Annotated in this window: 108 protein-coding genes and 2 pseudogenes; 56 read left to right on the top strand and 54 right to left on the bottom strand. The window is 72.9% G+C overall.

Annotated elements, in window-relative coordinates; translation table 11 throughout:
• Positions 1–227 (bottom strand): hypothetical protein (locus IEZ31_RS57035; protein WP_229836064.1); only part of this gene is annotated, 227 nt, incomplete at its 3' end.
• A 553-nt stretch (positions 228–780) separates the two neighbouring features.
• Here IEZ31_RS57035 and IEZ31_RS33505 point away from each other — a divergent pair.
• Together IEZ31_RS33505 and IEZ31_RS33500 are read left to right on the top strand one after the other, a co-directional pair.
• On the top strand, positions 781–2,262 hold the full coding sequence (locus tag IEZ31_RS33505) for a M4 family metallopeptidase (protein ID WP_308429457.1): 1,482 nt from the start codon (positions 781–783) through the stop codon (positions 2,260–2,262).
• Complete coding sequence (locus IEZ31_RS33500) at positions 2,262–2,645, top strand: hypothetical protein (protein WP_190254051.1); 384 nt, start codon at positions 2,262–2,264, stop codon at positions 2,643–2,645. The genes IEZ31_RS33505 and IEZ31_RS33500 overlap by 1 nt, the downstream gene beginning before the upstream one ends.
• A gap of 521 nt (positions 2,646–3,166) precedes the next feature.
• Here the strand turns inward: IEZ31_RS33500 and IEZ31_RS33495 are convergent.
• The 6 genes from IEZ31_RS33495 to IEZ31_RS33470 form a co-directional block, all read right to left on the bottom strand.
• A complete protein-coding gene (locus IEZ31_RS33495) occupies positions 3,167–4,231 on the bottom strand; it encodes an ABC transporter permease (protein WP_190254050.1) in 1,065 nt (354 codons plus the stop codon).
• Entirely contained in the window at positions 4,228–5,121 is an 894-nt protein-coding gene (locus IEZ31_RS33490; RefSeq protein ID WP_190254049.1) for an ABC transporter ATP-binding protein, read from the bottom strand. The genes IEZ31_RS33495 and IEZ31_RS33490 overlap by 4 nt, the downstream gene beginning before the upstream one ends.
• 48 nt (positions 5,122–5,169) lie before the next feature.
• A complete protein-coding gene (locus IEZ31_RS33485; RefSeq protein ID WP_190254048.1) occupies positions 5,170–5,850 on the bottom strand; it encodes a response regulator in 681 nt (226 codons plus the stop codon).
• Positions 5,847–7,112 carry a sensor histidine kinase gene (locus IEZ31_RS33480; RefSeq protein WP_190254047.1) on the bottom strand — a complete coding sequence of 422 codons (1,266 nt, stop codon included), beginning with the start codon at positions 7,110–7,112 and terminating at the stop codon, positions 5,847–5,849. Before IEZ31_RS33480 ends, IEZ31_RS33485 begins: the two co-directional genes overlap by 4 nt.
• 14 nt (positions 7,113–7,126) lie before the next feature.
• A complete protein-coding gene (locus tag IEZ31_RS33475) occupies positions 7,127–10,075 on the bottom strand; it encodes a putative bifunctional diguanylate cyclase/phosphodiesterase (RefSeq protein WP_190254046.1) in 2,949 nt (982 codons plus the stop codon).
• A gap of 141 nt (positions 10,076–10,216) precedes the next feature.
• Positions 10,217–10,741 carry a GNAT family N-acetyltransferase gene (locus tag IEZ31_RS33470; RefSeq protein WP_190254045.1) on the bottom strand — a complete coding sequence of 175 codons (525 nt, stop codon included), beginning with the start codon at positions 10,739–10,741 and terminating at the stop codon, positions 10,217–10,219.
• Between the two features lie 142 nt (positions 10,742–10,883).
• Here IEZ31_RS33470 and IEZ31_RS33465 point away from each other — a divergent pair, with 142 nt between their 5' ends.
• On the top strand, positions 10,884–11,519 hold the full coding sequence (locus IEZ31_RS33465; RefSeq protein ID WP_190254044.1) for a DUF998 domain-containing protein: 636 nt from the start codon (positions 10,884–10,886) through the stop codon (positions 11,517–11,519).
• 101 nt (positions 11,520–11,620) lie between these two features.
• Here the strand turns inward: IEZ31_RS33465 and IEZ31_RS33460 are convergent, their stop codons facing one another.
• Genes IEZ31_RS33460 through IEZ31_RS33445 form a run of 4 tightly spaced genes read right to left on the bottom strand, consistent with a single transcriptional unit; the run spans position 11,621 to position 14,788 of the window.
• Complete coding sequence (locus tag IEZ31_RS33460) at positions 11,621–12,187, bottom strand: TetR/AcrR family transcriptional regulator (RefSeq protein WP_190254043.1); 567 nt, start codon at positions 12,185–12,187, stop codon at positions 11,621–11,623.
• Positions 12,184–12,909 carry an ABC transporter permease gene (locus IEZ31_RS33455; protein ID WP_190254042.1) on the bottom strand — a complete coding sequence of 242 codons (726 nt, stop codon included), beginning with the start codon at positions 12,907–12,909 and terminating at the stop codon, positions 12,184–12,186. The genes IEZ31_RS33460 and IEZ31_RS33455 overlap by 4 nt, the downstream gene beginning before the upstream one ends.
• A complete protein-coding gene (locus IEZ31_RS33450) occupies positions 12,899–13,753 on the bottom strand; it encodes an ABC transporter ATP-binding protein (protein ID WP_190254062.1) in 855 nt (284 codons plus the stop codon). The genes IEZ31_RS33455 and IEZ31_RS33450 overlap by 11 nt, the downstream gene beginning before the upstream one ends.
• Before the next feature lie 39 nt (positions 13,754–13,792).
• Positions 13,793–14,788, bottom strand: coding sequence for a hypothetical protein (locus tag IEZ31_RS33445; protein ID WP_190254041.1), 996 nt, complete (start codon positions 14,786–14,788; stop codon positions 13,793–13,795).
• Positions 14,789–14,975: 187 nt separating this feature from the next.
• Between IEZ31_RS33445 and IEZ31_RS33440 the strand changes: the two genes are divergently transcribed.
• The gene (locus IEZ31_RS33440; protein WP_190254040.1) at positions 14,976–15,476 is read left to right on the top strand and encodes a class I SAM-dependent methyltransferase; all 501 of its coding nucleotides are present in this window, start codon (positions 14,976–14,978) and stop codon (positions 15,474–15,476) included.
• 35 nt (positions 15,477–15,511) lie between these two features.
• On the opposite strand, the gene IEZ31_RS33435 is transcribed toward IEZ31_RS33440, so the two are convergent.
• Positions 15,512–15,781, bottom strand: a complete 270-nt coding sequence (locus IEZ31_RS33435; RefSeq protein WP_190254039.1) for a hypothetical protein — start codon at positions 15,779–15,781, stop codon at positions 15,512–15,514.
• Positions 15,782–15,869: 88 nt separating this feature from the next.
• On the opposite strand from IEZ31_RS33435, the gene IEZ31_RS33430 reads away from it, so the two are divergent.
• The 3 genes from IEZ31_RS33430 (at position 15,870) to IEZ31_RS33420 (ending at position 18,403) form a co-directional block, all read left to right on the top strand.
• Positions 15,870–16,751 (top strand): helix-turn-helix domain-containing GNAT family N-acetyltransferase, encoded by an 882-nt coding sequence (locus IEZ31_RS33430; protein WP_190254038.1) that lies wholly within the window; start codon positions 15,870–15,872, stop codon positions 16,749–16,751.
• Between the two features lie 69 nt (positions 16,752–16,820).
• Positions 16,821–17,342, top strand: coding sequence for a SigE family RNA polymerase sigma factor (locus IEZ31_RS33425; protein WP_229836062.1), 522 nt, complete (start codon positions 16,821–16,823; stop codon positions 17,340–17,342).
• Positions 17,343–17,353: 11 nt separating this feature from the next.
• A complete protein-coding gene (locus IEZ31_RS33420; protein WP_190254037.1) occupies positions 17,354–18,403 on the top strand; it encodes a hypothetical protein in 1,050 nt (349 codons plus the stop codon).
• A gap of 151 nt (positions 18,404–18,554) precedes the next feature.
• Here IEZ31_RS33420 and IEZ31_RS33415 read toward each other — a convergent pair whose 3' ends face one another.
• The 4 genes from IEZ31_RS33415 to IEZ31_RS33400 form a co-directional block, all read right to left on the bottom strand.
• Positions 18,555–19,133 carry a nucleotidyltransferase domain-containing protein gene (locus tag IEZ31_RS33415; RefSeq protein ID WP_190254036.1) on the bottom strand — a complete coding sequence of 193 codons (579 nt, stop codon included), beginning with the start codon at positions 19,131–19,133 and terminating at the stop codon, positions 18,555–18,557.
• 10 nt (positions 19,134–19,143) lie between these two features.
• Positions 19,144–19,851, bottom strand: coding sequence for a DUF899 domain-containing protein (locus IEZ31_RS33410; RefSeq protein ID WP_190254035.1), 708 nt, complete (start codon positions 19,849–19,851; stop codon positions 19,144–19,146).
• Between the two features lie 81 nt (positions 19,852–19,932).
• A complete protein-coding gene (locus IEZ31_RS33405; protein WP_190254034.1) occupies positions 19,933–22,767 on the bottom strand; it encodes an MXAN_6230/SCO0854 family RING domain-containing protein in 2,835 nt (944 codons plus the stop codon).
• Positions 22,768–22,918: 151 nt separating this feature from the next.
• The gene (locus tag IEZ31_RS33400) at positions 22,919–24,115 is read right to left on the bottom strand and encodes an alpha/beta hydrolase family protein (RefSeq protein WP_229836061.1); all 1,197 of its coding nucleotides are present in this window, start codon (positions 24,113–24,115) and stop codon (positions 22,919–22,921) included.
• 270 nt (positions 24,116–24,385) lie between these two features.
• Between IEZ31_RS33400 and IEZ31_RS33395 the strand changes: the two genes are divergently transcribed.
• The 4 genes from IEZ31_RS33395 to IEZ31_RS33380 all read left to right on the top strand — a co-directional run bounded on the left by IEZ31_RS33395 (position 24,386) and on the right by IEZ31_RS33380 (position 27,132).
• Positions 24,386–25,588, top strand: coding sequence for an inorganic phosphate transporter (locus tag IEZ31_RS33395; protein WP_190254033.1), 1,203 nt, complete (start codon positions 24,386–24,388; stop codon positions 25,586–25,588).
• 14 nt (positions 25,589–25,602) lie between these two features.
• Entirely contained in the window at positions 25,603–25,896 is a 294-nt protein-coding gene (locus tag IEZ31_RS33390; protein ID WP_190254032.1) for a hypothetical protein, read from the top strand.
• Positions 25,897–25,903: 7 nt separating this feature from the next.
• A complete protein-coding gene (locus IEZ31_RS33385; RefSeq protein WP_190254031.1) occupies positions 25,904–26,206 on the top strand; it encodes a DUF3349 domain-containing protein in 303 nt (100 codons plus the stop codon).
• A 110-nt stretch (positions 26,207–26,316) separates the two neighbouring features.
• Positions 26,317–27,132 carry an expansin EXLX1 family cellulose-binding protein gene (locus IEZ31_RS33380; RefSeq protein WP_190254030.1) on the top strand — a complete coding sequence of 272 codons (816 nt, stop codon included), beginning with the start codon at positions 26,317–26,319 and terminating at the stop codon, positions 27,130–27,132.
• Positions 27,133–27,750: 618 nt separating this feature from the next.
• Here IEZ31_RS33380 and IEZ31_RS33375 read toward each other — a convergent pair.
• A complete protein-coding gene (locus IEZ31_RS33375; protein ID WP_229836060.1) occupies positions 27,751–28,941 on the bottom strand; it encodes a sugar efflux transporter in 1,191 nt (396 codons plus the stop codon).
• A gap of 42 nt (positions 28,942–28,983) precedes the next feature.
• Here IEZ31_RS33375 and IEZ31_RS33370 point away from each other — a divergent pair, with 42 nt between their 5' ends.
• The 5 genes from IEZ31_RS33370 to IEZ31_RS33350 all read left to right on the top strand — a co-directional run bounded on the left by IEZ31_RS33370 (position 28,984) and on the right by IEZ31_RS33350 (position 32,309).
• Complete coding sequence (locus IEZ31_RS33370; RefSeq protein WP_190254029.1) at positions 28,984–29,721, top strand: enoyl-CoA hydratase/isomerase family protein; 738 nt, start codon at positions 28,984–28,986, stop codon at positions 29,719–29,721.
• Between the two features lie 109 nt (positions 29,722–29,830).
• A complete protein-coding gene (locus tag IEZ31_RS33365; RefSeq protein WP_190254028.1) occupies positions 29,831–30,694 on the top strand; it encodes an oxidoreductase in 864 nt (287 codons plus the stop codon).
• A 135-nt stretch (positions 30,695–30,829) separates the two neighbouring features.
• Positions 30,830–31,342 carry an NACHT N-terminal helical domain 7-containing protein gene (locus IEZ31_RS33360; protein ID WP_190254027.1) on the top strand — a complete coding sequence of 171 codons (513 nt, stop codon included), beginning with the start codon at positions 30,830–30,832 and terminating at the stop codon, positions 31,340–31,342.
• Complete coding sequence (locus tag IEZ31_RS33355) at positions 31,339–31,638, top strand: hypothetical protein (protein WP_190254026.1); 300 nt, start codon at positions 31,339–31,341, stop codon at positions 31,636–31,638. Before IEZ31_RS33360 ends, IEZ31_RS33355 begins: the two co-directional genes overlap by 4 nt.
• Positions 31,638–32,309, top strand: coding sequence for a hypothetical protein (locus IEZ31_RS33350; protein WP_190254025.1), 672 nt, complete (start codon positions 31,638–31,640; stop codon positions 32,307–32,309). Before IEZ31_RS33355 ends, IEZ31_RS33350 begins: the two co-directional genes overlap by 1 nt.
• Here IEZ31_RS33350 and IEZ31_RS33345 read toward each other — a convergent pair.
• Positions 32,306–33,289, bottom strand: coding sequence for an aldo/keto reductase (locus IEZ31_RS33345; RefSeq protein WP_190254024.1), 984 nt, complete (start codon positions 33,287–33,289; stop codon positions 32,306–32,308). The genes IEZ31_RS33350 and IEZ31_RS33345 overlap by 4 nt on opposite strands.
• A gap of 34 nt (positions 33,290–33,323) precedes the next feature.
• Complete coding sequence (locus IEZ31_RS33340; protein WP_190254023.1) at positions 33,324–33,683, bottom strand: MerR family transcriptional regulator; 360 nt, start codon at positions 33,681–33,683, stop codon at positions 33,324–33,326.
• Here IEZ31_RS33340 and IEZ31_RS33335 point away from each other — a divergent pair.
• Together IEZ31_RS33335 and IEZ31_RS33330 are read left to right on the top strand one after the other, a co-directional pair.
• Positions 33,682–34,452 (top strand): MOSC domain-containing protein, encoded by a 771-nt coding sequence (locus tag IEZ31_RS33335; protein ID WP_190254022.1) that lies wholly within the window; start codon positions 33,682–33,684, stop codon positions 34,450–34,452. The genes IEZ31_RS33340 and IEZ31_RS33335 overlap by 2 nt on opposite strands.
• A gap of 61 nt (positions 34,453–34,513) precedes the next feature.
• Positions 34,514–38,404 carry a bifunctional nitrate reductase/sulfite reductase flavoprotein subunit alpha gene (locus tag IEZ31_RS33330; RefSeq protein WP_190254058.1) on the top strand — a complete coding sequence of 1,297 codons (3,891 nt, stop codon included), beginning with the start codon at positions 34,514–34,516 and terminating at the stop codon, positions 38,402–38,404.
• 51 nt (positions 38,405–38,455) lie between these two features.
• Here IEZ31_RS33330 and IEZ31_RS33325 read toward each other — a convergent pair whose 3' ends face one another.
• Positions 38,456–39,457 carry a hypothetical protein gene (locus tag IEZ31_RS33325; RefSeq protein WP_190254021.1) on the bottom strand — a complete coding sequence of 334 codons (1,002 nt, stop codon included), beginning with the start codon at positions 39,455–39,457 and terminating at the stop codon, positions 38,456–38,458.
• Entirely contained in the window at positions 39,457–39,771 is a 315-nt protein-coding gene (locus tag IEZ31_RS33320) for a PadR family transcriptional regulator (protein WP_190254057.1), read from the bottom strand. Before IEZ31_RS33320 ends, IEZ31_RS33325 begins: the two co-directional genes overlap by 1 nt.
• Positions 39,772–39,829: 58 nt before the next feature.
• Between IEZ31_RS33320 and IEZ31_RS33315 the strand changes: the two genes are divergently transcribed.
• Together IEZ31_RS33315 and IEZ31_RS33310 are read left to right on the top strand one after the other, a co-directional pair.
• Complete coding sequence (locus IEZ31_RS33315; RefSeq protein WP_190254020.1) at positions 39,830–39,970, top strand: hypothetical protein; 141 nt, start codon at positions 39,830–39,832, stop codon at positions 39,968–39,970.
• Positions 39,971–40,011: 41 nt separating this feature from the next.
• The gene (locus IEZ31_RS33310; protein ID WP_190254019.1) at positions 40,012–40,398 is read left to right on the top strand and encodes a cupredoxin domain-containing protein; all 387 of its coding nucleotides are present in this window, start codon (positions 40,012–40,014) and stop codon (positions 40,396–40,398) included.
• Here IEZ31_RS33310 and IEZ31_RS33305 read toward each other — a convergent pair.
• Together IEZ31_RS33305 and IEZ31_RS33300 are read right to left on the bottom strand one after the other, a co-directional pair.
• Positions 40,384–40,863 carry a molybdenum cofactor biosysynthesis protein gene (locus tag IEZ31_RS33305; RefSeq protein WP_190254018.1) on the bottom strand — a complete coding sequence of 160 codons (480 nt, stop codon included), beginning with the start codon at positions 40,861–40,863 and terminating at the stop codon, positions 40,384–40,386. The two genes, IEZ31_RS33310 and IEZ31_RS33305, sit on opposite strands and share 15 nt — an antisense overlap.
• 51 nt (positions 40,864–40,914) lie before the next feature.
• Positions 40,915–41,973: a MerR family transcriptional regulator gene (locus IEZ31_RS33300; protein WP_229836059.1), complete on the bottom strand. Its 1,059-nt coding sequence runs from the start codon at positions 41,971–41,973 to the stop codon at positions 40,915–40,917.
• 263 nt (positions 41,974–42,236) lie between these two features.
• Here IEZ31_RS33300 and IEZ31_RS33295 point away from each other — a divergent pair, with 263 nt between their 5' ends.
• The 4 genes from IEZ31_RS33295 to IEZ31_RS33280 all read left to right on the top strand — a co-directional run bounded on the left by IEZ31_RS33295 (position 42,237) and on the right by IEZ31_RS33280 (position 44,327).
• Positions 42,237–43,325 (top strand): type I glyceraldehyde-3-phosphate dehydrogenase, encoded by a 1,089-nt coding sequence (locus tag IEZ31_RS33295; RefSeq protein ID WP_190254017.1) that lies wholly within the window; start codon positions 42,237–42,239, stop codon positions 43,323–43,325.
• 63 nt (positions 43,326–43,388) lie between these two features.
• Positions 43,389–43,793 (top strand): YciI family protein, encoded by a 405-nt coding sequence (locus IEZ31_RS33290; protein ID WP_190254016.1) that lies wholly within the window; start codon positions 43,389–43,391, stop codon positions 43,791–43,793.
• Positions 43,790–44,005, top strand: coding sequence for a hypothetical protein (locus tag IEZ31_RS57030; RefSeq protein WP_229836058.1), 216 nt, complete (start codon positions 43,790–43,792; stop codon positions 44,003–44,005). The genes IEZ31_RS33290 and IEZ31_RS57030 overlap by 4 nt, the downstream gene beginning before the upstream one ends.
• Entirely contained in the window at positions 43,965–44,327 is a 363-nt protein-coding gene (locus IEZ31_RS33280) for a hypothetical protein (RefSeq protein WP_190254015.1), read from the top strand. Before IEZ31_RS57030 ends, IEZ31_RS33280 begins: the two co-directional genes overlap by 41 nt.
• Before the next feature lie 48 nt (positions 44,328–44,375).
• On the opposite strand, the gene IEZ31_RS33275 is transcribed toward IEZ31_RS33280, so the two are convergent.
• Both IEZ31_RS33275 and IEZ31_RS33270 read right to left on the bottom strand, forming a co-directional pair.
• On the bottom strand, positions 44,376–44,822 hold the full coding sequence (locus tag IEZ31_RS33275; RefSeq protein ID WP_229836057.1) for a DUF4231 domain-containing protein: 447 nt from the start codon (positions 44,820–44,822) through the stop codon (positions 44,376–44,378).
• A gap of 239 nt (positions 44,823–45,061) precedes the next feature.
• On the bottom strand, positions 45,062–45,925 hold the full coding sequence (locus tag IEZ31_RS33270; protein ID WP_190254013.1) for a sigma-70 family RNA polymerase sigma factor: 864 nt from the start codon (positions 45,923–45,925) through the stop codon (positions 45,062–45,064).
• 105 nt (positions 45,926–46,030) lie between these two features.
• Between IEZ31_RS33270 and IEZ31_RS33265 the strand changes: the two genes are divergently transcribed.
• A complete protein-coding gene (locus tag IEZ31_RS33265; protein ID WP_190254012.1) occupies positions 46,031–46,483 on the top strand; it encodes a carboxymuconolactone decarboxylase family protein in 453 nt (150 codons plus the stop codon).
• 97 nt (positions 46,484–46,580) lie between these two features.
• Positions 46,581–47,501, top strand: a complete 921-nt coding sequence (locus IEZ31_RS33260) for a hypothetical protein (protein WP_229836056.1) — start codon at positions 46,581–46,583, stop codon at positions 47,499–47,501.
• Between the two features lie 12 nt (positions 47,502–47,513).
• Here the strand turns inward: IEZ31_RS33260 and IEZ31_RS33255 are convergent, their stop codons facing one another.
• Positions 47,514–48,653, bottom strand: a complete 1,140-nt coding sequence (locus IEZ31_RS33255; protein ID WP_190254011.1) for a serine hydrolase domain-containing protein — start codon at positions 48,651–48,653, stop codon at positions 47,514–47,516.
• A 38-nt stretch (positions 48,654–48,691) separates the two neighbouring features.
• On the opposite strand from IEZ31_RS33255, the gene IEZ31_RS33250 reads away from it, so the two are divergent.
• Both IEZ31_RS33250 and IEZ31_RS33245 read left to right on the top strand, forming a co-directional pair.
• Entirely contained in the window at positions 48,692–49,132 is a 441-nt protein-coding gene (locus tag IEZ31_RS33250; protein WP_190254010.1) for a hypothetical protein, read from the top strand.
• 54 nt (positions 49,133–49,186) lie between these two features.
• A complete protein-coding gene (locus IEZ31_RS33245) occupies positions 49,187–50,308 on the top strand; it encodes an aminotransferase class I/II-fold pyridoxal phosphate-dependent enzyme (RefSeq protein ID WP_190254009.1) in 1,122 nt (373 codons plus the stop codon).
• Here IEZ31_RS33245 and IEZ31_RS33240 read toward each other — a convergent pair.
• Complete coding sequence (locus IEZ31_RS33240) at positions 50,297–51,757, bottom strand: M1 family metallopeptidase (protein ID WP_190254008.1); 1,461 nt, start codon at positions 51,755–51,757, stop codon at positions 50,297–50,299. The genes IEZ31_RS33245 and IEZ31_RS33240 overlap by 12 nt on opposite strands.
• Positions 51,758–51,990: 233 nt before the next feature.
• On the opposite strand from IEZ31_RS33240, the gene IEZ31_RS33235 reads away from it, so the two are divergent.
• Positions 51,991–52,782, top strand: coding sequence for an SAM-dependent methyltransferase (locus tag IEZ31_RS33235; RefSeq protein WP_190254007.1), 792 nt, complete (start codon positions 51,991–51,993; stop codon positions 52,780–52,782).
• Positions 52,783–52,821: 39 nt separating this feature from the next.
• Here the strand turns inward: IEZ31_RS33235 and IEZ31_RS33230 are convergent, their stop codons facing one another.
• Positions 52,822–54,105, bottom strand: coding sequence for a condensation domain-containing protein (locus IEZ31_RS33230; RefSeq protein WP_190254006.1), 1,284 nt, complete (start codon positions 54,103–54,105; stop codon positions 52,822–52,824).
• A 72-nt stretch (positions 54,106–54,177) separates the two neighbouring features.
• Positions 54,178–55,533, bottom strand: a complete 1,356-nt coding sequence (locus tag IEZ31_RS33225) for an MFS transporter (RefSeq protein WP_190254005.1) — start codon at positions 55,531–55,533, stop codon at positions 54,178–54,180.
• Positions 55,534–55,589: 56 nt separating this feature from the next.
• Between IEZ31_RS33225 and IEZ31_RS33220 the strand changes: the two genes are divergently transcribed.
• Positions 55,590–56,951 carry a condensation domain-containing protein gene (locus IEZ31_RS33220; RefSeq protein WP_190254004.1) on the top strand — a complete coding sequence of 454 codons (1,362 nt, stop codon included), beginning with the start codon at positions 55,590–55,592 and terminating at the stop codon, positions 56,949–56,951.
• On the opposite strand, the gene IEZ31_RS33215 is transcribed toward IEZ31_RS33220, so the two are convergent.
• Entirely contained in the window at positions 56,912–57,364 is a 453-nt protein-coding gene (locus tag IEZ31_RS33215) for a hypothetical protein (RefSeq protein ID WP_190254003.1), read from the bottom strand. The genes IEZ31_RS33220 and IEZ31_RS33215 overlap by 40 nt on opposite strands.
• A 31-nt stretch (positions 57,365–57,395) precedes the next feature.
• On the opposite strand from IEZ31_RS33215, the gene IEZ31_RS33210 reads away from it, so the two are divergent.
• The gene (locus tag IEZ31_RS33210; protein WP_190254002.1) at positions 57,396–58,784 is read left to right on the top strand and encodes an SMI1/KNR4 family protein; all 1,389 of its coding nucleotides are present in this window, start codon (positions 57,396–57,398) and stop codon (positions 58,782–58,784) included.
• On the opposite strand, the gene IEZ31_RS33205 is transcribed toward IEZ31_RS33210, so the two are convergent.
• Positions 58,781–59,875 carry a hypothetical protein gene (locus IEZ31_RS33205; protein WP_190254001.1) on the bottom strand — a complete coding sequence of 365 codons (1,095 nt, stop codon included), beginning with the start codon at positions 59,873–59,875 and terminating at the stop codon, positions 58,781–58,783. The genes IEZ31_RS33210 and IEZ31_RS33205 overlap by 4 nt on opposite strands.
• 126 nt (positions 59,876–60,001) lie before the next feature.
• Here IEZ31_RS33205 and IEZ31_RS33200 point away from each other — a divergent pair, with 126 nt between their 5' ends.
• The gene (locus IEZ31_RS33200) at positions 60,002–60,607 is read left to right on the top strand and encodes a hypothetical protein (protein WP_190254000.1); all 606 of its coding nucleotides are present in this window, start codon (positions 60,002–60,004) and stop codon (positions 60,605–60,607) included.
• Between the two features lie 146 nt (positions 60,608–60,753).
• Complete coding sequence (locus tag IEZ31_RS33195) at positions 60,754–61,749, top strand: aldo/keto reductase (RefSeq protein WP_190253999.1); 996 nt, start codon at positions 60,754–60,756, stop codon at positions 61,747–61,749.
• Positions 61,750–61,781: 32 nt separating this feature from the next.
• On the opposite strand, the gene IEZ31_RS33190 is transcribed toward IEZ31_RS33195, so the two are convergent.
• The 4 genes from IEZ31_RS33190 to IEZ31_RS33175 all read right to left on the bottom strand — a co-directional run bounded on the left by IEZ31_RS33190 (position 61,782) and on the right by IEZ31_RS33175 (position 68,973).
• Complete coding sequence (locus tag IEZ31_RS33190; protein WP_308429456.1) at positions 61,782–63,956, bottom strand: methyl-accepting chemotaxis protein; 2,175 nt, start codon at positions 63,954–63,956, stop codon at positions 61,782–61,784.
• 351 nt (positions 63,957–64,307) lie between these two features.
• On the bottom strand, positions 64,308–66,821 hold the full coding sequence (locus tag IEZ31_RS33185) for a HEAT repeat domain-containing protein (protein ID WP_190253998.1): 2,514 nt from the start codon (positions 66,819–66,821) through the stop codon (positions 64,308–64,310).
• Between the two features lie 37 nt (positions 66,822–66,858).
• Positions 66,859–67,818, bottom strand: a complete 960-nt coding sequence (locus IEZ31_RS33180) for an intradiol ring-cleavage dioxygenase (RefSeq protein ID WP_190253997.1) — start codon at positions 67,816–67,818, stop codon at positions 66,859–66,861.
• Positions 67,819–67,956: 138 nt separating this feature from the next.
• The gene (locus IEZ31_RS33175; protein ID WP_229836055.1) at positions 67,957–68,973 is read right to left on the bottom strand and encodes a LacI family DNA-binding transcriptional regulator; all 1,017 of its coding nucleotides are present in this window, start codon (positions 68,971–68,973) and stop codon (positions 67,957–67,959) included.
• A gap of 314 nt (positions 68,974–69,287) precedes the next feature.
• Between IEZ31_RS33175 and xynA the strand changes: the two genes are divergently transcribed.
• From xynA to IEZ31_RS33140, 7 genes are all read left to right on the top strand, one after another.
• Positions 69,288–70,283, top strand: a complete 996-nt coding sequence (xynA, locus tag IEZ31_RS33170; RefSeq protein WP_190253995.1) for an endo-1,4-beta-xylanase XynA — start codon at positions 69,288–69,290, stop codon at positions 70,281–70,283.
• 4 nt (positions 70,284–70,287) lie between these two features.
• Complete coding sequence (locus IEZ31_RS33165) at positions 70,288–71,289, top strand: polysaccharide deacetylase family protein (protein WP_190253994.1); 1,002 nt, start codon at positions 70,288–70,290, stop codon at positions 71,287–71,289.
• Between the two features lie 231 nt (positions 71,290–71,520).
• Entirely contained in the window at positions 71,521–71,925 is a 405-nt protein-coding gene (locus tag IEZ31_RS33160; protein ID WP_190253993.1) for an RrF2 family transcriptional regulator, read from the top strand.
• Positions 71,926–72,062: 137 nt separating this feature from the next.
• Positions 72,063–72,989, top strand: a complete 927-nt coding sequence (locus IEZ31_RS33155; RefSeq protein WP_229836054.1) for a sulfate ABC transporter substrate-binding protein — start codon at positions 72,063–72,065, stop codon at positions 72,987–72,989.
• The gene (gene cysT / locus IEZ31_RS33150; RefSeq protein WP_190253991.1) at positions 72,986–73,843 is read left to right on the top strand and encodes a sulfate ABC transporter permease subunit CysT; all 858 of its coding nucleotides are present in this window, start codon (positions 72,986–72,988) and stop codon (positions 73,841–73,843) included. Before IEZ31_RS33155 ends, cysT begins: the two co-directional genes overlap by 4 nt.
• On the top strand, positions 73,836–74,666 hold the full coding sequence (locus IEZ31_RS33145; protein ID WP_190253990.1) for a sulfate ABC transporter permease: 831 nt from the start codon (positions 73,836–73,838) through the stop codon (positions 74,664–74,666). The genes cysT and IEZ31_RS33145 overlap by 8 nt, the downstream gene beginning before the upstream one ends.
• Positions 74,663–75,664 carry a sulfate/molybdate ABC transporter ATP-binding protein gene (locus tag IEZ31_RS33140; protein ID WP_190253989.1) on the top strand — a complete coding sequence of 334 codons (1,002 nt, stop codon included), beginning with the start codon at positions 74,663–74,665 and terminating at the stop codon, positions 75,662–75,664. The genes IEZ31_RS33145 and IEZ31_RS33140 overlap by 4 nt, the downstream gene beginning before the upstream one ends.
• Before the next feature lie 162 nt (positions 75,665–75,826).
• On the opposite strand, the gene IEZ31_RS33135 is transcribed toward IEZ31_RS33140, so the two are convergent.
• The 3 genes from IEZ31_RS33135 to IEZ31_RS33125 form a co-directional block, all read right to left on the bottom strand.
• Positions 75,827–77,095: an acyltransferase family protein gene (locus IEZ31_RS33135; protein WP_190253988.1), complete on the bottom strand. Its 1,269-nt coding sequence runs from the start codon at positions 77,093–77,095 to the stop codon at positions 75,827–75,829.
• A 50-nt stretch (positions 77,096–77,145) separates the two neighbouring features.
• Positions 77,146–77,628, bottom strand: a complete 483-nt coding sequence (locus IEZ31_RS33130; RefSeq protein WP_190253987.1) for a hypothetical protein — start codon at positions 77,626–77,628, stop codon at positions 77,146–77,148.
• 162 nt (positions 77,629–77,790) lie between these two features.
• Positions 77,791–79,293, bottom strand: a complete 1,503-nt coding sequence (locus tag IEZ31_RS33125) for a putative bifunctional diguanylate cyclase/phosphodiesterase (RefSeq protein WP_190253986.1) — start codon at positions 79,291–79,293, stop codon at positions 77,791–77,793.
• Between the two features lie 433 nt (positions 79,294–79,726).
• On the opposite strand from IEZ31_RS33125, the gene IEZ31_RS33120 reads away from it, so the two are divergent.
• Positions 79,727–80,677 carry a hypothetical protein gene (locus IEZ31_RS33120; protein WP_190253985.1) on the top strand — a complete coding sequence of 317 codons (951 nt, stop codon included), beginning with the start codon at positions 79,727–79,729 and terminating at the stop codon, positions 80,675–80,677.
• Positions 80,678–80,751: 74 nt separating this feature from the next.
• On the opposite strand, the gene IEZ31_RS33115 is transcribed toward IEZ31_RS33120, so the two are convergent.
• Positions 80,752–82,155 carry a serine hydrolase domain-containing protein gene (locus tag IEZ31_RS33115; protein WP_190253984.1) on the bottom strand — a complete coding sequence of 468 codons (1,404 nt, stop codon included), beginning with the start codon at positions 82,153–82,155 and terminating at the stop codon, positions 80,752–80,754.
• Positions 82,156–82,175: 20 nt separating this feature from the next.
• The gene (locus IEZ31_RS33110) at positions 82,176–82,652 is read right to left on the bottom strand and encodes an ArsR/SmtB family transcription factor (RefSeq protein ID WP_190253983.1); all 477 of its coding nucleotides are present in this window, start codon (positions 82,650–82,652) and stop codon (positions 82,176–82,178) included.
• Positions 82,653–82,815: 163 nt separating this feature from the next.
• Between IEZ31_RS33110 and IEZ31_RS33105 the strand changes: the two genes are divergently transcribed.
• Positions 82,816–85,662, top strand: a complete 2,847-nt coding sequence (locus IEZ31_RS33105) for an AfsR/SARP family transcriptional regulator (protein WP_190253982.1) — start codon at positions 82,816–82,818, stop codon at positions 85,660–85,662.
• A gap of 274 nt (positions 85,663–85,936) precedes the next feature.
• Here IEZ31_RS33105 and IEZ31_RS33100 read toward each other — a convergent pair whose 3' ends face one another.
• Positions 85,937–86,386, bottom strand: a complete 450-nt coding sequence (locus tag IEZ31_RS33100) for a PRC-barrel domain-containing protein (RefSeq protein ID WP_190253981.1) — start codon at positions 86,384–86,386, stop codon at positions 85,937–85,939.
• Positions 86,387–86,623: 237 nt separating this feature from the next.
• On the opposite strand from IEZ31_RS33100, the gene IEZ31_RS33095 reads away from it, so the two are divergent.
• The 4 genes and pseudogenes from IEZ31_RS33095 to IEZ31_RS33080 all read left to right on the top strand — a co-directional run bounded on the left by IEZ31_RS33095 (position 86,624) and on the right by IEZ31_RS33080 (position 89,869).
• Positions 86,624–87,052: a GGDEF domain-containing protein gene (locus IEZ31_RS33095; RefSeq protein WP_190253980.1), complete on the top strand. Its 429-nt coding sequence runs from the start codon at positions 86,624–86,626 to the stop codon at positions 87,050–87,052.
• Positions 87,053–87,230: 178 nt separating this feature from the next.
• Positions 87,231–87,935 (top strand): annotated as a pseudogene (locus IEZ31_RS33090) (ABC transporter ATP-binding protein); the annotation flags it as partial.
• Positions 87,936–87,961: 26 nt separating this feature from the next.
• On the top strand, positions 87,962–88,705 hold the full coding sequence (locus IEZ31_RS33085) for an ABC transporter permease (protein ID WP_190253978.1): 744 nt from the start codon (positions 87,962–87,964) through the stop codon (positions 88,703–88,705).
• Between the two features lie 249 nt (positions 88,706–88,954).
• Positions 88,955–89,869: a polysaccharide deacetylase family protein gene (locus IEZ31_RS33080; RefSeq protein WP_229836053.1), complete on the top strand. Its 915-nt coding sequence runs from the start codon at positions 88,955–88,957 to the stop codon at positions 89,867–89,869.
• A 295-nt stretch (positions 89,870–90,164) separates the two neighbouring features.
• On the opposite strand, the gene IEZ31_RS33075 is transcribed toward IEZ31_RS33080, so the two are convergent.
• Together IEZ31_RS33075 and IEZ31_RS33070 are read right to left on the bottom strand one after the other, a co-directional pair.
• Positions 90,165–92,489 (bottom strand): ATP-binding domain-containing protein, encoded by a 2,325-nt coding sequence (locus IEZ31_RS33075; RefSeq protein ID WP_190253976.1) that lies wholly within the window; start codon positions 92,487–92,489, stop codon positions 90,165–90,167.
• Positions 92,490–92,560: 71 nt separating this feature from the next.
• The gene (locus IEZ31_RS33070) at positions 92,561–93,100 is read right to left on the bottom strand and encodes a YciI family protein (protein ID WP_190253975.1); all 540 of its coding nucleotides are present in this window, start codon (positions 93,098–93,100) and stop codon (positions 92,561–92,563) included.
• 19 nt (positions 93,101–93,119) lie between these two features.
• Between IEZ31_RS33070 and IEZ31_RS33065 the strand changes: the two genes are divergently transcribed.
• Positions 93,120–93,263, top strand: coding sequence for a hypothetical protein (locus tag IEZ31_RS33065; protein ID WP_190253974.1), 144 nt, complete (start codon positions 93,120–93,122; stop codon positions 93,261–93,263).
• A gap of 63 nt (positions 93,264–93,326) precedes the next feature.
• Here the strand turns inward: IEZ31_RS33065 and IEZ31_RS33060 are convergent, their stop codons facing one another.
• Both IEZ31_RS33060 and IEZ31_RS33055 read right to left on the bottom strand, forming a co-directional pair.
• Entirely contained in the window at positions 93,327–93,704 is a 378-nt protein-coding gene (locus tag IEZ31_RS33060) for a VOC family protein (protein WP_190253973.1), read from the bottom strand.
• 80 nt (positions 93,705–93,784) lie between these two features.
• Positions 93,785–94,696 carry an SDR family NAD(P)-dependent oxidoreductase gene (locus IEZ31_RS33055; RefSeq protein WP_190253972.1) on the bottom strand — a complete coding sequence of 304 codons (912 nt, stop codon included), beginning with the start codon at positions 94,694–94,696 and terminating at the stop codon, positions 93,785–93,787.
• Positions 94,697–94,750: 54 nt separating this feature from the next.
• Between IEZ31_RS33055 and IEZ31_RS33050 the strand changes: the two genes are divergently transcribed.
• Positions 94,751–95,200, top strand: coding sequence for a MerR family transcriptional regulator (locus tag IEZ31_RS33050; protein ID WP_190253971.1), 450 nt, complete (start codon positions 94,751–94,753; stop codon positions 95,198–95,200).
• Here IEZ31_RS33050 and IEZ31_RS33045 read toward each other — a convergent pair.
• On the bottom strand, positions 95,101–96,120 hold the full coding sequence (locus IEZ31_RS33045) for an aldo/keto reductase (protein ID WP_190253970.1): 1,020 nt from the start codon (positions 96,118–96,120) through the stop codon (positions 95,101–95,103). The genes IEZ31_RS33050 and IEZ31_RS33045 overlap by 100 nt on opposite strands.
• An 80-nt stretch (positions 96,121–96,200) precedes the next feature.
• Here IEZ31_RS33045 and IEZ31_RS33040 point away from each other — a divergent pair, with 80 nt between their 5' ends.
• Both IEZ31_RS33040 and IEZ31_RS33035 read left to right on the top strand, forming a co-directional pair.
• Positions 96,201–96,743, top strand: coding sequence for a TetR/AcrR family transcriptional regulator (locus IEZ31_RS33040; protein WP_229836052.1), 543 nt, complete (start codon positions 96,201–96,203; stop codon positions 96,741–96,743).
• Between the two features lie 82 nt (positions 96,744–96,825).
• On the top strand, positions 96,826–97,146 hold the full coding sequence (locus IEZ31_RS33035; RefSeq protein ID WP_190253969.1) for a rhodanese-like domain-containing protein: 321 nt from the start codon (positions 96,826–96,828) through the stop codon (positions 97,144–97,146).
• 46 nt (positions 97,147–97,192) lie between these two features.
• Here IEZ31_RS33035 and IEZ31_RS33030 read toward each other — a convergent pair whose 3' ends face one another.
• Both IEZ31_RS33030 and IEZ31_RS33025 read right to left on the bottom strand, forming a co-directional pair.
• Positions 97,193–97,735 carry a hypothetical protein gene (locus IEZ31_RS33030; RefSeq protein WP_190253968.1) on the bottom strand — a complete coding sequence of 181 codons (543 nt, stop codon included), beginning with the start codon at positions 97,733–97,735 and terminating at the stop codon, positions 97,193–97,195.
• Positions 97,736–97,767: 32 nt separating this feature from the next.
• Positions 97,768–98,703, bottom strand: a complete 936-nt coding sequence (locus tag IEZ31_RS33025; RefSeq protein WP_190253967.1) for a GNAT family N-acetyltransferase — start codon at positions 98,701–98,703, stop codon at positions 97,768–97,770.
• A 110-nt stretch (positions 98,704–98,813) separates the two neighbouring features.
• Here IEZ31_RS33025 and IEZ31_RS33020 point away from each other — a divergent pair, with 110 nt between their 5' ends.
• Positions 98,814–100,034, top strand: a complete 1,221-nt coding sequence (locus IEZ31_RS33020; protein WP_190253966.1) for a M48 family metalloprotease — start codon at positions 98,814–98,816, stop codon at positions 100,032–100,034.
• A gap of 5 nt (positions 100,035–100,039) precedes the next feature.
• Here IEZ31_RS33020 and IEZ31_RS33015 read toward each other — a convergent pair whose 3' ends face one another.
• On the bottom strand, positions 100,040–101,404 hold the full coding sequence (locus tag IEZ31_RS33015; protein ID WP_190253965.1) for a hypothetical protein: 1,365 nt from the start codon (positions 101,402–101,404) through the stop codon (positions 100,040–100,042).
• Positions 101,401–101,535 (bottom strand): annotated as a pseudogene (locus IEZ31_RS33010) (sigma factor-like helix-turn-helix DNA-binding protein); the annotation flags it as partial. The gene IEZ31_RS33015 and the pseudogene IEZ31_RS33010, both read right to left, overlap by 4 nt.
• Before the next feature lie 56 nt (positions 101,536–101,591).
• Between IEZ31_RS33010 and IEZ31_RS33005 the strand changes: the two are divergent.
• From IEZ31_RS33005 to IEZ31_RS32985, 5 genes are all read left to right on the top strand, one after another.
• Positions 101,592–101,837, top strand: a complete 246-nt coding sequence (locus tag IEZ31_RS33005) for a hypothetical protein (protein WP_190253964.1) — start codon at positions 101,592–101,594, stop codon at positions 101,835–101,837.
• A 92-nt stretch (positions 101,838–101,929) separates the two neighbouring features.
• Positions 101,930–102,682 (top strand): hypothetical protein, encoded by a 753-nt coding sequence (locus IEZ31_RS33000; RefSeq protein WP_190253963.1) that lies wholly within the window; start codon positions 101,930–101,932, stop codon positions 102,680–102,682.
• A gap of 387 nt (positions 102,683–103,069) precedes the next feature.
• Positions 103,070–103,372 (top strand): hypothetical protein, encoded by a 303-nt coding sequence (locus tag IEZ31_RS32995; protein ID WP_190253962.1) that lies wholly within the window; start codon positions 103,070–103,072, stop codon positions 103,370–103,372.
• Between the two features lie 42 nt (positions 103,373–103,414).
• The gene (locus tag IEZ31_RS32990; RefSeq protein WP_190253961.1) at positions 103,415–103,654 is read left to right on the top strand and encodes a hypothetical protein; all 240 of its coding nucleotides are present in this window, start codon (positions 103,415–103,417) and stop codon (positions 103,652–103,654) included.
• Positions 103,655–103,767: 113 nt separating this feature from the next.
• Positions 103,768–105,438 carry a recombinase family protein gene (locus tag IEZ31_RS32985; RefSeq protein WP_190253960.1) on the top strand — a complete coding sequence of 557 codons (1,671 nt, stop codon included), beginning with the start codon at positions 103,768–103,770 and terminating at the stop codon, positions 105,436–105,438.
• Between the two features lie 177 nt (positions 105,439–105,615).
• Here IEZ31_RS32985 and IEZ31_RS32980 read toward each other — a convergent pair whose 3' ends face one another.
• The 4 genes from IEZ31_RS32980 to IEZ31_RS32965 all read right to left on the bottom strand — a co-directional run bounded on the left by IEZ31_RS32980 (position 105,616) and on the right by IEZ31_RS32965 (position 108,532).
• A complete protein-coding gene (locus IEZ31_RS32980; RefSeq protein ID WP_190253959.1) occupies positions 105,616–105,948 on the bottom strand; it encodes a hypothetical protein in 333 nt (110 codons plus the stop codon).
• A complete protein-coding gene (locus tag IEZ31_RS32975; RefSeq protein WP_190253958.1) occupies positions 105,942–106,694 on the bottom strand; it encodes a hypothetical protein in 753 nt (250 codons plus the stop codon). The genes IEZ31_RS32980 and IEZ31_RS32975 overlap by 7 nt, the downstream gene beginning before the upstream one ends.
• Before the next feature lie 954 nt (positions 106,695–107,648).
• Positions 107,649–107,876 (bottom strand): hypothetical protein, encoded by a 228-nt coding sequence (locus IEZ31_RS32970; protein ID WP_190253957.1) that lies wholly within the window; start codon positions 107,874–107,876, stop codon positions 107,649–107,651.
• A complete protein-coding gene (locus tag IEZ31_RS32965; protein ID WP_190253956.1) occupies positions 107,873–108,532 on the bottom strand; it encodes a hypothetical protein in 660 nt (219 codons plus the stop codon). The genes IEZ31_RS32970 and IEZ31_RS32965 overlap by 4 nt, the downstream gene beginning before the upstream one ends.
• Positions 108,533–109,090: the final 558 nt, after the last annotated feature.

Below are 109,090 nucleotides of genomic sequence, written 5' to 3'. Positions count from 1 at the left end.
GCGCCCTTGCGCCAGTGCGCCGTTGCGCCCTTGCGCCAGTGCGCCGTTGCGCCCTTGCGCCAGTGCGCCGTTGCGCCGTTGCGCCAGTGCGCCGTTGCGCCCTTGCGCCAGTGCGCCCTTGCGCCAGTGCGCCGTTGCGCCCTTGCGCCAGTGCGCCGTTGCGCCGTTGCGCCGTTGCGCCGCTGCTTGGCCGCTGAGTCCGCGCGCATCTCGGTGTCCGTGTGCATCGCACTGTCCGCGCCGTTGTGCAGACGTTGGTCGATCTACCCTCAGTTGGATCTCGTCGGCTGAGGGTAGATCGACCAACGTCTGTGCGGATGGCGAGCCAGCCCTACGGCCGGCCGCTGGCCGTACGCGCTGCCGTACGTGCTGCCGTACGCGCACCTCGTGGCAACGGCGGAGGCGGTCCGCCGTATGCCGACATTTCCGAAATACCCGACAAGAGGCGCGGTCGCCAAGTCGGCCGGGCGCGTGCCGGAAGCGTCCGGAATCGGGCGTCGGGTTGGCGACATCGCTATCCCGGCTTCGTGCCATCCGGCCGTTCGACTGAACCGCCGCGGCGGCCCGTGCGTTGGGATGGCCCCCATGTCAACCGCTCGCCGTGTGCTTGCAACCCTCGCGGTCTCGGCTGTCGCCCTGGCCGGTTGTACCGACAGTACCGATAAATCAGATAAAACCGATAAAGCCGATTCCTCCGCCGAAGCGCAGGCAGCCGCCAGCGACGAGCCGGAGGCCGACCCCAGCGACCCGCCGGAGGAGGAGCCGCCGGCGGCCGCGCCCGTGCGCAAGGCCCTCGACACGCACCGCAGCGACGTCAAGGCCGCGCCCGAGGACACCTTCGGCTTCTACAGCTTCCGGCCCGACACCAACGGCGGGAAGCACGTCCGCTACACCCGCACGTACCACGGCCTGCCCGTGTACGGCGGGGACGTCATCGTTCACACGGACGCCGCCGGGCAGTACAAAGGCGTCTCCAACAGCCTCGTGAAGCCCTTGGAGGTGAGCACCGTCCCCGTGGTGTCCGCGTCCGACGCGCTCAACGCGGCCAAAGCACGATTCAGCGGTACCGTCAATTCCACCGGCGGCTCGCGACTGCTCATCGACGCCTCCAGCGGCGTCGGGCGGCTCGCCTGGGAGCACACCGTCGTCGGCATGGCCAAGGACGGCCAGACCCCGTCGCGCCTGCACGTTGTCACCGACGCGCAGTCCGGCGCCGTGCTCGGCTCGTGGGACGAGATCGAGACCGTGGCCGGGACGGGCAACAGCATGTACAGCGGGCAGGTCTCGCTCGAGGTGCAGAAGTTCGGCACGTCGTTCCGGCTGACCGACGCCGCCCACGGGCGCGGCACCACCTGCGACATGCAGCACCAGACGTCCGGCTCGTGCAAGGCGATGAGCGACGACGACAACGTGTGGGGCACCGGCAACCCGGCCGACCCGCAGACGGCGGCCGTCGACGCGCACTACGGCGCCGCGAAGACGTACGAGTACTACGAGAAGACGTTCGGCCGGCGCGGCATCTTCAACAACGGCCGCGGCGTGCCGTCCCGGGTGCACTACGGCGACAACTACGAGAACGCCTTCTGGGACGGCAAGCAGATGACCTACGGCGACGGCGCCGGCAACACGCACCCGCTCACCGAGCTCGACATCGCCGCGCACGAGATGACGCACGGCGTGACCGAGAAGAGCGTGCCCGGCGACCTCACGTACGCCGCGGAGTCCGGCGGCCTGAACGAGGCCACGAGCGACATCTTCGGCACCATGGTCGAGTTCTACGCCGCGAGCCCGGCCGACCCGGCCGACTACCTCGTGGCCGAGAAGATCGACCTCAACGGCAACGGGACGCCGCTGCGGTACCTCTTCGACCCGGCCCTGGACGGGCACTCGCACAGCTGCTGGTCGGCGGAGACGAAGAACGTCGACGTCCACTACTCGTCGGGCGTGGCCAACCACTTCTTCTTCAACCTGGCCGAGGGCACGGGCAAGACGCAGTACGGCACGTCGCCCGTCTGCGGGTCGGCGCCGGGCATGAAGGGGATCGGCCGGGACAAGGCGGCGCAGATCTGGTACCGGGCGCTCGACGTGTACTTCACCTCGAACACCTCGTACGTCAGCCCGGAGAACCCGGGCAACACCGCCCGCGCGTACACGCTCGCCGCCGCCGCCGACCTCTACGGCAGCTGCGGCGCCGAGTACAAGGCGGTGCAGGCGGCATGGACCGCGGTCAACGTGGCCGGCGCCGACGCGGCCTGCGCCTGATGAGCTACGCCTTTCAGCCGGAGGACCCAGTGCAGCACGGCTACGGCATAACGTCGTGGCAGATGCGGGAGCTGCGCCTGGTCCTCCTGGAGGCCGGCGCCATCGCCGGCGACGGCCTCGAGCGCATCTTCGGCAACGCCCGCTTCGCCCCGGGCCCGGAGACGGTCCCGGTGGCGATGTTCAGCTCCAACGACGGCTGGCGCATCTCGCCGCAACGGTGCGCGTTCATCGCCAGCCGCCTGCGGGCGGCCCTGGACGCGGGCCTGATCGGCGACATGGCCCTGTTCTACGAGGACCAGTCCCCGGACCTGCCGGCCTGGGTCACCGAGTTCGCCGCGTTCAACGAGCGCGCGGCGGCGTGGGGCGGCTACCGCGTCCGCTGACGCCCGGCACCTGCTTCCTGACGTTGGTCGATCTACCCTCCGGTCGATCGCCGATTCTGAGGGTAGATCGACCAACGTCTAAGCGTGGGCTTCGGGTCGGCTGGGTCGGTGGTTCGGCGTTACGTGGTAGGAAAACTGGGCTCCTGGCGCCAGTTTTGCTACCACGTAACGCGGCCGCCCCGGATCCCGGCCGAGGCGGCCACCGGTGGACGACGGCGTGCTCGCGCCACCCCTTCGTGATCGCGCCGCCCGATGGTTGCTGCCCGGCCGGTGTCGCGGCTGGTCAGCCACCACGCACCGCACGGCTGCCCACCCCGGCCCGCACTGGACGGCGCTCGCTCGCGGGGGCGCCGCAGCCGGCGGTGCCAGCAGCCGGCGGTGCCCGCAGCCGGCGGTGCCAGCAGCCGGCGGTGCCCGCAGCCGGCGGCGCCCCCACCCGGCGGCGCCCCCACCCAGCGGCGGCGAAGCGCGGCCCCGGCCAAACCGGCCGGGGCCGCCACAAGGCGCGTGGTGCGGGCGCGTCAGAGGTGCTGGAGGCCGCGGTCGCGCCAGGCCGTGCCCCACGACACGCGGCCGTTGGTGCGCAGGAGGCCGCCCTCGTACAAGCGAGAGCCGACCAGCAGGGCCGCCACCGCCGTCAGCGCCAGGATCACGAGGGACACCAGCGGCTCCCAGGCTGCGGCGTCGCCGTCGAACAGGCGGGCGGGCATCGCCGTGGGGGCGGAGAACGGTATGTAGGACATCACCGTCATCACCGTCTTGTTGTCCTGCAGGAACGCCACCAGGAAGAACGGCAGCATCACGAGTAGCTGGATCGGGGTCGAGGCGCCGCTGATGTCCTCCTGGCGGTTGACGAGCGCGCCCACCGCGGCCCACAGCGACGCGAGCATCACGAAGCCGAAGACGAAGAACGGGACGAACCAGGTCATCGCCGGGGCCAGCAGCGGCAGCAGGCCACCGCTGCTGTCGGTGAGCTGGGCGCCCGCGACCGTCACGAAGGCGATCAGGGCGACCTGGGCCAGCGCCAGCAGGCCGCCCGCGAGGACTTTGCCGGCCAGCAGGGCCCGCACCGGCACCGCCGCCACGAGAATCTCGACCATCCGGGTCTGCTTCTCCTCGGTGACGCTCTGCGCGATCTGCAGGCCGAAGGTCAGCGACGTGAAGAAGAAGACGATCGCGAACGCGAACGGCACGATGAACGCCAGGACGGGGTCCACGGCGTCCGGATTCAGCAGGCGTACCTCAGGCGCCGCCGACAACGCCCGGACCACGTCGCTCGGCGCCTCATCGTCCGCGACCACGACGGGGCCGGGCAGCACGGCCGCGTCGACGTCGCCGGCGCGGACGAGCTGCTCGGGGTCGGCGGCGACGCGGACCTTGAGGCCGGCGTCGCGCAGCTTGGCCTCGGCGGGGTCGCCGGCCACGACGGCGACGCTGGACGCGCTGCCGCCGATGAGCGCCGGCACGACGGTGCCGCCGATCGCGAAGAGCAGGAAGAAGACGGTGCTGAACAGGAACGTCTTGTCGCGCAGCTTGACCCGCAGCTCGCGGGCCGTGACCAGGCGGATCGCGGCGGCGGTGCTCATCGGGTGACCTCCCGGAAGATCTCGGCGAGCGACGGGGTGACGGGGCCGAACGAGCGGACGGCGCCGCGGGACAGGGCCGCGCGCAGCACCTCCTGGTCGTCGGCGCCGGTGGCCAGGTCGAACACGGCGCGGGGACCGTCGAGGTCGACGATCGAGACGCCGGGCTGGTCGCGCAGCCAGCCGGCGTCGCCCTCGACCCGCAGCGAGTAGCGCGGCAGGGCGTGCGCCTCCCGCAGCCCGTCGCGGCTGCCGGCCGCGCGGATCGTGCCGTCGGCGATGATGACCAGGTCGTCGCAGAGGCGCTCGACCACGTCGAGCTGGTGGCTGGAGAACAGCACCGGCACCCCGTGGGCGGTCCGCTCGCGCAGCACGGCCACGACGGTGTCGACGGCGAGCGGGTCGAGCCCGGAGAACGGCTCGTCGAGCACCAGCACGTCGGGGTCGTGCACGAGCGCGGCGGCGATCTGGGCGCGCTGCTGGTTGCCCAGGGAGAGCTGCTCCAGCGGGTCGTCGGCGCGAGCGCCGAGACTCAGCCAGTCGAGCAGCTCGTCGGCGTTGCGCCGGACCGCGGAGATGCTCAGGCCGTGCAGGCGGCCGAGGTAGACGAGCTGGTCCCGCACGGTCATCTTGGGATACAGCCCGCGCTCCTCGGGCATGTAGCCGAACCGCCGCCGGTCCTCGCGCGTGAGCGGGGCGTCCTGCCAGGTCACCGTGCCCGCGTCGGGGGCGAGGACGCCCAGGATGATGCGCATGGTGGTGGTCTTGCCGGCGCCGTTGGCGCCGACGAAGCCCGTCATCCGGCCCGCGGCGACGTCGAACGTGACGTCGCGCAGCACCTGCCGGTCGCCGAACCGCCGGCCGATCGCTTCGAGTCGAAGCACCTTGGTCATACCGAAAACCGTAGGGATCGACCGGCCGCCCGTCGTCCGGCGCGCGAGCTATCTTCCGGGTCCCTCGCGCGGGGGACCCGGTGTCACCACCCCGTGCTGGTACGCGAACACCACCGCCTGGGTCCGGTCGCGCAGGCTCAGCTTGGTCAGCACCCGGCTGACGTGCGTCTTCACCGTCGCCTCGCCCAGCTGCAGGGCGGCGGCGATCTCCGCGTTCGTCGCGCCGCCGGCCAGCGCCACGAGCACCTCGTGCTCGCGCGGGGTCAGCTCGGCCAGCCGCTCGCCGCGGGCCCGGGCGGCCGCGCCGCCGGGCCGGGCGAACGTCGCGATGACCCGCCGGGTCAGCTCCGGGGCGAGCAGGGCGTCGCCGCGGGCGAGCACCCGCACCGCGTCGATGAGCGCCTCCGGGGTGCCGTTCTTCAGCAGGAAACCGCTGGCCCCGGCCTCCAGGGCCGAGAACAGGTAGTCGTCGCGGTCGAACGTGGTGAGGATGAGCACGGCCGGCCGCTCGCCGGCGGCGGTGATCCGTCGGGTCGCCTCCAGGCCGTCGAGGCCGGGCATCTCGACGTCCATGAGCACGACGTCGGGCGCGGTCTGGGCGGCCAGCGCGACCGCCTGCAGGCCGTCGGCCGCCTCGCCGACCACCTCGAGGTCGTCCTCCGTCTCGAGGATGACCCGGAACCCGGTGCGGACGAGATGGTGATCATCGGCAAGCAGGATTCTGATCATGCGGTCACCGCCGTCCGGTGCAACGGGAAGCGGGCCCGGACGCGGAAGCCGCCGCCGGTGCGGCCGCCGGCCTCGAGCACGCCGTCGTGCGCCGCGACCCGCTCCCGCATGCCGATGAGGCCGAGGCCGCCCGGGCCGGCGCCGGTCGACCCGTGCCCGTTGTCGGCCACGTCGACCTCCAGCTCGTCGGCGAGGTACCGGATCCGGACGTCGATCGTCGTCGCGCCCGCGTGCTTGATGGTGTTCGTGACCGCCTCCTGCACGATGCGGTACGCGGCCTGGGACAGCGACTCCGGCAGGTCGGCCGGCTCCCCGAAGACGCCGGCGGTGACGGTGAGCCCCGCCTCGCGGGCGCTGGCGACCAGGTCGTCGACCCGGTCCAGGCCGGCCCCGGCGGTCTCGCGGTCGGGGCCGTCGCCCTGGCGCAGCAGGCTGAGCATGCGGCGCAGCTCGTCGACCGCGGTCCGGGCGCTCTGCTCGACCGACGCCAGGGCGGTCTTCGCCTTGCCGGCGTCGCGGTCGAGCACCCGCCGCGCCGCCGACGCCTGCACGCCCATCACCGACACGTGGTGGGCGACCACGTCGTGCAGCTCGCGGGCGATGCGCACCCGCTCGCCCATCACGGCCCGCTCCCGCGCCTCGGCCTGGGAGGCGCGCAGCTGGTCGGCCTGCACCTCGAGCTGGTGCTGGCGGCGGGCGGCGATCCAGGCGATCTCGCCGAAGAAGTACGTGAAGCCGAAGATGAACATGTTGACGAGCACGCCGTTGAGCGCGATCGCGGCGATGGGGGAGAACGGACCGGCGGCGCCCTCGAAGTCGTCGGCGGAGACGGTCGGCAGCTTCATGAGGTAGAAGATGCCGAGCCAGACGAACATCGTGGCGATGATGCCGCCCCGGATCCACTTCGACCGGCGGTGGTCGGGTCCCCAGGCGCCGAGCGTGTACATCGCGCAGAACAGCGCGCCGCCGGTCAGCTGCTGCTCGGGCACCTCGCGGATCTGCCCGCCGATGAACGCCAGCGAGACCACGATCGCCACCGCGTCGGGCCGGCGCCGCCGCCAGGCGATGGGCAACGTGACGAGCAGCGTCCAGCCGACCTGCTCGGCGGCGGCGGAAACGCCGGTCGAGTACAGCCCGACGCTGCGGGCCAGGGCCAGGTTGAGCAGGCCGAAGCCGGCGAAGGCCGCGCCGACCACCAGGTCGGTGCGCTGCTGTTTCGCGGTCGGGCCGGGGCGTCGCCAGTCGTCGAGATCGCCGTACATGCCCGCGACGATACTCAGGCGACCTGGGCCCGCTCCTCGGCGAGCCACACGAAAGCGGCGGGCTCCGGCAGCGGCTTGGCGTAGAGGTACCCCTGACCGAACCGGCACCCGGCGTCGCGCAGGAGCCCGTTGTCCACCGGCGTCTCGATGCCCTCGGCGACCACGCTCATCTGCAGGGTCGCGGCGAGCTGGATGATGCCCCGGACCAGGTCCAGCTGCTTCGCCGAGACCGCGATGGTGTCGACGAACGACTTGTCCAGCTTGAGCGAGTCGACCGGCACCCGGTGCAGGTACGACAGCGACGAGTAGCCGGTGCCGAAGTCGTCGATCGAGATGCGCACGCCGGCCGTGCGCAGGCGGGAGATGTCGGCGCGGATCTCGTCGTCGTCGCCGAGCAGCAGGCTCTCGGTGATCTCCAGCACCAGCCGGTCGGCCGGCAGCCCGTGCCGGGTCAGCGTGTCGAAGACCAGGTCGACGAAGCCGGCGCCGCGGAACTGGCGGACCGACACGTTGACGCTCACGTACGGCGGGGCGTCCGAGAAGCGGGCGAGCCAGCGGGCGGCGGCCGCCACCGACGACTCCAGGACCCAGGCGCCGAGCCGCACGATGAGGCCGGTCTCCTCGGCCAGCTCGATGAACTGGACCGGCGGGATCATCCCGCGGGCCGGGTGCTGCCAGCGCACGAGCGCCTCGAACCCGCGGGTGCGGCCCGGCCCGAGCTCCACGATCGGCTGGAAGTGCAGGACGAACTCGCCGTTGTCGATCGCCGGCCCGAGCGCCGTGAGCAGCTGCATCCGGGAGGCGACCTGGGCGTGCAGCTGCTCCTCGTACCGCCGGCACTGCCCCTTGCCCTCCCGCTTGGCCGCGCCCAGCGCGATGTGCGCCTGCGCGAGCAGCGCGCCACTGTCCGGCGAACCGTCGGCGGTGGCCAGCCCGATGCTCAGCGGTGCGCGGATCACGCTGCCGGCGACCAGGAACGGCTCCTCGAACGAGTTCATCAGCTGGTCGGTGAACCGTTCGGCGGTCGCGACATCAGCCTCGTACAGCACCCCGCCGAACTCGTCGGCGCCGAGGCGGGTCACCGCGCCGCGGCCGTCGAACAGCCGGCGCAGCCGGTCGGCGACCGCGACCAGCAGCCCGTCGCCGACCTCCTGGCCCATCGAGTCGTTGACCACGCTGAAGTCGTCGACGTTGAGCACCAGCACCGCGTCCGGCGACTTCTGCGCCAGGTCCTGGAAGCGCAGCCGGTTGCCCAGGCCGGTGAGCGGGTCGAGGTACGCGCGGTCGAGCAGCTCCTGCTGGAGCCGGCGCTGCTCGGTGACGTCGCGCATGGTGAGCACCAGCCCGCCGACCGTCGGCTCGGAGCGCAGGTCGCGGACGGCGACCTCGGCGACGATGAGCGCGCCGTCGGCCCGCCGCACCCGCCAGGTCACCGCCTCCTCGCCCTGCACGGCGATCGGCTCGGTGTCGTCGGCCGGCTCGACCAGGTCGAGCAGGCTGGTGCCGGTGAGGTCGGGGTGGCCGAGCACCGGGACGGCGGCCGGGCTGGCGTACGTGATGCAGTTGTCGTCGTCGACGATGAGGATGACGTCGGTCGCGCCGAGGACGAGCGTGCGGAAGTACGCCTCGCTCTCCCGCTTGTTGATCTCGCGGTTCAGCGTGATGTGGTCGAGCATGCTGGCGGCCTGCCCGGCGAGCACCGGCAGCGCGTCCTGCAGCGCCACGAGCACCGGCTCGGCGGCGGCGACGAAGAGCTCGCCGACCTCGCTGTCACCGACGGACAGCGGGCAGCACAGGGCGAGCTCGAACCCGCGCAGCCCCGAGGCCACGTCGGCGGGCAGGTCGCGGACGTACGCGATGCCCATCGGACGGCCCCCGGCCGGGCCGGGGTCGTGCAGCGCGAGCACCACGAGGTGGTCCGTGCCGGGCGCGAGCAGCCGCTGTACCGCACCGTGCACCACCGTGCGCACCTGCGTCTCGTCGGTTGCCGCGAGCAGTTCCTCGCAGGCCAGCCGCAGCTCCCGCTCCCGGGTCATGGTGCGACGCAGGCCGGTGACCACGGTCGACATCCGCCACATCGCCAGCACGACGAGCAGCCCGGAGACGACCGAGATGACCACGCCGTCGGCGACCGGGCCGTGGACCGCCTGCACGAAGAGCACGGTCGGCGCGATGAGCGAGGCGACCCCGAGCACGGCGCGGCGGGCGTGGACCTCGTTGCGGCGCAGCACCCGGGGCTCGGTGAGCCGGCGCATCGACGGATGCAGCGCGGCCGCGCCGCCGGCGACGTAGAACACCAGCCACAGCAGGTCGACCGGGGTGCCGATCTCCCACTTGCCGTTGAGTCGGATGAGTCCGTAGAGGACGTCGGCGGTGAGCAGGCTGCCGACCGAGACGAGCAGCAGGGTCACCGACCAGCTGCGCCGGACGTTGATCGCCATGCGGGCCAGGATGGCCAGGGTCAGCACGTCCACCAGCGGATATGCGACCGACACGGCCTTCTCGACCGCGCTGAGCCGGTCGCTCTGCAGGTTGGGGTTGATGAGGAACACCCACGACAGGAACCCGGCGCCGGCCGTGAGGATGAGTGCGTCGATGGCGTTGGCCCGGTCGCGCACCGCGGCGCCGGAGCGGGTCAGCCCCCACAGGCCGGCGAGCAGCAGCGGGGAGCAGACGCCGAGGTACAGCAGGTCGGCGATCGACGGGAACTCCGGCTGGTCGAGCACCTCGGCCATCACGAACGACAGCAGCGTGCCGGCCGCGAACGTGATGAAGTTGGCCACGATCAGCCGCCAGGGCCGGGACCGGCGGGGCCGGTTGCGCCGGATGCCGGTGAAGACGGCCACCGCGTTGGACACGACGATGAGGGCCCACGCGGCCAGCCCGATCGCCGGCACCAGGAAGTACAGCGTGAGGAGCGCGAGCGACCACACACCGTAGACGTACAGTGCTCGCCGGCTCATCACGCTCCTTCCGCCCCGTGGTTACATCGGTCAGACGTCAGGCGTTCTTAGGGATTGATACCGTGTGGTGAGCACTTGTTTGCGGGGCGTAATGGTTGCCGTGCAACACTTTCGGTGTCGCAGCGTACGCTGTCCGCGCTCTTATTCGGTCGTACGACCGGTGCCGTCGTGTCGCGGAATGGTCAACCGCCAGTGGTTGCACCGGATCGGCACGCCCTCGTAGTCCATGTCGCACTCCCCGAGCAGGTCGAACCCGAGCCGGCGCACGATGCCGTTCGACGGGCCGTTCGACACCTCGGCGAAGCCGTGGATCTCGGTGAACCGCCCCTCCTGCCGGCCGCGCTCGACCAGCATCCGGAACGCCTCGGCGGCGATGCCCTGGGCCTGGAACTCGGGGAACAGCATCGAGCCGACCTCGTGGACGTGCCCGCCCTCCCACGGCGTGCGGAAGATCGCGATGATCCCGGCCGGGCGCGGCGCGCCGCCGACGTGGATCGTGAAGTACCAGTCGCCGCCCGCGACGGCGGCCATCCGCCGCTCGTGGATGCGCTCGGCCTCGGCGGCCCCGACGGTGCCGCCGAGCCGGCTCTTGACCTGCGGGTCGGCCTCCAGGGCGGCGGTGAGCGTCAGGTCGCCCGGGCCGTAGGGCCGCAGCTCGATCGTCACCGGAGCACCACGAATCGCTGCCCGTCACCGGCGGCCGGCCGGTGGTGCATGAAGTCCCCGAGCGCGTTCACGTGATCAGTTTGCCATGACCCCCGTCAACCAAGGTTGACGCTCACCAAGGGCGTCAACTACGGTTGACGCCATGACCGCGACGCTCACCGCAGTCCGGGCGGCGACGCCCGACCGGCCACCCTCCCGCCTCCTGTTCGCCGGCCTCGTGGCCGGCCCGCTGTTCGTCGTCACGTTCCTGCTCGAAGGGGCGTTCCGCGACGGCTACGACCCGATGCGGCACCCGGTCAGCTCGCTGGCGCTGGGCCCGTACGGCTGGGTCCAGGTCGTCAACTTCGTCGTCGCCGGCCTGCTCGCGCTGCTGTTCGCGGCCGGCCTGCGGGGGCGCCTCACCAAGGTGCTCGTCGCCGTCTGGGGCATCGGCCTGCTCGGCGCCGGCGCGTTCGTCACCGACCCGGTGAGCGGCTATCCGGCCGGCACCCCCGCCGTCGCCGACCCGGCGACCTGGCACGGCACCGTGCACGATCTGGTCTTCTCGTTGCCGGCCTTCCTCGTCCTGGCGGTGGCGATGTTCGCCGGCGCCCGGCGGTGGTTCTGGTCGGCCCCGTTCGGACTGGTGTACCTCGCCCTGTTCGTCCTGTCCTCCGTCGGCTTCGCCCAGACCGCCCCGTTCGTCGACGTCGCCGGCCTCCTGCAGCGGCTCGCCGTCGGGGTCGGCTGGCTGTGGATCGCCCTGCTGGCCGCGCGGCAGCTGCGGGGCAGGCCCTGACCGGGCGTGGGTCGCGGCGTCCAGGTTGGGGCACCGGCGACGACGGCGAGTACGTCGTCCGGTGGGACGAACTCACGACCGACCCCGGCGAGGCCGTCGCGCTAGCCGTGCTGCTCAACCAGTGACGCGGCGGCGGAGACGCGGCGGAGGTGGGCGGCGGCCGCGGCGTCGCCGTCCGGGGTGCCCTCGTCCAGCCAGAGCAGGATGCCGTCGACGACGATCGAGAAGCTCAGCGCCGCGATCCAGGTGCGCAGCTCCGGCGGGACCGTGTCCGGGAGCGCCCGCGTCGCGATCTGGAGCACGCGGTCGCGGAATCCCGCGGCGTAGCGGGCGAACTGGGGCTCGCGGGCCGAGTGCCGGAACAGCAGGGCGAACGCCGCCGGTTCCGCGCGGGCGGCGGCGAGCAGCTGCGCGATCATGTCCGGGTCGGTGTCGCGCTCGCGGAAGCGGAGGGCCTGGGCGAGGCGGTCGCGCGTGTCGTCCAGGACCCGCTCGTAGAGGGCCTGCTTCGTGTCGAAGTGGCGGTACACGATCAACTTGGTCACGCCGGCCTCGGCGGCGATGTCCTCCATGGACGTCGCCGCGAAGCCGCCGACCGCGAACGCGCGGGCCGCCGCCGCGAGGATGCTGGCGACCCGCTCGTCGCGTTTCAGGAGCTTGCGTGTCACCCGGCCAGTTTGACCCGTCCGGTGGCGCGCGGCGGCGCGGGCTCCACCCGGAAGCGCCACAGCGCGAACGCCAGGGCGGCCGTCGACCAGGCGAGCAGCCAGGCCAGGTCCCGCCACGAGAATCCGACGAGCAGCGCGCCGGCGTGGGTGAGCGGCGACGCCTCGGACACCGCGCCGACCCAGCCGGGCAGCTCCGACGCCGGGAAGAAGACGCCGGAGATCAGCACGACCGGCAGCAGCGTCGTCGACAGCAGGGTCGCGGCGGCGTCGCCGCGGGGCACGACCTGGGCGACGGCGACACCGATGAGGCTGACGGTGACGGCCCCCGCAACGGCCCAGGCCAGGCCGGAAACCCAGGCACCGTAGAGGACCAGGCCCGCCACGGCCAACAGCAGCGTCTGCGCCAGGGCCACCACCGTGGTCGCCGCGACCCGGCCGGCGATGTGCTGCCACAGCGGCAGCGGCGTCGCCCGCAGGCGCTTCAGCACGCCCGCGTCGCGGCTCGCGACCAGCGACGCGGCGAACGTGGTGTAGCAGGTCGAGGCGATCCCCAGGGTGGCCATCGCGGCGACGAGCCCCTCGTGGTAGCCGGGCTCGGCCCGGTGGTCGCTGATCGCCGCCAGCATGACCATGAGCAGGGGCGGGGTCGCGGCCGACGCGACGAGGGCGCGTGGACCGCGCAGATAGAGGCGCATCTGGTACAGGAAGAGTTCACGCAGCATGACGGCTCCCCACCAGCGAGAGGTACGCGTCCTCGAGGGTCGGGCGGGTGACGCTGAGCTCGCCGAGCTCCTCGCCCTCCCGCAGCACCGCCAGCAGCGCCGCCGACGGCGCGCGGGTGCGGATCACGGCCGGCGCGCCGTCGGGCCGGCGGTAGCGGATCGTCGTCTCGGCGTCGAGGTGGCCGCCGAGCGTCGCCGGGTCGCCGTCGGCGACGATCCGCCCGCCGACCACGACGACGACCCGGTCGGCCAGCTCGGCCGCCTCCTCCAGGTAGTGCGTGGTGAGCAGCACGGTGCAGCCGCCGGCGGCGACGTCGCGCACCACGTTCCAGGTGTCGCGGCGCGCCTCGGGATCGAAGCCGGTCGTCGGCTCGTCGAGGAACAGCACCTCGGGCCGGCCGGCGAGGGCGAGGGCCAGGTCGAGGCGGCGCTGCCGGCCGCCGGAGAGCACGCCCGCGCGGCGGTCCACCGCGTCGGCGAGCCTGAGCCGGTCCAGCAGTTCGCCGGTGGGCCAGGGGTCACGGTACAGCCGGGAGAACAGCCCGACCGCCTCGCCGACGGTGAGCTGCGGGTCGACGCTCGTGGTCTGGGGCAGCACGCCGATCCGGCCGCGCCAGGCGCGCGTCGGCCGCGCCGGGTCGGTGCCGAGCACCCGGACGCGGCCGCCGTCGCGCGGCCGGTACCCCTCCAGGATCTCCACGAGCGACGTCTTGCCGGCGCCGTTCGGTCCGAGCACGGCGAGCACCTCGCCGGGCTTCGCGCTCAGGTCGACGCCGTCCAGCGCCGTGCGTTTCCCGTACCGCTTGATGAGCCCTTCCACTTCGATCACGTACGGCCTCCTCAGGTGTATACGCAAGAGTGTAAACTCTCACGTCAACACACCTCAGTTGCCGTACGTGATCACCATCGGCGGCGGCTGGAGGGCCATCACCTGCGCGGGCGTCATGAGCTTGTGCTTCGACTCCAGCTGGTAGAAGATCTTGAATCCGCCGTACCGGAAGTTCTGGTGCCGCTGCATCCCCTGCGTGACCCAGAGGTTGTACTGCTCGGTCTTGACCTCGATGTCGCCCGGCCAGCCCCCGACGGAGTCGACGTGCACGACGACGTCGACGCGGGGGTCGTTGCGCAGGTTGCGCTTGTCGGCGATGAGCGCCTTGGCCGGGTTGTACGGATCGGTGAGGTCGTCCCCGTCCGGCCGGTACTGGTGGATGAGGAACATCTTGCGCGGCACCTGGTACTCCTCCGGCATCGCGGCGACGGCCTCGATCAGCGGGTTGAGGTCGGCGGCGCGGACGTTGGCCAGGTTCGTGCCGGGCACGCCGTTGCGGCGCGGGAACATCCACTCCGGGTCGACGGCGACGTGCACGAACGGCAGCTTGAGGTACGGCCGGAAGAAGTTGAGCTCGGTGAGCGGGTCGGCCTGCCCGAAGTTCAGGTCCAGGAACAGGATCAGGTTGTTGGCCCGGCAGAACTCGACGTACCGGTCGATCGTGGCCGCGTCCACGTGGTGGCTGTAGTCGCCGTCGGGCCCCGGGTAGCCGTCCGGGACGCTGACCACCAGGTCGACGCCGGCGACCACCGGATGGGCCGGGTCGAGCTGCTGATACTCCGCGGCCTGGCTGCGCAGCCGGGCGAGCATGGCCGGGCTGATCTCGTACGCGGGTCCGGTGACGGCGGCGCCCGGCACGGCGTAGAAGGCGACGATCCGGTTGGTGGGCAGCGCCGCGCCGTCGTCCGGGCTGAAAACGGGCTTGGCCCGCTCGGGGACCGCGGTGGGTGTGGCCTGCGGCGACGGGTCGCGGTGCTTGCCGGTCTGCGTGACGTACTGCGCGAGCGCGACGATGAGCACGATGCCGAGCGCCAGCGGCACGGCGATCATCGGTGCCATGCTTTGCCGCCGGTTGCGAGCGGACATACTGGTCCCTTTCGGGTGCGGGTGACGGTTCGGATGCCCACTGGCGCCGGGTCGCGCGTCCGCTCATTCCGCGACCCACCCCCGCGGGCGCAGGCTCCCTGTCCAATCGCCGCCCCCCGAAACATCCAGTTGCTTCGGTACTGTCGTTCCGGTGTCGCCGACCAACGCCTGGGCCGTCCGGCTCGTCGCCCCCGGCCCCGCCGACCGCATCCTGGAGATCGGTTGCGGCTCCGGCCTCGCCACCGCCCGCATCGCCGACGCGCTCACCACGGGCCGAGTGACCGCGATCGACCGCTCCGCGACGGCGGTGGCGCGTGCCTCCTCCCGCAACGCCGACGCGATCGCCGCCGGCCGGGCGCACGTCGTGCAGGCCACGCTCGCCGAGTTCACGGCCGCCGAGGGTTTCGCCAAGGTACTGGCGGTGAACGTGAACCTGTTCTGGACGGGCCCGTCGGCGGGGGAGCTGGCGTCGCTCTCCCGCCTGCTCGCCCCGTCCGGCACGGCCTGGCTGTGCTACGACACGCCGTCGCGGGGCGCGGCCGAGCGCGCAGCCGCCAACCTCTTCGCGGCGGGGTTCACGACGGAGACGTTCGCGGGGCCGACGCCGAGCTCGTTCTGCATCACGGTGTCGCACGTCCCGCCGACGTCGTGACACTGGCTGCTGTTGGCAGGAACAGGGAGGGGCGGTCAGGCGGGGGCCGTGGCGTCGACCCTGCGGTAGAGGAGCCAGACGCCGCCCTCGATGAGGCGGTGGACGAGGTCCTCCGGGACGCGCTGGTTCGCGCCGTGGGCGAAGTGCACGAACTCCACGCCCTCGCTGCGCCCGCCCGGCCACACCACCGTCGTCGGCGTGCGGGTGAACATCAGGCCGGCCGCGGTCAGCGTCCGGTCCACCGCCTCGATCCCGTCGCCCATCGTGACCAGGTGATAGGCGCAGCCGCCCCGGTACATCCTCATGCCCAGCGATTGAACTACAACCCGGCGGGCGGCCCGATCGGCCGGAAGGAGGGTTCCGCGACGAGAATGCCTGACTAAAGTCAGCGATATGGACGCGAATCTCGTGGCATCGGTGCGGCGGTTCAACCGGACGGTGACGCAGCGGGTCGGAGCCCTCGACGACGAGTACATGGCGCGTGGCCGCCCGCTCGGCCAGGCCCGGCTGCTGTGGGAGATCGGCCCGGAGGGGGCCGAGATCGCGGCGCTGCGGGGGCGGCTCGGGCTCGACTCCGGCTACCTCAGCCGGCTGCTGCGGTCGCTCGAGGCGGACGGGCTCGTCACGATCGGGCCGGCCGACGGCGACGGCCGGGTGCGGGAGGCCCGGCTCACGGCCACCGGCTCGGAGGAGTGGGCGGTGCTCGACGAGCGCTCCGACGACCTCGCCCGGTCGATCCTCGCGCCGCTCAGCGACGGCCAGCGCGACCGGCTCACCGCGGCGATGCACGAGGTGGAGCGGCTCCTGCTGGCCAGCATGGTGGTCGTCGAGGTGGTGCCGCCCGGCGACCCGCGGGCGAGGGCGTGCCTGCGCGCGTACGTCCGCGAGATCGCCCGCCGCTTCGACGACGGCTTCGACCCGGCGCTGAGCACGTCCGCGGGCGACGAGGAGTTCACGCCACCGGCCGGCGCGTTCCTGCTCGCGACGCTCGCGTCGGAGCCCGTCGGGTGCGGCGGCCTCAAGCTGCACCGCGACGGACCGGCCGAGATCAAGCGCCTGTGGGTGGCCGACACGGTCCGCGGCATGGGTGTCGGCCGGCGCATCCTCGCCGAGCTGGAGCGTTGCGCCGCCGGGCACGGCTACGGGGCGGTCCGGCTCGACACGAACCGGAACCTGCACGAGGCCATCCGCCTGTACCGCAGCGCCGGCTACCGGGAGATCCCGCGGTACAACACGGAACGCTACGCCCACCACTGGTTCGAAAAAACCTTGTGACGGCTGTCAACGCGGGGCCGTCGCCGAAGCCTCTGAGCGGTGACAGAGTCCGGTAGAGGAGACGAGCGCGTGGTGATCGTGATCCGGCAGGAGCCCGAGGCGGCGCCGGCGAGCTTCGAGGCCTATGTGGCCGCCCGGGGAGCGGCGCTGGTGCGCTTCGCGATCCTGCTCACCGGCGACGACCATCGCGCCGAGGATCTGGTGCAGGACGCGCTCGCCAAGGCGTATCTGCGATGGGGGCGCATCCGGCGCACCGACAATCCCGACGTCTACCTGCGGCGGCTGCTCGTCAACGCCGCCAACTCCTGGTGGCGGCGTGGGGCCAACCGCGAGGTGCCGGTCGAGCACACCGCCGACCGGGCGGCGCCCGGCGACCTCGGCGGCGAGGCGGCCGACCGTGACCAGCTCTGGCGCCTCATCGCCGGGCTGCCGCACCGGCAGCGGGCGGTCGTCGTGCTGCGCTACTACGAGGACCTCGACGACGCCACGATCGCCGAGATCCTCGACTGCGAGCCGGTGACCGTCCGGACGCACGCGATGCGTGCGCTGCAGCGGCTGCGCGGACGTCTCGACGCGGCGGGCGAATCGTGAAGGAGGCACACATGACCGACCTGGAGTCGCGGGTCACCGCGACGCTCACCGCGCGGGCCGACCGGCGGATATCGACCGATGCCCTGGGCGGGGCCGCGATCCGCCGCGCCCACACGATCCGCCGCCGGCGCCGCGCGGTCGGCGCCGCCGGGGTGGCGGCCGTGCTGGTCGCGCTCTTCGCCATGGTGCGACTGCCGGCGCCCGGCGTCGGCGACGCCGGCCTCCCGGTCGCCGCGGGCGGCGGCGAGGTCGGCACCGACCCGTCGATCGTGCACTTCGCCCTCGACTACGGTGTGCTCGACAAAGCGACGGCCACCGAGTGGGTCTCGTCGTCGGAGGGCTACGAGAAGGCCACCGTCTACGCCGGCGACGACCGCTGGTGGGTCACCTTCTACCTGGCCACGGACGAGGCCATCCTGGACCGCGCCGCCGGCGACGACCACGGCGCCGAGGCCTCGACCACGGTGCGCGGTGAGCCGGCGATCCTGCGCGAGGGTTTCTACGACAGCGCCCGCGCCTTCGAGATCCGCTGGGAGCCGCGCCCGGGCGTGCACGCCATGCTCCTGGCCAGCGTCAACACCGCCGACTTCGCGCTGCGCGTCGCCGACTCGATCCGCCTGGACCGCGCCTTACGCTGCGTGATGCCCCTCCGCCTCACCGACCTGCCGCCCGGCAACCGCTGGGTCGAATGCCAGACCCGCGTCCGCCGCGCCCCCGCCGCCGGCCAACTCCGCTGGATCCACTCCGGCCTCACGGTCGAACAACCCGGCGGCGCCCTGGTCCTCATCTGGACCAGCGAACGCCGGACGGCCAACCCGAGCGACGACGCCACCTTCCATCCCAACCGCACGGTCGCCGGCTGGCCCGCCGAGTGGCGCACCACCTCGCCGAAGGGCCTCTGGTTCACCGCATTCGGCCCGGTGGAGCTCTTCATCTGCGTCGTGAACCCCGACGACGCCGAGGCCCTCACCGACCCGGGAGCCACGTATCTGGCCACCCACCTGGAGATCTCCTCCAACCTCGACGACCCCACGACCTGGCCCACCCGCTCCGTCGGCTAGCACGTCCGCGTGTCTCGGCGTCCGCCCAGGCCGGGTCGCGGTGGACGGGCGCCTCGGCTCGTGCGCTCTGCTGGAGGTCGTGGAGGTCGATCCACCAGAACAGCCGCGGCGCCCGGCACATCGCCGACGTCATCGCCGACTTCCTGAAGGGCTAGAGCTCGATCCGCGTCAGCCAGGCGTGGTCCGGGTGGACCTGGGTGAGCGCCGCGTAGAGCCACGCGCGGCGGCCCGGGTCGAGGTGCGGGAGGGCGGCCGTGAAGTCCTGCTCGTCCTTGGGGCGGGTCGCCTTGGCCTTGAAGAGCAGGACGAGCTCCGGCACCAGGTACGGAACGCCGGCGGCGGTGTGCCGCACGATCTCCCGGTACGGGCGGCGGATGGACGCGTCGCGGCGGCAGATCCAGACGTCGCCGTCGTGCGGCTCGCGGAAGATGTCGAGGTGGAAGCGGCCGGTGGCCGGGTCGCTCACCCAGGTCTGGTGATGGGCCTCGAACGCCGGGCCGTCGACCGGCCACAGCTGCCCGTCGCCGGCCACCCGGAACTCGTACTCGCGCAGCGCCGCGCGGAACTCGGGGAAGCCGCCCGCCGGGATGCCGATCTCGATGTCCTCGTGCGGGCGGGTCTCCGCGCCGAGCCACAGGTCGAGGGCCCAGCCGCCCGCGACGTACCACGGCGACCGCACCCCAGCGAGCCGCCGCGCCACCTCACCGGGCGGCCAGGGTTCCCATTCCATCCACGGCACCCTAGCTGAAGTCGGGCACCGCGCCGTGCGGGTTTTCCACCCGGTCCTTCGGCTCCTCCCACGCCTCCTGCCGGCCGAGGGCGGTCAGGTCGAGGAAGCCGTAGGCGCCGCCCTTGTGGTCGGTGCCGCGCGCGTACGTCGAGTACGTGTGGAACACCGCGTCGCCCTCGCGCAGGAAGCAGCTCATCCCCGACAGCTCCGGCGTGTCGGCCATGAGCAGCGGCCGGTAGTTGTACACCGGCTCCTTCACGGCGGGGTCGAAGCTGACGTCGAAGTCGAAGTTGAAGGACGTCCCGTGCGAGCTGTACCACGGGATCGTCCACCCGCGACCCCGCCCGTACTCGGCGAGCTTCGCATAGGGCGCCCGCGACACGAGCGCGAACGTGGTTTCCCGGTTCGCCAGATGCCGCAGTACCGCGGGCGAAACCTCGTCCACGCTCGCCGTGCACGCCGGGCAGGCCGCGTCCCAGGTCGGCGCGAACATCACGTGCTGGACGATGAGCTGGCGGCGCCCCTCGAACAGGTCGGCGAGGGTGGCGTCACCCGCGGGCCCGCGCAGCGCATACGGCGTGTCGACCCGCACCATCGGCAGCCGCCGCCGCTCCGAATTGATCGCGTCGATCCGCCGGGTGATCTCCTTCTCCTGGTCGAGCAGCGCCATCCGGGCGGCGAGCCACGCCGCGCGGTCGACGATGTCGGGCAGTGCCATGTGTGACCTCCAGGCTGGGTGGAACCTCCACCTACCCGACGATCGGCCCCGCATGTATTCGACAGCTCGCGGCGAACTTCCTCACGCTGGCGTCAGCCCGGCCATCAGGTCGGCGGCCGTGACCGCGGTCCACGGCGCCGGCGGACGGTCGTCGACGACGAGCGCGACGGAGCCCTCGGCCACGTCCTCGGCGGCGGGGAGCCGGTCGACGTCGGCGACGGCCGCGAGCACCCGCCCGAGCGCCCGGCCTGTCGCCGAGGAGGTCGCGGAACCGCGGGCGGAGGCCGCCGAACGGACGGCAGCGACCGTCGCCGGCGGGGTCGTGACCGGGACGGCGGTGCGGGTGCCGTCGGCGTGCGCCACCTCGATCCGGCCGGCGCGGGCCGCCGCGTGCCAGGCGGCCAAGTCCAGGACCGTGGCCCGGACGCCGCCGGTGAAGTGATCCCACAGGTCGGCGGCCGTCTTGCCGATGCGCGGGCCGTGCTCCGCGACGTCGTGCCCGTAGCCCTCCACGGACAGCACCGCCTCGACCCACATCACCTCGCCGGAGCGCACGTCGAGGACGAACGGGACGAGCGCCCGGGCGTCGCCGCGGAGGGTGAACCGCTGCATGACGCGGGCCGCGTCGAACTGCGCGCCGCCCGGCACCGGCAGGGCGAACCCGGCGAAGGCGGCGTCGAGGACCTCGAAGGGGACGTCGTTGTAGCTCAGCACCACCGGCACCGCCCAGGCCACGCCGGCCGCCAGCAGCAGGGAGCGGTGCAGGTCCAGATACTCGGTCGCACCCAGCGGCGGCGGCGCCGACGTCAGGTCGCCCGAGTGGATCGCGGCCTCGCCGAAGCGCAGGTTGGCGTAGTCGCAGTGCCCGGCCTGGGTCCAGTCGGCGGTGTAGAACGCGCACGACAGGTCGAGGTCGACCCGGTCGGTCGTGTCCGTCCAGTGCGCGAACAGGCGCACCACGTCCACGCCGTCGTCGAGCGTGCGGACGCTGCCCCGCGGCCACCCCGCCAGCTGCTCCGCGGAGACCCGCTCGCGCATCGGCGCCGGCACCCGGGCCAGCTCGGCGTCGAGGACGGCGAGGTCGAAGCGTCCGCCCCCGGCGGCGCGGCCGGCCAGCTCCTCGTCGACGCAGGCCCGGACCTCGGCGACCACCGCGGGCGGGAGCGGGCCGCGCAGCTCGGGCATGGTCCAGGTGCGCACGACGTCGCCCTTCGGGAAGAAGGTCCGCCGCGGGGTGCCGGGATCGGGGCCGTGCTTCGACGCGGTACTCGGGTGGCCGGGCCCGCGCCGGATGCCGACCCGCCGGGCGAGCAGCGCCGCCCGCAGCCGGGACTCGACGCTCTGATCAGCGGCCGCCGCCGCGCCGAGCGCTGGTCCGGCGGCTTGACCCGCCGCGACGACCACGTTGGCCGGGGCGCTCGTGGCGCGCGTGCCGACCGCGGCGGCCGCCACGGCCAGGACGTTGGGGGAGACCCGCGGCGCGGTCTCGCGGGCCGCGTCCAGCACGATCCGCTGCGCGTCCGGGTCGTCCACGGCCAGCCGCAGCAGGTGGTCGAGGCGCCGCCACAGCTCGCCCGGGCGCCGCATGAGCAGGGCCGCGGCGGTCGCCGGGTCGCCGGCCGCGGTGGCCTCCTCGACGGAGGACGCGAAGGTGCGCACGCGGACCGACACCGTGCCGTCGGGGTGGTCGGTGCGCAGGAGCCGGTCGGGCTGCCGCTCGTGGGCGGCGGCGATCGCCCGGCCGAGGGCGCTGCCGGCCGGGGTGCGGGTGCCGCGCAGCGCGGCGAAGACGACGGCGGCCGACGGGGCGGCGGCGACGCGCTCGAACGGGTGGAGCCGCTCGGCCAGGCGCTTCCACACCGCCGGGTGCCGCCGCACGTCCTCGGCGGCGGTCGCCGGGTCGAGCCCGTCGAGGAACCCGAGCACGGCCCGGCGCACCGGGCGGGGCAGGGGTCCGACCCGCGGGGCCGGCACGGTCACGACCCGCTCGCCGGCCGGACGGCGGGCGTCGGCGGGGCTGGGGCGCCGCTTCGCCGGCCGGACGAGGCCGGGGTCGCCCCCGGAGAGCGTCCACAGCGTGCGGGCCGCGTCGGTCGCGGTGCCCCACCGGGCGACGGCCTCGTCCAGTGCCGCCGCCGAACCGGTGGCGAGGGACGCCTCGAGCGCCGAGGCGATGACCACGGCGAGGGTCTCGCGGGACGGCACCTCCGCCGGCAGCCAGTCGAGGCGGCCCGGCGCGGTGGCGTTCACCAGCAGGCGCAGGTCGGCGCGGTCGGTGCCGGACAGGGCGGCGGTGCGCGCGACCAGCTCGTCGCGCACGCGGACGGCGGTGGCGGCCGGGTCGTCGTCGAGGGTCAGGCGGCGCAGCCGCAACGGCTGACCGGCCGGCGCGGGCGCCTCCGCGGAGGGCGGCGGCAGCCAGCCGTCGCCGGTGGTGCGCCGGCCGCAGATCGGGCAGCCCGCGTAGCGGTCCGGGGCGTAGCACCGGGTGCAGGCCAGGTGGCCGCAGGGATCGACGGGGCGGACGTGCCCGGTCCGGCCGCAGCGCAGGCAGACCTCGGTCTGGTCCTGGAAGAGGCAGGCGAGGAGCCGTTCGACATACTCCTGGACGGGGTCCCTCGGCGTGTCCGGGAACCGGCGGAACAGCGGCACGTGGTCGCGGTCGGCCCCGACGAGCTCGTCGGCAACAGCCTGCACCCAGTCGGCCCAGCGCAGCCGGACGGCCGGGTCGAGCGCCGCGAACCGGGCCCGCAGCCCGGCGTCGAGGAGCCAGCCCTGTCTCGCCAGGTCGGCCTCCAGCGCCGTGACCCAGGCGTCACCGTCGGCGGGCGGCCGCGGCGCGGCCGGTGGGAGGCCCACCGCGTCGGCGCGGCGCAGCAGGAGCGTGGCGAGCGCGTCCATGGAGAAGTCGTCCACCCGGAGCAAGGGGAAAGGGAGTGGCCGGGGCGGAGAGTCGAGGCGCTACATCTTTTGCAGAGAGGGAGAGAAGGAAGCACCTCGGAGAGCCGCCCCGGTCCGTCGATCTTACGGCGAGGCCGCGAAACCCGCAGCCCCATCACGAATCACGCTAGCTGAGCTGCAGGAACCAACGGACCGCCTGCGCGGTGCCGGCGATGTTCGAGCCGAGGTGGACCGAGCCCTGGTACTCCTGGGTGCCGGTGTCGACGACGGGCGCCCGCAGTACCGCGGCACAATGCTCCGAATTGGCCACCGGAACCTGCTCGTCCGTGCGGGCCGCGAACAACCGCGTGGGCACGGGGGACCGGTATCCGGTGCAGGAGGCGTCGTGCTCGGCGAGCGCCGCCGCGAACCGGCCGCTCGGCGTCCCGAGCAGGGCCAGGCCCTCCTGCGAGAACAGCTCCGCGGGTGACCCGGGCAGCGTCTCGCCCAGGTCCTGGCCGGTGTGCACGCCGTCGTAGAGGGACTCGACGCGGCCGGCGTACTTCGGGTCGAAGAAGGTCGGCAGGTCGTGCAGGCGGCTCCAGGCGGTCGCCAGGTAGCCGAGGTAGCCGAGGTTGTACGGCCACTCCACCGTGGTCAGGAGGGCCTTGAGCTCGACGTTGCGCAGGTCGTAGGCGCCGGAGACCGGGGCCAGGGCACCGAGCCGGAACCAATCGTCGGCGCCCGACTGCAGCGCCTTGCCCAGCGCCGTCGCCGCGCTGCCGCCCTGCGAGAAGCCGGTGACGTACACCTCGCGCCGCAGCGCGCGGCCCTGCTCCACCGCGACCGCTCTGGCCGCCCGCAGCAGGTCGACGGAGGCGGTGGTCTCCGACGGCAGGTGCAGGTACGGGTGCGGGCCCGGGCCGAGACCCATGCCCAGGTAGTCGGGCGCCACGGCGGCGAACCCCGCCGAGGCGTACGTGATCGCCGGCCCCACCGACCAGCCGTCGCGCCACATCGACGGCGCGTCGGTGCGGTTCAGCTCGGTGCCGTGCGCGTACGACACCACCCGCAGCTGCCGCTCGCCCGACCGGGGCAACGCGAGCAGCCCGCTGGCGATCGTCGGCTTCCCGGTGGGGTCGACCGTGCGGTACACGATCTGGAACATGTCGACGCCGAACCTGACGGTGCCGGTGTCGAACTCGGCCCCGGCGAGCTCCGCCCGAGCCGCCTCGGCGGTGTCGAGCGGACGCAGCCGCTGCACGGCCACCACGTCACCACGGCCCTCCCGCGCGGCCGCGGCGCCGCCGGCCCCGGCGGCGCTTAACCCGAGCCCGCCCGCGAGCAACAGTCCACAGAGGACGATGCGCTTGAGATTTCTCATGTACCGCACGCTAAGGCGCGGCAAGACCTACATCGATCCGGTCTGCCGGTGGTTTCGCGCTACGGCTGTCCCCACCCCGCTCATCCGGTGATCCTCAGCGGATCGCCGCGGTCGTCGTCGTACCGAAGTCGACGGCCAAGATCGGTTCGCGCATGGCATGGATTGTGGTCTTTCCGATCCCGGCATTCGGGGCCTGAACGGCCGGGAAACCGGAGCGGAACAGTTCCGGTTCCGGTCTCGCGTCCGACGCTTTGGCGTGAGGATCGGTTGGTGACGGAGACCACGGTAATTCTGGTCTTGGTGATCGTGACGGCTCTCGGATTCGACTTCACGAACGGGTTCCACGACACCGCGAACGCGATGGCCACCTCCATCGCGACCCGCGCGCTACGGCCCAGGGTCGCCGTGCTGCTGTCCGGCATCCTGAATCTCGTCGGCGCGTTCCTCTCGGTCGAGGTCGCCCTCACCGTGACCAACGCGGTCGTGAAGATCCAGAACTCGAACGGGACACCCAAGCAGGAGCTGCTCGGCAACGGTGGCCTCGACCTCCTGCTCATCGTCCTCGCCGGGCTGGTCGGCGGCATCGTCTGGAACCTGCTGACCTGGCTGCTGGGCCTGCCGTCCAGCTCCTCGCACGCCCTCTTCGGCGGCCTGCTCGGCGCGACCATCGCGGGTCTGGGCTGGTCCGGCGTGAACTGGAACGGCGACGGCACCCAGCTCGACGGCCTCGTCGGCAAGGTTCTCCTGCCGGCGGTCATGTCGCCGATCATCGCCGGCATCGTCGCCACGGTCGGCACCTGGCTCATCTACCGGGTCACCGTCGGCGTCGCGCAGCAGTTCACCGACAACGGCTTCCGCTGGGGCCAGATCGGCAGCGCCTCGCTGGTCTCGCTCGCCCACGGCACCAACGACGCCCAGAAGACGATGGGCGTGATCACCCTCGCGCTGATCGCGACCGGCGACTGGACCGACACCAGGAGCATCCCGTTGTGGGTGAAGGTCGCCTGCGCCCTCTCCATCGCGATAGGCACCTACCTCGGCGGTTGGCGCATCATCCGTACCATGGGCAAGGGCCTCGTCGAGATCGCCCCGCCGCAGGGCATGGCGGCCGAGTCCGGCTCCGCCGCCGTCATCCTCGTCTCGAGCCACCTCGGGTTCGCGCTCTCGACGACGCACGTGGTCACCGGCTCGATCCTCGGCACCGGCGTCGGCAAGCGGGGTGCGCTGGTCCGCTGGGCGGTCGCCGGCCGCATGGTGATCGCCTGGCTGACCACGCTGCCCGCGGCCGCCGTCGTGGGTGGCGTCATGTGGTGGCTCGGGCACGTCGTCGGCGGGCTCGCCGGCGCGTTCGTCGTCTTCGTGATCCTGTTGCTGCTGGCCGGGTACATGTACCTGCGCTCGCGCCACAAGCCGGTCGACCACACCAACGTCAACGAAGCGTGGGAAGACTCCTTCGCCAGAGCGGCCCGCTGAGGAGGACGGCTCGCATGCACAATTTCGGATTCGCCCTGGAAGAGGCCTGGAAGGTCCTGGCCGCCAGCCTGATCCTCGGCGCCGGCCTGCCGACGCTGTTCGCCCTCGGCGTGCGCTCGCTGGCCTTCGGTGCCGGCGCGTCCGGCGTTCCCGGCACGATCGGTCGCCCGGTCTTCACCCTCCTCGGCTGGCTGTGCTTCGCCGTGGTGCTGCTCGGTGTCGCGCTGGGCATCACCTACATCGTCGCGTCGGGCCTCGGCAAGACGCTGAGCTTCGGGCACATCTACCCGACCATCGCGGACAAGTGAGGCGCTCGTGGAGGCCGGTTTTCTGACCCGCGTCGTGGACTGGTTGCGCGCCGGGTACCCGGCCGGCGTGCCGCGCCAGGACTACGTGGCCCTGTTCGGCCTGCTGCGCCGCAAGCTCACGGACGTCGAGGTGCACGCCATCGCCGAGGCGTTGGCCGGCCGCTCGGTCCTCAGGGACGAGCCGATCACCGTCGAGGACATCGAGCAGATGATCAACGATGCGGTACTGCAGGAGCCGTCCGACGAGGACGTGGCCCGGGTGTCGGCGCGGTTGGCGGCCGGCGGCTGGCCCTTGTCCGACCAGGCCTGACTCGCTCTTGTGGTTGGTGGCGCCGCGGACAATTCGGGCCTTCTCGGAGTGTCCCGGCACCACATCGCATGATCAACAATATTGTCGGGGCGGGCACCTAGGATGCCGTCATGCGTCGCCACCTTCGCTGGGCCGTCCCCTCCGCCGGCGTGCTGCTGGCCGCCGTGCTGACCGTCGTCATCGTGACGCAGGTGGGGGGCAACGCGGCCTGCGCCGCCCCGATCACGGGCAAGGCGTCGTATTACAGCACCAACCGCAACGGCATGTGCAACCTCGGCGCCCCGTCCACGGACTCCTACGTCGCGATCGGCCCGGCCGAGTATGCCGGGGGCACCGCCTGCGGCTCCTACCTCAGCGTCACCGGCCCGAACGGCACCACGGTCCAGGTCCAGGTCGTCGACCAGTGCCCGTCCTGCCCCCGCGGCAAGATCGACCTGAGCAAGGCCGCGTTCGCCCGCATCGGCGCCCTGAGCGCCGGCATCATCCCGATCACCTACGACACGGCGCGCGACCCGGCCCTGACCGCCCCCTTACGCGTCAAGCTCAAGGGCGGCACGTCCCGCTCGTCGCTGACGGCGGTCGTCGACAACCACGGCAACCCCCTGGCGTCGGTCGAGCTGCAGACCGCGGCGGGCTGGACGCCGCTGAAGCGGGGCAGCGACAACGTCTGGACGGGCCCGTCGGGCGACGTGCCGGCACCCGTGACGCTGCGGATCACCGACGTGTTCGGCCACCAGGCGGTGGTCCCCGGCCTGACGCCGGGCCCGTCCGACTTCCAGCAGACGGCGGTCGCCCTCTACGGTCCGGAGTCCTCCCTGTCCCCGTCGCCCACCCCGTCCTCGGCGGAGCCGTCCCCGTCGCCGTCGGCGTCAACGGTCCCGGCGGGCGTCATATCGGCCCTGCCGTCGGCCTCGACAGCCTGCTGAAAGGGCCGCCGAGGGACGGTCGCGGTCGCATCGGGCGCGTCGGGGCGGGGGCACGGCTGTCGTCGCGCCGAAGACCGTGGGTGACAGCGCCTACCACCCCGGCCGGGGGAGCGTGCGGCTGCCGAGGGCCGGACGGGCTGGTCAGGCGGGCGGCTGGGCGACGACGACGGTCGCCCGCCACGGCCCGGAGTCGTTGCCGTCACCCCGGCCGGCCGGCGTCGTGGTTGCTCGGGTCCTCGATTGCCCAAGCGTTCGGCTGGTCGGTTTCTTGGCGCGCGTTCGCCCGGATGCTGGCCGTCCTTGCACCGCAGACCACGCCCGGCCGACATGATGTGCTGCGGCACGACATTCCTGACCGGGACAAACATTCCGGCCAGGAACAGCAGGCCTCGGGCTTGGCTGGCCCCGGGTTGGCGGTTGCCCGTCCCCTGTTTGGCGAACCGGGCCAGATGGTGCCTGCCGTTCCGCGGGCGTCGACCGCTTGCTGACAGGGCAGGAGGAAGGGCCGGACCGGTCGATCGGGGAGCGGGCGGCCCGGCCCGGAGCGGCGCGCCAGGTCGGAGCCCGTGGGCGAGCGAGGATCGAACCGGCCGGTCAGCCAAGTGTGAACCCGGGCGGTCAGGCGGGAGCGCGCCGCGGGCCGTGCGTGCTCAGCAGCAACGCGAGGCCGACGAGGCAGAGGCCGGCGCCGGCCGCGTACGCCCAGCGGTAGCCGAAGTGCTGTGCCACCCCCAGCAGCGGGCCGGCCAGGATCGACGCGACCGGGAACGCGTTGCCCGCCAAGGTTGCCGCGCGGCCCGGCTCCGAGGGGAGGAGCTCCTGGACGTACGAGATGCCCAGGCCGCCCACCGCCGAGATGAAGCAGGCGTTCAGCAGCTGCAGGGCCATCACCTGCCAGGTGCTCTGCGAGCCCGTGACCAGAGCGTAGTAGACAACGCCCAGTGCGGCGCCGAAGGCCATCAGGGCGCGGAGGGACCACTTCGAGGACAGGGCGCCGAAGGCCAGCATGAGTGGGATCTCCAGGGCCGCGCACCAGCCCAGGACGAGGCCGGCGGTGCTGACGTCGGCGTGCAGGACGTGGCTCACGAACAATGACATGGCCTGGACGCCCAGGACGCCTGCGCTCTGGAGCACGGTCAGGGCGGCTACGACCCGCAGCACCGTGAAGCGGGACGCCGACGGCAGTGGTGGAGGGACGTCCGCGTCGGGGTGGGGCTGCGGCGGGGGCGTGTCCCTCAGCCAGACCAGCGCTACGGCGCCGGCCAGGACATACATCGCGGCGGCGGTGAGGTACAGGACGCGGAAGCTGCCCACCTCCAGCAGGACCGCCGCCACCGGAGGGCCGGCGACCCAGGCGATCGAGAACAGCATCCGCAGCGTGCTGATCGCCATGGCCGCACGGGTGGAGCCGTTCTGCTGGAGCACCTCGCGGGCGTAGGCGAACGACTGCGGGAACAGCGAGCCGCTGACCGCGGTGAGGGTGACGGCCACCGCCACGAGCACCCAGTAGTCGCGGACGAATGCCGTCACCACCGAGCCGGCGCAGCCGGCCGCCGCCGCGACGAGCAGCAGGCGGCGGCGGATCGGGCGCTTGTCCGACAGGCGGCCGATGACCGTCGACGACACGACCGCACTGACGGGGCCGATGATGAGGAACGCGGCGACGAGGGCGGGGCCGGCGTGGACGGCCGTGCTCAGGAACAGCGACAGGAACGGGCCGACGACCGCGGCGGAGAGCCCGACGAAGAAGAACATGACGCCGAGCGGGACGAGCGACAGCCGCCGCTCGATCTTGGTCGCGGTGAGCACGGGTGCCTACCATACCGGCAGCTCAGGGGTAGGGTGTCGGTCGTGATCGAACTCACGGAAGCCGGCGGCGTCGCCGTGGTCCGCCTCGCGCACGGCAAGGTCAACGCCCTCGACCTGGAGCTTCTCGACGCGATCACCGAGACCTTCACCGAACTCGATGGCGGCGACGCCCGGGCGGTCGTGCTGACCGGCGCCGGCGGCGTCTTCTCGGCCGGGGTCGACCTGCGCCGGGTCATCGACGGGCCGCCGGACTACGTCGACGCCCTGCTCCCGGCCCTGACCAGGGCGTTCCAGGCCGTCCTCACCACCGGCAAGCCGGTCGTGGCGGCGGTCAACGGTCACGCGATCGCCGGCGGCGCCGTCCTGGCCTGCGCCTGCGACCACCGCCTGATGGCGGCCGGTGGCGGCCGCATCGGCGTGACCGAGCTGCTGGTCGGCGTGCCGTTCCCGCCGGCCGCGCTGGAGATCGTCCGGCACGCGCTCGGCTCGCACGACGCGATCCTGAGCGGCGACACGTTCGAGCCCGAGCACTCCCACGGCTTCATCGACACCGTGGTACCGCCGGATGCCCTCCTCGACACCGCCGTGGCCACGGCGGTCCGGCTCGCGCGGGAGATCCCGGCCGACACGTTCCGCCTGACGAAGGAGCAGCTCCAGGCCCCGCTGCACGACCGGCTGGCGCGCCTCGGCCCGGCGTTCGAGGCCCGCGTGGCGTCCCTGTGGCACCGCCGCCGCGACGACGGCACCCTGGCCGCGCAGCTGAGCCGCCCGAAATCATGAAAACGGCCGAGCCGCCCGAAGTCACGAAAGAGGCGAAACCGCGAGCGAACCCGGCGGGTTCGGCGACCGGGGCGACTCCGAGCCCGGCTCGGCGTGGACCGTTGAGGCCATGGACACGACGCTGACCCTCGCCGAGGATCTCACCATCACTCGCATGGGCTACGGGGCCATGCAGCTCGCCGGCCCGCGCGTCTTCGGCCCGCCGAAGGACCGCGACCAGGCGCTCGCCGTGCTGCGGGAGGCCGTCGCCCTCGGTATCACCCACCTCGACACCAGCGACTTCTACGGCCCGGCCGTCGTCAACGAGCTGATCCGGGAGGCCCTCAGCCCCTACCCGGCCGACCTGCGCATCGTCACCAAGGTCGGCGCCCGCCGCGGCGCGGACGCCGCCTGGATCCCCTCGCTGGAGCCGGCCGACCTCCAGGCCCAGGTGCACGACAACCTGGAGCACCTCGGCCTCGACGTCCTGGACGTGGTCAACCTGCGCGTCGGCGCCGCCGAGAGCACCGTCGACGAGCCGATCGGCGCGCAGTTCGAGGCGCTGGCCGAGCTGCGCGACCGGGGCCTGATCCGGCACCTCGGCCTGAGCGGCGTGACCGGCGCGCAGCTCACCGAGGCGCAGAAGATCGCCCCGGTGGTCACCGTGCAGAACCTCTACAACCTGGCCAACCGCCAGGACGACGCCCTCGTCGACCGCTGCGCGGCGGAGGGCATCGCGTTCGCCGCCTTCTTCCCGCTGGGCGGCTTCTCGCCGCTGCAGTCCGAGACCCTGTCCCGGGTCGCCGCCGAACTCGCCGCCACCCCGCAGCAGGTCGCCCTGGCCTGGCTGCTCCAGCGCTCCCCGACGATGGCCCTCATCCCGGGCACGTCCTCCGTGCCCCACCTGCGGGAGAACGTCGCAGCGCTTCAGCTGGTACTGCCGGAGCCCGCCCTGGCGTCCCTGAACGCGATCGCCGGCGAGGTTGCCGGGTGACGGCACACCGACCAGCGCGATCTGGCCGCCGAACATCGAGCACATCCGGCCCAGCCACAGCCGCCGGAACTGCGGCGACCTCGGCCTCCAGTTCCGCCAGCGCGGTGCTTAGATTCGGTCGAGTACGGTGCGTGCGTGGCCCGTTCCCGACTGAGCTACGCCGAGGCCGTCCGCGTCCTGACGGGCGGCACCGACCACACCGCGGTCCTGAGCCGCCTGGCGGGCGGCGCGCTGCTGCTGGCTGCCCCGTTCGTCCCGGGCGCGCTGGCCTTGTTCGACGCGAAGGGCGAGGCCAACGCGTTGCTGCGCGACCTGGTGGGCGCGGCCCCGGCAAGGATCAGGGCCGCGCGGGGCAAGCGCCACTACGAGCTGATCGAGGCCGCGCACACGGTGCTGGTGATCTCGTCGTACTTCGACGCCCTGGCCGAGATCGACGGGCCGCGCTCGCCGGGCCGCGGTGCGGGGCGCTCCGCCAGGGGCCGCAGCGCGTCGAGGTCGGCGCGACCTTCGCCGAGTACCTCGTCGCCGAGCACACCGTCGAGCTGCTGGAGGAGCTGGCCGACGACTGGCGCCGGTCCCGCCGGCGCGCATACGGCACCGGGATCGACGACACCGCCCTGCGGGCCCTGCTGTCCCACCAGCCGTTGACGAACGGCGAGCAGGTCACGCCGTTCCTCATCATGCTCCTGGACCGCCTACCGGCCGATACCCGGGCCGGGCTGCGGGCGGCGCTGCTCGACCTGTTCCGCGGGGCCAGGAAGAAGATCGAGGACGGCCCGTACCGCCCGACGCCCTTCGACGCCGTCAACCGTCTGGCCGCCTACACCGCGAACCTGCTGGTGCTCGCCGCCCTGTGCGACGCGCGCGGCATCGACATCGCCATGCTGGACGACCTCGGTTCGTCGGTGCGCCTCTGGCGCAGCATGTGCGGCTCCTCGACCTGATGATCGAGCGGTGGCCCGCCGCGCAGCTCGGTCGCATGATGCCGTACGACGAGCGGATGTACGAGTGGTGGGCCGACCGGGCGGACACCCCGCTGCCCGAGGCGACCGCCCGCCTGCTGGGCCTGTGCCTGGTCCGCGACGGCGAGGACATGGGCCGGCCCCTGCTCGACCGGCTGATCAGGCTCGTCACCGACTCGGGCATGCTCCCCGCCGCGCAACCGATGCTCGCCGTGCTCGCCTTGCGCGTTCCGGCGCTGCTGGAGCGGCACCCGGACCTCGGCCGTCACTTCGCCTCGCCCGATCAGGCGCTCTTCGCCTACCAGGTGGCCCTGCAATCGCCGGACCGTCCGGAGGTCGCGGAGATGATCGCCGAGTTGGGCACCTCGGTCGCGGCGAACCGGGACCGGGTCAATGACGCGGTGGCGGTGCCGTCGATGGTCGCCGGGCTGCTGGAACTGCCGGTCCTGCTGCCGACGGTCCTGTCGCAGCTGGCCGTCTACGGCGAGCTTGCCTGGTCGCAGGTCCGCCCCTCGGAACTTGCCGCCGCGGTGTCGGCGGCCGGCGACCCGAGTCTGGTCCACCAGGCGGTCGCGAGCTACGTGGGCTGCCGGGGAGGTGAGGAGTTCGAAGGGGCGGACGCCGCGGCGATGGAGTGGTTGCGGGGTCTCTAGGCGCCGGCCGCGTCCAGCTCGGCCAGGATCGACGCGTCCAGCTTGAGGTCCAACGCGGACATCGACGAGTCGTACTGCTCCAGCGTCCGCGGGCCGATCAAGGCGACCCGTGCCGGCTCGCGCTGATGCAGCAGCCAGGCCAACGCCAGCTCGCTGCCCGTCACGCCCAGGTCGCCGGCCAGCTTGGAGATCGCCGCCAGGCGGGCGTCGGAGTCGGCGCCGCGATACGAGTCCAGCACGTGGTGGTCGCGGCCGTCGTAGACGCCCTTCAGGATCGGGGAGTACGCGACCAACGTCAGGTCCTCGTGGGCCCGCAGGTAGCGCAGCTGCTCGCCGTCCACCACCGACACCGACCGCGCGCCCGGGTGTTTGCGCAGGTAGGAGTGTTCCTGCTGGAGTGCTACCGGGGCCGGCCAGCCGTTCGCCCGGCAGAGCTGGCGGATCCTTTCCAGGCGCCACGTCTGGACGTTGGACCAGCCCAGGTAGCGGGCCTTGCCGGACGTCACCAGGCCCGCCAGGGCCGACAGCGTCTCCTCCAGCGGCGTTGCCAGGTCGTCCACGTGGACGTAGTAGAGGTCGACATGGTCGACGCCCAGGCGGCGGAGGCTGGCGTCCAGCGCGTGGCGGAGGGTGTCGCCGCCCGCGCCCGCATACTGGGTCGGGGCCGGCACCCGACCCGAGCGGGCCGCCGCTGGATCGGCCACCCAGGCGCTGCCCTTCGTGGCCAGGAACACGTCGTCGCGGCGGCCCGAGCGGGCGAACCAGCGGCCCAGCAACCGCTCGCTCTCGCCGCCGGCAAAGGCGTCGCCCGGCCACCAGGCGTAGCAGTCGGCCGTGTCCAGGAACGTGCCGCCCGCTCCCAGGTATCGGTCCAGCATCGTGAACGACTCGGGCTCGTCGGTGCTCGTGCCCATCAGCATGCAGCCCAGGGCGAGTGCGCTGACCTGCTCGCCCGTGGTGCCCAGTGGAACGGTTCGCATGGGGACGAACGTAGAGGCTGGAGCGCGCTCCAGGTCAAACCATGTTGTCGTGGTACCACTGGATCTTGTGGCGAATGCGGAGCTGTTCGTCGCGCAGGGCCGCGATCTTCGCCTCGATCTCGCGGTCGTGCTCCTCGAGCAGCTCGGCGCGCTCGGCGAAGGTGGCGTCGCCGCCCCGCGCCAGCTCGGCGTAGCGCAGCATGCGGGCGATCGGCATGCCCGTGTCGCGCAGGCAGCGCAGGATCTCCAGCCACGCGATGTCGTCGTCGGAGAAGACCCGCTGGCCGCCCGAGTTGCGGTCGATGTCGTCGAGCAGGCCGATCCGTTCGTAGTACCGCAGGGTGTCGAGGGTGAAGCCGGTCTTGTCGACGACCTCGCGTGGGGTGTACCGCATGCGTCAGTTGTACCGGCAGGATGTACCCGTGGGCGAGATCGTGTGGCTGGGGCGGTATCCGGTGAAGTCGATGCTGGGCGAGGAGCTGTCCGAGGTGGCGCTGGCGACCGACGGGCTCGTGGGCGACCGGCGGTATGCGCTGGTGGACCGCGAGACGGGCCTGGTGGCGAGCGCCAAGAACCCCCGGAAATGGGGCTGGCTGCTGCGGCACAGCGCGCGCTACGAAGAGGACGGCACGGTGACCCTTTCGGAAATGTCCGAAAGGGTCGACCTCATCGGCGAGGTGCCGCCCAACGCCACCCTCGAACGGCTCACGCCCGAGACCGAGCCCGGCGCGGGCGAAATGACCCGAAACATCCTGCCAAGACGGACGTTCGTCGACTTCGCCCCGGTCCACGTCGTCACGACGGCCACGCTCGAAGCCCTCCAGGCCGACCACCGTCGATTCCGCCCCAACATCGTCGTGCGGATGGTCGGCGGTGAACCCTTCGCGGAGAACCACTGGCCAGGGAGCAGGATCACCATCGGAGACGCCGAGATCGAGGCCGTCGTCCCCACGCCCCGCTGTGTCGTGCCCACCCTGGCCCACGGCGACCTGCCCGCCGACCCGTCCGTGATCCGCACCGCGGCGCGGCGAAACCGGATCCAGGTGTCCGACCTCGGCAGGCTGACCTGCGTCGGCGCCTACGCGACGGTCCGCCGCCCGGGCACGCTGCGCGTCGGCGACCTCGTTCACATCGACCGGCCCGCGGATGTGGGAGCGGCGTAATCACGCCGGACGAAACGGCGTGACGTCGGCGTAACGGGCCGCCCGTACCGTACGGACCGTGATGCAGACCCGCACGGTCTGTTCCTACTGCGGGGTCGGCTGCGGCATGGTCCTCGACGTGGCGACGGACCCTGATGGCCGCCGCCGCGTGCTCAAGGTGACCGGCGACCGGCAGCACCCGGCCAACGCCGGCCGGCTCTGCACCAAGGGTGCCACCAGCGCCGAGACGCTCGCCGGCCCGGGCCGCCTGGCCACGGCGAGAAGCCGGCCGCACCGCGGCGCCGAGCTGGTCGACACGCCGGTCCGGGCAGCGATCGCCGAGACCGGGCGGAAACTCAGAGCGATCGTCGACGAGCACGGTCCCGACGCCGTCGCGTTCTACGTGTCGGGGCAGCTGACCCTCGAGGCGCAGTACCTCGCCAACAAGCTGGCCAAGGGCTTCGTGCGCACCAACCAGATCGAGAGCAACTCCCGCCTCTGCATGGCCAGCGCGGGCAGCGGCTACAAGCTCTCGCTGGGCGCGGACGGCCCGCCCGGCTCCTACGACGACTTCGACCACGCCGACCTGTTCCTCGTCATCGGCGCCAACATGGCCGACTGCCACCCGATCCTGTACCTGCGCATGATGGACCGGGTCAAGGCGGGCGCCAAGCTCATCGTGGTCGATCCGCGCCGCACCGCGACCGCCGCGAAGGCCGACCTGTTCCTGCAGCTCAAGCCGGGCACGGACCTGGCGCTGCTCAACGGCCTGCTGCACCTGCTCAACAACGGCGGAGGCATCGACGAAGCGTTCGTCAGGGACCACACCGAGGGCTGGGAGGCGATGCCCGAGTTCCTCGCCGGCTACACACCGGAGAAGGTCGCCGAGATCACCGGGCTGCAGAGCGCCGACCTGCGCAAGGCCGCCGATCTCATCGGCGCCGCGAAGGAGTGGATGAGCTGCTGGACGATGGGGCTCAACCAGAGCACCCACGGCACCTGGAACACGAACGCCCTGATCAACCTGCACCTGGCGACCGGCGCCATCTGCCGCAGGGGCAGCGGCCCGTTCTCGCTCACCGGCCAGCCCAACGCGATGGGCGGGCGCGAGATGGGCTACATGGGCCCCGGCCTGCCCGGCCAGCGCTCGGTGCTCGTCGAGCAGGACCGCGCCTTCGTCGAGGAGGCCTGGGGCCTGCCGGGCGGCACGCTGCGCACCGACGTCGGCAAGGGCACGGTCGAGCTGTTCGAGCGGATGGCCGCCGGCGAGGTCAAGGCGTGCTGGATCATCTGCACCAACCCGGTGGCCTCGGTCGGCAACCGGCGGACCGTGATCGAGGGCCTGGAGCGGGCCGAGCTGGTCATCACCCAGGACGCGTACGCCGAGACGGAGACCAACGCCTACGCCGACGTCATCCTCCCGGCCGCCATGTGGTCCGAGGTCGACGGCGTCATGATCAACTCTGAGCGCAACCTCACGCTGGTCCAGCAGGTCGCCGACCCGCCCGGCGAGGCGCTCGCCGACTGGCAGCTCATCGCCCGCGTCGCCGCCGCGATGGGGTACGCCGACGCCTTCGCCTACGACACCGCCGAGGACGTGTTCGCCGAGATCCAGCGGTTCTGGAACCCGCAGACCGGCTACGACCTGCGCGGCGTGAGCTACGCGCGGCTGCGGACCGAGCCGGTGCAGTGGCCAGCGCCGCCTGGATCGCCGCCGCGCAATCCCATCCGGTACCGCCGGCAGCCCGCCGGAACGCTGCGGTTCGCGACGGCGAGCGGCCGGGCGGTGTTCTTCGCCCGCCCGCACCTCGACCCGGCCGAGCTGCCCGACGACGACTACCCGTTCCTGCTCAACACCGGCCGCGTGCAGCACCAGTGGCACACGCTGACCAAGACGGGCCGGGTGGCCAAGCTGAACAAGCTCAACCCCGGCCCGTTCGTGGAGGTCAACCCGGCCGACGCGGAGCGGCTCGGGGTGGCCGACGGCGACGAGGTCGAGGTCGCCTCGCGCCGCGGCCGGGCGGTGCTGCCGGCCCGGGTCACCGACCGGGTCATGCCCGGCAACTGCTTCGCGCCGTTCCACTGGAACGACCTGTTCGGCGAGTACCGCAGCGTCAACGCCGTCACCAGCGACGCGGTCGACCCGATCTCCTTCCAGCCGGAGCTGAAGGTGTGCGCGGTCAGCGTCACGCGGGTCGCGACGCCGCCGCGGGAGGGGCCGCTCGGGCTCGACCTGACCCCGCCCGTCCTGACCGAGGGGGAGCGGCGGTACCTCGCCGGCTTCCTCAGCGCGCTCACCGCCTCGCCGCCGGCCACGGCGCCGCTGCTGCCCGACAACGCGCCGTTCGACCCGGCGAGGGCGCAGTGGGTCAACGGCTTCCTCGCGGGCACCTTCGGCCGCCCGCCGGCGAGCGTCGAGGCGCCGAGCCCAGCCCGTACCATCCATGTCCTCTGGGCATCGCAGACCGGCAACGCCGAGGAGTTCGCCGGCCTGGTGGGCCGCCGCCTGGCCGACGAGGGCTGGCACGCGGACCTGCGCAGCATGACCTCGGCGGCGGCCGACCTGGCGGCCAGCAGCGCCGACCTGCTCATCATCACGAGCACCTTCGGCGACGGGGACGCGCCGGACAACGGCGCCGCCTTCTGGGAGTCGCTGCACGGCCCCGACCCGGTGCGCTTCGACGGCCGCCGCTACGCGGTGCTCGCGTTCGGCGACTCCAGCTACGCCAACTTCTGCGGCCACGGCCGGCGCCTCGACGCGCGGCTCGACGAGCTGGGCGGCGTCCGGCTCACCCCGCGGGTCGACCTGGAGCCGGACTACGAGGACGCCGCCCACGGCTGGCTCGACGCGGTGCTCAAGGCCCTGCGCAGCCCCGCCGCGGCGCCGGCCCGGCGGACCGGCTCCAGGCGCGAGCCGGTCACCGGCGTCCTCACCGGGAACGAGCTGCTGAGCCGGCCCGGGTCGGCCAAGGAGGTGCGGCGGTTCACGTTCGCCACCGAGCTCGACTACGAGGTCGGCGACTCGCTCGGGGTGTGGCCGACGAACTGCCCGGCGCTCGTCGACGAGTGGCTCGCGGTGACCGGCCTGGCCGACGCCTCGTTCGGCGAGGCGCTGCTCCGGCGGTACGACATCACCCGCATCACGCCCGACCTGCTGCGGTTCGTCGCGGACCGGTCGCACGACCCGACCCTGAAGGCGCTGCTGCGGCCGGACAACCAGGGGGAGCTGGCGAAGTACACCTACGGCCGCCAGGCGATCGACGTCATCGCCGAGCACGGGACCGAGGCCACCGGCGCCGAGTGGCTGGCCGTGCTGCAACGACTGCAGCCCCGGCAGTACAGCATCTCCTCCTCGCCCCTGGTGCACCCCGGATCCGTCAGCCTCACCGTGTCGGTCGTCCGCTTCGACAACCCCCACGGCCGGCCGCGCAAGGGGGTCGCGTCCACGTTCCTCGCGGACGCCCTCCTGGAGGCCGAGATTCCGGTGTACCTCCAGCGATCCCCGCACTTCCGCCCGCCCGCCGACGACACCCCCATGATCATGGTCGGCCCGGGCACCGGCGTCGCGCCGTTCGTCGGCTTCCTCAAGGAGCGCCACGCGCGGGCCGCCCGCGGCGGCAACTGGCTGTTCTTCGGCGAGCAGCGCCGCGCAACGGACTTCTACTACGAGCAGGAACTCGCCGCCCTGCGCGAGGCCGGCACGCTGACCCGGCTGGACCTGGCGTTCTCGCGCGATCAGCGGTCGAAGGTGTACGTGCAGGACCGCATGCGGGAACATGGGGCACAGCTGTGGGCATGGCTGCAGGACGGCGCGTCCTTCTACGTCTGCGGCGACGCGACCCGCATGGCGAAGGACGTCGACCAGGCCCTGCGCGACGTCGCCGCCGCACACGGGCACCTGTCCGAGGAGGCGGCCGCGGCGTACGTGAAGCAGCTGGTCAGCGAGAAGCGCTACCTGCGTGACGTCTACTGAGCGCCGGACGGCGGTTGAGCTCGTCGTTGATCCGTTGGGCGGCCCGCGGGGTCAGCCGGCGGTCGCGAGCCTGGCCGGTGTGCGGCGGCGGGACGGGAGGGCGGACACGGCCAGGCTCAGCACGGCCGCGGCGGTGCCGAGCAGGAACAGGAGCGAGAACGTCGGCTGGCCCAGCCACTCCCACAGTGGGTGCCACGACGGGTGGGGCTCGCCGAGGTGGTGGTTGAGGGCCAGCGGCACCGCGAACACCGTCGGCGTCCACCACAGGAACAGGGCGGCCGCGAACAGCAGCGTCGCCGAGGTCCGGGGCCGGCGGCGGCTGGCCCAGCCGAAGACCAGGAACGACGCCGCCGCGCCCAGCAGGAAGCCGGCGATGCCCGCCGGCCAGACGGTCCACGGCGCGGCGCGTTGGAACGACGCCGACAGGTACGAGCCCGTCAGCTCCAGCGTGAAGACCGTGTCGCCGCGGGACGCGACCAGGGTCGTCGACGTCGGGATCGTCGCGGGGTCGCAGGGCGGGCCGGCGCAGCCGTACAGGTCGCGCTCGACCGGAGCGTAGACGGTCCAGCCCAGGTCGCGCAGCCGCTGGACCGTCGCCTCGACGTCGGCGTTGCCGGGGGTGCCGCCGCCCACCGTCGCCGCCTGGTACTCGCCGCCGTCGCCGAGGAGCAGGACGCGGGCCGCGGACCAGCGCAGCGGTCCGCCGTAGACGACGAACAGGGACGGGGCATCCGTCACGCCCTCGAAATGCTTGCCGGGGACGATCTCGGCCAGCATCGACGTGGCCTGCGCCGCCGACGGGAGGGGGCGGGCCGTCTCCCAGGCCGCGCGGGTCGCGAACGCGGCGCCGAACAGGCCGCAGATCACCGCGGTCAGGGCCGCCCAGAGCACGACGGTGCGGCTGGCCGGGCGGCCCAGCCGGGCCCGCAGGCCGTGTCGCACCAGGTTGGCGGCCTCCCGGGCGGTGAGCCGGGTCCGGCCGGCCTCGAGCAGCGTGTCGAGGAGCTCGTCCCGGCGGTAGTCGCGGGGGTACGCGAACAGCCACTTGCGCATCAGGCGGTCCTCGGGCGGGCGGCGCGGAGGCGGGCCTCGGCGGCGGTGGCGAGGCCGCGCAGGCGGGCGGTCTCGGCGGTCAGGGCGGTCAGGCCGGCGGCGGTGAGCCGGTAGTACCGGCGGGTGCGCCCGTCGACCTCCTCGTCGCGGTCGTGCTGCACGAGGCCCTCGGCGGTGAGCCGGTCCAGGGCCGTGTACAGCGTGCCGGTCAGCAGCCGCATCCCGGACAGCGTCTCGACCTCCCGCACGATGCCGTAGCCGTGCCGCGGCTCGCCGGCCAGGGCGGTGAGGATGAGAAACGTCGGCTCCCGCATCGTCGCCACCGGAGAACCATAGATAAATGATCAAGCTATAGCAAGTACCATGGATGCCATGCGCAGCGTCGCGGTGCTCTCCGACGTCCACGGCAACGTGCCGGCCCTCGGTGCGGTGCTCGCCGAGCGCCACCGGGCGGTGATCTCTGCGCTGGTGGGACGGTGGAGGCGTCCGCTAAGCTGCTGGCCAGATCCGTGAATTGGTGTCGGCGCACCAACCTCAGCGCGAGGAGTGCCGCCGTGCCCACCGCCACCAAGCAACGACCCGACACCATGGTCCGGCTGCTCGCCGTCGCCGTCATCATCGTCGCCGCGGCCGTCGCCGTCTTCTACTTCACCCGTGGCGACTCGCCGGCCGCCGGTGGCGATCGGGAGCTCACGATCACCATCAGCAACCGCACGGTCAGCCCGCCGACGGGGCGGGTCGAGGTCGCCCGCGGCACCACGATCCGGCTCACCGTGACCTCGGACGTCCCCGACGAGCTGCACGTCCACGGCTACGACCGCAAGGCCGCGCTCGAACCCGGCCGGCCCGCCCAACTGGAGTTCAAGGCCGACGTCACCGGCCTCTTCGAGGTCGAGACCCACGACGCCGGCCTCGTGCTGTTCCAGCTAGTCGTCCGCTGAGACCGAGAACGTCACCGGGCCGACCCGCAGCACCCCGTCGTCGAGCGGCACGCAGCGCACGCCGCCGTGGCCGCGCAGCTCCCGCCACGCCCCGGGGGCGATCGAGACGTCCATCCAGGCGCACGGGTTGGCCGGGCGGCGCACCCGCAGCCGGACCGGCCCGTCGCCGGAGTCGAGCGTGAGCACCTGCCCGACCAGGTCGTCGACCGGGATGCCCGCGACGAGCACGTTGCGCCGGACCTGCGCGAGCCCGGCGCCGGCCGGCAGCCACTCGCGCGCGATGAGGGTGACGCTCGCGTCGCGGTGCGCCTCCTGCCCGAAGAACCGGTCGCCGACGACCCCCAGCCCGGCCCGGACCCGGACGGCGGAGACCAGCTCCCCGTCGGGCGCCGGCGCCGGACCGTCCGCGGGCCGCCCCTCGAACCGGTGCACGGGCGAGGCGAGCAGCTCCACGATCTGTGCCATGCCGGCCAGTCTATGGACCGTGGCCCATCGGCCGGTTCGTTCGCGACGGCATTACTCCAGGGTGACCACGTCGGCGACCACGCAGGCGACGTTGTCCGGGGCGCCCGCCGCGTAGGCCAGCTCGACCAGGCGGTCCAGCGTCGCCTGCGGGTCGCCGCCCTCCAGCAGGGCCGCATGCAACGACGCGGCCGGCACGACCGCCGACAGGCCGTCGGAGCACAGCAGGTAGCGGTCGCCGGGCCGGGCCTCGTGCACCGACAGGTCCGCCTCGGCGGCCTCGCGGCCGGTCAGGGCGCGCACCAGCAGCGACCGCTGCGGGTGGGTCGCGGCCTCCTCCGGGGTCAGCCGGCCCTCGTCGACCAGGCGCTGGACGTACGTGTGGTCGTCGGTGATCCGGAACAGCTCGCCGTCGCGGAGCTGATAGGCGCGGCTGTCGCCGACGTGGACCAGGGCCAGCCGGGAACCGGACCACAGCATCGCCGTCAGCGTGGTGACCGCCTCGCCCGACGGGTCGGCCGCGGCGATCTCGTGCAGGGCCCGGCCGGCGTCGGCGACCGCGTCGGCGAGGGCGCCGAGCAGGTCGTCGGCAGGCACCGGCAGCGCCTCCAGCGGCTTGAGCGCGTCGACCGCGGCCGCGCTGGCCCGGTCGCCGGCCGCGCCGAGCGTGCCGTCGGCGACGGCGAGCAGGCGGCTGCCCGCGTAGGCGGTGTCCTCGTTGCTCGTGCGCACCAGCCCCGACTCGGAGCGGGCGGCGTAGCGGATGCCCAGCGGGCTCATCGCGGTTCCCCTTCCCGACAGGTGATCGACGAGGAAGGTGGCCAGGCGCCCACGCTCCGCCGTCTCCGCGAGCACGCCGTCCCAGTACGCGGCGACCGCGTCCGCGGCCTCCGCCGGCGGCAGGTCGCAGACCCGCCGGATGGTGGCGAGCGGCATGCCGAGCCGGCGCAGCCAGGCGATGAGTCGGGCCCGGTCCAGCTGGGCCGGATCGTAGAAGCGGTACCCCGAGTCGCCGTCGACCGCGGCCGGCGGCAGCAGCCCGAGCTCGTCGTAGAGCCGCAGCGCCTTCGGCGACAGCCGGGCCGCCCGGGCGAACGCACCGATCGTGAGCACTGTTCCCTCCTCATGGCCGACGATGTGGCTTCACCCAGGGGCAAGGTCAACCTCCGGGCGAGCGCCACCTCGGCGTAGGTGCGCAGCTGGCGGGCGTGGGTCCCGCGTGTGCCCGGCGCCCGCCGTGGCTGAGCGTCCGGCAGTCGTGCCCGGCGGCGACGCGCGGCTCCATGCGCACGATTGCACCGCACCGCCCGGTGCGCGTCGCGGCGGCCGGCCGAGTTGTGGCCGTGGCCACCCTGCAGTCATGATGGTCAACCGTCATGAACAGTCGGCAGTCGGGTCCTTACGCCCACCGCCCCGGCGAGGCCGGACGCGGTCCCGGCGCTCGCCCGCCCCGCACCGCCGGGGTCCGGGTGGCGATCAACGGCTTCGGGCGCATCGGCCGGTCGGTGATGCGGGCGGCCCTGGCCACGCCGGACGTTACAATCGTGGCCGTCAATGACCTCATGCCGGTCCCCCTGGCCGCCTGGCTGCTGCGTCGCGACTCCACGTTCGGCGCGCTGCCGTGGAACGTTACGTCGGTCCCCGGCGGCCTGCTCGTCGACGGCGACCGCCGGACCGAGGTGCTCAACCGGCCCGACCGGGCCACCCTGCCCTGGCGCGACCTGGGCATCGACGTGGTCGTCGAGGCGACCCGCCCGCGCCCTGGCCGGCGCGCCGCCGAGGCGCACCTGGCGTCCGGCGCCCGGGCGGTGATCCTGCCCCACTTCGACGCCGACGCGGACGCGACCTTCGTCGTCGGGCTCAACGAGCACTCCTACGACCCGGCCCGCCACCACGTCGTGTCCAACGGCTCGTGCCCGGTCAACTGCATCGGCCTCGTGCTCGCCGTGCTGGACTGCGCGTTCGGCGTGGAGGCGGCGTCGTCGCTGACCACCCACGCGTACACGACCAGTCAGTCCCTCCTGGACGCCACCGCGGCGGGCCGGCTCGCCCGCGGCGCCCCGTTCAACCTCGTCCCCGTCGAGGACCCGACCGCCCGGCACGTCGGCCAGGTGCTGCCCCGCCTGGCCGGCCGCGTCGACGGGCTCGTCGTGCGGGTGCCGGTGCCGGGCGGCTGCCTCGCCGGCCTGGCCGTGCGGCTGGGCCGCGCCGCGAGCCCGGGCGAGGTGAACGCCGCGCTGCGGTCCTCGCGGTTCGGGGGGCTGCTGGAGTACTCCGAGGAGCCGCTCGTGTCGTCCGACGTGCTCGGCAGCACCGCCTCCGGGATCGTCGACGCCGGCCTGACCCGCACGGTCGGCCCGCTGTGCGGGGTGTCGGCCTGGTTCGACAACGAGACCGCCTTCGCCGCCCGGACCGTGGACCTGTGCCGCGCGATCGGATTTTCTCTGCGCAGTTCACGAGCCTGATGTCGAGAACGGGTGATCGGCACCGTCCTGGGGTTGCACGGCACTGGACGGAAGGAGCCTGACATGACCAAGTACTTTCTCATCGTCGACTACCGCCCCGGGGTCATCGAGGAGCCGATGGAGCAGTGGGCGCCGGAGGACGTCAAGGCGCACATGAACTACTACGACGCGCTCAACCGGGAGCTCACCGAGACCGGCGAGCTCATCGGCGGCCACGCCCTCACCGGCCCCGAGCTGGCCAAGACCGTCACCTCCGACGGCAAGGGCGCGCCGGTCGTCACCGACGGGGCGTTCGCCGGGTTCAAGGAGATGCTCGCCGGCTACCAGCTGGTCGACGTCGAGTCGGAGCAGCGGGCGATCGAGATCGCGGCCCGGATCTCCCAGGTGCCCGGCCCGGGCGGGGTGCCGCAGCAGCAGCCGATCGTGATCCGCCGGGTGATGGACGGCGCCGACTTCGAGGCGCTGTGACGTCGCCCGTCGAGGACCTGCTGCGCGAGCCGGCGCCGCAGGTCCTCGGGGCCGTCGTGCGCCGGCACGATGACCTCGCCACGGCCGAGGACGCGGCCCAGGAGGGCCTGCTCGTCGCGCGCCTGCCGGTGGCCGGCAGCGCTGTCGAAGACGGCCGGGATAAGGTCGGTCATGACCAACGAGCAGCGCTGCCGCCTCCGCTACCACGGTGACGACCTGGACCTGGCCGGCTCTCCCGAGGCGCTGCGCGCCCTGGCCAAGGCGCTTCGATCGACGTCCGCCGAGGCGCCGCTGACGAACGGCACGCTGGTCCAGACCCTGACGGAGGCCCCGCTGGCGGTGACCCTGGATCCCGGCCCGACGCTGCGCGTGACCGGCTCGCCGGCGGAGCTGGAGCCGTTCTGGTCGGCGCTGGAGTCCACGGCGGCGGAGTCGGAGGCGGCGGAGGACCGCACGGTCGCCGAGCCCCACCGCCACGTGGGCCCGCTGGTGGTGACGGCCGACTGGCCCTTCGACCCCCTCGCCGGCCTCTGAACGCACGATCGACGGTCTCGGATCAGGCGGTTCCGTTGTTGGGCCTGCCTACTCGCTCGAGACCGGCTTGCGCGGGGTGTGCGCATCGGCGACCTGGGCCCACTGGCCCATCTCGGCCTGCTCGATGCGGGTCACCGCCTTGACCAGTTCCTCGTCGCGCGTGGCCGGGTCGTCGTACGGGGGTGCCGAGACGTGGTACAGGCGGCGCTGCTCCTCGACCGCCTCGCGGGCGCGGCTGAAGCGGAGGTAGTTCTCGGGCCAGTGGTAGATCGCGCGGACGCCGGCGATGACCACCAGGACGGCGCCCAGGACGGCCGGGATCGTGGGGATGTCGGGGACGATCACGGCCGCCACCGGGATCGATGCCGAGATCAGGACCGCGGAGACGTCGGTGATCCGGTGCGACCGGCGGGAGCGCTTCGAGGCGGTGACGTACCAGCGGTACGAGTCGTTGGCGATGCCGAGCGCGTACGAGTCCTTCGAAGGGGTGGTCACCAGTGCAATGAAATCGTCTCCGGCGATCTCCGACAAGGGTCGCCCGGCCGCGCCGGGGGCGCGGCCGTCCGGCTCGGTGCCGGGTCCGGTGTCAGGCACGCGGTCGTCCCCGCTCTCCGGCGACACTCGCGCCGGAATTCGGACGGTACTGCGGCCGGGCCGACCGGCCAACATTCACCGATCTCGACATCGATGCACGGATTGGTGACCTGCGCCGACGTTCGGACGACGGCTTCCGGCTACCGCGGGAGGTAGGTGACGTCGAGGGCGGCCAGGTCGTCGGGGTCGGCGATGGACTCGATGGCCGCGATCCGGCCCGCCGTCACGATGAAGGTGAGGGCGATGAAGATGCGGTCCTCCCGCAGTACGACTGCCGCGGGAACCCCGTCGATCAACGCCGGCACGGCGGCTCGCGCGCGGCCGGCGAAGAACCGGGCGACGACCTCGGCGCCGCAGGTCTCGCCCGCCGAGCCCAGGCGGGTGGCGGCCACGTCCGCACGGAGGACCACGTCGGGGTCGAGCAGCTCGAGCAGGCCCGCCATGTCGCCGCCGCGGGAGGCGGTCAGGAAGGCGTCGACGATCGCGCGGCCGCGGGTCGCGTCCGCGTCCGGAGCGGCGTGGGCGGCCTGGATGCGGCGGCGGGCGCGGCTGGCCAGCTGACGGGAGGCCGCCGGGCTGCGGCCGACCATGACGGCGATCTCGTCGAACGACACCGCGAACAAGTCGTGCAGGACGAACGCCAGCCGCTCGGTCGGGGTCAGCGTGTCGAGCACGACGAGCAGGGCCAGGCCGACCGAGTCGGCGAGCATCGCCTCCTGCTCCGGGTCGGCGCCGGCGGCCGGCGGCTCGGCGTCGAGGTCGAGCGGCTCCTCGCGCCGCTGGGTGCGGGAGCGCAGCATGTCGAGGCACACCCGGCCGACGACCGTGGTCAGCCAGGCGGCCAGGTTGCCGATCTCCCGGTCGTCGGAGCGCTGCAGGCGCAGCCAGGCCTCCTGCACGGCGTCGTCGGCCTCGGTGAGCGAGCCGAGCATGCGGTAGGCCACCGCGCGCAGCCGGGGCCGCACGTGCTCGAAGCGCTCGGCCAGCAGGTCGTCGTTCGCCATGATGTCCTCCATTGTGGCCTGCGCCACATTCGTCACATTAGCCCGGTCGGGCTCGTCACCAGGGCGACGAACCAAACCGATCCGATGTGACACGAGGAGCCGATCATGGAACCACGCATCACGAGCCCGGCCACGCCGGACGTCGTCAAGGCGATCAACCTGCTGTACAAGGCCGCCCACTCGGCCGGCGTCCCGGCGGCCACGCTGGAGCTGGTCCACCTGCGGGCGAGCCAGATCAACGGCTGTGGCCCGTGTTTGGACGCCGGCGCCCGCAGCGCGAAGCAGCGGGGCGAGACCGACGAGCGCCTGTTCGCCGTGGCGGCCTGGCGGGAGACGCCGTACTTCACCGAGGCCGAGCGGGCGGCGCTGGACCTCGCCGAGTCGGCGACCCGCCTGGCCGACCGCGGCGACGCGGTCCCGGACCCGATCTGGGAGGCGGCCGCCAAGCAGTTCACGGAGCCCGAGCTGGCGGCGATCGTGCTGTGGATCGCGGTGACCAACTTCTTCAACCGGATCAACGTGACCACCCGCCAGCAGGCCCCGCAGAACTGGGGCTAGCCGTACCCCGGATCCGGGGGAGCGCCGGGCTGATTCGCGGCCGGTGGATTGGGACCGTAAGGCGGTCCTCAATGCATCCGGAAATGGAGACGTCACGATGAGCCCGCGCTGGCACCGTCCGTTGTTGGGGTTCGCGGCCGCCATGGGGCTGCTGACCGTCGTCGCGCTCGTCGGGTTGTTCACCGACGACCGGCAGATCGTCGGCAGCCCCGCCTGGCTGAAGCCGTTCAAGTTCGCCGTGTCGCTCGGGCTGTACACGCTCACGCTGGCCTGGCTGCTGCGGCACGCCGAGCGGCTGCGGCGGACCGGCTGGTGGGCCGGCACCGTCGTCGCCGCCGCGTCGCTGGCCGAGATGGCGCTCATCGTGCTGCAGGCGGTGCGGGGTCGGCCGAGCCACTTCAACAACTCGACGCCGTTCGACGAGACCGTGTGGTCGCTCATGGGCAACCTGGTCATGGTGCTGTGGACGGCGAGCCTGGTCGTGGCCGTGGTCGTCGCCGTGCAGCGCAACGGTGACCCGGTCGTGCGCTCGGCCGCGCGCTCCGGGTTCGTGCTGTCGCTGGCCGGCATGGCCCTGGCGTTCCTGATGACGATGCCGACCGATGCCCAGCAGGCCGCGCTCGACGCCGGTACCTCGAACGGCATCATCGGCGCGCACAGCGTCGGCGTCGCCGACGGCGGGCCCAGCATGCCCGTCACCGGTTGGTCCACCACCGGCGGTGACCTGCGGATCCCCCACTTCGTCGGGATCCACGCCCTGCAGGCCCTGCCGCTGCTGGCCCTGCTGCTGGCCGGGTTCGTGGCCTCCCCGCGCGTCCGGCTCCGGCTGGTGCGGGTGGCGGCGGCCGGCTACGCCGGACTGATCGCGCTGCTCACCTGGCAGGCGCTGCGCGGGCAGCCGCTGCTGGACCCCGACCGGACCACCCTGCTTGCCGCGGGAGGTTTGGCGGTACTGCTGGTGGCCGGCACCGCGGCAGCCCTGAAGCGCGGCGAGCAGCGCGTGCTGCAGGACGCCTGACGTTGCCGAACGCTACGGCAGCGACTCGACGAGGGCGGTCACCCTGGGGTCGGCGGACAGGCTGACGCGCAGGCCGTTGGTGACGTAGGCGAAGGCGGTGCCGGTGGCCGGGTCGGCGTAGCCGAGGGAGCCGCCGTGGCCCGGGAACCCGAACGCGGTCGGTGACCACCAGGGCTGTCCCGGCACCGGCAGGCCGAACCCGAGGGCCGGGCGGGTCGGCGTCAGCAGGACCCGGTCGATGCCGCTCGCCTGCTCGCGGGTGGCGGCGGCGAGGCTGGCGGGGTCGAGGATCCGGACGCCGTCGACCTCGCCGATCAGCGCGGCGTAGAAGCGGGCCAGTGCCGCGGCGGTGCAGATGCCGTTGACCGCGGGGATCTCCGCGGTCCAGGTGCGCGGGTCGGCCAGGTCGAGCGGCGGGTCGGTCGCGATCATAGATCGGACGGTCAGGGAGGCCGGGTCGGTGTACGCCGTGAGCAGCTCCGCCGGCGGGGTCTCCGACACCGGCTGCTGGACGAGCCGGCCGACGCGGTGGTGCTCCGTCTCCGGCAGGCCGATCCAGAAGTCGAGGCCGAGGGGCTTGCCGATCTCGTCGGCGAAGTAGGTGCCCACGGTGCGGCCGCTGACCCGGCGGACCACCTCGCCGACCAGCCAGCCGTAGGTGAGGGCGTGGTAGCCGTGCGCGGTGCCCGGCTCCCAGGCCGGCGCCTGGGCGGCCAGCGCGGCGACGACGGGCGCCCAGGCCAGGGCGTCGGCCAGCGGGACCGGACGGTCCAGGACCGGCAGCCCGGCCTGGTGGGACAGCAGCCAGCGGACCGGGACGCCGCGCTTGCCCGCGGCGGCGAACTCCGGCCAGTACTCGGCGACGGGCGCGGCCAGGTCCAGCTGCCCGCGCTGGACCAGCAGGTGCGCGCAGGCGGCCGGCGCGCTCTTGGTCGCCGAGTAGACCGGTTGCAAGGTGTCCTCGCGCCAGGGCCGGCCGGCGTCCGGGTCGGCGAGCCCGCCCCACAGCCGGACCATCTCCCGGCCATGGCGGTAGACGCTGACGGCCGCGCCGATCTCGGCTCGCGTCGCGAAGTTGGCGAGAAACGCGTCCCGGACCGGCTCGTACCCGGGCGCCACCGTGCCACTGATTACGTCAGGATGTCCTGTCATAGTGCGTCAGGATAGCCTGACAGACCTATTCTGGCGAGATGCACGAGAGCCTGATCGGGTTCCGGCTGCCGGACGGGACGCTGAGCACCGACGCCACCGAGCCGGCCGGCACCGTCGCCTACCGGGCCCGCTGCACCTGCGGCTGGGTCGGCGGCAGCGACTATCCGGCCGCCGACGAGGGGCGCTGGATGGTCAGCTCCGAGTGGGGCGCCCACATGCGCCCGATCTGGGCCGCGACCCCGCCGGACTGGCTGCTGAGCCGCTCCGACAGCCTGCGCGACAACGTCGCCGAGCTGGCCACCACCTGGCCGCTCCAGGCGCTCGGCATCCTGGCCGAGGTGGAGCGCTGGCAACGGCCGCTGATCGACCAGGCCGTCGCCGCCGCCCGGAAGGCCGGCCTCTCCTGGGCCGAGATCGGCAACGCGCTGGGCATCAGCCGCCAGACGGCCCACGAGCGGTTCCGCAACAAGATCGGCTGACCGCCGGCTCGCTCGGATCGCCGAGCGGCGGCACACGTCGTAGGCTGCGGGCGTATGAGATCACGGCTGCCGGACTTCCGGCTGGAGACGTACTTCTCGCGGTGGGAGTTCGTCGCGCGGTACAACCTGGCCGGCTCCGACGCGGAGACCCTCACGATCGGGGAGCTGCTGGAGCTCGGCGGCGACCGGGACGCCTTCGACGCCCTCCGCCTCGGCTACGTCGAGACCTGGGGCACGCCCGAGCTGCGGGAGGCGATCGCCGCGACCTACGAGCGGTGCACGCCCGACGACGTCCTGGTCTTCGCCGGCGCGGAGGAGGCGATCTACTGGTCCGTGCAGCTGCTCGCCGGGCCGGGCGACCACGCGATCGTGGTCGTCCCCGGCTACCAGTCCACCGAGACGGTCCTGCTGGAAGGCGGCGCCGACGTCACCGCCGTCCCGCTGGACCCGGCCGACGGCTGGCGGCTCGACCTCGACGCGGTCCGGGCCGCGCTGCGCCCGACGACCACGCTCGTCGCGGTGAACTTCCCGAACAACCCGACCGGTGCGCTGCCCGACCGGGCGACCTGGCAGGGCCTCGTCGAGTTGTGTGCCGAGGCGGGCGCGCGGCTGCTGTCCGACGAGGTGTACCGCGGCCTGGAGTTCGACGCGCCGCTGCCGCAGGCCGCCGACCTGTCCGACACGGCGCTCTCGGTCGGCGTGATGTCGAAGGCGTACGGGCTGCCGGGGCTGCGCGTCGGCTGGATCGCCTGCCGCGACCACGCCGTCCTCGAGGCGCTCGAACGACACAAGCACTACACGTCGATCTGCAACGCCGGGCCGAGCGAGCACCTGGCCACCGTCGCCCTGCACGCCCGCGAGCGGATCCTGGCCCGCAACCGCGGCATCGTCTCGGCCAACCTGCTGCTCGTGGACGCGTTCTTCGCCAAGCACGGCGACCTGTTCGAGTGGCGGCGGCCCGACGGCGGGTGTATGGCGTTCCCGCGGTACCGCGGCGCGGACGGCGTCGAGGCGTGGTGCCGGCGGGCGGTCGAGGCGGCGGGCGTGATCCTGCTCCCGGCGAGCCTGTACGAGTCGCGGACCGGCCCGGTGCCCGCCGACCGGTTCCGCATCGGTCTCGGTCGGCGGGACCCGGCGCCGGCGCTGCAGGCCCTCGACGCGCTGCTAACGGTGTAGGTTCCGGGGCTGCGGGATCGCGGCCTTGCGCGCTCCGGGCGGCAGCGGGTCCGGGTTCGGCGGCTTCACCGACCCGGTCAGCCAGGCCGCGAAGAGCCCGTCGAGCTGCCGCCCCGACACCCGCTCGGCGAGCGCGACGAAGTCCTCGGTCTCGGCGTTGCCGTAGCGGTGCTCGACCACCCACCGCCGCATGATGGTCCAGAACGCGTCGTCGCCGACCGTCAGGCGCAGCGCGTGCAGGGTCATCGGCCCGCGCGAGTACACCGAGATCCGGAACGGATCGGTCCCGCCGGTCGGGTCGTAGGGCGGCGGGGTCCAGAGCCCGCCGCCGAGCTCGGTGTCGTACAGCATGTTGAACCACTCGCGCACCGACATGAACCCGTTGTGCTCGCTCCACAGCCACTCGGCGTAGGCGGCGAAGCCCTCGTTGAGCCACAGATCCTTCCAGTACCGCACGGAGACGCTGTCGCCGAACCACTGGTGCGCCAGCTCGTGCGCGACCAGGTTGTCGTCGAGCGGGTTCGGCCCGTCGTCGAAGAAGCTGGCCGGGTACACCGGCCGGGTCTGCGTCTCCAGGGCGAACAGCAGCGGGTCGTGGTTGTCGACGATCGCGCCGTTCGCCTCGAACGGGTACGGGCCGAACAGGCTCTCCAGGAAGTCGGTGATCTCGTCGGTCCGCTCCACGGCGTCGTCCGCGAGCGTCGGCGGCAGCGTCTCGTCGACGGCGATGACCGTCGGCCGCCCGTCGTGCCGGTGCTGGTCGATCCGCCATCGCCCGATCGCGAGCGTGCTGAGGTAGCTGGCCATCGGGCTCGTCGCCGCCCACCGCCAGGTCGTCCAGCCGGCGCTGCTCGTCGACCCGAGCGGGATGCCGTTGCTGAGCGCGGTGAGCCCGTCGGGCACGGTCACGTTCACCGAGTAGGTGGCCTTGTCCTGCGGGTGGTCGTTGACCGGGTACCAGGTCGCGGCGGACTCCGGCTCGCCGGCGACGAGTGCCCCGTCGTCGGTGTGGATGAACCGGGACTCCAGCGGGATCTCGGGCACCCGGAAGGTCTCGGGGATCCCGTGGTACCGCGCGACGACGACGAACGGCAGCCCCTTGAGGAGCCCCCGCGCCGGGGTGACGACCAGCTCGTCCCCGTCCCGCCGGACCCGCGCCGGCTGCCCGTTGACCGTGACCTCCTCGACCGTGAGGCCGATGAAGTCGAGGTTGAAGCGGGACAGGTGCTGGGTGGCGGTGGCGGTGATCGTCGCCTTCCCGTCGAGCCAGTCGGTGGCCGGCTGGTACCGCACGTCGAGGTGGTAGTGGAGCACGTCGTACCCGCCGTTGCCGTCCAGTGGATACGCCGGATCGCCGATCCCGGCCGCGCCGGGCCGGAAGTCGACCGTTCTCGCGCTTGCCGGCGTCGCCGGCGTCGACACCACCAGCGCCAGAGCTGCGAACGCCATCAGGACACTCTGCATCGCGGACCCCCGTCCAGCCGCTACCGTCCACCTTGGACGCTCCGCCGGTTCGGTCACGGTCAGGCACAACGTCGGGTATCGATCCGATGACGTGCAGGTTTACCCTTGCCCTGCCGCCGCCGTGCAACCGGCGGCCCGCTTCGTCAGTCCCGTCCCTCCGGGACGAGCAGGTCGGCGCCGGCCGCCGCGGGCGTGGGCTCGGTCACTATGCTGTCCCCATGGCCGCACCGTTCGACACCGGACGCCCGCATCCGGCGCGCGTGTATGACTTCCTGCTCGGCGGGAAGGACAACTTCGCCGCCGACCGCGAGGCCGCCGCGGAGGCGCTCAAGGTCAACCCGAACGCGGCGACCGCCCCGCTGCAGAACCGGGCCTTCCTGCGCCGCGCGGTCCGGCACCTGGCGGCCGAGGCCGGCGTCCGCCAGTTCCTCGACATCGGCACCGGACTGCCGACGTCGCCCAACGTCCACGAGGTGGCCCAGTCCGCCGTGCCGACGTCGAGGATCGTCTACGTCGACAACGACCCGATCGTCCTGACCCACGCCCGGGCGCTGCTCGACAGCACCCCGGAGGGGCGCACCGCCTACGTGGACGGGGACCTGCTGGACGTCGAGGCCATCCTGGCCGCGCCCGAGCTGCGCTCGACGCTGGACCTGTCGCAGCCGGTGGCGCTGCTGCTCTTCGCGATCCTGCACTTCGTGGAGGACGACGAGGCGGCGTATGGCATTGTCGAGCGCCTGATGTCCGCCCTCCCCAGCGGCAGCTACCTGGTGCTGTCCCACACCACGGCCGACTTCGAGCCCGAGTCGTGGGGCCGCTTCGTGCAGGTCATGCGCGCCCGCGGCATCCCGACCCGCCTGCGCGACCAGCAGGAGGTCGCCCGGTTCTTCACCGGCCTGGACCTGGCGGACCCGGGCGTGGTCCCGATCCTGCGCTGGCGGCCCGAGCGCGACGAGCCGCAGACCGACGCCCAGGCGGCCCTGTACGGTGGGCTGGCCCGCAAGCCCTGAACCGAGGCCGGTCGCATCGCTGAGGCCGGGCTGCGGGGGCTACGAACGCTGGGCCGCCGCCTCCAGGGTGACGGCCTCGATCTCGCGGGCGAGCGACTCGATCGACTTGGGCGACAGGCGGTGGGTGTCGGCGCGGACGGTCACCTCGACCGCGTCGTCCGTGCTGTCGAAGCTGATGTTCAGGCCGGCGTCCAGCGCGTCGGCCTGCTCGCCCCAGCGCGTCTCGGTCGGCCCCGGGGTGGCGGAGACCTCCGCCGGGAAGCGGCTGCGGTCGTTGACGATGACGGCGATGTCGACCTCGCCGCGGTCGGCCGCCACTCGCGCCAGCAGGTCGTTGTGGGCGAGCGGGTCGTAGTAGCCGTGCATGAACGCGTTCGTCGCGGCGTTGAACCCGCGCACGACGACCTCGTCGAGGTCGCCGGCCGGGTCCGGCACGTCGATCACGCACAGGCCGAGCTGGGTGCTCTGGCTCACGGCGTCCGCGAAGCCGGGGCGGAACCGGTTGTTGACGACCAGCTGGGCGACGCTCGTCGGCGAGCCGGTGAGCCGGGCCAAGGCCACCGCGTAGGCGGCCAGGAGCACGTAGCCGGAGCCGACGCCCGTGCGGTCGGCGACCGTGCGCACGGCGTTGTGCAGCGCGGGGGAGCGGAGCACGAACTCCCGGTACCGTGGCTCCTGCGGCTCGCCCAACCCGCCGAAGCGATCGGTTGGGATCGATCGCAGGAGGCGCTCCCAGTACCGGAGCGACTTCTGGCTCTGCCGGAGGTCGGACGGCGTCCGCTGGCGCTGCGCCATGTCGAGCGGCGTCAGGCCGGGCGGCGGGGCCGTCGGCTCGCCGGTCGCCGGGTCCATGTTCGGCATGTCGCGGACGAGGGCGTCGATGCCGAAGCCGTCGACGGCCAGGTGACAGTACGCGATGACGACGTGCGTCACCGCCCCGTCGCGGCACACCACGCCCATCCGGACCGGCCACTCGTGCTCGTGGTCGAAGGGTGCCGATTCGTAGCGGCGCAGCAGCTCGTCGGGTGACTCGTCGTCGACGATGTCGAGCGGCACCTCGCCGGCGGCCGAGACGACCTGCTCGGGCCGGGCGTCGGGGCGCAACCGCAGCCGGGTGCGCAGCGCGGGGTGGCGGCTCACGAGGTACCGCAGGAGCCGCGCCATCTCGTCCGGCGTCGTCCCCGGCGGCACGGCCACCACGCCCCCGATGTTCATGCTGAGTCCCGTGCGGACCATGGTCTGCCAGATCCCCAGCTGCGCCCAGGTCAGCTCCCCGGCCCCGGCGCCCTCCCCGTCGAACCCCACCAGCATCCGACTCGTCACAGCGATCAATCGTCGCCGTCCATGGGTACAAGTCAATCAGCTGGACGCCGGGTTGACGACGGCCGTCGATCGCTACTCGCCGGCGTAGCGGTGGCGAAGGCGGCGGTACGGGCCGGAGCGCAGCGCGAGCGCGGTCGCGATGATGCCGATGATGCCGGTCAGCACGAACACCAGGGCCAGGCCGCGGTCGGCGCCGGTGCCGAACCAGCCGCCGATCGTGCGGGCGCCGAACCCGTCCGTCATGAACGGGATGAAGACGTACTGCGCCACCGGCGAGATCAGGAACGCCGTCAGCGGCGACGCGGACTGCTCCACGCTCTGGGCGAAGCCGAAGACCCGGCCCTGCCGCTCGTACGGCACCACCTTCTGCAGGATCGTCTGCTCCGACGCCTCCGCATAGGGGACCAGGATCATGTAGACGAACATGCCGACGGTGAGCAGCGCGATCGACGAGCGCAGCGGGAAGAGCAGGGTCACCGTCCACAGCACCAGGTTGATGGCCAGCAGCAGGCCAACCGGGTTGCGGCCCAGGCCGGTGCGGGCGATGAGCAGGCCGCCGATGATGAACGCGGTGCTGATCGCGGCCCACAGCAGGCCCCACGTCTGGACCGACACCAGCGACAGCCCGTAGGCGTCCATGAGGGCCATGAAGACGCCGCCGAGCAGGTTGTTGAAGGCCGAGAACACGATGAGCGCGGTCAGGCCGGGCACCCCGGACACCACCCGCATCGTGCCGCGCAGGTCGACGCGCCGCTTCGCCGGCTCCGTCGTCGGCTCTCTGGTCGGCTGGATCTCGAGCTCCGGAGCGGGAGCCGCGGCGGCCGCCGTCTCGCGCACGGGCACCACCGCCAGGTGCACGATCGCCCCGGCCAGCACGACGAGCGCCGGCGCCAGCACCCACAGCATTCCGCCGAAGCCGACCAGGATGCCGCTGATCGCCGAGGTCACCAGGAACGTGACGCCGGAGGTGGTGCCGACGAGGCCGTTCGCCTTGTCCCGGCCCGCCTCGTCGATGAGCACCGTGACCAGCGTCGGGAGCGCGATCCCGCGGATGTTGCCGGCGATGACCCCGACCATGAGCAGCATGATCATCGACCACAGCCACCCGCTGGCCGGGTCCTTGAACGCGCCCTCGGGCGCCAACTGGTACACGACCAGCGCCACGGCGTAGAACACCAGCGACGTCACCGTCGACACCTGCATCATCGTCTTCTTGCCGTGGTGGTCGACCAGGCTGCCGAACCAGATGCCGGTCAGCGCCGTGAACACCAGGAAGATGCCGCCCACCACGCCGGTCGCGAAGACCGAGCGGGTCTCCAGGTATGTGTAGAACGTGATGGCGAACCACACCGTAAAGTTCGTCACCGATACCAGCAGCGTGCTGACGAGCAGGTGAAAGAAGGTCCTCCGGTCGCCGCGAATACTCATGTTGCGACGGTATGACCTCCACAAGGCTTGATGTCCAGCGGGTTTAGGATCACGACGTGATCACGGTCGCGGAGCGCGTCGTCGTCGAGTTCGCGGGTCCCGGTGCCGGGGAGGCCGAGCTCTCCTGGGGCCAGCGGGACATCTGGCTGGCCATGGTGCGCCAGGAGTCCTGGCTGCCGAACGGGGCGTGGGGGCCGCTGCCCGCCGGCACGAGCGTCGACGACGTGGCCGGCCAGCTGCGGTACCTCATGAGCCGCTTCCCGACCGCCCGCACCAGGCTGACGTTCGACGACGCCGGCCACCCCCGGCAGGTCGTCGCCGGCGCCGGGCAGATCACGCTGGAGGTCGTCGACGCCGGCGCGGACGACCCGGCCGCGGTCGCCGAGGCGGTCCGGCTGCGCTACCAGGAGGACCCCTACGACTTCGCCGCCGACTGGCCGATCCGCATGGCGGCGATCCGCAGCGGCGGTGCGTTGACGCACTCCGTCGTCGTCATGTGCCACCTGGTCACCGACGGCTTCGGCGCGGGGGTGCTGCTCGACGAGCTGGCCCGCCGCGAGGACGCGCCGCTGCCCGAGCTGCAGCCGATCGAGCAGGCCGGCTGGCAGGCCACGCCCGCCGGGCAGCGGCAGCACGGGCTCGCCATGCGGCACTGGGAGGGCATTCTGCGGTCCATGCCGCTCCGGCGGTACCGCGAGTCGACCGACCCGCGGCAGCCGCGGCACTGGCGCGGCGAGTTCACGTCGTACGCGCTCGCCCCGGCCCTGCGGGCGGTGACGGCGCGCACCGGCGTCGGCTCGGCGCCGGCGCTGCTGGCCATGTTCGCCGTGGCCCTCGCACGGGTCACCACCGCGAACCCGGTCGTGCTGCGGCCCATGGTCAACAACCGGTTCCGGCCGGGGCTCGACCGCGTGGTGTGCATGCTCGCGCAGTACGGCATCTGCTCCCTCGACGTCGCGGACGCGACCCTCGCCGAGGCGCTCGACCGGGCCCGGCGCTCGGCGATGACCACCTACAAGCACGCCTACTACGACCCGGCCGAGCTGGACGCGCTCGTCGCCCGGGTGGTCGCCGAGCGCGGCCCGGCGCTGGAGCTGCCCGGCTACTTCAACGACCGCCGCGGCGAGCCCGCCGACCTGCCGGTGCCCGCGGCGCTGTCCGAGGTCGCGGCCCGGAGCGAGTTCCGCTGGACGACCCGGCAGGACGTGCCGTTCGAGCCGCTCATCGTCCACGTCGACGACCTGCCGGACGACGGCGTCGGCCTCATCGTCTTCATGGACACCCACGTGATCTCCCCGGCCGACACCGAGGCGCTGCTGCGCGGCGTCGAGGCGGTCGCGGTCGAGGCGGCGCTGGACCCGTCGGCGTCGACGGGCGTTCACTCGTCGAGCGAGCGGCCCTCGGTGTCCTCGTCGTAGCCGAGCTCCACGTCGTTCAGCCCGGCGTGGAGCTCGTCGGCGAGCCCGAGGTAGCTCTCGGGGTGCGGCAGCTTCGGCACCGTGAGCGTGAACGTCCCGTCGCCGAGCAGGGGTCCCGGCAGCACCGGGGCGACCGCCGCGATCGCGTCCCAGTCCAGGGTCGTCCGGTCATCGTCCTTACGCAGGAACGGGTGCAGGTCGAACCCGCCGGTGAGCGTCCCGCGCTCCACGACCCACAGGTGCAGCACCGCCCCAGAGTCGATGATCTCGGCCACGAAGTCGTCGTCGAACCCGAAGTAGCGCCGCTCGAACGCCCGCCGGATGCCGGCCAGGTCGGGGTAGGCGTGCACGTCCCCCTGCCGCATCCCGCCGGGCTGGACGCTGAACTCGAACAGGTAGCAACTCGGCAGCACGGCCGGATCGTACCCCCGTTACGGTGACCCCATGCCCGTTACGGATCTTGCCCGCCTGGTCGACGGCACCCTCCAGGTGCTCTGCCACAACGGCGGCCTGGCGTTCTTCGCCTACGACGAGCACTGGCGGCGGCGGGTCGGCTCCGGCTCCGCCCGCGGGCTGGTCGACGCGCTGTGGGAGTACGAGGAGGCCATGCGCCCGCCGGGCGAGGCACGCCCACTCGTGGTCGAGGTGCTCGGCGGGGTGGTGAGCCACGCGTTCGAGCTCGACGGCCTGGCGCCGGTGCGGGTCGCCCTCGACCCGCAGTACCGTCACCCGAACCACCCTGCGCCCGGCATGCCCCGGCCGCCCGGCACCGCCGTCGCCGATCGCCCGACCGACCCGGCCGTGCTGGCGGAGGTGCGCGGCCTCGTGGGCGCCTTCGTCGAGCGGCCCGGCGGCCCGTCCCACCTCGGCGAGGGCTGCTCGGAGGCGGACCTGCTGGCCGCCGAGACCGCGATGGGGCTGCGGCTGCCGGAGGAGGTCCGCGCGCTGTACCGGACGGTCCGCGCCGACCCGCGGGAGCAGGGCCTGCTCGGCGCGCAGTCGCTGCTGCCGCTGGACGAGGTCGTGGCCGAGTACCTGGCCGGGGAGCCCGGCTCGTACGGCTGGAACGACGGCGTCTTCGGGGTCGAGCCGGTCGTCTTCGAGTCCTACCCACCCGGCGTCGTGCGGCGGGTTTCGCGCAGCGACTGGTGGGTGACGATCGCGAGCGACAACGGCGGGGACTGGTGCGCGGTCGACCTCGACCCGGCGCCCGGCGGGCGGCCCGGGCAGCTCGTCGAGTACGGCCGCAACATCGTCGGCCCGGTCGGGTACGTCGCCGACGGAGTTCTGACCCTGCTGCGCCACGGCGGCGGACGGTCCCCGGACAGCCCGCACTGCGAGGTCGTCACCGCCGTCGCGGACGCCCGCGACCCGCAGCAGCTCTACCTCAACGACGCCGGTGACGTGGACCTGGCCGCGCTGGCCCGCCTGCGGAACCTCCGCCAGCTGTCGATCAACCGCGCCGGGCGCGTCTGCGGCTCCCTGGCGCATGCGGTACCGCTGGAGTTCCTGTCCATCACGGCGGACTCGGTCGACGTGCGCGCGCTCGCCGGCCACCCGACGCTGTGGAAGCTGACCCTGCGGGGCCTGCGGCACCCGGTCCCGGCGGAGGCGCTGGCCGCGCTCCCGGCGCTCGCGCACCTCGACGTGGCCGGCGTCGAGGTCGACGGGCTGGAGCAGCTCGCTGCGCTCCCCGGGCTGCGGGTCCTGGAGGCCTCCCGCGCGCAGTGGCAGCGGCTGGACACCGTGCCGCCGCGCCTGGCCGCGGCCGCGGTGACCGACCCGATGCCGCTGGCCGAGGCGCTGGAGTGGGCGGCCCGGCTGCGCGGCTAGCCGAGCAGGTCGATGTCGAGGACGGCGACCTCCCGCGCGCCGACGATGACGACGGTGGCGTTGTGCTCCTCGTCGGGCTCGTCGGTGACGGGGAAGTAGCCGGCGTACGCGAGCAGCTCCACGTCCTCGACCCGGGTCAGGAGGAGGTCGACGAGGTCCGCGCACAGATGGCCGGCGAGGTGGCCGGGCGGCAGCTCGGGCGGCCACTCGCCGTCCTCGCCGTCCTCGCCGTCCTCGCCGTCCTCGCCGTCCTCGCCGTCCTCGCCGTCCTCGCCGTCCTCGCCGTCCTCGTCGTCCTCGTCGTCGGAGTCGCCGATCAGCGACCCCCGCACCACCTGGTCCATCCCGCGGCGGAACTCCTCCTCGGTCAGCGGGAGCAGCTCCGGCACCGCGTCCGGCGGATCCTCCCGCGTCCGCACCCACCACTGGGTGGCGTCGGCGTCTCCGCGTGGGCCGATCCATGCCCGGAACGAGACGGGGTTGTTGTTGTCGACCCACAGCAACCGGCCGAGCAGCGTGAAGAGGCAGGCCAGCCGGGTGCGCAGGTCGGTGTCCTCGACCGGCTCGGCCGGCGCGACCGTGATGCGCAGGACCCGGCCGTTGTGCTCGCGCCGTAGCAGGTGGAGCGCGTCGTCGCCGGCCTCGACGTGCAGCAGGTCGGGATACGGCACGACCAGGCGCTCGCCCAGGAAGTCGAGGAGGCGCCCGGTCCGCTCGTCGGCGGCGGGGATGCGGGCCGCGAGGAGCGCGGCGACCTCGGCCCGCACCGCGTCCTGCGGCCGGGTCGGCTCGTACGGCCGGCCGGGAGCGGCCTGCACCTGCGCGGTCAGGACGCGGGCCCCCTGGGCGGTGAACCCGCCGGCCGCGGACAGGTCGGCGAGCGGCGGCACCTCGCCCCACGGACGGCTCGACCGGTCGGCGGCGGTCCCGAGGAAGGACTCCGATCGCCAGCCGGGCGACCGGCCCCAGGCGGCGAGCAGCCACAGCGCGGCGATGATCGACCACTGGCCGTCGTCGGGCAGGCGGCCGGTGTCGTCGAACGGGCTGGGTTGGCGGTGCCAGTTCTCGGCGTAGCTCGTCGTGCGGTCCACCGGTCGAGCCTACGGGTTCACACCCTGGCCGCCGGCCCTGCTGGGGAACCTCGGCGACGCCGGGCTGCCCGGCGGCCTAGGCTGGTTGATCGGGTGACGTCTGCTGACTTCTGCGGGGAGGCTGTGGTGGGTGGTCGTTCGTACATGGTGGCGACGCGGATGCCGATGACCCGGGCCGCGTTCGACGAGTGGCTGACCACCCCGCTGCCCGGCCTCGACGCCATCGCCAACCCGGCGCAGATGTGGACGGGCTGGCTGCTCGACGGCGAGACGCCCGACTGGGAGGCGGACTACCCCAGCTACCAGGAGGAGCGCCGGTCCACCCCGATGCGCCTGCTCGCCGGCCGCGCGGCCCGCGGCTACACGGTGGCCCGGCACCACGACGGGATGCTGGAGTGCTACCTCTACGAGTACCGCCTCGACGTCCACCAGACCCAGACCGAGCTGCTGATGCTGGCCGGGGCGGGCCGGTTCGCCGACGCCGAGGCGCCCGTCATGCACTGGGGCGGCGAGGTGTACCCCGACCTGCCCATCGGCGGCGACCTCCCCCTCGCGGTGCTGCTGACGGGGCCGTCGGGCGCGCGGTTCGTGTCCTCCTACCCGGTCGACGAGCTGATCGCCTCGCTGCGGCCGGTGGAGGCGGCGTTCCTCGGCGCGACCGACGAGGAGGGCGGCTGGTACCCGGACGGTACGGTCGACCCGGCCCTGGAGACGCCGCCGTCCCTACGCTGAGGACCTGCACGACCACTCGCACGGCGGTCGCGGGGTTGCGCGCCTGCTGCGGCCGCACTCCGACCCGGACACCGTCGAGGCGCACGCCGCCGTGTCACACCGCCGGGCTTGACTTCGAGCGGACCCCAACCGCCAGGCTGGACGGTATGAGAACACGACGACTGGGCCGGGGCGGCCCCGAGGTGTCCGCGATCGGTCTCGGCTGCATGGGGATGAGCTGGGCCTACGGCTCGGCCGACGACGAGGAGTCGGCGCGCACCCTGCACCGGGCACTCGACCTCGGCGTGACGCTCCTCGACACCGCCGACGTCTACGGCGCGGGGCGCAACGAGGAGCTCATCGGCCGGACGCTGGCCGGACGGCGCGACGAGTACGTCCTGGCCACCAAGTTCGGCATGCGCAGCCGCGCCGGCGAGGCCCGCTCCGACCGCCCCGGCACCTACGTGGACACCTCGCCCGCGTGGGTGCGCGAGGCGGCGGACGCGTCGCTGCGCCGCCTCGGCACGGACACGATCGACCTGTACTACGCCCACCGCCGCAACCCCGACGTGCCGATCGAGGACACCGTCGGCGCGATGGCCGAGCTGGTGACGGCCGGCAAGGTACGCCACCTCGGCCTGTCGGAGGTGAGCGCGACGACCCTGCGCGCCGCGCACGCGGTCCACCCGATCGCCGCTCTCCAGGTGGAGTACTCCCTCTTCAGCCGCGAGCCGGAGGCGTCGCTGCTGGACACCTGCCGGGAGCTGGGCGTGGCCCTGGTCGCCTACTCCCCGGTCGGCCGCGGCCTCCTCACCGGCACGGTGGGCACCTTCGCGGCGGACGACTTCCGCCCGGTGGCGCTGCCGCGCTTCAACGGCGACAACCTGGCCGCGAACCTGCGCCTGGCCGACGCGGTCAAGGCGGTGGCCGCGGAGATCGGCGCCACCCCGGCCCAGGCCGCGCTGGCCTGGCTGCTGGCCCAGGACGACCTGGTGGTGCCGATCCCGGGCACGAAGCGCGTGCGCTACCTGGAGGAGAACGCGGCCGCCGCCGACCTGACGCTGACCCCGGCCCAACTGGACGCGTTGCGGGCGGCGGTCCCGCAGGAGGCGGTGGCGGGCACGCGCTACGCGGAACACGGCATGCGCCTCCTCGACCAGTAGCTCGACGGACGGGCGTGCGCCCGCGCTCCCGCTCAGTATCTGAAGTTGGCCACCAGCGTGTTCAGGTCGCTGGACATGCGGGCGAGCTCGTTGGTGGCCTGCTGGGTTTCCGTCACGCCCTGGCTGGTCCGCTCGGCGCCCTGGGCCACCAAGGTGATGTTCTGGGCGATCTCGTTCGTGCCGACCGCGGCCTCGGTGACGCTGCGGCTCATCTCCGCCGTCGTCGCGGTCTGCTGCTCGACGGCGCTCGCGATCGTCGTCTGGTAGTCGCTGATGCGCTCGATGACCTGCGAGATCCGCTCGATCGCGGCCACCGCCCCGGCGGTGTCCGCCTGGATCGCGTCGATGCGGCGGGAGATGTCCTCGGTCGCCCGTGCCGTCTCCTGGGCGAGGTCCTTGACCTCGGAGGCGACCACGGCGAACCCCTTGCCGGCGTCACCCGCCCGGGCGGCCTCGATGGTGGCGTTGAGCGCGAGCAGGTTGGTCTGCTCCGCGATCGCGGTTATCACCTTGACCACGTTCCCGATCTCGGCCGACGACTCGCCGAGCTTGTTCATCGTCTCGGACGTCTCGGTGGTGATGCTGACCGCCTCGGCCGCGACCCGGGCCGCCTCGGCCGCGTTCTGCGAGATCTCCCGGATCGACGCGCCCATCTGCTCGCTGCCGGCCGAGACCGTGTCGACGCTGCGCGAGACCTGCTCGGCGGCGGCCGACACGGCCTGCGCCTGGGTCGAGGCCGAGTTCGCCGAGTCGGCGATCTGGATCGCGGTCGCGCTCATCTGCTCCGCGGCGCTGGCCAGCGACGACGCCGAGCCGTCGATCGTGCGGATCGTGCCGCGCAGGTTGCCGACCGCCGTGTCGAGCGCCTGGGCCATCCGTCCCGGCTCGTCGCGCGAGGTGATGCCGCTGGTCGTGGTGAGGTCGCAGGCCGCGAGCGCCTCGCACACCCCGGTGACCTTGCGCAGCGACCGCACGATCCGGCGGGCCACCAGGATGCCCAGCCCGAGCGCCAGCGCCGCCCCGACCACCATCACGATGATCATCGCCTGCCGCCCGTGCTCATACCCGCTCGTGGCCGCCTCGGCGTTGGTCACGCCGTCCGCCGTCTCGGCGGCGTCGAGCTCGACCAGCTGCTGGTCGATCAGCGCCAGGATCGGCCGGGTCCGCTCGTCGCGGATCTTGGCCCAGGCGGCGTAGTCGTTGCGGGTGCCGGCCGGGATCATCTCGTTGACGGCGATGGCCTTGTACTGGTCCCACTCGTCCTGCAGCTTGGCGATCGTGCCGGAGTTGCCGGCCGGGCCGCTCGCGCGGTACGCCCGCATCGCCTCGTCGAACTCCTTGATGTGCGTGTTGAACTGCGCGGTGTAGGTGGTGACATCCTCGGGCGACACCGACACCGCCTGGTTGGCCGCCGCGAGCCGGGTCTGGTACACGGCGGACTTGATGTCCCCGACCGCCTTGATGCTCGCCACGGTGCCGCCGGAGATACGCGCGGCGGCCTCGCTGCTGTCCCGCAGCTTGAGCAGCCCGACGAGGCCCACCACCATGGCCACCACGACCGCGGCGAAGACCGCGAGCACGATCTTCATGTTGACGCTGAGATCCTCGAAGGAGGCCCGTCGCGCCGACGCCGGCGCGCCACCCGATGCCATGTCCACGCCCGTACTATCGCGCCGCTCGGGTGCCCGACGGGGTGAAATCGGCAAAAGGTCGTGGAAACCGGGTATTGGCCTACAATTGCGGTTGATGCGGACAGCGAGCGGCGCCGCGCGCAGCGCCTCCGGACGCTTCGCGCTCGCCGGGGCGCTGGCTGTCCTGGGCGCGTGGCGCCGGGAGCCCGCGAGCGTGAGCTGCCGATCGTCGCCGCCGCCGACTTCGCCGCCGCCGTCGCCGCCCACCGGGTCCCGCCCCGCCGGACCATCGCGCTCGCCGTCGCCGGCCTGGCCGTCCTGGCCTTCTCGACCTGGACCTTCGGCGGCGTCGCCACCGGCACCGGCCCGTTCTTCGTCCTGCTGTTCGCCTGGGTGGGCCTGCACCATCCACCGTGGACGGCGGTGGCGCTGTCGCCGCTGACCGCCGCCGCCTACGTCGCCCCGCTCGTCGCCACCCACCAGCCGCCGGACGTGGTCGGCAGCGCCGTCGTCTTCGTGCCGGTGGCGACGGCGGTGGCCGAGGTGATCGCCCGCCGCGTGCGCCCGCTGCACCACGCGGGCCCAGGTCGAGGCGGCCGACCGCCACCGGCTGACCGCGAGCGCCCTGCGCCAGGCCGCCCGCATCAACCGCCTGGCCGGCGGCCTGCTCGACCTGGGCCGGGTCGAGCAGGGCGCCCTCCGCCTGGACTGCCGGCCCGTGCCGCTGCGCGCCGCGGCGGCGGCGGCCGCCCTCACCCCGGCGGCGGCCGCCACCTTGGTGACGGTCGGCCCGGCGGTCACGGTCGACGCCGACCCCGACCGCCTGGAGCAGATGCTCGTGAACCTATCGGCAACGCCTTCCGCCACGGCGCCCACCGATCGTGGTGAGCGCCGAACCCGCCGCGGGCCGCTGCCCCCCAGGGGTGTCTACCGAGGCCGGCGTAAGGCGCCCCTCGCGACGGCCACGTACTGCTGGTCGCGCCGGATGTCCGCCGACGAGCGCCGGCTCGCCGCCACGAAGGCGGTCAGCCCCGGCACCGCGGCCTCGGCCAGCGTCCCGACCTCGGCCGGCGCCGCGGCCTCGGCCGGCGCCCCGATCTCGGCGAGGTGCCCAGCGGCGACGGCGTGCACCGGATCGAACCACGCCGGGTCCGGCCGGTCGGCGAGCAGCTCCACGAGCACGGTCACGGCGGAGGGTGCGTCCCCGGTGGCCCGCCACAGCGCGTAGGCCGCCTGCGCCCGAACCCAGGCCGACCCGCCTCCCACGGCCAGCGCCCGCAGCAGCGTCTCGTGCGCCGCGGCCGCCGGACCGAGGTCGGCGAGCAGCCGCAGCGCGTCCGCCCGCCCCCGGTCGGTGGGCAGGCGAGGCGCGTCCGCCGGTCCCTGGTCCGTGATCGGGCGAGGCGCATGCGCCCACCCGCCGTCCACGGGCAGGCGTGGCCCATGGGTCGGCCCGCCGTCGGCGGGCAGGCGTGGCCGTTGGGGCCGCACGCCGTCCGTGGAGGCCAGGTCGGCCAGCGTCGCCGCCGTGGCATCGGACCGGTCGCCCGTGATGCGCCATCGTGCCCAGACGAGCACCGCGAGGTCGGCCGGCGTGGCATCGACCGTGAGGTGGTCCAGCAGGGGAACCGCAGCCGCGGCCGGCGGTCCGATCCGCCCGAGGACGGTCACGACGGCTCCCAGGTGCGCGACTGCTGACCGCCGTCCCCCGTCGCCGCCCGGGTCGCTGGATGGGCGTTGGCGCGGGATGCGGGGGATGGGGTCGGCCGCGGTCGGTGGGGCTGCGGAAGGGTCGACCCTGCGGGCGTCGACCGCGAGCGCTGGGCCACTGCCGTTCGCGGACCCGGGCGAGGACCGCGCGGGCAGGGCGACGAGCGCGAGCCGCTTCCCGGTGGGCGTGACCGTCGCCGGCGAACGGTGTGCGGCCTGGCCGGGCGGGGACAGCAGGGCGAGCAGCGTGCCCACGGCCTCGGCGGCGACGGCGGGCCACTCGGCCAGGGCCGCCAGGAGGTCGCGGCGGACATGTTGCCAGCCCGCGCGGTCGGGAGTGGACAGGCGGTGCAGGACGGCCGGGAGGAGGTCCGCCGCGAACGGGTGGAGGCGGTCGAGCAGGGCCTCCGGGGGCGCGATGTAGGTGCCCCGACGATACGGCTCGGGCCACGGCCAGTCCTCGCGGCGCAGCAGGGCCGCGAGCGGAGCGACCGCGCGGGGGTCGCCGCGGTGGGCCAGGGTGACGGCGGCCCAGGCGCGCACCTCGGAGTCGGCGTGGGTCAGGGAGGCGGCGACGCGGTCGGCGACCGGGGCCGGGACCTCGCCGGCCGAGGCGAGGTGGCGGGCGGCCGTGCGGGCGACCTCGCGGTCGGGGTGCTCCAGGTGGCGGCTCAGCAGGTCGGCGGCGGCAGACTCGTGCGTGCGCCAGGTGCGGGCCACCTCGTGCGCCGCGTGCAGGGCCGACGCCGCCACCGCCGGGTCGGGCGACGCCGCCAGGCGCTCCGCCAGGCGCAGCCGGGTGTCGGGGGCGTCGCCGAGGAACGCCACCAGCCACGCCGCGAGGCCGCCGCGGCGCGTGATGTCGTCCGGCCACGGGACGCGGCTGAGCCACTGCTCGGCCTCCGGCGGGACCGCGGCCAGAACGTCGAGCAGCGCGGACGGTGCCGGGGACGGCGACGCGCACAGCCAGGCCAGGGCCCCGGCCAGCCGCACGTCTGGCGGGCGGGACGCGTCGGACCAGAGCCGCTCGGCACGGGCCGCGGTGTCGGGCTCGTCGTGCTCGACACCGAGCTGGGTCAGGGCCAGGATCAGGCTGATCCGCACCGGTGGCTCGGTCTCTGCGGCCAGCCGGGTGCGCAGCGCGGGCCGCACCTGCGCGGCCGGGGAGCAGGCGGCGGCCAGCGCATAGGCGGCCGTGGCGCGCACCTCCGGGTCGCGGTCCGCGAGCAGCGCCACGAGCGTGCCCGCGTCGGCGGACACCGCCTCGCGGGCCGCCTGCAACGTCCACGCCCGCGGACAATCAGCGCCGTCAGCGCCGCCGGTGGGCGGCCCCGCGGCGCGGAGCAGGTCGGTCCGCCGGTCGCCGCCGTCGTGCTTGCGGCGACCGGCCTCGGCCGCGAGGAGCAGCACCCGGTCGCGCCCGTGCGTCGTGGGATCGGCCGCGGCCGCGACGAGGAACGGCACCGCGAGCGCCGCCGCCGGCTCGCTCAGGCCCTGGTGCCGCACCTTGTTCCACAGCTCGTCGAGGTGCCGCGCCGCCCGCCACGGGTCGGGATGCGCGAGCCCGCGCAGCAAAGCGGGCACGTCGTCCGCCGGACCGTAGGCATGGTGGAACCGCCGCCACGGCACATCGTCAAGCGTGAGCCGCTCGTCCGCCCGCAACGCCGCGAGCACCCGCCGGACGTCGCCGTCCTCCACCACCGCCTGCAACCGCACGCTCGACTCGACCATGCCACAGATCTTGCCTGGAGGGTACGACAAAAATCGGTCAGGCGCCGCTGGGCGGCATCCCACCAGGCCCGCCACCAGGGCCACCTCCGGGCCCACCACTCGGTGGCGCACCACCCGGGCCGCCACCGCCGCCCGGCGCCCCACCGCCCGTGGGTGTCGTCCGGGTGTCGACCCGCGCCGTCAGCGCCACCGTGTACCCGCTGGACACCGACCCGGTCACCGCCCCGAGCTGCAACGCGCCGCCGTCTTCGCCGAACACGTTGTCGCTCTGCAGCGAGACCTGCGCCAGGTTGCGCACGGACTGCGCGTACCCCGACTGCCCGTACACCGTGTCGCACACGTCCTTCGGCAGCGCCACCTGCGAAGTGGCGATCGCGTTCGTGGAGTCGGTGATCGCGGACTGCTCGCGGTACACCTCGAAATGCACATGCGGCCACCGACCGGAGTAGCAGGCCGGGAAGATGCTGGTGAACCGCACCTTGCCCGCGTCGTCGGCGATCTGGACGCCGCGCAGGTAGTTCTGGTCGGTGACGCCGTCCGAGTAGAGCGAGTAGCGGCCCTCCCGGTCGCAGTGCCACACGTAGACCGCCGTGCCCGCGAACGGCTTCCCACCGTTGGCCAGGTCGATGATGGTCAGTTCCAGCGTCATCGGCACGCCCTCGGCCGTCCCCGTGGCCCCGCCGAAGCTGGAGCGGATGTCGGCGCGGACGATCCCGCTGTCGTCCAGGACGTCGGGGCCGTTGGAGCCGTCGCCCGGATACGGTCCGGCCGTCTCGTCGGGGATCTCTCCCTCAGCGGTACCGCTGGAAGCAGCGGACACCGACGGCGTCGACGGCGTCGACGCCGAGCACGCCGACAGCCCCACGGCCGCCGCGCCCAGCCCGAACGCCGCCAGCAACCGCCGCCGGTCCAGCACCGTCCCGAGGTCGAACCCCAGGCCCTGGTCCACCAGTTCCTCGTCCGGCCGGGCGAGCGGCCGTCCCTCATACCGTTGCATCGAAACCTCCCTCACGCCCCCAAGGCTCGGCCGGGGCGCTGTGCGCCCGCTCCAGCGAAGCTGCGAGCAGCCTGTGAGGAGGCGCGTCAGGGGGCGCAGGGCCCGTGCGGCGGTCCGGCGGGGCATCGCGGCCGAAGGTCAGGAAACGGGCGCCGTGCTGTGGCGGACGACCAGCTCGGTGGCGAGCTCGACCTTCGGGGTCTCGATCTCCTCGCCGGCCGCCATCCGCAGGACGGTGCGGGCGGCCAGCAGGCCCATCTCGGTGAGGGGCTGGCGGACGGTGGTCAGCGGCGGGGACGCCCAGCGGCTCTCCGGCAGGTCGTCGAAGCCCACCACCGAGATGTCGTCGGGGACCCGCAGGCCGCGGCGGCGGACGGCCTCGTAGGCGCCGAAGGCCATCTGGTCGCTGGCCGCGAAGATGGCGGTCGGCGGGTCGGCGAGGTCCAGCAGGGCCTCGCCGCCGGCGCAGCCCGACTCGTGGTGGAAGTCGCCGGGCCGGACCAGGGCCGGGTCGGCTTGCCGGCCGGCGGCGGCGAGCGCTGCGCCGTAGCCGTCCAGGCGGGCGCGGCTGCACAGCAGCCGGGTCGGGCCGGCGATGAAGCCGATCCGGCGGTGGCCCAGGGACAGCAGGTGCTCCGTCGCGGTCAGGCCGCCGGCCCAGTTCGTCGCGCCGATCGTCGGCACGTCGATGGCCGGCACGCCGGCCGGGTCGATCACGGCCAGCGGGATGGCCAGGCGGCGGAGCTCGGCGTGCAGCGGCGGGGTCACGTCCGACGTCACGAAGATGACGCCGTCGGTGGCGCGGGCGCGGAGGTTCTGCAGCCACTGGCGGGCCGACGCCGGCTGGCCGTGGATCGCCGAGACGACCGTGCCCATGCCGGTCGAGTGGGCGACCTCCTCGACGCCGCGGATGATCTCGACCGCCCACGGGCTGTCGAGGTCGTCGAAGACCAGGTCGATGAGGCCCGCCGACGGGCGCTTGCGGCTGGCCCGGCGGCGGTAGCCGTGCTCGCGCAGCAGCTCCTCGACCCGCTCGCGGGTCCGCGGCGAGACGTCGGAGCGCCCGTTGAGCACCCGCGAAACGGTCGGCACGGACACGCCGGCCTGCCGCGCGATCGCGGTGATGGTGACCCGGCCCGGGTCGTCGACTGTCACGAGCATCCCTTCCGCGACCGCGTGGTCTTCTCCGCATCATGCCGCAGACGGGGCGGCGGTGAAAGTTCCGGAACGGCGCGGAAACCGGTACCTGCAGGTCACCGGCCCGGAAGTGTCGCATCGACGAGATCAATTCCCGGAACTTTTCCGAAAATTGTTGACACCGTAGTACCGCTCGATCAGTGTCGATGTCGGGTCGCCGCTACGACCCGACCGCACACCCCCGTCGCCTGAGCCCGCCGGCGTCCGACACCCCGCCGGCTCGGCTCACGCTGCCGGCTGCACGCCGGCCGTCAGGAGGAGGAACCACGCCCATGAACGACGCCCCCGCCCGCCCGCGGCGCCGCCGCGCCGGGCTGCTCTTCGGCGGGCTCGCCGCCGTGGTGGTGGCGCTGGTCGCGACGCTGCCCGGCGTCGCCAGCGCGGCCGTCACGACCAACCAGACCGGCACCAACAACGGCTACTTCTACTCGTTCTGGACCGACAGCCAGGGCACCGTCTCGATGGACCTCGGTGCCGGCGGCAACTACAGCACCAGGTGGAGCAACACCGGCAACTTCGTCGCCGGCAAGGGCTGGAGCACCGGCGGGCGCCGCAGCGTCAGCTACTCCGGCAGCTTCAACCCGTCCGGCAACGCCTACCTCGCGCTGTACGGCTGGACCCGCAATCCGCTGGTGGAGTACTACATCGTCGACAACTGGGGCACCTACCGCCCGACGGGCACCTTCAAGGGCACCGTGACCAGCGACGGCGGCACGTACGACATCTACCAGACCACGCGGTACAACGCCCCCTCCATCGAGGGCAACAAGACGTTCAACCAGTACTGGAGCGTGCGGCAGTCGAAGAAGACCGGCGGCACCATCACCACCGGCAACCACTTCGACGCGTGGTCGCGCGCGGGCATGAGCCTGGGCAGCCACGACTACCAGATCCTGGCGACCGAGGGCTACCAGAGCAGCGGCAGCTCGAACATCACCATCGGCGGCAGCGGCGGCGGGTCGACCGGTGGCCCGACGGGTGGCCCGACCGGCAACCCCGGCGGCGGGTGCACGGCGTCGCTGTCGGCCGGGCAGTCGTGGAGCGACCGCTACAACCTCAACGTCTCGGTCTCCGGCTCCAGCAACTGGACGGTGACGATGAACGTGCCGTCGCCGGCGAAGATCATCGCCACCTGGAACATCACCGCCAGCTACCCCAACGCGCAGACGCTGGTGGCCAAGCCGAACGGCAGTGGCAACAACTGGGGCGTGACGATCCAGCACAACGGCAACTACACCTGGCCCTCCGTCTCCTGCAGTGCGGGCTGAGCCGATGCGTACACCGAGACGCCTGCTGGCCACCGCCCTCGCCATCGCCGGGATGGCGCTGTCGACCGCCGTCGCCCTGACCGTCGCGGCCACGCCGTCGCAGGCGGCCACCTGCAACGGGTACGTCGGGCTCACCTTCGACGACGGGCCGTCCGCCAGCAACACCCAGCGCCTGCTCACCGCGCTGCGGCAGAACGGGCTGCGGGCGACGATGTTCAACCAGGGCCAGTACGCCGCGGCGAATCCGTCGCTGGTGCGGGCCCAGGTCGACGCGGGCATGTGGGTCGCCAACCACAGCTACACCCACCCGCACATGACCCAGCTGAGCCAGGCCCAGATGGACTCCGAGGTCTCCCGGACCCAGCAGGCCATCGCGGCCGGGGGCGGCGGGACGCCGAAGCTGTTCCGCCCGCCGTACGGCGAGACCAACTCGACCCTGCAGTCGGTCCTGTCGCGGTACGGGCTGACCCAGATCATCTGGGACGTCGACTCGCAGGACTGGAACAACGCCAGCGTCGACGCGATCGTGCAGGCCAACGCCCGGCTCACCAACGGCCAGATCATCCTGATGCACGACTGGCCGGCCAACACGGTGGCCGCGATCCCGCGCATCGCGCAGGGGCTGGCCAGCCGCAACCTGTGCGCGGGCATGATCTCGCCGCAGACGGGGCGGGCGGTCGCGCCGACCGGAGGCGGCGGCCCGACGAGCGGTCCCACCACGCCCGGCCCGGGCGGCGGCGGAAGCTGCACGGCCACGCTGTCGGCGGGGTCGTCGTGGAGTGACCGGTACAACCTGAACGTCTCGGTGTCGGGGTCGAGCAACTGGATGGTGACGATGAACGTGCCGTCGCCGGCGAAGGTCATCGCCACCTGGAACATCACGGCCAGCTACCCCAACGGGCAGACGCTGGTCGCCAGACCCAACGGCAGCGGCAACAACTGGGGCGTGACGATCCAGCACAACGGCAACTGGACCTGGCCGACCGTCTCCTGCAGCGGCGGCTGACCCGGACAGATCGGCAGGAATGGCGCGGTGACCGATGGTCGCCGCGCCATTCCTGTGCGTCAAATCACTCAATACCGGTAGGAGTACCCGGCGAACTTGACTGCGGGCGCTCGGCAAGTATTCTTTTCCTACCAACTAGATGGACTAGATGGATTAAGTCGACTTACCCGGGAGGTGACCGTGGTTGGCGGTTGTCGCTGGACACGGTCGAGCTGATCGGGGCACGACGCTGTGCACGTCTCGGTCCGCGCCGACTACGCCATGCGGGCGATGCTCGTCATCGCCGCGGCGGCGCCGGGCCGGATCACCGCACCACAGCTCGCCGAGAAGGAACAGATGTCGATCGGCTCCCTGCAGGCGATCCTGCTCGACCTGCGCCGCGCGGGCCTGGTGCACAGCCACCGGAGCGCGGAGCGCGGGTACGGGCTGGCCCGCCCGGCCGCGGCCATCACCGTGGGCGACGTCCTGCGCGCGATGGACGGCGCGCTGACCACGGTGCGCGGGCTGCCGACCGACCAGACCAGCTACGCCGGCGTCACCCGTGGGCTGAGCCGCATCTGGCTCTCCGTGGACACCGCCGTGAACGACATCGTCGACCGCGTCACCCTTGCCGACCTGCTCGAAGCCCCCCGATAGTGCACCGCCTACCCCAGAAGGACGGGTTCCCCATGAAGCACCGGATCAGAGCGACCGCAGCGCTCGCCATCGCCGCCGGCTTACTGCTGTCGGCGTGCGCGGGGACGTCCGCTTCGTCCGATTCCACCGGTAGCGACGTGACGCTCAACATCGTCGGCTACGCGGTGCCGGAAGCGGCCAACAAGGCGATCGCCGCCGAGTGGAACAAGACCCCGGCGGGCAAGGGCGTCAAGTTCCAGACCTCGTACGGCGCCTCCGGCGACCAGAGCCGCGCGGTGGTGGCCGGCCTCAAGGCCGACTACGTGCACTTCTCCGTCTCCAGCGACGTGACCCGCCTGGTCGACGCCGGCCTCGTCGAGAAGGACTGGAACGCCGGCCCCAACAAGGGCATCGTCTCCTCGTCGGTGGTCGTGCTCGCGGTACGCAAGGGGAATCCGAAGAACATCAAGGGCTGGGACGACCTGATCAAGCCCGGCATCGGCATCGTCACCCCGAACCCGGCGTCGTCGGGTGCGGCGCGCTGGAACGCGCTCGCCGCGTGGGGCCACATCGCCAGCAACGGCGGCACCGACGCGCAGGCGACCGAGTACCTGACCAAGCTGTTCGCCAACGTCGTGTCGCTGCCGAACAGCGGCCGGGACGCCACGACCGCTTTCCTCGGCGGTACCGGTGACGTCCTCCTCGCCTACGAGAACGAGGCCATCCTGGCCCGCCAGAGCGGTGAGCAGCTCGACTGGGTCCTGCCGGACACCACGATCCTCATCGAGAACCCGGGCGCGGTGCTGAAGAACGCCAACCCGAAGGCGAAGGAGTGGCTCGACTTCGTCCTGAGCAAGGACGGCCAGCGCCAGTTCGCCCTGAAGGGCTTCCGCCCGATCATCGACGGCGTCGACACCAAGGGCGTCGAGGGCGCCGTCGACCCCAACGACCCCTTCCCGACGCCGAAGAAGCTGCTGACCGTGGAGAAGGACTTCACCAGCTGGTCGGCGCTGTCCAAGAAGTTCTTCGACGAGAAGGAAGGCATCGTCGTCAAGATCATCGCCGCGTCGGGCAAAGCCAAGTGACGTCAGCGACCGTCTCCACGGGCCGGTCGGCGGGCAACCGCCGGCCGGCCCGGTCGGCGCGTTCGGGCCAGCCGCTCACCCGCGTCTCCGGCCTCGGGCTCGGGGTCGCGATGCTGTGGTTCAGCCTGCTGGTGCTGATCCCGCTCGCGGCGGTGGTCGCCACCGCGTCCGCGGACGGCTTCGGCGCGTTCTGGGACGCGATCAGCAACGAGCAGACGTTCGCCTCGATCCGGCTCACCGTGGGCACCGCCTTCCTGGTCACGGTGGTCAACGTCGTGATGGGCACGCTCATCGCCTGGGTGCTGGTCCGCGACAACTTCTTCGGCAAGCGGGTGCTCGAGATCCTCATCGACATCCCGTTCGCGCTGCCGACGATCGTCGCCGGCCTGGTGCTGCTGTCGCTCTACGGGCCGACCAGCCCGCTGGGCGTCAACATCGCCAACACCCGGGTCGCGGTCTTCCTGGCCTTCCTCTTCGTGACGCTGCCGTTCGTGGTCCGCACGGTGCAGCCCGTGCTCGCCGAGCTCGACCGCGAGGCCGAGGAGGCCGCCGCCTCGCTCGGCGCGAGCCGCTTCACGATCTTCTGGAAGATCATCCTGCCCAGCCTGACCCCGGCGATCACCGCCGGGGCCGCGCTGTCGTTCGCGCGCGGCGTCAGCGAGTACGGCTCGCTGGTGCTGCTGTCCGGCAACCTGCCGATGCGCACCGAGGTCACGTCCGTGCGGATCCTCAGCAGCATCGAGAACGACCACCTGGAGAGCGCGGCCGCGGTGGCGACGGTCCTGCTGATCATCTCCTTCGCCGTCATCGTGGTGCTCGACCTGATCCAGCGAAGGGCGGTGCGCCGTGGCTGAGACCAAAGCCTGGACCCGACGCAAGGGGCCGACGACCTACGTGCTGCGGCTGGTCGTGGTCGCGTACCTCTTCTTCCTGGTGGCCTGGCCGGTGTACCTCGTGGGCCAGAACGCCTTCAAGGACGGCTTCGACAACCTCCAGGGCATCCTCACCGACCCGGACATCGTGCACGCCCTGCACCTGTCGGTCGAGATCGCGATCCTCTCGGTCATCATCAACACGCTGTTCGGGGTGGGCATCTCGATCCTGCTCGTGCGATACCGCTTCCCGGGCAAACGCCTCCTGAACGCGCTCCTCGACGTGCCGCTGTCGGTGTCGCCGATCGTCGTCGGCCTGGCCCTCGTCCTCGTCTACGGCGGCCGCACCGGCTGGTTCGGCCCCACGCTGGAGAGCGCCGGCCTGCAGATCATCTTCGCCGAGCCGGGCATGGTGATGGCCACCGTGTTCGTCGCCCTGCCGCTGGTGATCCGCGAGGTCGTGCCGGTGCTCGAGGAGATCGGCGACGAGCAGGAGCAGGCCGCCCGCAGCCTCGGCGCCAACGCCCTGCAGACGTTCCGCCGCATCACCCTGCCCGCGATCAAGTGGGGCATCACCTACGGCGTCGTGCTGAGCCTGGCCCGCTCGCTCGGCGAGTTCGGCGCCGTCAAGGTCGTGTCCGGCAACGTGCTCGGGGCCACCCGCACCGCCACGCTGGTGGTCGAGGAGAAGTACCTCAACTTCGACAAGGGCGGCGCCTACGCCACCGCCTTCCTCCTCGCCCTGGTCGCCGTCGCCGCCATCATCGTCGTGTCCGTCCTCCGCCCGAAAGAAGAAGACCGGTGAGCATCGAGATCGCAGGCGTGAGCAAGCGCTTCGGGGACTTCGTCGCGCTCGACAACGTGTCGGTCAGCATCCCCTCGGGCCGGCTCACCGCGCTGCTCGGCCCGTCCGGCGGCGGCAAGTCGACCCTGCTGCGCATCATCGCGGGCCTGGAGCGCGCCGACAGCGGCCGGGTCGAGATCGAGGGCGTCGACGCCACCGACCTGCCGCCGCAGAAGCGCAACGTCGGCTTCGTGTTCCAGCACTACGCCGCGTTCAAGCACATGTCGGTGCGCCGCAACGTCGGCTTCGGCCTGCAGATCCGCAAGCGGCCCAAGGACGAGATCCGCGCGCGGGTCGACGAGCTGCTCAAGCTGGTGCACCTGGAGCAGTTCGGCGAGCGGCTGCCGGCCCAGCTCTCCGGCGGCCAGCGCCAGCGCATGGCCCTGGCCCGCGCGCTCGCCGTGAAGCCGACGGTCCTGCTGCTCGACGAGCCGTTCGGCGCCCTCGACGCGAAGGTGCGCAAGGAGCTGCGCGACTGGCTGCGCCGGCTGCACGACGAGGTGCACGTGACCACGGTCTTCGTCACGCACGACCAGGAGGAGGCCCTGGAGGTCGCCGACGAGATCGTGGTGATCAACGACGGCCGCATCGAGCAGGTCGGCTCGCCCGACGACCTGTACGACCGCCCGGCCAACGACTTCGTCATGAAGTTCCTCGGCCCGGTCACCCAGCTCGGCGACCAGCTGGTCCGCCCGCACGACCTGCAGCTCGGCCTGACGCCGGGCGGCCCGGACGACGTCACCGGCACGGTCAGCCGGGTGACCCGGATCGGCTTCGAGATCCGCATCGACGTCACCACGGCGGGCGGCCAGGAGGTCATCGTGACCCTGACCCGCAACGAGTTCCTCGGGCTCGGCCTGGAGGCGGGCACGACCGTGCACCTGCGGATCGCGCCGGGCAGCCCGACGACGCCTGCCCGCGCCGCCGCGCCCGAGCCGGACCTGGCCGCGACGGCGTAGCCGGGCGGCCCCTCCCGTGGTTGCCGCCGGCAGGGCGGTGCGGAGCGCGGCGCGGCCGATGTCGGCCTGCGCCCATGATCGTGGGGAGCTTCTGGCTGTCCGGGCAGCCAGAAGCTTCCCTTGATCATGAGGTCCCGTCGAGGCTCCTGATCGCCGGCGCGGTCATGCTTCTGCGTCGGCGCTGTCGTTGGCCCTGGACGCCGGGCGGGAGGCCCGGGCCGGCCGCCGCCGGGGAGCAGCCGGCAGCCGCAGGTCCTTGAGGGTCAGTGCCCGGCGCTCCACCAGGTGCCACGACATCGCCGCCAACGCCACCGTCAGGGCCAGGCTGATGCCGGTGTAGGCCGCGTAGCCCCAGGCGTTGACGCCAAGCGTGGCGAGGACCTGCTGGACGACGAACCCGTAGATGTAGATGCCGTAGGAGTAGTCGTCGGTCGCGCCGATGCGGCGCAGCCGCCGCGGCATCCGCACCGCGGCCCAGACCAGCAGGTAGGCCAGCGCGGGGAAGCCGGTGATGAAGAACCCGCCGAACAGCAGGCTCACGGCCAGCGCCACACCGCAGGCGGCGGCCAGCTGGTCGCTGATCGGGACGCGCTCGCGGTACAACTCGATCGTGGCGCCAATCAGGAACAGCGCGCCCAGATGGATGAGCCACTGCACCGAGACGGTGCCGAGCAGCGGCAGCACGACCGCGCCGTAGTACTCCGACGGCGGCCCGGTCGGGATCCACCCGCGCAGCTGGTCGGCGGCCACGATGCCGAGCAGCACCCCGGCCGCCGCCGGCACCAGCCACCGGGCCCGGCGCAGCACCGCGGTCACGGCCAGCCCGGCGACGGCGGCGTAGCAGGTGGTCTCGTAGATGAGCGACCACAGCGCGCCGTCGAACACGCTGGTGCTGCCGATCTGGCGGCCCCACGGGGTTTCGGCGAGCAGATCGTGGATACCGTACTGGCGGACGCCCGTGAACCAGTTGCCCGTCACGTACTGCACCGGCCCCTTGGGCCCGCCCCAGAAGCCGGCGAGCGTCCCGCGCTCGTAGAGCGCGACGAGCGGCGCGACGGCGAACGCCGTCACCAGCAGGCAGACCCACAGCCCGGGCAGGATCCGCAGGGCCCGGTGCCAGGCGAAGCGGACCAATCCGGTGCGGCGGGCGGACCGGGTGATGAGCAGCCCGGAGATGACGAAGAACCCGTAGACGGCGATCGTGCCGACGTTGGTCTGGCCGCGGAACAGGGTGGTGCCGAGGTCCTCCCAGCCGAAGCCGAGGGATCCGGCGTGGTCGAACACGACGGCGAGGGCGAGCAGCAGGCGCAGCGCGCCGATGCCGTTGTCTCTTCCGTGCCAGGTGTTTTCCAGGGTGTACCGCTGGTGCCGCTCGATGGCGGGCGCTTCGCGGGCATGCGGGATCGCCCGCCCGCCGGCGGTTGTCGACATGTATGTACTCCGATGTGTGTTGGCGTCAGGTCAGCGGGCAGGGCTGCCCGCTATAGACGCCACACCTGCAGCGACGCACGCCCGGGCCGCACGCCGGCCCGCTCCTGCGGCACCGGTTCGGCCGTCGCGTCCAGGGCGACGGCGTGCGCGGTCGTGGAAGGCCCGGCGGCGTTGCCCGCGGCCGAGGGCTGCTGCTGGTGCACCGGCGAGCTCACGGTGTGCATGAGCCGTTGCTTGCGGCCGATGTGCCGGTGCTGGTGGACGCCGGCGGCCCGGGCTTCCGCCGGCACCGCGCGGCCTTCCTCTTCCAGGCCCGCGCTTTCCCGTTGCAGCGCCGCGTCGACCTGGACGATCGCCTCGACGGCGGCCTCCGCCCGTACCTGCGCGAACGCGAGGTGCGCGGCCCGGGCGACGGCGAACGGCGCCCCGATGAGCAGCGCGACGAGCAGCAGCAGGACCAGCCCGCCGCCGAGTCGCGTCTGCCGCGTCGCCCCCCGCACGTAGTCGATGTTGAAGGCTGCACCGCCAGCCATGTGTCGCAAACCCGTCAGCACATGAAGGGTTCATCCCGCGGTAACACAGCGCCCCGGCCGCCCTCACCGCGCCGGCCTCACCCGCCGGCCGGCAGCTCACCCGGGCCGTCGCCCGGCGATCCGGTGCGTCCGCCCGCTGTTGGAGCCGCGGACGGTACCCGCTCAGACCGTGACCGGGTCGGCGACGAGCCGCTCCAGGTCGGCCGCCGGCAGCGGGCGGGAGAACAGGTAGCCCTGCGCGTAGCGGTACCCGAGGGCGTGGAGGCGCTCCGCCTGGTCGGGCGTCTCCACGCCCTCGGCCACCGCGTCGAGACGCAGGCCGCGGGCGATCTGCAGCAGCGCCGTGGTGATGACCGCGGGCGGGCCGTCGGCGCAGATCTCGTCGACGAAGCTCTTGTCGACCTTGAGCACGTCGACCGGGCAGATCCGCAGCAGCCCGAGGGAGGAGTGGCCGGTGCCGAAGTCGTCGAGCGCGATGCGCAGGCCCATCGCGCGCAATGCCCGTACCGACGCGAGCGCCAACTCGTCGTCGAACACGGCCGTCTCGGTCACCTCGACGGACAGCCGCGCCACGTCCACGCCGGTCTCGTCGAGGATCCGCCGCACCGACGCGATGAAGTCGGGCTCGCGCAGCTGGCGCGCGGACACGTTCACCGACACCGTGAGCGGCGCGGGCAGCCGGACGGCCTGCTCACAGGCGGTGCGCAGGATCCATGCGCCGAGCGGGACGATGAGGCCGGTGCGCTCGGCGACCGGGATGAACACCGACGGCGGCACCGCGCCGCGCAGCGGGTGCCGCCAGCGCACCAGCGCCTCGACGGCGACCGTGCGCCCGGCCGGCAGCTCGACGATCGGCTGGTACACCATGTGCAGCTCGCCGGCATCGACCGCGCGGCGCAGGTCGGCCCCGAGGCCCGCGTCCTCGGCGGCGACCTGGTCCAGCTCGGGGGAGAAGCGGGCGGTGCGGTGCTTGCCGCGGTCCTTGGCCGCGTACATCGCCACGTCGGCTCGGCGCAGCAGCTCACGCGCGCCCACCGGCTCGCGCTCGGGTTTTGCGTGCGCGACCGCGTCCGTGAGGCCGATGCTCGCGCGGACCATCAGCTCGACGTCGCCGGCCGCGAGCGGCACCTGCAGCGCCTCGGCGATCGCCGCGACGAGCGCGTCCGCCTCGGCGGCCGGCGCGTCGACGAGCACGGCGAACTCGTCGCCGCCGAGCCGGACCACGGTGCTGCCGGCGACCGTCGTCGCCCGCTGCGCCACGGCCGTCAGCCGCTGCGCCACCGCGCGCAGCAGCTCGTCGCCGACGTTGTGCCCGAGCCGGTCGTTCACCAGCTTGAAGTCGTCGAGGTCGATGAGCGCCAGATGCAGCCGCTCCGGCGGCGTGCCGGCCATCTCGTCCATGCGCTGGCGCAGCAGCCGGCGGTTGCCGAGGCCGGTGAGCGCGTCCTGCTCGGCCTGCGCGGCCAGCTGGTCGCGCGCGTCGCGCAGCTCCTCCACGGTCCGGTCGACGGTCGCCAGCAGCCGGGCGTTGTCGCGGAACGCGTGCGCCTGCCGGGCCACGACGATCGCCATGAGCAGGACCGAGCCGCCGATGAGCACCGGGCCGTCCGGCCCCTGCCCGGCGACGGCCGAGCGTGAGCGCGCTGAGCCGCTGCGACGGCGCATCGGGCCCGCTGAGCGCGTCGAACGCGTTGCTCACCGAGCCGGCGGCCAGCAGCGCCGACGAGACGGCCACGCACCGCCAGAAGTTGCGCGCCTCGGGGCTGATCCGGTCGGCGCCGGCGGCCCGCCAGCACTGCCAGGCGCTGACCAGGCCGAGCACGGGCAGCGGGACCCAGCCGGCGAGCGGCGCCTCCCACCAGCGCAGGAAGGCACCCGCCAGCCAACCGGCCAGCACCAGTACCGCACCCGCGCCCACCAGCAGGGACACGGTGAGCCGGAAGGGCCGTACCGTCAGCTCGCCACCCACGTTTCCCTCGCCAGCTCGTCGCAGCATCCGCCGGGTCATCGGCAGGCGCCCGGGTGACCTGAGGCGGTAGCTCGTCCCGATGCGGCCCGGGTTCGCCGCGGCGGGCCCCCGATCGAGTACCCTGCTCGGGTGCCGTTCGCGCTGCCGCCGTGTGAGCCCGGAGGCCTCGACCGGGCGGCGGTCGCGGCGTCGATCGCGGCCTGGGTGACCTCGCCCGAGCTGTCCGCGCTGGCCGCGCACTTCGACGGCGAGCTGCCGGCCGGCTCGCCCGCCGGGGTGCTGGAGTGGGCGGCGGACTTCTCCACCGTCTGGGACTTCCGCGGCGGCGTCAGGGAGCGCTTCGACACCGCCCGCGTCGACTTCGGCCCCGAGCTCGACGGCCGGCTGCGGGCCCTCGTCCACGAGCTCGGCCTCGGCGGGCGCGACCGCCCTTCGCTCGACGCCTACGACCACGTCGTCGTGCTCGGCGGCGGCATCCGGATCACGCTCGGCCGGGTCGACTACACCGCCCGCCTGCTGGCCGAGGGCCTCCGCACGCGGACCGTCGCCGGGCTGGGCAGCCTCCGCTGGCGCGACGACCGCGAACACCGCGAGGCCGTCCGGCTCGGCCTCGGGCCCGTCGACACCGAGGCCGACATGGTGATGATGGCGCTCCGGCAGTACCTCCAACTGCCCGACCCGACCGCCCAGCGCCAAGGCGACGGGTGGTGGCACCGCACCTGGGCCGGCCAGCCGGTCGGCGACGTGCACGTGCTGGCGGCCGCCTCGACCCGGCCGGGCATGCGCGCGAACACCGCCGACACGCTGATCGGCTGGGCCGAGCACGTGGTGACCCCGACGCCGTCCGAACGCGTGCTGCTGGTCACCAACGACCCATATGTCCGGCATCAGCACTGCGACGCCGTCCGGCTGCTCGGCGCGCGGTACGGCTGCGGCGTCGAGACGGTCGGCATCGACGGGCGGGCCACGGAGGGCTGGCATCGGCCGCTGAGCACGACCGAGCTCCTCCAGGACCTCCGCTCGGCGATCCTGGCCTCCCGGAACCTGTACGCGGCCTGCACCGAGCCGGCCGCTGCCTGACCGCTTCTCGCGGCTTCCTGTTACCCGCGCCGCGCGCCCTACCAGGGCCGGTGCTGACGGCTGCCGCCGGGCGCTCAGACGGGCGCGACCAGCCAGACCGCGAGCAGCGCCGCCGTGACGGAGGCGGCCGTCGCCGTCCAGCGGCGCCAGCCGCCGCGGTGCGGCGCGTCCCGCCAGCGGCGCGCGGCGACGACCAGGCCGCCGGCGGTCAGCGCGACGCCGGCCGCCCACACCCAGCCCGGGACGGTGGTCCAGGTGCCCAGCCGGTATCCGAGCGCGAGCGACGCGACGGCCCACACCGCGGCCGTGGCGAGCTCGGTCCGGCTGCCCTTCGCGGTGCCGATGAGCGTCAAGCCAGCCAGGAAACTGAACGCGACACCGAGTGCGGCGCCGACCAGCGACGGCAGGCTCGGCCCGCGGTCCGGCGGGGTCACTCCGAGCAGCCGGAGGCCGACGTCGTCCACCGCGCGGTCGGTGTTGGCCAGCACGACCACGCCGCGGCCCTGCGCGCGGTCGAGCCCGGCATACGCGCGGAACCCGCCCGCCCCGCCGTTGTGCCACAGCACCTCGCGGCCGCCGTAGCTCGTCGTGAACCAGCCATACCCGATCCGCGTGCCGTCGTCCCCCGCGAACCGTGGCACGGTGGCGTCCACTCCGGGCGCCCGATCCCATTGTACGGCAACCAGAAGCCGCGCGAGATCGTCCACTGTGGACCAGAGTCCGACGCCGGCCGGCGCCCAGCCCGGGCCGGTCCACGGCTCGACCGTCCGGCCGCCGGCGGTGGAGCCGGCGGCGTGGCCCGCCGGGACGTCGTAGGTCGTGGCGTCCATGCCGAGCGGCGCGAGGATGCGCCGGTGGACGAGCTCCGGGTAGGGGACGCCGGTCCTGCCGGCGAGCGCCTGGCCGAGCAGGGCCGCGCCGAAGTTGGAGTACCGTATCGTGCCCCGGCCCTCACCCGGCTGCTGGTCGGCCCGGGTGATCCAGCGGGCGTCCTGGCCGGCGTACGGGTCGCGGCCGTGGAGGTTCGCCGTCACCAGCCGCACCGTCTGCAGCGGGTCCCGGTAGACGAGGCGCGGCAGGCCGCTGCGGTGGCTGGCCAGCTCGGCGAGGGTGATGTCACTCGTCGAGCCCGGCAGCGTGGCACGCAGGGTGTCGTCGGGGCGCACGACGCCGTCTCCGGCGAGGTCGGCGAGGAGCATGCCGGTGAGCACCTTGCCGATCGAGCCGACCTGGAACGGGGTGGCCGCGGTGACGGGCTCGCCGTCGCCGCGGTCGCCGACGCCCGCGGTGCTGACCCGGCCGTGCTCGACGACGGCGACCGCGATGCCCCGGTGGCCCTTCGTGCCGTCCAGGGCGCTGCGGAGCGCGGCCGCGGTGCCGGCGTCGCCGGTGGTCCGCGGGCCGAGCGCGACGCCGGGCGCGACGAACAGCGCGCCGAGCCCGGCGGCGAGCGCGGCGACGGTGATCCAGCTGCGCATCGGTCTCCTCCGTCCGTCGGTCAGTGCCGGGCGGCGGCCAGCACGGTGAGCAGGGGCACGACCCGTTCCGGTGGCACCGCGTAGTGGCCGCGGCCGGCGGCGCGCAGCCAGCCGGCGGCGGTGAGCTGCCGCAGGTGGTGGTACAGCTGGCCGGTCGTGCCGAGCCCCTCGCCGAGGTCCGCGACCGAACGGCGGCCGCCGAGGATCTCCCGCAGCAGCCGCAGGCGGACCGGGTGGGCGAGCGCGGCCAGGGCGGGGGCGAGCTCGGACCAGTCGAGGTCGAGCAGCTCGCCGGTGGGGGTCCCGTGCTGCCACTCGTACCGCTCGCCCGCCGCGTCCTGCGCCGGCGGCAGCGGCACGACGCCGGTGTAGAGGATCGCGCCCGCTGGCGCGAGCTCCCTCAGCCGCTCCAGCGCCCAGAAGGCGCCTTGTGAGGGCGGCGGACCGGTGGCGAGCCTCGCCTCGATCGCCGCGACCCGTTCCTCCAGGCTGGCCATATCTCCAGTATTACGTAATTACGTAATCATGCAAGGTTGGAGGACCCGCGCCTGGCGCCGAGTGACGGAGTGTCCGCTCGCGGCGCCTCCCCGTAGGCGCAGGGTCCCGGGGACTGTACGAATCGGCTCGATAAAAAACCGATACGTTTGGTAGAAGGGTCGGGTGGAGATCGACATCCGTGTGCTCGGCGCCCTTGAGCTGCGCCGCGGTGACGTCGTGCTCGACCTCGGCACCCCGAAGCAGCGCACCGTCCTGGCGCTGCTCGTGGTGCACGCCAACCGCCCGGTGACCCCCGCCCGCCTGGTGGAGGAGCTCTGGCCGGTGACGGTCCCGAACTCGGCGGCCGCCAACGTCACCACCTACCTGAGCCGCCTCCGCCGCGCGGTGGCCGGCCCCGGCTGCTCCCTGGACCGCCGCGACGGCGGCTACGTCCTGCGCGTGCGCCCCGACGCCGTGGACGCGCACCGCTTCACCGACGAGGCCGAGCGCGGCGACGCGGCCTGGCGCGCGGGCGTCCCGGAGACGGCCGCCCACCACTGGCGGTCCGCGCTGGCCGGTTGGCGGGGGCGGGCCCTGGACGGCCTGCCGACCGGCCCCGAGCTCGACGCCGCCCGGGCCGAGTGGACCGAGCGGCGGCTGGCGGTGGTCGAGCACCACGCGCGCGCCCGGCTGCGGCTCGGCCGATCCGCCGAGGTGGTCGCGGAGCTGCGCCGGCACACCCTGGCCGAGCCGCTGCGGGAGACCGGCTGGCTGCTCCTCATGGCGGCGCTGTGGCAGTCCGGCCATCCCGCCGCCGCGCTGGACGCCTACGAACAGGCCCGCGCGGTACTGGGGGATCAGCTCGGCGTCGACCCCGGCCCCCGGCTGCGGTCGATGCACCAGGCGATCCTCGCCGCCGACGACGGGTCCGTCCGCGGGCTGCTCGCCGACCCGGCCGAAGACCCGGCCGCGGCCGGTCCGACCCGGTCCGCTCCCGCCCAGCGGGTCGTTCCCGCCCAGCTCCCGCTGGGCGTCCCCGGCTTCACCGGCCGGTCCGCCGAGCTGGCCCGCCTGGACGCGGCCCTGGCCCGGGCGGCCGCCCAGCCCGCCGCGGTCGTCATCTCCGCCGTCTCCGGCATGGCCGGCGTCGGCAAGACCGCCCTGGCGCTGCACTGGGCGCACCGCCGGTCGGCGCGGTTCCCGGACGGCCAGCTGTACGTCAACCTGCGCGGCTTCGACCCGACCGGCGCCCCGGCGAGCCCGGCGGAGGCGATCCGCGGCTTCCTCGACGCCCTGGGCGTGACCGCTGCGCGCGTCCCGGACGGGCTGGAGGCGCGGGCGGCGCTGTACCGCACCCTCCTGGCCGGCCGCCGGATGCTGGTCCTGCTCGACAACGCGCGCGACGCCGACCAGGTCCGGACCCTCCTCCCCGGCAGCCCCGGCTGCCTGGTCGTGGTGACGAGCCGAAGCCGCCTGCCCGACCTGGTGGCCCTGGAAGGCGCGGAACCGCTGCTGCTCGACGTCCTCGACCGCGACGACGCCCGCCGGCTGCTGGCCGGCCGCATCGGCCACGACCGCGTGTCGGCCGAGCCCACCGCCATCGACGAGATCGTCGCCGACTGCGCCGGCCTGCCCCTGGCCCTGGCCGTGGTGGCCGCGCGGGCGGCCACGAACCCGCAGTTCACCCTGTCGAGGTTCGCCGCCGACCTGCGCGCGGCCGGCCTGGACGCGCTGACCGCGCAGGGCCGGGGCACCGACGTGCGGGCCCTCTTCTCCTGGTCGTACCGCCAGCTCCCGCCGCCCGCGGCCCGCCTCTTCCGGCTGCTCGGCCACCACCCGGGCCCGGACGTGTCCCCGCCGGCCGCCGCGAGCCTGGCCGGGGTCGGCCTCTCCGACGCCGTGGCGTCGCTGACCGACCTGACCCGAGCCAACCTCCTGACCGAGCACGCCCCCGGCCGGTACGCCCTGCACGACCTCCTCCGCGCCTACGCCGCGGAACTGGCCGCCGCTCCGGCCGACGACGAGGTCGGCGCTGATGGCATGGTCGGCGGCCCGGCGGCCGCTGGTGGCTCGAGGCGTGACGTCGATGGTGCCGCGGCGCTGGAGCGGCTGCTGGACCACTACGTGCACACGGCCTGCGCCGCGGCGATGCTGCTCACGCCGCACCGCACGCCGGTCGCCCTCGACCCTCCCGCGCCCGGCGTGTACCTGCGGCCCCCAACCTCGGCGGACGAGGCTTTGGCCTGGTTCGCCGCCGAGCGGGCGACGCTCGTCGCCGCGGTCGAGCCGGCCGCCGCCCGGGGTCTCCACCGGTACACCTGGCCACTCGCATGGGCATCGACCGCCTTCTTCGCCCGTCAGGGCCACCACCACGAGTGGGCCGCGATCCAGCGCGCGGCACTGCGCGCGGCCGAGGCGGCCGGCGACCGGGTCCGCCAGGCGGAGGCCCACCGGGCACTCCTGCGCGCGTACGGCCGCCTCGCCCGCGACACCGAGGCCGACCAGCACGCCGAGCGCGCCCTCGCGCTGTTCGCCGAGCTCGGCGACCCGAGATCCCAGGCGCACACCCACGTGAACCTCGCCCACGCCCTGAGCCACCGCGGCCGGCACCGCGACGCCCTGCATCACAACCAGCGGGCCCTGCAGCTGTACCGCGCCACCGGCGACGAACTCGGCCAGGCCGAAGCCCTGAACTCGGTCGGCTGGCAGTACGGCCTGCTGGGCGACCACCGGCAGAACCTCGCGTACACCCGCGAGGCCCTGGCCCTCCTGCACCGCATCGGCGCCTCGGCGCGGGCGGCCAACACGCTGGACAGCATGGGCCACGCCCACCACCACCTGGGCGACCTCGACGCGGCCGTATCCTGCTACGAAGAGGCGCTCGCGCTGGTCCGCGCCGCCGGCGACCGCTACAACGAGGCCGAGATCCGGACCCACCTGGCCGACGCCCTGGACGCCGCGGGCCGCCCCGACACCGCCCGCGAGCAACGCGACCAGGCCGAATCCATTCTCGCCGCCCTCTCCCGCTAGTGAGGTGCGCCTGGCGCCCCGAGCCACCCATGATCAGGGCGTGGGCATGGCGAGCTCTCCGCGCCGGCGGCGTGGGTTGATGCCGATCGGTGGGGGCGGCAGCTGCGGGTGCCGGCCACGGCACGGACGATCCGCCCGTGGGAACGGGGACGCTCGGCGCGTGGCAACGGGGACGGTCCGCCCGCGTTGCGCGGACGGACCGTCTTCCTGGTTGTGATCAGCTTTCCTGGCGGTGATCAGCTTTCCTGGCGGTGATCAGCTTTCCTAGCGGTGATCAGCGGAGGGCGTCCTCGCGGCGATAGCTGTCGGTGTAGTAAGCACCGACCCGCTCGCGGTAGTCCTCGGTGCCGAAGGTGCGCTCGTCGTACTCCGGCGACTCCTTGATCTGCTCCTTCGTCCGGTCGACGTAGACCTTCCGCTCACCGTGGTCGACCTGCCGGACCGTGCCGGCCGGCAGCAGGACCTTGCGCCCGAAGATCCACGGACCGGTGTCCACGACCAGGCAGGCACTGCCGGTCTCGTGCGTGGCCTCGTCGATCGACCCGATGTGGCCGTCGGTTGCCTCGACCTTGTACCCGGTCAGATCCAGGTTCGCCCGCCGGTCGCTCGTCGCGCTGTCCGCCCCGCGCGGGTCGGTCACCGCGACGTCGGCGGCAGGGTACCCGGCGGCGTAGCCCTCCGGGTCACGCCAGGCCCACGGCATGAACGGTGCCATCGGTTGCATCAGGAAGCTCCTTCCACATGACGACGTTGCTCCCTGTCTCGTACCCGTTCGCCGCCGACCCAACCACCATCCGGCGTCGGTGCCGGTCGATGACGATGACGCCTCCGCCGTGGGCTGTGGTGCGCTGATCGCACCGGCGCTGCTGGACGCCGGGCACGGGGTGGTCATGGCCGAGGCGGTCGGCGGTGTGGCTCCCAGCCGCGATCTCTGGGAGCGCCTGACCGGCACTCCAGCCGCATGGACGCCGCGCTGCGCCGCCAGACGGCCGGGAGCGGTCGCGGGCCGGTGGTGCACTGCATCGACCTCGACGGTTTCAAGCCGATCAACGACGCGCACGGGCACGCGGCCGGCGACCGGCTGCTGGTCGAGATCGCGCGGCGGCTGCGGGCCACGGCCGGCCCCGGCGACACGGTGGCCCGGCTGGGTGGCGACGAATTCGTGGTCCTGTGCGAGGAGACGGCCGAGGACGCCGGGGCCCTCGCCGAACGGCTGCGGCGCGTCATCGCCGAGCCGGTCGCGGTCGGCCCGGCCGTCTGCGCCGTGACCGCCAGCGTGGGCACCGCCTCCGCCGACCGGATCGGGCAGCCCACCGCGGACGCGCTCGTCGCGGCCGCCGACACCGCGATGTATCAACGGAAAGCGGCCCGCCGCGCGGCCCTGGTCTGACCACAGGGCGACGCGCCGGAGGACGGCGAGCACGAGTCGAATCACGGCTCGATTCAACGCCTCGGCGGCCGCCGGCACAGTAGAGCGGAGTACCGGCTTTGGGGTGGAGTTAGCTATACCCCGAAGTCGGTACCTGGCTCCACTGTGCCGAGGGCCGCGGATTCCTACTGTCGTCGGCATGGCAGTCATCGAGGTCACCAACCTCCAGAAGCGCTACGCCGACCACGTGGCCGTCGCCGACGTCTCGTTCAGCGTCGAGGCGGGGGAGATCTTCGGCATCGTCGGGCCGAACGGCGCCGGCAAGACGACCACGGTCGAGTGCGTCGAAGGGCTTCGCGCCCCCGACGGCGGGTCGGTGCGGGTGCTCGGCCTCGACCCGATCAGCGATCGCGCCGCCGTGCGCCGGCAGCTCGGCATCCAGCTGCAGGAGAGCCAGCTGCCGGACCGGATCCGGGTCTGGGAGGCGCTCGATCTGTACAGCTCTTTCTATCCCGACCCGGCCGACTGGCGCGCCCTGATGGACGACCTCGGCCTCGCCGCCAAGCGCAACACCCCGTTCGCCAAGCTCTCCGGCGGCCAGAAGCAACGGCTGTCGATCGCGCTCGCGCTGGTCGGCAACCCGTCGGTCGCGATCCTCGACGAGCTGACCACCGGCCTCGACCCGCAGGCCCGCCGCGACACGTGGGAGCTGATCCGGCAGGTCCGCGCCCGCGGCGTGACGGTCGTGCTGGTCACCCACTTCATGGACGAGGCTGAGCGGCTGTGCGACCGCCTCGCCGTCATCGCGGCCGGCCGGGTCGTCACCGTCGACACGCCCGCCAACCTCATCGCCGGCGCCGACGTCCCTGGCGTCGATCGGCCCACGCTCGAGGACGCCGTCCTCGCCCTCACCGCCGCCGGGAGCACCCGATGACCGCACTCACCCGCATGATCCGAGTCGAGAGCAAGCTGTTCCTCCGCGAGCCGGTCGGCGCCTTCTTCGGCATCGCCTTCCCGGCCCTGCTCATCCTGGTGCTCGGCCTCGCCCTGCCCGGGTTCCGCGACCCGGCCGACGAGCTCGGCGGCAAGCGCCCCGTCGACATCTACCTCCCGATCACGATGACCCTGGCCATCGCGACGGTGACCATGGTGACCCTGCTCGGCGTCGTATCCGGCTACCGGGAGCGCGGCGTGCTGCGCCGCCTGTCCACGACCCCGATCTCGCCGGTCACGCTGCTCGGCGCCCAGCTGGTGGTCAACGTCGCCGCGCTGCTCGCCGGCTGCGCCCTGGCCTGGGCGGTGGCGGCGGCGGTCTTCGACGTCCCGCCGCCCGGCAACGTCGTCGGCTTCCTCCTGGCGTTCACGCTCGGTGCGAGTGCGATGTGTGCCGTTGCGCTGCTCGTCGCGGCGGTCACGCCGAGCGCCAGGGCCTCGTCGGGCGTGGGATCGCTCGTGTACTTCCCGATGATGTTCTTCGCGGGAGTGTGGACGCCGGGCCCGACGATGCCCGACACGGTCCGCCGGATCGCCGACTTCACCCCGCTGGGCGCAGCGTCCCAGGCCGTGCAGTCCGCCTGGTCGGGCTCCTGGCCGACGCCGCTGCATCTGGGAGTGATGGTGGCATTCACGGTACTGCTGGGAGCCCTGGCATCGCGCTACCTCCGCTGGGACTGATCCCGGTGGAAGGCGGCCGGCGCGCCCGCGCGGCAAGCTCGACCCCGGCGGGACGGGGCCGCGTGGCGGGACGAGGCCGCGCGGCGGGACGGAAACGGCGAACGGTGGGCATGCGGGGACGGGGAGCGACGGATGGTGGCGGAGCGCACACGGGGACGGAAGCGGCGAATCGTCGCGGAGCGGCCTCGGCGGGGACGGCCGGACGGGTACGGGGCAACGGAAACGGCGTGCGTCTGGCAGCATGCGCGGGTGCGAATCCCACTCGCGGTCCTGGCGGCCGGGCTGGTGCTCACGGTCGGTGCCTGCTCCGCGCCGAGCAATGCCGCGCATCCGGGACGGACCGTCGCCGTCGACCCCGTGACCGCGGCCGCGCCCACGAACGGGCCGACCGGCGGTCCGGCGGCGTCGGGCGGCTCGGAGGCGTCAGGGGGTGCGGGGCCATCGGGCAGCGCCGGGGCGACGGACGGGTGGGTGCCCGGCGCGACCACGCCCGGCAGCCTGCCGCCCGTCGTCGAGCACGGGCCGCGGGTCGGCAACCGGGTCGCGCTGACGTTCGACGCCGACATGACGGACTCGATGCTGCGGCGGCTGGCGAGCGACCCGAGCGTCAGCTTCGCCAACCGCAAGGTCGTCGACATCCTGGAGCGGACCCGCACGCCGGCCACGTTCTTCCTGACGGGGGAGTGGGTCGAGACCTACCCCGACCTCACCCGGCAGCTGGCGGCGAACCCGTCGTTCGAGCTGGCCAACCACACGTACCGGCATCAGGCCTTCAAGTCGCCCTGCTACAACCTGCCGACGATCGCGCCGGACGCGATGGCGGGCGACGTGGCTCACACGTTCGACGTCATCGCGCCCTACGGGGGCAGGCAGACGCGGTACTTCCGCTTTCCGGGGCTCTGCTACGACAACGCCGCGCTGCAGGCGCTCGCGCCGCTCGGGGTGACGGTCGTGCAGGGCGACGTCGTGAGCGGCGACCCGGGGGCCACCGCCGCGCCGCCGATCGTGCACGCGGTGCTGAGCAAGGTGCGGCCCGGCTCGATCGTCATCCTCCACATCACCGAGGCGAACGCGCAGTTCACCGACGAGGCCCTGCAGCCGATCCTCGACGGCCTGAAGGCGCAGGGCCTCCGCCCGGTCACGCTGTCGGAGCTGTTCCGCTGAGGGTCACCGCATGAACCAGAGCGCGCCCACCGCAGGCCGTTGACCACGAGGATGGCGGCGTCGGCGAGGTGCAGGCTGTCCAGCGTGACCTTGTCGTCGCGCGGCGTCGCGCCGAGGCCCGGGGTGTCCAGGACGACCAGGTTCCGCAGGATGTCGGCCGGCACGCGGAGGATCACCCGCCCGCCGGTGCCGCTCAGGCCCCTGCCTTCGGCGGTGTTCTGGTCGGCGTGACCCCCTCGGGCACGAGGGGCTCACGCCAACCGATCAGGGCGTTGATCCGGAACCCGGGGTGCCTTCACGCCGGGCGGAACACGCCGAGCCGCTGCGTGGGCCGGGTCAGGGCCACGTACAGGTCGCTCGCGCCCCGCGGCGACTCGCCGACGATGCCGTCCGGGTCGACCACGACCACGCCGTCGAACTCCAGGCCCTTCGCCTGGGCGACCGTGAGCAGCACCACCTGGCGCTCCAGGTCGGGCTGCTCGCCGACGGCCGCGCCGGGCAGCGCCGACGACAACGCCGGGACGAGGCCGGCCGGGGCGAGCACCGCGAACGTCCCGCCGTCGAGCTCGGAGACGAGCTCGGCGACGAGTCCGGGAAGGCGGTCCAGCCGGCCGGTCGTGTCCCACGGCTCGACGCCGCTGTGCCGCACCGGTCGCGGCGGCACGATCGACGGGTCGATGCCGGCCAGGACCCGCGCCGCCACGTCCATGATCTCGGCCGGCGTGCGGTAGCTGACGGTGAGCTCGGCCGCGCGCCACCGGTCGGCGACGAACGGCGCGAAGATGTCGCCCCAGGACGCCGGCCCCGACAGCGCGGCGGTCTGCGCGAGGTCGCCGACGACCGTCATCGACCGGCTCGGGCAGCGGCGCATCAGCAGCCGCCACGCCATCGGTGACAGCTCCTGCGCCTCGTCGACGATGACGTGGCCGAACGCCCAGCGCCGGTCGGCCGCCGCCCGCGCCGCCGCGCCGAGCCGCTCGCCGGTGTCGTGCCGGGCCGCCAGGGCATCGGCGTCCATCACGTTGGCCACATTCGGTACCGCTGCCTCCGGATCATCCTCGAGGTCAAAGGACATCGATCCCGCCGTGATGTCCAGCACGCCCTGCGCGTACTCCAGGCTCGCCTGGTGCAGCGCCGCCGCCCGCGCCCGGGCCGCGCTGTCGTCCTCGCCGAGCAGCTCGGCGGCCTCGTCGAGCAGCGGCACGTCGGCCGGCGCCCAGCCGCCCGCCGGATCCCGCAGCAGCAGCTCGCGATCCACGGCGCTCAATTGCGGCGCCGCCGAGGCGAGGGCGTCGGCCGACGCGAACAGGTCGGCGAGCAGCGCCTCCGGCGTCAGCGCCGGCCACAGCTCGTCGAACACCGCGCGCACGGCCGGCTCGGCCGCCAGGTCGGCGCGGATGTCGGCCAGGTCGGCCGCGTCAAGCAGGTTCGGGCTGGCGAGCGCGTCGTCCCCGCCGAGCGGGTCGTCCCAGAACGGGTCCTGCCCCACGCGCTCGGCCACCTGCTCCGCCAGCGAGTCGAGCACTCCGTCGACGAAGACCGCCCGTGCGAGATTGTGCAGCCGCCCCGAGCGCCGCGCCCGGTTCCGCGCCGCTTCCACGGCATCTGGACGCAGCAGGAGTACCTCCGGATCCACGTCGATGCGGATCGCGTCCTCGGGCACCCGCTGCCGGTCCCGCACGGCGGCGGCGATCACGTCAGTCATCAATGTCCGCCCCTTGACCTCGGCCGCCGCGGCCGGCTCGGCGCGCCGCGCGGTGATCCCCGGGTACAGGTCGCCCAGCGTCGCCAGCAGCACGCCGGTCTCCGCGAGCGACGGCAGCACCTGCGAGATGTACCGCAGGAATGCCGCGTTCGGCCCGACGATCAGCACGCCGCGGGCGCTGAGCTGCTCGCGGTACGTGTAGAGCAGGTAGGCCGCCCGGTGCAGTGCCACGGCGGTCTTGCCGGTGCCCGGCCCGCCCTGCACGACCAGCACCCCGCCGAGCTCGGCCCGGATGACCCGGTCCTGTTCGGCCTGGATCGTCTCGACGATGTCCTGCATCCGGCCGGTCCGCTTGGCGGTGAGCGCCGCGAGCAGCGCCGCCTCACCGGTCAACGACGTCGCGTCTGCCGCCGCCAGGTCCAGCACCTCGTCGTCGAGGCCGATGACGGTGCGCCCGCGGGTGCGGATGTGGCGGCGCTGCGCCACGCCGTCGGGGTGCGCCGCCGTCGCCACGTAGAACGGCCGGGCCGCCGGCGCCCGCCAGTCCACGAGCAGCGGCTCGAAGTCGCCCTCGTCGTCGAAGATGCCGATCCGCCCGATGTGCCGGTGGCCGCCGTCGCGCAGGTCCAGCCGGCCGAAGCACAGCCCCGGCTCGACGGCGTCGTAGCGGGCCACCCGTTCGGCGTACAGGGCCGTCGCCGCGTCCCGGTGGGACCGCGCCTGCGGCGTGCCGCCGGACTCGCGTAGCAGCCCCGCCAGCCGCTGCGCCGCCTGCTCCCGCAGCCGGTCGAGCCGGCCGTACAGCATCGTCACCGTGCCCTGCTCCGCGGCGAGTTCCGCGGCGGCGAGCCTTGACAGACTTGACAAAATGCCTCCCGTTGGTATCCTGTCAACTGGAGGGGCTGACTTCAGCATGCGCTGATTCGGGCCTCCGAATCCGTCATGGTAGCGCAGCCGTCACCGGTTTGCGCTGTTTGTGTTCTTCGTTACCGGCGGCCGCCGAACGTCCACGCGTGCACCTCGACGGTGGCGTAGCGCTCCGCCGTCAGCACCGCCCGGGCCGCGGCCGCGTCCTCCGCCCGCACCAGAGCGGCCGTGCCCAGCCAGGCCGAGCCGTCGTCGGAGAGCAGCGGGCCGTAGGCGATCAGGTCGTCCCGCGCTGGGACCTCCGGGTCGACGGCCGGGCCGGCGCCGAGGCCGAGCACCAGGAACCCGCCACCGGGACCGCCCGGGAACTCCCACATCGTGCGGCCCAGCGCGTTGCGCCACCGGCGGAGCAGCACGTCGCGGTATACGCCGGCCTGGTAGCCCGGCTCGTCGAAGGCGAACGCCCGGGCCGCGGCGGCGTCGGGCAGGTCGACGACGTGGACGCTGCCCGTCGGCGTCTCGCCGTCGTCGCCGAGCGTGGGGCCGCGGGCGATCATCCCGTCGGCGAACCGGTCCATGTACGACCAGTGCGCCTCCAGCAGCTCGCCGCGCAGCTCCAGCGAGCCGGGCCGGTCCCGGTGGTAACAGAAGAACTCCATGCAGGAATTCTGACGTCGTGTGCGGAACGATGCCTTACGCGCCTTCCGCGTCGACCGGATCAGCTCCGTGGCCGTCACCGCCGAGGTGCCGGCACCGCGCGCGCTGCGCAGCGCCGACCTCGACATCCCGCAGGGCCTGGTGCACCGGCTCAGCCTCGACTGACCGGCGCGTGAGCCGCACGGGGCGGTCGCGCCTCGATCGGCGGCGCCGGTCAAGGCGCCGGGCTCAGGATCGGTTGACCGCGAAGACGCCGAAGAGGTTGCCCGCCGGGTCGAGCACGTGGGCGAACGTGACGCCGCCCGCGTTCGTCCGGGCCGGGCGCTCGACCTTGCCCCCGGCTGCCTCGATCCGGCGGCAGGTGTCCTCGACGTCGGCGACGCGGACGGCGAAGATCGCGTAGTTGGGCCCGCGGCCCGCGGTCGCGAACAGGCCGCCCCGCAGGCCCTCCGGATCTCCTGTCGCGAAGAACCGGTAGGCCGGGTCCGTGCTCCGGCTCGGGTCGCCGGCGACGGTCCAGCCGAACACGTCGCCGTAGAACCGCTCCGCGGCTGCCGAGTCGTCGGTGCCGACCTCGAACCAGCCGATGCCGTTGAATGCCGTCATGTGCCACCTCTCGTGACGAAGGGAGAACCGTGTACGTCCCCACCGTCGTCGTCACCCGCGACAGCCCCCTGTCGGAGTTTTCAGCCGATCCGGTCCAGGCCGGTGAGCCGGGCGGACAGCGCCCACAGGCGGGCCGCGTCGGCGTCGTCGGTGGCGGGGCTCTCGACGAGGCGGCAGTCGGCGTAGTACCCGCCGCCGTCGGCGTCCAGCTCGCGCGCCGTGGCCGCCCAGACCTGGGTCGCCGCGCCCTGCCCCGGGGTGCGGAACAGGCCGGGCAGCGACTCGCCGTCGGCGTCGACCCAGCCCGCCGAGACCATCTCCGCCAGCGTCAGGTGGCGTTGCAGCGGGGTGCGGATCCAGCCCGGGTTCACCGAGCACGCGCGGACGCCGTGGCTCCGGCCGAGGCGGTCCAGGCGGCGGGCGAAGAGGATGTTGGCGGTCTTCGACTGCGCGTAGGCCGCCCACTTGTCGTAGCCCTCCGCGAAGTGCACGTCGTCCCAGCGGATCGACCAGTCCGGGTTGCGGCCCGAGGCGACGGCGACGACCCGGGCCCCGCCGGCGGCGGTGAGGGCCGGCCACAGCAGGTGCGTCAGCGCGTAGTGGCCGAGGTGGTTGGTGGCGAACTGCGCCTCCCAGCCCCGGCCGACCCGCGTCTCCGGGCAGGCCATGACGCCGGCGTTGGCGATCAGGAGGTGCACCGCCGGGTGCCGGCGCAGGAACGCCTCCGCGAAGGTCCAGATCGAGTCGAGGTCGGCCAGGTCGAGCGCCTGGACCTCGACGCCGGCCGTGCCACCGGGGTCGCTCTCCAGGGCCGCTCTCGCGGCGTCCGGGCGGCGGGCCGGGACGATGACGCGGGCGCCGGCTCTCGCGAGCGCGCGGGTGGTGGCGAGGCCGATGCCGGAGGAGCCGCCGGTGACGACGGCCGTCTTGCCGCTGAGGTCGATGCCGGCGAGGACGTCGTCGGCCGTGCGCAGGGTGGTGTCGCTGCTCATGTGCCGGGACGCTAGGACCTAGACCTCGGTCTAGGTCAAGGCTACGGTGACGCCATGGGGGACGAGCGGCTGAGCATCGGGCAGGTGGCCGAGCGGACCGGGCTGAGCGTGCACACGCTGCGGATGTACGAGCGCGACGGGCTGCTGGCCGGTGAGGTGCGGCGCGACGGCTCGGGGCGGCGGGTGTACACCGCTTGGGACGTCGAGTGGCTGGCCAACTGCGTCAAGTTCCGGGCCTCCGGCATGCCCCTGGCCACGATCGCCCATCTGGCCCGGCTCGTCCGCGCCGGCAGCGGCAACGAGGCCGAGCGCCTGGAGCTGCTGCGCGCCCACCGCCACGAGGTCGTCGCCCGGCTCGACCAGCTGCGGGACTGCCTCGCCCTCGTCGACGCCAAGGTGAAGACCTACGAGGCCCACCTCGCCGCGGGCGGCGGCGACCCGTGGGTCAGTGTCGACCGGCTTGCCTCGTCCAGGCGGGCCGTGGTCGACGGGGGCAGCTCGTAGGTCAGGGCCGCCAGGTTCGCCGTCAGCTGGTCGGCCGTGCGCGGGCCGAGGACCACCGACGTGACGTCGGGGCGGGCGCCCAGCCAGGCGAGGGCGACGGTCGCCGGCTCCGTGCCCAGTTCGGCGGCCACGGCTTCGACCTCGTCGGCGATGTCGAAGTGCGGGGCGGCGAGGATACCCTCCACATAGGACCGCGCCAGCGGGCTCGGCATCGCCCACCACTCGGCCAGCCGGGTGCCGGGCGGTGGGGCGGCGCCCCGGCGGTACCGGCCGGCGAGCAGGCCGCCGCCCAGCGGGCTGTAGGCGAGGACGCCCAGGCCCAGGCGCCGGCAGGTGGGCATGATCTCGGGCTCGATCGCCCGCGCGATGAGCGAGTAGCCGGCCTGGAGGCTCACGAACGGGGTGCCGCCGAGCCGCGACGCGGCCCACTGGGCCTCGACGATGGCGGCGGCGGTGAAGTTGGAGCACCCGAGGTACAACACCTTTCCCGAGCGGACGAAGCCGTCGAGCGTCGCCATGGTCTCGTCCGGCGGGGTGTCGGCGTCGGGCAGGTGGCACTGGTACAGGTCGATGTAGTCGGTGCCCAGCCTGCGGAGGCTCGCGTGCAGGGCGCGGGTCAGGTGGGCCCGGGACAGGCCGCGGTCGTTCGGGCCGGGGCCCTGCGGTGCCGCCCCCTTCGTCGCCAGGACGACCTCCGAGCGGCGGTGCGCGATCGCCCGGCCGACGATCTCCTCGCTGGTGCCGCCGCGATACGTGTCGGCGGTGTCGACGAGGTTGTGGCCCGCGTCCAGGAACGCGTCGACGATCCGGCGCGCCTCCGGCTCCGGCGTGGGGGCCTGCGGGTCGGTGCCGAAGTTCATGGTGCCGAGGCACGCGCGGGAGACGCGCAGGCCCGACCGGCCCAGTGTCAGGTATCGCATGCCACCCTCGGTACAATCGGAATTGTGATTCCGCTTGAAGATACGGAACCTGGATTCCGGTTGTCAACGGTGGCCTCGGCGTGATCCGCTCCGACGCCGCCCGGAACCGGGCGAAGGTGCTGCAGGCGGCCGAGGCCGTGCTCGACGAGCAGGGGCTGTCCGCGCGGATGGACGAGATCGCGCGGCGGGCCGGGGTGGGCGTCGGCACGCTGTACCGCCACTTCGCCACGAAGGAGGCGCTGTACCAGGCCATCGTCACCGCCCGCGTCGACCAGCTGCTGGATGAGGCGGCCCGGCTGCGCGCGACGGCCACCCCGGCGACGGCGTTCTTCACGTTCTTCACCCGGATCGTCGCCGACGCGGCCCGCCAGCGGACCCTGACCGACGCCCTGCGCGGCGCCGGCATCGACGTCAAGGCGAACCACACCGGCCAGCAGGCCGCCATGCGCGCCGCCATCGACGAACTGCTGCGCGCGGCCCAGGCCGCCGGCGCCGTCCGCGCGGACGTGGAGCTGCCCGACGTCCTCGCGCTGCTGCGCGGCGCCAGCCTGGCCGCCGAGACGGGCGACTACCCGGCCCGCGCCCTCGCGGTGCTGATCGACGGCCTGCGCGGCCCGGGCTAGCGGGGGCCTACGTCGAATGGCGTAGGTGCGGGGCCGCCTCGCGACGGACGTCCCCGCGGGGGCGGGCGGGCAGGATCGGGGCATGACTGCTTCGATCGCACGTGATGAGCTCCAGACCGCGATGGCCGCCGGTGGCGTGACGGTGGTCGATGCCCTGCCGGCCGTGCCGTACGGGCAGCGGCACCTGCCCGGCGCGCTCAACCTGATCGCCGAGGACGCCGGCGAGCGGGCCGGCGACGTGCTGCCCGACAAGGCGGCGGCCATCGTCACCTACTCCAGCAACGCCATGTGCGGGCGGGGCGAGGCGCTCGCCGCGCGGCTGGCGGAGCTGGGGTACGTCGACGTGCGCGTCTACCGCGACGGCATCGAGGACTGGGTCGGCGCCGGACTGCCGGTAGAGTGACCCGTTCGTGGGGCGGATCGCGGGTCCCGATCAGCCACCGTTCGGTTCAGTCCCAGAAGCACTCCAGGTGGCCGTCGAACGTTTTCCCCTCCGCATCGGCGCAGAAGCGTTCGGCGTCCGGGCGCAGCGTCGCGTCGATCGATGACGCGGAGATGTCCTCGATCGAGGTGCGGTAGTCGACGCGGTCGGGGGTGACGACGTACCCGGCGGCGCGCACCGTCGGGTGCCCGCACAGGAACTGGAAGATCTCCCAGACCGTGGGCGCCTCGTTCTGCCGCTCGTACGGGTCGATGTACCGCTGGTCGAGCAGCCACGCCAGCCTGGCCGCGTCGACGCCCTCGAACGAGGCGATGCCGCCGGTGTACCCGCGGCCGACGCCGAGCGCCTTGTCCCGGCGGGTCGCGTCGCGGTTGTACTCGAACGGCGAGACCTCCACCGGCTGCGTCGCGTCACACAGCGCCGGCCGCGCTCCGGCCTGCCCGTCGTCCGGCCGGTCCGGTGACGGTGCGGTGCATGCGGTCAGGGCCAGCGCGATCGCCGCGCCGCCCACGAATCGCCGGGCCCGCCCGGCGTGTCGCTTCGCAGCCATGGCGAGGGATCATAGCCGCCCGTCCCGGCCCGTCAGAGCGGCCTCTGGTACACCACGACGTGCTGGTCGACCGCGAATCCCACCCTCGTGTAGACACCCGCGGCGCCCGTCGGGTTGTCGGCGTCGGTGTCCAGGGCCGCGCGCGAGTACCCGGCCTTGCCCGCGGCGTCCAGCACCTCGGCCAGCAGGCCGCTCGCGATGCCGCGACCGCGGGAGGCCGGGGCGGTGCCGACCTGGCCCACGTATAGGCGGCCGGGGGTGTCGGTCTCGTAGACGAGCACGTAGCCGACGAGCGCGCCGCCCGCCAGCGCGAGCCTCGACAGGTCGGGGCGGAACGTCGCCGAGGCCACCGTCAGGGCCGCCCATCCGGCGAAGTCGCGCTCCTGGAAGCCCCACAGGTCGCGAAACGCCGTCGTGTGCAGCGCGTGCACGTCGTGTTCGTGACTCCCGTGGTACCGCTGGATCGTCAACCCGTCGATCGGCGCAATCGGCGGCGGTGGCGCGGTCGGGGCCGTCATCTCGAGGAAGTAGCGCACGGGCGTGAAGCCGAACCGCTCGTACAGCCGGATCGCGGGTGCGTCGCCCACGCCGGTGACCACCTGCGCCGACCACGGCTCGGCCGGCGCGACGTCGGCGTGGCGGGCGGCGGCCCGGTCGAGCTGCCAGGCCAGCACCCGCTGCCCGAGGCCCGCGCCGCGCCGGTCGGGGTGCACGCCGCCGTACAGCTCGACCCGGGTCCCGCCCGGCGGCGGGGACGGCACCAGACCCGCGGCGACCAGGCGACCGTCGGGGGAGTGGACCAGCAGCGTGTCGACGTCCGGGTCGGCGATCTCGTGCCGCACCACGTCGTCGACGTCGGAGGCCGCGTGCCCGCCGGGGCCGCCCCCGGCCGCGGCCGCGGCATTGATGAGCTCCGCCACCGCGACCGCGTCGCCGTCCCGGTATGCGCGGGAGATGTAGTCCGCCACGCCCGCCACCGTATGCCGGCCCGATCGGGCCGTCGAGGCAGTTCTGGACCGCGTCGGCTGGTGCTGCCCGGGAGGCGGTCGGTCGGCGGTTGCCCGGCGGGGATCGGGCAGTGAAGACTGCCGTGATGATCTCGGGACAGCATGACTCGGCGGCGGACAAGCCGGCCGGGCGTACGGCCCCAGGGTTCGGTTCGCGGCCCGGCACCCTACCGGTGACGGCGGCCGGCCAGCCCGCGCTGCACGCCTTGGTCGCGGGGGTGACGCGGACGCTCGGCCTGCCGCCGAGCACGCGGGTGTGGTTGACGGCGGACGCCGCCGTCACCCGCGAGGCAAACCTGTACGGCCGGCATCTGATCATCGGACTCCCCCTGCTCAGCGTCCTGACCACGACGGAGCTGCGGGCCCTGGTCGGTCAGGAACTGGCGCTGCTGCACCGCCCGGACGCCCGCCGGGCCGACCGTGCCCTCGCCAAATGGTCCGACGCGGTCTGGGACGAGGCGACGCAGGAGCCTCCGGTCACTCCGCGCCGCGAGCCCGACCCGTACGTGGCCGAGCTCCAGGACGCGGGGGACCGCGCGGCGATCACTGCCGCCGGCGGCGCGGAGCCGGCGGCGCGGGCAGTCGCACTGGCCAACGTGGCGGAGGCCGGTTATCTGCTGTTCCGGGTCGAGTCCGGTCCGCCACTGCTCGGGCAGTGGTGGTGGCAGTTCAGCGACCTGGTCGACGGCTGGGATCGTGCGGTTCGGCACGGGCTCGGCGACGCGCAGTGGGACACGGAGACGGCGACGGCGCTGGCCCGCCTGCACCCGCGGCTGTCCGGCGCGCTGGCCGCGCTCGGCCGGGAGTCGCTGCCCCTGGTCGCGTCGGCGGATGCCGTACCGGTGGCGCCGCTGTCGGTCCGCGAGCAGCGGCGGCTCGTCCGCGGATTGATCGCGCAGTCCGTCCCGACGGTGCTGTGGTGGCGGACGTACGAGACGGCGCCGGCCCGCCGGTGGAGACGGCGGGCAGCGAAGGACGCCCGTCTGGTCCGTGCCCACGTGGCCGCCGCACTCGGCCGCGACGTGGCCGACGACGTCGAGGCGATCCGGGCGATCCGGACAGGAGCGGCCACCGGCGAGTGCGGGCACGCCGGAGGCCACCACGAGTTCGCGGCGGGTGACCCGGCGGTGTCGTTGATCGAGGATCACCTACTGCGGCGTGGTTGGCGGCTGGAGCATCCCGCCGTCCGCGGTGTGCTGATCGGTCCCGACGGCCGGCGGGTCGACGCGGTCGAGCTCCTGCGGGCCGGCGCGGACTCGGCGGCCGTGCGCGAGCTGTTCGGCGCCCGGTAGCCACGCTAGTCCCAGTCGCGGATGACGGCCTGGCCGGCCAGGAAGCGGTCGGCGTGCGGCTCGGCCACGGCCCGGGTGGCCAGTGTGCGGCCCGCCGCGTCGAGGGCCTCGATCGTGAGCGTGGCCGGGGCCGGCACCGTGAGCACGCCGACCCCGTCGGTCAGCGGCACCGTCTGGCCATTGACGCGGAGCCGTGCGGCGTCGGGCGGGGCGATCACGAGCAGGCGGTCGGAGTACCCGAGCGTCGCGTCGTCCGGCAGCCGGACCGTCACGATCGCGTCCGAGGCGGCGACGGCCGTGGTCATCCGAGCTTCCGGGAAGTCCTTCGGCGGCTGCTGGAGGGCCTGCCCGTGCACGTCGGTGACCAGCATGGCGTTGCCGGTGCCGGCGACCGCGCAGACCTGTACCGAGCCGTCGCCGAGCTCGCCCAGGGCGACGACGACCGGCCGGCGCTCGCCGGGCGGTGTGCCGCCCCAGAGGATCCGGTGCTGCCGCACGTCGAGGCCGGGCAGGTCGGGCCACTGCCGCAGAAGCTTGGCGCTGATGTCGGGAAGATCCTGCCCGCGCTCGGCGGGCGGCGCGTCGGTCACGGGTGACCGGCCGGGTACGACGGTCCGGTACGTGACCTCGCGGACCGTGCCGCCGCAGGTCACCCGCCACCACACGGCCACGGCGGGCAGCGTGACGAACTCGCCGCCGGCGCCCCACGTGTGCTCCAGCGTGCCGTCCGCGCCCACGGCCGTCCGCGCCGAGGGCTCCGCGACGCAGCCCGGCGGCACGACGGCGATCGTGTAGTCGCGCGCGTTGCCGGAGAGGACCAACGGGGACAGCCCGCCGTACTCCGCGCCGTACCGGCCGTCCGCCAGGTCCGTGAGGGTGGCGTCGGCCGGCCCGGCCGAGGCGACGTACTGGGCTCGCACGCCGTCGTGGAACACGGCGCCGAACGTGCGGTGGCCGGCCACCTCGGCGACGAAGAGCACCTTCACGCGGTCGAGCCCGGGCTTGACGTGCCAGCCGTTCCGGGCGGCGAGCAGCTCCTGGGTGAGCCCGTCGACGACCCCCGCCGCCACGGCGCCGCGCGCCGGCGCGTCGAGGAGGCGGCGGGTCCAGTCGGTCAGCGGCTCGTCGAGGTACGGCTGCTCGTCCAAGGCGATCGTCGGCGCGGGCTGCGGCGAGGGGTCGCCGGTGCCGGCGAGCGGCTGGGCGCCCAGCACCGCGGCGACGAGGACGGCGCCCAGCGCCGAGAGGCCCCACCGGCGGGCGCGGCTCCGGCGTCGGCGCAGCAGCCGGCCCAGCGGGTCGGGCGCCGGCCGCACCCCGGCGACCGAGCGGGCCATCTCGTCGCGCAGCCGCTCCTCCAGCCCGTTCATCGCGCCCTCCTCTGCGGCTCGCCGGCCTCCAACAGGCCGCGCAGCCGCTCCAGGCCGCGCGACGCCTGGCTCTTCACGGTGCCGACCGAGCAGCCGAGCACCTCGGCGGTCTCGGCCTCGGACAGGTCCTGTAAACGAGAGTTACTCCTGATGGCGCCACAGGGGCGCCGGAGGGAGACAGAGCGACATGGACCCGAACGCCACCCTTGCGGACATCATCGCCGACCACGGCGTGTGGGCTAACCCGTCCACCCCGGAGTGGACCGCGACCATCAGCGCGAAAATCGTCATTGAGCACGCCGAAGCGTTGCGGGGATGGGTTGCCCGCGGTGGCTTTCCTCCGGCTGACGCCAATTGGCGGCTGACCGTTGACGACATCTTGACGGAGATCAGCGAGTACTACGCCGACCCGAACGCCTGCTACGCGGCCTAGCTGATCCGACCCTGCCCGTGCGGCATCGCCAACCCCGGTGCCGTCGCGGAGTGGGCCGGATCAGCCGGGCTGCGTAAATGAAGGGGATCGACATGACCGACAAGGCCACCACCACGCCGACCGGCACCGTTGCCGCGATTCTGACCGCCGGTCAGACGCTCACTCGTGAGCAGGCGGAAGCGCTGACCGGAAAGCTCAAGGGCGTATTCACCGATGCCACGTTGGACATGATCGCGACCGCGTACGTCGGGAAGGTGTGGAAGCCGCTCGACTTCCCGACGTGGGAAGCCTGGTGCGACGCTCACCTCGGGGTGCGCCTCCGGCTTATGAAGTCGCAACAGGATGCCGTGGTCAAGCGGCTGACCGAAGCCGGAGCATCCTCCCGCGCGCTTGCTGCCGTGCTCGGTATCTCGCAGTCGTCCGCGAGCCGTGAGCAGCGCAAGGCGAAGGGCGAGACGGTCACGCCGAACAAGCCGAAGGGTGAGTCATCTGACTCAGCGAAGGTGGAGCCGACCAACGCGGGCAGCCCCGGATCGGGCGAGCCGGTCAAGGCGGAAATCGTGAAGCCGCAGGCGCCGGGCGTGCTGGACATGCTGGCGATGCTCGGCACGTTGGACGTCGCAAACTACCCGATGCCGGAGCGGCACAGCGACGTGGAAGCACTGCGCAAGTCGCTTGACCTGGTCATCGGCAAGTTGACGGTTCTCCGGGACCGTGCGGAGGCGGACGCCGGGAGCCCGCTGGACGCGGTGGTCAAGGCGCTGCGCCCGGCCGTGAAGGCGACCACCCGTACCCGCAAGGCTCCGGCGAAGGCGGGCCGAAAGGTCGAGGTCTCCGCTGTCTGATCGGTGCGGCTTCCATGGTGCCCTGTCCATCGCCGCTGGTGGGCAGGGTGCCACGGATGCCGCACCGCGGTGCCCGAACACAGGAGCGGGGGGATGGCACTCCCCCCGAACCCGTTTACCCGCCGAGTCGTAGGAGGACTCAACGTGAACGCCACAGTACCCCCCAAGCAAGCACAGCAACCCAGCCCGTACCGGGGCCGGGCTAGCGTTCAGGATGCCTCGGCCATCGGTGCCCAGTCTGCGCGCCCTGTCGGCAGGGTCCGCATGCCCAATGGGGCCAGGGGCTCCGCATCTCCGGCCGCGATGGTCGCTGAGCGGCGAGCGGATGAGGGTCGGTACGTCGGTAAGCGCAGGTTTGCCGGGTCGGCAGGGCAGGAGCGCGGTGGCGTGTTGCTCGACATCCTGGTTGCGCTCATTCTCGCCGCCGGAATCTTCCTCGGGGGCTTTCTCGCCGGGGTCCTGTGGGTCGGCAACATCAATAGCGCGTCGGCCGCACAGGCTGGCCCAGCCGCGAGCACGGGGCCAGGCGCGGCAGAGGTTGTGGTTACGTGCGCCAGCGAGGACACCGGAGAGCATGACTATGGCGATGGCGCCTGGCACCTCTGTGGTGCCGTCGTCCCAGCGCTGGCAGAGGACAACTACAGCATCGACTACCGGGACGGCGCCTGGCACCTGTCGCCAGCCAACTGACCCAGTTGCAAACGCAACACCGACCAGAGAGGGAATAGCAGCATGGAGAACACCACGGCAGGCGCGACAACCCCCCGCGTCGAGGTGGACATGAACCGCGAGACCGGCGAGGGCTCGATGTTCGTCGCCGATGACGCGACCCCCGCCGAGATCCGAGCAGCGCACGCCGAGATCGACGCAGCCGGTTGGGAAGCGTTGGACAGCTTTGAAACCGGCGACGACTACGACACCGACGACCACGGCCGGAGCGTGGTTCCGCTGGTTCGCAATCCTGGCAACTGAACCGCACGACTGAGACACACAGGGCCGGGGCTGCATGCCCCGGCCCTTCCCTTCCCTTCCCTTGCGGACCGGCACAGCCCGGCCGCAGCTACCCCTATGGAGGGTGACCTACCATGCCCGACGTGGCGAGCAGGAAGAGACCGCGGCGCGTGTTGGCCGTTGAGCGGTTGAGCCGGGAGACGGACGAGTCGACCTCGATCCGTAGGCAGCGTGAGCACATGACGCGATGGTCGGAGCTTAACGAGCACACCATCGTCGGTCACGCCGAAGACGCGGACGTGTCCGGCACGGTGAGCGTCTTCGATCGTGCCGGATTCGGACCCTGGTTGACCGAGGAGCGAGCCGGGGAGTACGACACCATCGCGGCCGTAAAGATCGACCGACTGTCGCGCTCGCTGATCGACTTCGTAAAGCTGATCGAGTGGGCTGACGCGCACGGCAAGAATGTCGTCGCCGTCGAGGATGGTGTCGACACCGGCACGCCCACGGGAAAGCTCATGGCGCACCTGCTGGGCGTGTTCGCTGAGTTCGAGCGTCAGCGCATCCGAGAGCGCTCGATGGATTCGCAGCGTGACGCGCTGCGCAACGGGACGTGGCACGGTGGTACGCCCCCATGGGGATACATGCCCGTCAGGGGTGCTGACGCAAAATGGCGCCTGGTCATCGACGCCGAGTACCTGCCCGTGGTTCAGGAGGTCGTGGCGCGGGTGATTGAGGGGGAGTCGTCCAACTCGGTCGCTGCGGACTTGAACCAGCGCGGCGTCCTGACGTCCGAAGACAGGCACGCGGAACGCACCGGGAGGCCGTTGGGCTCCGTCCGGCACGCCAATGGTTGCTCCGATGCGAGGGAACAAAGCGACGCGGTGAGACAGTGCGACTGCTCGCGTGAGCCTTCTCAGTGGTCGTCGGCAAACCTTAACGCGATGCTGCGTAGTCGCGCGATGCTCGGCGAAACGGTGGACGGCGCTGGCAACGTCAAGGTTCGGGATGACGCGGGGATGCCGGTTCGACGCGCCGAACCGCTAATCTCCGAGGCGGAATGGAAGCGGGTACAGGACGCGCTTGACGCCAGACGGATCACCCCGAGGCGGAGCCGTATGGTGTCGCCGCTGTCTGGCCTGCTGACCTGTGGGGTGTGCGGCCTGCCGTACTACCGCGTGAACGATGGCCGGGGGGTTGACCGGTACCGGTGCAAGTCGGCGACGGGGAAAGCCGGCACTGTGGCGCGGTGCGGCAACCCGTCGATCCTCGGTGACCAGTTGGCCGAGGCGATCGAGGACATCATCGTGAGCCATATCGGCAACGAGACGGTGACGCGACGGGTGTTCCGAAAAGGCGCCGACCACAGCCGCGAGCTCGAACAGGTAAACCGCGCGATCAACGACCTTCGCGACGACTCGGAAGCCGGCTTGTTTCCGGACCGCCAGGAGTACCAGCGGCGCATGGCTGCACTGCTGGAGCGGCAGGGAGCGCTGTCCGCACTGCCCAACGAACCGGACCGGTGGATAGACGAACCCACCGGCGAGACGTTCGCGGACCGGTGGAACGCGGCCGAGACCGACATGGAGCGCCGAGACTTCCTGCTCTCCACTGGAGCGGTATTTACGCTGACCGCCCGCGACGGGACGAGGCCGGGCGAAGGCGCCTGGATCGTCCGCATGGACCGAGGAGAGATCAGCCGCGATTACCAGATCCGCATAACGAGGCTGGACGGTGAGCCCGTGTTGGCGAGCGTATTGCGCCCACTACCGAAGGGGAAGAGAACGGCGCCAGGAGCGGCGTAGAGAACAGCAAAGAGAGCCGGGTACCCGAGGCAGGGTAACCCGGCTCTCTTGCGTTTTACGGCCGTTCTGGGGGACCGCTGGAGCGTTCGCCGCAGGCGTACGGCCGTGAATGGCCGAGACGGTCTAGCGAGTCATCTGACTCAGGCGCGCCGGGGAACTGGTGGACCTTCGCGGCCCTCAAAGACGCCCGTCCGCCCGGTCCTGCGCCTGGCGCATCACCCGGTACCGGCGCATGCCCGTTGGATCGTTGTCGGTGCCGCTGGACCGGCCCCGCGTTGGCGCGTGACCGAGAAGCATGAGCACCGCTTCCCGCGCCTCCGCGCGATCGGCGGCTGACGCCGGCCCGGTGTCGGTCCGGGCCGGCGCGATGTGCTCCTGCGGCGTAAAAGTCTCCCCGAGTCGACCCAAACGGGCCTGCGTCGCAATCCTCGCGATCTCGCCGCGATCGTCGTCGCCGGCTCCGTCTTCGGTCATGATCCGGCGAGCGATCTTCTCTACGTCGATCACCACACCTGCCCTCGGTCCGCGATGTACTGAGCCCGCGAAAGCGAGTCCGCGCTCTCCTGGGCGTGGTCCCTCTCCGCGTTCGCGACCACTTCCGGGTCGGTCGTGGCGATGCGTACCTTGTAAGCGAACGCTTCGCCGGACGTGATGGCTGCGCGCGACCCGGGAGTCACATCACCCGCGGGGTCGGCGAGGCCCAGTCCCTCGAAGAGGCCAACGAGGATGGCGCGGATGGTGGACTCGGGAAGGGCCGGGTTCTCGATAGTCACCAGTACCGAGCCGATCCGGTGGCCGGCATGGTCCGGCTCCGGAGCGTCCAGCGCGGACACGTAGACGTTACCCAGGTTCAAGCCGCGGTGCTCGTGGCTGATCGCTGCGCCGATGATCTGAGCGGCAAGCTCGGCGTGTCGCGCTGCGTTCCCCAAGGTACGGCCTTGAACTGCCGAGAGGCTGCGATTGAGCCCGGCTTTGCGCCGTTCGAAGCTGCCGTCAATCTGCGTGCTCCAGCTCCCGACCTTGTCCAGGATCAGCGGGCCGAGCGCCTCCCTGACGAACCGCCGCAACACGGGGTTGTTCAGGTCGAGGACGTCAGAGTCGTTGACCGCTCCGTCAATCTCGATGAGCTTGTCCTGGTGTTCCATTTGCTCGTGCTCCAGGGCGGCCAGGGCCGCCCGAAGCTCGTAGAGCGATTCGCCGTCGTCGGCGCGGTACTGGACGGCGGTCGTGGACGTGTTGCTCTTGCTTGCGGCCATTGCTGGCGTGTCCTTTCGGAGAAGGGAGCCGCTGTTGCGTATCGCAACGGCGGTGGTGTGTGTTTCTGCTTGGATTGCGAATCCAGAACGGCCCATTTGACGGCCCTCAGTGCCACGCTGAGGGCCTGGTGGCGCGAGTCGGTGCCCCTATGGGGCGGAGGCTTTTAGGGCTTCTCAGACCGTCTCAGACCGTCCACGATGGACGGTGGGCTAGCGCTTTGCCAACTCGGCAAGATGCATCTGATTGCAGCCGGGATCGGTGCACGTAACGCGGTCGTCCTCGACCGGGCATACCCGGGCAACGAACGTGCTTCCGCAGATCTCGCACTGGAACCACCCGAGTACGGTCTTCCAGCCGCGCCGATGGATCGACCCGACGCGCCGGACGTAGTACACGAGCCGCAACCCGTGTAGCACTGTGCCCGGCGGGTGCCGGTGAAACTCGGGGCGATACGTTGCCCGCGGTGGCAGCTTGACCGGCTCGCGGTCGGCGGCGAGACGTCCATAGGTTGGCGCCGTCCGGCGCCGTGGTCGACGCAGCCCGACGCTGACGCCTCATCGCTTGCAGGGCCAGACGGACCGCGCGACGTGTCTTCCCCAGTGCGTCCGCGATTTGGCGCGCAGTCAGCGGCTCCGTAGCGTCGGCGAGAACGCGCTCGATGGCCCCGGAGATGGCCAAGTACGCGGCGGAGGAGAGTCTTGACGGTCCGGCTTCCTCGTGTAGTTCGGGCTGACCCTCGTCCTGGTCGACGTGGACAGCGCCCGGCGACTCGGTGACGTTCTCCGGCTGATCCCATGGCCAGCCTTCAGGCGGTTCGGTCGGACGATCGACAGCCCCGGGACGGTTGGCGGCATCTCGACGCGCCGTCGCTGCTGCCCATCTGGCCTCGCGCTCCGCCAGCTCGTCCGCCATCGCCGCCTCGACCTCTGCCCACACGGCATCCAGGCTTGACGTCACGGCTGAGACGCCTCCAGCAAACCGACCAGGAACCACTGATTGATCCCGGCGGCGTTCTTCGTGCTGGTGGCCGCGCCCACTTCCCGGGCGGCACGCAGGACGTCCCTGGTGCACTTGTTCGTCAGCCCGGCGCGCTCGGCCACGGCCGCAACGTCAAGGCCGGGAGTCTCGGCCAGGACGGCGAACACGCGGCGGGACAAGAACAGGTACGTCTGGAACTTCACGGCCAATCCCTCCGGCTGACTTCGCGCTCCGCCGCCGCCCACGGCTCGATGTCGGCAACGACCTTTTCGATGGCCCGCGCTATCGGCGAGTCCTTGAGTGCGGCGGCGAGGTCCAGGAGCCTGACCCAGTCGTGAATGCTCGGCTCTGGAGCGTCGGCCGGCACTGCCTTGAAGATGCGGCTCCCGGTCTCCGAGGTGACGCCTCCGACCTCGACCGGTCCGGACTCATCGGGGCGCACGATCGGCTTGCCCTGGACCTTGCGGTCCTTGCGGATACGCTTCGGTTTGTCGGCGTGCTCCCCGAGGCGGTGGGTGCGGCAAGACCTGGAGCCCTTCCCGCGGTCAACGAGACGGGGAGCGAACACCAGGCAGCGCGCCGAAGACTCCTCCATGAGGATCTTCATCTCCTTGAGCGTCCTGATCGCTTTACGGAACGACCCCGCCGTGCTGCTGGTGCCCACGACTTCGGCTAGCTCTCCGTCCCCGAACTCGGCGTGCCCGATTGCGTTCATGCGGTGCATCCCGGCGAACATGATCCGCAGGTGAACCGGTACGTTGGTGACGTCGGTAGCGAGGTAGCTCAGAAACAGGCGATCTGCCGCTATCCAGTCATGAAGCGTGATCCCGCCGGCCTGGCCGGGGACCCTGGCGCTCACGGGCTGACTGCCCAGGAGTGGACAACCGGCCTCCACGGGGCCGGTTTTGCATCTGAACCGGCCTCCACAAGGCCGGTGACCGGCCTCCACAGGGCCGCGATTGAGCGTGTAAGTCCTCGCTCTTTAGCTCTATCTCCATACGGCGGAGAAGGAAGGAGGGGGAAGCGCATCGTTTCCTCCAATCGAGGCGTCGACGACAACGAGCCGGCCTGCCGGGTTGGCTGGTCAGCTCGTGATTGCAGTGATTGGCCGGTAATCGGCTACCAGCGGCCCGCATGGGCCGCGACCGTTCCCTAGTTACTGGATTGCTCGGTAGACGCTCGCGAACCGCAGGTAGGCGACCTCGTCCAGGTCTCGCAGCAGAGCCCCTCTACCTGGGTTATGCACCGCCGATGGGCAAGGGGGCAGGCGGAGCTGGAGCTACCGCATTATCGTGTTGACGACGGAGATGAAAGCGCCATGCGTGAATACCTTTATCCAGCTAGTGTTGCGTGATGCTGGTTGCGTTATGTCGGGTCGGTCGTCGATCCTGGTGTGATGCTGACCGAAGGCCAGCTC

The organism is Dactylosporangium sucinum (assembly GCF_014647515.1).
In the GTDB taxonomy this organism is placed as follows: domain Bacteria; phylum Actinomycetota; class Actinomycetes; order Mycobacteriales; family Micromonosporaceae; genus Dactylosporangium; species Dactylosporangium sucinum.
The sequence above is the reverse complement of the archived record's forward strand: the minus strand, read 5'-3'. Positions and strand labels throughout refer to the sequence as shown.

Excerpts from the sequence above, each read along its gene's own strand:
- IEZ31_RS33465 (WP_190254044.1), top strand. The coding sequence starts at position 10,884 with ATGACCGCGACGCTCACCGCAGTCCGGGCGGCGACGCCCGACCGGCCA.
- IEZ31_RS33410 (WP_190254035.1), bottom strand. The coding sequence starts at position 19,851 with ATGGCACTGCCCGACATCGTCGACCGCGCGGCGTGGCTCGCCGCCCGG.
- IEZ31_RS33210 (WP_190254002.1), top strand. The coding sequence starts at position 57,396 with ATGCCCGTTACGGATCTTGCCCGCCTGGTCGACGGCACCCTCCAGGTG.
- IEZ31_RS33335 (WP_190254022.1), top strand. The coding sequence starts at position 33,682 with ATGCGTCAGTTGTACCGGCAGGATGTACCCGTGGGCGAGATCGTGTGG.
- IEZ31_RS33330 (WP_190254058.1), top strand. The coding sequence starts at position 34,514 with ATGCAGACCCGCACGGTCTGTTCCTACTGCGGGGTCGGCTGCGGCATG.
- IEZ31_RS33005 (WP_190253964.1), top strand. The coding sequence starts at position 101,592 with ATGGACCCGAACGCCACCCTTGCGGACATCATCGCCGACCACGGCGTG.
- IEZ31_RS33390 (WP_190254032.1), top strand. The coding sequence starts at position 25,603 with ATGCACAATTTCGGATTCGCCCTGGAAGAGGCCTGGAAGGTCCTGGCC.
- IEZ31_RS33445 (WP_190254041.1), bottom strand. The coding sequence starts at position 14,788 with ATGATCGCCGTGCCGCTGGCGCTCGGCATCGTGCTCATCGTCGCGCTC.
- IEZ31_RS33490 (WP_190254049.1), bottom strand. The coding sequence starts at position 5,121 with ATGACCAAGGTGCTTCGACTCGAAGCGATCGGCCGGCGGTTCGGCGAC.
- IEZ31_RS33350 (WP_190254025.1), top strand. The coding sequence starts at position 31,638 with ATGATCGAGCGGTGGCCCGCCGCGCAGCTCGGTCGCATGATGCCGTAC.
- IEZ31_RS33115 (WP_190253984.1), bottom strand. The coding sequence starts at position 82,155 with ATGCGCAGCTGGATCACCGTCGCCGCGCTCGCCGCCGGGCTCGGCGCG.
- IEZ31_RS33305 (WP_190254018.1), bottom strand. The coding sequence starts at position 40,863 with ATGGCACAGATCGTGGAGCTGCTCGCCTCGCCCGTGCACCGGTTCGAG.
- IEZ31_RS33085 (WP_190253978.1), top strand. The coding sequence starts at position 87,962 with ATGACCGCACTCACCCGCATGATCCGAGTCGAGAGCAAGCTGTTCCTC.
- IEZ31_RS33135 (WP_190253988.1), bottom strand. The coding sequence starts at position 77,095 with ATGTCGACAACCGCCGGCGGGCGGGCGATCCCGCATGCCCGCGAAGCG.
- IEZ31_RS33265 (WP_190254012.1), top strand. The coding sequence starts at position 46,031 with ATGGAACCACGCATCACGAGCCCGGCCACGCCGGACGTCGTCAAGGCG.
- IEZ31_RS33015 (WP_190253965.1), bottom strand. The coding sequence starts at position 101,404 with ATGAACGGGCTGGAGGAGCGGCTGCGCGACGAGATGGCCCGCTCGGTC.
- IEZ31_RS33050 (WP_190253971.1), top strand. The coding sequence starts at position 94,751 with ATGGGGGACGAGCGGCTGAGCATCGGGCAGGTGGCCGAGCGGACCGGG.
- IEZ31_RS32990 (WP_190253961.1), top strand. The coding sequence starts at position 103,415 with ATGGAGAACACCACGGCAGGCGCGACAACCCCCCGCGTCGAGGTGGAC.
- IEZ31_RS33475 (WP_190254046.1), bottom strand. The coding sequence starts at position 10,075 with ATGAGCCGGCGAGCACTGTACGTCTACGGTGTGTGGTCGCTCGCGCTC.
- IEZ31_RS33245 (WP_190254009.1), top strand. The coding sequence starts at position 49,187 with ATGAGATCACGGCTGCCGGACTTCCGGCTGGAGACGTACTTCTCGCGG.
- xynA (WP_190253995.1), top strand. The coding sequence starts at position 69,288 with ATGAACGACGCCCCCGCCCGCCCGCGGCGCCGCCGCGCCGGGCTGCTC.
- IEZ31_RS33455 (WP_190254042.1), bottom strand. The coding sequence starts at position 12,909 with ATGCTGCGTGAACTCTTCCTGTACCAGATGCGCCTCTATCTGCGCGGT.
- IEZ31_RS33365 (WP_190254028.1), top strand. The coding sequence starts at position 29,831 with ATGGACACGACGCTGACCCTCGCCGAGGATCTCACCATCACTCGCATG.
- IEZ31_RS33130 (WP_190253987.1), bottom strand. The coding sequence starts at position 77,628 with ATGGCTGGCGGTGCAGCCTTCAACATCGACTACGTGCGGGGGGCGACG.
- IEZ31_RS33500 (WP_190254051.1), top strand. The coding sequence starts at position 2,262 with ATGAGCTACGCCTTTCAGCCGGAGGACCCAGTGCAGCACGGCTACGGC.
- IEZ31_RS33075 (WP_190253976.1), bottom strand. The coding sequence starts at position 92,489 with ATGCTGAAGTCAGCCCCTCCAGTTGACAGGATACCAACGGGAGGCATT.
- IEZ31_RS33260 (WP_229836056.1), top strand. The coding sequence starts at position 46,581 with ATGAGCCCGCGCTGGCACCGTCCGTTGTTGGGGTTCGCGGCCGCCATG.
- IEZ31_RS33270 (WP_190254013.1), bottom strand. The coding sequence starts at position 45,925 with ATGGCGAACGACGACCTGCTGGCCGAGCGCTTCGAGCACGTGCGGCCC.
- IEZ31_RS33380 (WP_190254030.1), top strand. The coding sequence starts at position 26,317 with ATGCGTCGCCACCTTCGCTGGGCCGTCCCCTCCGCCGGCGTGCTGCTG.
- IEZ31_RS33000 (WP_190253963.1), top strand. The coding sequence starts at position 101,930 with ATGACCGACAAGGCCACCACCACGCCGACCGGCACCGTTGCCGCGATT.
- IEZ31_RS33495 (WP_190254050.1), bottom strand. The coding sequence starts at position 4,231 with ATGAGCACCGCCGCCGCGATCCGCCTGGTCACGGCCCGCGAGCTGCGG.
- IEZ31_RS33435 (WP_190254039.1), bottom strand. The coding sequence starts at position 15,781 with ATGAGGATGTACCGGGGCGGCTGCGCCTATCACCTGGTCACGATGGGC.
- IEZ31_RS33290 (WP_190254016.1), top strand. The coding sequence starts at position 43,389 with ATGACCAAGTACTTTCTCATCGTCGACTACCGCCCCGGGGTCATCGAG.
- IEZ31_RS33125 (WP_190253986.1), bottom strand. The coding sequence starts at position 79,293 with ATGCGCCGTCGCAGCGGCTCAGCGCGCTCACGCTCGGCCGTCGCCGGG.
- IEZ31_RS33295 (WP_190254017.1), top strand. The coding sequence starts at position 42,237 with ATGAACAGTCGGCAGTCGGGTCCTTACGCCCACCGCCCCGGCGAGGCC.
- IEZ31_RS33320 (WP_190254057.1), bottom strand. The coding sequence starts at position 39,771 with ATGCGGGAGCCGACGTTTCTCATCCTCACCGCCCTGGCCGGCGAGCCG.
- IEZ31_RS33415 (WP_190254036.1), bottom strand. The coding sequence starts at position 19,133 with ATGGAATGGGAACCCTGGCCGCCCGGTGAGGTGGCGCGGCGGCTCGCT.
- IEZ31_RS33045 (WP_190253970.1), bottom strand. The coding sequence starts at position 96,120 with ATGCGATACCTGACACTGGGCCGGTCGGGCCTGCGCGTCTCCCGCGCG.
- IEZ31_RS33225 (WP_190254005.1), bottom strand. The coding sequence starts at position 55,533 with ATGAGTATTCGCGGCGACCGGAGGACCTTCTTTCACCTGCTCGTCAGC.
- IEZ31_RS33325 (WP_190254021.1), bottom strand. The coding sequence starts at position 39,457 with ATGCGCAAGTGGCTGTTCGCGTACCCCCGCGACTACCGCCGGGACGAG.
- IEZ31_RS33035 (WP_190253969.1), top strand. The coding sequence starts at position 96,826 with ATGACTGCTTCGATCGCACGTGATGAGCTCCAGACCGCGATGGCCGCC.
- IEZ31_RS33055 (WP_190253972.1), bottom strand. The coding sequence starts at position 94,696 with ATGAGCAGCGACACCACCCTGCGCACGGCCGACGACGTCCTCGCCGGC.
- IEZ31_RS33060 (WP_190253973.1), bottom strand. The coding sequence starts at position 93,704 with ATGACGGCATTCAACGGCATCGGCTGGTTCGAGGTCGGCACCGACGAC.
- IEZ31_RS33165 (WP_190253994.1), top strand. The coding sequence starts at position 70,288 with ATGCGTACACCGAGACGCCTGCTGGCCACCGCCCTCGCCATCGCCGGG.
- IEZ31_RS33195 (WP_190253999.1), top strand. The coding sequence starts at position 60,754 with ATGAGAACACGACGACTGGGCCGGGGCGGCCCCGAGGTGTCCGCGATC.
- IEZ31_RS33235 (WP_190254007.1), top strand. The coding sequence starts at position 51,991 with ATGGCCGCACCGTTCGACACCGGACGCCCGCATCCGGCGCGCGTGTAT.
- IEZ31_RS33250 (WP_190254010.1), top strand. The coding sequence starts at position 48,692 with ATGCACGAGAGCCTGATCGGGTTCCGGCTGCCGGACGGGACGCTGAGC.
- IEZ31_RS33240 (WP_190254008.1), bottom strand. The coding sequence starts at position 51,757 with ATGGCGTTCGCAGCTCTGGCGCTGGTGGTGTCGACGCCGGCGACGCCG.
- IEZ31_RS33345 (WP_190254024.1), bottom strand. The coding sequence starts at position 33,289 with ATGCGAACCGTTCCACTGGGCACCACGGGCGAGCAGGTCAGCGCACTC.
- IEZ31_RS33430 (WP_190254038.1), top strand. The coding sequence starts at position 15,870 with ATGGACGCGAATCTCGTGGCATCGGTGCGGCGGTTCAACCGGACGGTG.
- IEZ31_RS33485 (WP_190254048.1), bottom strand. The coding sequence starts at position 5,850 with ATGATCAGAATCCTGCTTGCCGATGATCACCATCTCGTCCGCACCGGG.
- IEZ31_RS33400 (WP_229836061.1), bottom strand. The coding sequence starts at position 24,115 with ATGAGAAATCTCAAGCGCATCGTCCTCTGTGGACTGTTGCTCGCGGGC.
- IEZ31_RS33255 (WP_190254011.1), bottom strand. The coding sequence starts at position 48,653 with ATGACAGGACATCCTGACGTAATCAGTGGCACGGTGGCGCCCGGGTAC.
- IEZ31_RS33185 (WP_190253998.1), bottom strand. The coding sequence starts at position 66,821 with ATGGTCGAGTCGAGCGTGCGGTTGCAGGCGGTGGTGGAGGACGGCGAC.
- IEZ31_RS33180 (WP_190253997.1), bottom strand. The coding sequence starts at position 67,818 with ATGCAACGGTATGAGGGACGGCCGCTCGCCCGGCCGGACGAGGAACTG.
- IEZ31_RS33420 (WP_190254037.1), top strand. The coding sequence starts at position 17,354 with ATGACCGACCTGGAGTCGCGGGTCACCGCGACGCTCACCGCGCGGGCC.
- IEZ31_RS33100 (WP_190253981.1), bottom strand. The coding sequence starts at position 86,386 with ATGCAACCGATGGCACCGTTCATGCCGTGGGCCTGGCGTGACCCGGAG.
- IEZ31_RS32975 (WP_190253958.1), bottom strand. The coding sequence starts at position 106,694 with ATGGCCGCAAGCAAGAGCAACACGTCCACGACCGCCGTCCAGTACCGC.
- IEZ31_RS33315 (WP_190254020.1), top strand. The coding sequence starts at position 39,830 with ATGCGCAGCGTCGCGGTGCTCTCCGACGTCCACGGCAACGTGCCGGCC.
- IEZ31_RS33030 (WP_190253968.1), bottom strand. The coding sequence starts at position 97,735 with ATGGCTGCGAAGCGACACGCCGGGCGGGCCCGGCGATTCGTGGGCGGC.
- IEZ31_RS33340 (WP_190254023.1), bottom strand. The coding sequence starts at position 33,683 with ATGCGGTACACCCCACGCGAGGTCGTCGACAAGACCGGCTTCACCCTC.
- IEZ31_RS33095 (WP_190253980.1), top strand. The coding sequence starts at position 86,624 with ATGGACGCCGCGCTGCGCCGCCAGACGGCCGGGAGCGGTCGCGGGCCG.
- IEZ31_RS33480 (WP_190254047.1), bottom strand. The coding sequence starts at position 7,112 with ATGTACGGCGATCTCGACGACTGGCGACGCCCCGGCCCGACCGCGAAA.
- IEZ31_RS33110 (WP_190253983.1), bottom strand. The coding sequence starts at position 82,652 with ATGGCCAGCCTGGAGGAACGGGTCGCGGCGATCGAGGCGAGGCTCGCC.
- IEZ31_RS32985 (WP_190253960.1), top strand. The coding sequence starts at position 103,768 with ATGCCCGACGTGGCGAGCAGGAAGAGACCGCGGCGCGTGTTGGCCGTT.
- IEZ31_RS33280 (WP_190254015.1), top strand. The coding sequence starts at position 43,965 with ATGACCAACGAGCAGCGCTGCCGCCTCCGCTACCACGGTGACGACCTG.
- IEZ31_RS33070 (WP_190253975.1), bottom strand. The coding sequence starts at position 93,100 with ATGGAGTTCTTCTGTTACCACCGGGACCGGCCCGGCTCGCTGGAGCTG.